Source organism: Flaviflexus ciconiae (assembly GCF_003971195.1).
GTDB lineage: Bacteria > Actinomycetota > Actinomycetes > Actinomycetales > Actinomycetaceae > Flaviflexus > Flaviflexus ciconiae.
The window spans coordinates 922,744-1,038,086 of the sequence record NZ_CP034593.1; the positions used below are offsets into that span (position 1 = coordinate 922,744).

100 protein-coding genes and 3 pseudogenes (1 of these 103 running past the window's edge) are annotated in these 115,343 nt (G+C 60.1%); 30 read left to right on the top strand and 73 right to left on the bottom strand.

Annotation, left to right across the window (positions count from 1 at the left end; all coding sequences use genetic code 11):
- A protein-coding gene (gene ilvD / locus EJ997_RS04130; RefSeq protein WP_126703457.1) for a dihydroxy-acid dehydratase crosses the window boundary here: on the top strand, window positions 1–1,253 show its 3' portion. Its footprint begins 460 nt before the window's first position; 1,253 of the gene's 1,713 nt are visible here — the last part of the coding sequence; its start codon lies off the left edge, out of view; its stop codon occupies window positions 1,251–1,253.
- Between the two features lie 159 nt (window positions 1,254–1,412).
- On the opposite strand, the gene EJ997_RS04135 is transcribed toward ilvD, so the two are convergent.
- Entirely contained in the window at window positions 1,413–1,796 is a 384-nt protein-coding gene (locus EJ997_RS04135) for a hypothetical protein (protein WP_126703458.1), read from the bottom strand.
- Between the two features lie 260 nt (window positions 1,797–2,056).
- On the opposite strand from EJ997_RS04135, the gene EJ997_RS04140 reads away from it, so the two are divergent.
- The 3 genes from EJ997_RS04140 (at window position 2,057) to EJ997_RS04150 (ending at window position 5,694) form a co-directional block, all read left to right on the top strand.
- A complete protein-coding gene (locus EJ997_RS04140; protein ID WP_126703459.1) occupies window positions 2,057–2,734 on the top strand; it encodes a hypothetical protein in 678 nt (225 codons plus the stop codon).
- A 1,438-nt stretch (window positions 2,735–4,172) separates the two neighbouring features.
- The gene (locus EJ997_RS04145; protein WP_126703460.1) at window positions 4,173–4,745 is read left to right on the top strand and encodes a hypothetical protein; all 573 of its coding nucleotides are present in this window, start codon (window positions 4,173–4,175) and stop codon (window positions 4,743–4,745) included.
- Window positions 4,746–5,193: 448 nt separating this feature from the next.
- Window positions 5,194–5,694, top strand: a complete 501-nt coding sequence (locus tag EJ997_RS04150; protein ID WP_126703461.1) for a hypothetical protein — start codon at window positions 5,194–5,196, stop codon at window positions 5,692–5,694.
- 460 nt (window positions 5,695–6,154) lie between these two features.
- Here EJ997_RS04150 and EJ997_RS04155 read toward each other — a convergent pair whose 3' ends face one another.
- The 7 genes from EJ997_RS04155 to EJ997_RS04185 form a co-directional block, all read right to left on the bottom strand.
- Window positions 6,155–7,396: an argininosuccinate synthase gene (locus tag EJ997_RS04155; RefSeq protein WP_126703462.1), complete on the bottom strand. Its 1,242-nt coding sequence runs from the start codon at window positions 7,394–7,396 to the stop codon at window positions 6,155–6,157.
- On the bottom strand, window positions 7,393–7,905 hold the full coding sequence (locus EJ997_RS04160) for an arginine repressor (protein WP_228201573.1): 513 nt from the start codon (window positions 7,903–7,905) through the stop codon (window positions 7,393–7,395). Before EJ997_RS04160 ends, EJ997_RS04155 begins: the two co-directional genes overlap by 4 nt.
- A gap of 2 nt (window positions 7,906–7,907) precedes the next feature.
- Complete coding sequence (locus EJ997_RS04165; protein WP_126703464.1) at window positions 7,908–9,038, bottom strand: acetylornithine transaminase; 1,131 nt, start codon at window positions 9,036–9,038, stop codon at window positions 7,908–7,910.
- Entirely contained in the window at window positions 9,035–9,934 is a 900-nt protein-coding gene (gene argB, locus EJ997_RS04170; protein ID WP_126703465.1) for an acetylglutamate kinase, read from the bottom strand. The genes EJ997_RS04165 and argB overlap by 4 nt, the downstream gene beginning before the upstream one ends.
- Window positions 9,931–11,088, bottom strand: coding sequence for a bifunctional glutamate N-acetyltransferase/amino-acid acetyltransferase ArgJ (argJ, locus tag EJ997_RS04175; protein ID WP_126703466.1), 1,158 nt, complete (start codon window positions 11,086–11,088; stop codon window positions 9,931–9,933). Before argJ ends, argB begins: the two co-directional genes overlap by 4 nt.
- Entirely contained in the window at window positions 11,085–12,125 is a 1,041-nt protein-coding gene (argC, locus tag EJ997_RS04180) for an N-acetyl-gamma-glutamyl-phosphate reductase (RefSeq protein WP_206501811.1), read from the bottom strand. The genes argJ and argC overlap by 4 nt, the downstream gene beginning before the upstream one ends.
- 321 nt (window positions 12,126–12,446) lie before the next feature.
- A complete protein-coding gene (locus EJ997_RS04185; RefSeq protein ID WP_126703467.1) occupies window positions 12,447–12,902 on the bottom strand; it encodes a carboxymuconolactone decarboxylase family protein in 456 nt (151 codons plus the stop codon).
- Window positions 12,903–12,958: 56 nt separating this feature from the next.
- Between EJ997_RS04185 and EJ997_RS04190 the strand changes: the two genes are divergently transcribed.
- The 3 genes from EJ997_RS04190 to EJ997_RS04200 all read left to right on the top strand — a co-directional run bounded on the left by EJ997_RS04190 (window position 12,959) and on the right by EJ997_RS04200 (window position 16,417).
- A complete protein-coding gene (locus tag EJ997_RS04190; RefSeq protein ID WP_126703468.1) occupies window positions 12,959–13,912 on the top strand; it encodes a quinone oxidoreductase family protein in 954 nt (317 codons plus the stop codon).
- Between the two features lie 475 nt (window positions 13,913–14,387).
- Window positions 14,388–15,884 (top strand): hemolysin family protein, encoded by a 1,497-nt coding sequence (locus tag EJ997_RS04195; RefSeq protein WP_126703469.1) that lies wholly within the window; start codon window positions 14,388–14,390, stop codon window positions 15,882–15,884.
- A complete protein-coding gene (locus EJ997_RS04200) occupies window positions 15,881–16,417 on the top strand; it encodes a YbaK/EbsC family protein (RefSeq protein WP_126703470.1) in 537 nt (178 codons plus the stop codon). The genes EJ997_RS04195 and EJ997_RS04200 overlap by 4 nt, the downstream gene beginning before the upstream one ends.
- Before the next feature lie 207 nt (window positions 16,418–16,624).
- Here EJ997_RS04200 and EJ997_RS04205 read toward each other — a convergent pair whose 3' ends face one another.
- From EJ997_RS04205 to pheS, 5 genes are read right to left on the bottom strand one after another with little or no spacing between them, the layout of a single operon-like run.
- Complete coding sequence (locus EJ997_RS04205) at window positions 16,625–17,386, bottom strand: SDR family NAD(P)-dependent oxidoreductase (protein WP_126703471.1); 762 nt, start codon at window positions 17,384–17,386, stop codon at window positions 16,625–16,627.
- Window positions 17,383–18,537, bottom strand: coding sequence for a glutamate--cysteine ligase (locus EJ997_RS04210; protein WP_126703472.1), 1,155 nt, complete (start codon window positions 18,535–18,537; stop codon window positions 17,383–17,385). Before EJ997_RS04210 ends, EJ997_RS04205 begins: the two co-directional genes overlap by 4 nt.
- Window positions 18,538–18,539: 2 nt before the next feature.
- Window positions 18,540–19,259 (bottom strand): glutamine amidotransferase-related protein, encoded by a 720-nt coding sequence (locus tag EJ997_RS04215; protein WP_126703473.1) that lies wholly within the window; start codon window positions 19,257–19,259, stop codon window positions 18,540–18,542.
- Entirely contained in the window at window positions 19,256–21,820 is a 2,565-nt protein-coding gene (gene pheT, locus EJ997_RS04220; protein ID WP_126703474.1) for a phenylalanine--tRNA ligase subunit beta, read from the bottom strand. Before pheT ends, EJ997_RS04215 begins: the two co-directional genes overlap by 4 nt.
- A 1-nt stretch (window position 21,821) precedes the next feature.
- Entirely contained in the window at window positions 21,822–22,904 is a 1,083-nt protein-coding gene (pheS, locus tag EJ997_RS04225) for a phenylalanine--tRNA ligase subunit alpha (RefSeq protein ID WP_126703475.1), read from the bottom strand.
- Between the two features lie 424 nt (window positions 22,905–23,328).
- Between pheS and EJ997_RS04230 the strand changes: the two genes are divergently transcribed.
- Complete coding sequence (locus EJ997_RS04230; RefSeq protein ID WP_126703476.1) at window positions 23,329–23,538, top strand: CsbD family protein; 210 nt, start codon at window positions 23,329–23,331, stop codon at window positions 23,536–23,538.
- Window positions 23,539–24,351: 813 nt separating this feature from the next.
- Here the strand turns inward: EJ997_RS04230 and EJ997_RS04235 are convergent.
- Window positions 24,352–26,130: an ABC-F family ATP-binding cassette domain-containing protein gene (locus EJ997_RS04235; protein WP_206501813.1), complete on the bottom strand. Its 1,779-nt coding sequence runs from the start codon at window positions 26,128–26,130 to the stop codon at window positions 24,352–24,354.
- 457 nt (window positions 26,131–26,587) lie between these two features.
- Between EJ997_RS04235 and EJ997_RS04240 the strand changes: the two genes are divergently transcribed.
- Window positions 26,588–26,824 carry a hypothetical protein gene (locus tag EJ997_RS04240; protein WP_126703477.1) on the top strand — a complete coding sequence of 79 codons (237 nt, stop codon included), beginning with the start codon at window positions 26,588–26,590 and terminating at the stop codon, window positions 26,822–26,824.
- 434 nt (window positions 26,825–27,258) lie between these two features.
- On the opposite strand, the gene EJ997_RS04245 is transcribed toward EJ997_RS04240, so the two are convergent.
- The 8 genes and pseudogenes from EJ997_RS04245 to EJ997_RS04275 all read right to left on the bottom strand — a co-directional run bounded on the left by EJ997_RS04245 (window position 27,259) and on the right by EJ997_RS04275 (window position 37,625).
- The gene (locus EJ997_RS04245) at window positions 27,259–28,257 is read right to left on the bottom strand and encodes a sugar phosphate isomerase/epimerase family protein (RefSeq protein WP_126703478.1); all 999 of its coding nucleotides are present in this window, start codon (window positions 28,255–28,257) and stop codon (window positions 27,259–27,261) included.
- Between the two features lie 14 nt (window positions 28,258–28,271).
- The gene (locus tag EJ997_RS13935; protein ID WP_323052632.1) at window positions 28,272–28,706 is read right to left on the bottom strand and encodes a hypothetical protein; all 435 of its coding nucleotides are present in this window, start codon (window positions 28,704–28,706) and stop codon (window positions 28,272–28,274) included.
- Between the two features lie 167 nt (window positions 28,707–28,873).
- A pseudogene (locus EJ997_RS13940) lies at window positions 28,874–29,461 on the bottom strand (Gfo/Idh/MocA family protein); the annotation flags it as partial.
- A 191-nt stretch (window positions 29,462–29,652) separates the two neighbouring features.
- A complete protein-coding gene (locus tag EJ997_RS04255) occupies window positions 29,653–30,627 on the bottom strand; it encodes a LacI family DNA-binding transcriptional regulator (RefSeq protein WP_126703479.1) in 975 nt (324 codons plus the stop codon).
- A 388-nt stretch (window positions 30,628–31,015) separates the two neighbouring features.
- Entirely contained in the window at window positions 31,016–32,656 is a 1,641-nt protein-coding gene (locus EJ997_RS04260) for an MFS transporter (protein WP_126703480.1), read from the bottom strand.
- Between the two features lie 12 nt (window positions 32,657–32,668).
- Entirely contained in the window at window positions 32,669–33,871 is a 1,203-nt protein-coding gene (locus EJ997_RS04265) for a Gfo/Idh/MocA family protein (protein WP_126703481.1), read from the bottom strand.
- 418 nt (window positions 33,872–34,289) lie between these two features.
- Window positions 34,290–35,927, bottom strand: a complete 1,638-nt coding sequence (locus tag EJ997_RS04270) for an MFS transporter (protein ID WP_126703482.1) — start codon at window positions 35,925–35,927, stop codon at window positions 34,290–34,292.
- A gap of 687 nt (window positions 35,928–36,614) precedes the next feature.
- Window positions 36,615–37,625, bottom strand: a complete 1,011-nt coding sequence (locus tag EJ997_RS04275) for a LacI family DNA-binding transcriptional regulator (RefSeq protein ID WP_206501816.1) — start codon at window positions 37,623–37,625, stop codon at window positions 36,615–36,617.
- Between the two features lie 361 nt (window positions 37,626–37,986).
- Between EJ997_RS04275 and EJ997_RS13095 the strand changes: the two genes are divergently transcribed.
- From EJ997_RS13095 to EJ997_RS04290, 4 genes are all read left to right on the top strand, one after another.
- Complete coding sequence (locus EJ997_RS13095) at window positions 37,987–38,487, top strand: Gfo/Idh/MocA family oxidoreductase (RefSeq protein ID WP_206501817.1); 501 nt, start codon at window positions 37,987–37,989, stop codon at window positions 38,485–38,487.
- Window positions 38,484–38,975, top strand: coding sequence for a Gfo/Idh/MocA family protein (locus tag EJ997_RS13100; protein ID WP_206501818.1), 492 nt, complete (start codon window positions 38,484–38,486; stop codon window positions 38,973–38,975). The genes EJ997_RS13095 and EJ997_RS13100 overlap by 4 nt, the downstream gene beginning before the upstream one ends.
- A gap of 86 nt (window positions 38,976–39,061) precedes the next feature.
- On the top strand, window positions 39,062–39,925 hold the full coding sequence (locus tag EJ997_RS04285) for a sugar phosphate isomerase/epimerase family protein (protein ID WP_126703483.1): 864 nt from the start codon (window positions 39,062–39,064) through the stop codon (window positions 39,923–39,925).
- A 276-nt stretch (window positions 39,926–40,201) separates the two neighbouring features.
- Window positions 40,202–41,200 carry a LacI family DNA-binding transcriptional regulator gene (locus EJ997_RS04290; RefSeq protein ID WP_164719782.1) on the top strand — a complete coding sequence of 333 codons (999 nt, stop codon included), beginning with the start codon at window positions 40,202–40,204 and terminating at the stop codon, window positions 41,198–41,200.
- A gap of 264 nt (window positions 41,201–41,464) precedes the next feature.
- Here EJ997_RS04290 and EJ997_RS04295 read toward each other — a convergent pair whose 3' ends face one another.
- The 4 genes from EJ997_RS04295 to EJ997_RS13385 all read right to left on the bottom strand — a co-directional run bounded on the left by EJ997_RS04295 (window position 41,465) and on the right by EJ997_RS13385 (window position 44,631).
- The gene (locus tag EJ997_RS04295; protein WP_126703485.1) at window positions 41,465–42,334 is read right to left on the bottom strand and encodes a sugar phosphate isomerase/epimerase family protein; all 870 of its coding nucleotides are present in this window, start codon (window positions 42,332–42,334) and stop codon (window positions 41,465–41,467) included.
- Between the two features lie 41 nt (window positions 42,335–42,375).
- Window positions 42,376–43,389 (bottom strand): Gfo/Idh/MocA family protein, encoded by a 1,014-nt coding sequence (locus EJ997_RS04300; RefSeq protein ID WP_126703486.1) that lies wholly within the window; start codon window positions 43,387–43,389, stop codon window positions 42,376–42,378.
- 301 nt (window positions 43,390–43,690) lie between these two features.
- Entirely contained in the window at window positions 43,691–44,161 is a 471-nt protein-coding gene (locus EJ997_RS13380; RefSeq protein ID WP_228201574.1) for a sugar phosphate isomerase/epimerase family protein, read from the bottom strand.
- Window positions 44,137–44,631, bottom strand: a complete 495-nt coding sequence (locus EJ997_RS13385) for a sugar phosphate isomerase/epimerase family protein (protein WP_228201575.1) — start codon at window positions 44,629–44,631, stop codon at window positions 44,137–44,139. Before EJ997_RS13385 ends, EJ997_RS13380 begins: the two co-directional genes overlap by 25 nt.
- A gap of 454 nt (window positions 44,632–45,085) precedes the next feature.
- Here EJ997_RS13385 and EJ997_RS04310 point away from each other — a divergent pair, with 454 nt between their 5' ends.
- Together EJ997_RS04310 and EJ997_RS04315 are read left to right on the top strand one after the other, a co-directional pair.
- Complete coding sequence (locus EJ997_RS04310) at window positions 45,086–45,319, top strand: hypothetical protein (RefSeq protein ID WP_126703487.1); 234 nt, start codon at window positions 45,086–45,088, stop codon at window positions 45,317–45,319.
- Between the two features lie 152 nt (window positions 45,320–45,471).
- Window positions 45,472–45,702, top strand: coding sequence for a hypothetical protein (locus tag EJ997_RS04315; RefSeq protein ID WP_126703488.1), 231 nt, complete (start codon window positions 45,472–45,474; stop codon window positions 45,700–45,702).
- A gap of 207 nt (window positions 45,703–45,909) precedes the next feature.
- On the opposite strand, the gene EJ997_RS04320 is transcribed toward EJ997_RS04315, so the two are convergent.
- Window positions 45,910–47,043 (bottom strand): zinc-binding dehydrogenase, encoded by a 1,134-nt coding sequence (locus EJ997_RS04320; protein WP_228201576.1) that lies wholly within the window; start codon window positions 47,041–47,043, stop codon window positions 45,910–45,912.
- Between the two features lie 136 nt (window positions 47,044–47,179).
- Here EJ997_RS04320 and EJ997_RS04325 point away from each other — a divergent pair, with 136 nt between their 5' ends.
- Window positions 47,180–47,932, top strand: coding sequence for a sulfite exporter TauE/SafE family protein (locus EJ997_RS04325; RefSeq protein ID WP_228201577.1), 753 nt, complete (start codon window positions 47,180–47,182; stop codon window positions 47,930–47,932).
- A 40-nt stretch (window positions 47,933–47,972) separates the two neighbouring features.
- Here the strand turns inward: EJ997_RS04325 and EJ997_RS04330 are convergent, their stop codons facing one another.
- The 8 genes from EJ997_RS04330 to iolC all read right to left on the bottom strand — a co-directional run bounded on the left by EJ997_RS04330 (window position 47,973) and on the right by iolC (window position 57,194).
- On the bottom strand, window positions 47,973–48,440 hold the full coding sequence (locus EJ997_RS04330; protein ID WP_228201614.1) for a phosphotransferase: 468 nt from the start codon (window positions 48,438–48,440) through the stop codon (window positions 47,973–47,975).
- Between the two features lie 66 nt (window positions 48,441–48,506).
- Window positions 48,507–48,692 (bottom strand): hypothetical protein, encoded by a 186-nt coding sequence (locus EJ997_RS04335; protein ID WP_126703490.1) that lies wholly within the window; start codon window positions 48,690–48,692, stop codon window positions 48,507–48,509.
- A gap of 239 nt (window positions 48,693–48,931) precedes the next feature.
- The gene (locus tag EJ997_RS04340) at window positions 48,932–49,894 is read right to left on the bottom strand and encodes a carbohydrate kinase family protein (RefSeq protein WP_126703491.1); all 963 of its coding nucleotides are present in this window, start codon (window positions 49,892–49,894) and stop codon (window positions 48,932–48,934) included.
- Between the two features lie 251 nt (window positions 49,895–50,145).
- Complete coding sequence (locus tag EJ997_RS04345) at window positions 50,146–51,642, bottom strand: CoA-acylating methylmalonate-semialdehyde dehydrogenase (RefSeq protein WP_126703492.1); 1,497 nt, start codon at window positions 51,640–51,642, stop codon at window positions 50,146–50,148.
- Window positions 51,643–52,564: 922 nt separating this feature from the next.
- Window positions 52,565–54,460, bottom strand: a complete 1,896-nt coding sequence (gene iolD, locus EJ997_RS04350) for a 3D-(3,5/4)-trihydroxycyclohexane-1,2-dione acylhydrolase (decyclizing) (RefSeq protein ID WP_126703493.1) — start codon at window positions 54,458–54,460, stop codon at window positions 52,565–52,567.
- Entirely contained in the window at window positions 54,461–55,354 is an 894-nt protein-coding gene (gene iolB, locus EJ997_RS04355) for a 5-deoxy-glucuronate isomerase (RefSeq protein ID WP_126703494.1), read from the bottom strand.
- Entirely contained in the window at window positions 55,351–56,217 is an 867-nt protein-coding gene (locus EJ997_RS04360; protein WP_126703495.1) for a Cgl0159 family (beta/alpha)8-fold protein, read from the bottom strand. The genes iolB and EJ997_RS04360 overlap by 4 nt, the downstream gene beginning before the upstream one ends.
- The gene (iolC, locus tag EJ997_RS04365; protein ID WP_126703496.1) at window positions 56,217–57,194 is read right to left on the bottom strand and encodes a 5-dehydro-2-deoxygluconokinase; all 978 of its coding nucleotides are present in this window, start codon (window positions 57,192–57,194) and stop codon (window positions 56,217–56,219) included. The genes EJ997_RS04360 and iolC overlap by 1 nt, the downstream gene beginning before the upstream one ends.
- A 186-nt stretch (window positions 57,195–57,380) precedes the next feature.
- On the opposite strand from iolC, the gene EJ997_RS04370 reads away from it, so the two are divergent.
- The 5 genes from EJ997_RS04370 (at window position 57,381) to EJ997_RS04390 (ending at window position 63,316) form a co-directional block, all read left to right on the top strand.
- Window positions 57,381–58,139, top strand: a complete 759-nt coding sequence (locus EJ997_RS04370) for a GntR family transcriptional regulator (protein WP_126703497.1) — start codon at window positions 57,381–57,383, stop codon at window positions 58,137–58,139.
- A 690-nt stretch (window positions 58,140–58,829) separates the two neighbouring features.
- Complete coding sequence (locus EJ997_RS04375; RefSeq protein WP_126703498.1) at window positions 58,830–59,909, top strand: transaldolase family protein; 1,080 nt, start codon at window positions 58,830–58,832, stop codon at window positions 59,907–59,909.
- 69 nt (window positions 59,910–59,978) lie between these two features.
- Window positions 59,979–60,965 carry an inositol 2-dehydrogenase gene (iolG, locus tag EJ997_RS04380; RefSeq protein ID WP_126703499.1) on the top strand — a complete coding sequence of 329 codons (987 nt, stop codon included), beginning with the start codon at window positions 59,979–59,981 and terminating at the stop codon, window positions 60,963–60,965.
- Between the two features lie 143 nt (window positions 60,966–61,108).
- Window positions 61,109–61,972, top strand: coding sequence for a sugar phosphate isomerase/epimerase family protein (locus EJ997_RS04385; RefSeq protein WP_126703500.1), 864 nt, complete (start codon window positions 61,109–61,111; stop codon window positions 61,970–61,972).
- A gap of 489 nt (window positions 61,973–62,461) precedes the next feature.
- The gene (locus EJ997_RS04390) at window positions 62,462–63,316 is read left to right on the top strand and encodes a class II fructose-bisphosphate aldolase (RefSeq protein WP_126703501.1); all 855 of its coding nucleotides are present in this window, start codon (window positions 62,462–62,464) and stop codon (window positions 63,314–63,316) included.
- 175 nt (window positions 63,317–63,491) lie between these two features.
- On the opposite strand, the gene EJ997_RS04395 is transcribed toward EJ997_RS04390, so the two are convergent.
- From EJ997_RS04395 to EJ997_RS04455, 13 genes and pseudogenes are all read right to left on the bottom strand, one after another.
- Window positions 63,492–64,580, bottom strand: coding sequence for an NADH:flavin oxidoreductase/NADH oxidase (locus tag EJ997_RS04395; RefSeq protein ID WP_126703502.1), 1,089 nt, complete (start codon window positions 64,578–64,580; stop codon window positions 63,492–63,494).
- Window positions 64,581–64,690: 110 nt separating this feature from the next.
- Window positions 64,691–65,497: an SGNH/GDSL hydrolase family protein gene (locus EJ997_RS04400; RefSeq protein ID WP_126703503.1), complete on the bottom strand. Its 807-nt coding sequence runs from the start codon at window positions 65,495–65,497 to the stop codon at window positions 64,691–64,693.
- 278 nt (window positions 65,498–65,775) lie between these two features.
- Window positions 65,776–66,567: a TrmH family RNA methyltransferase gene (locus EJ997_RS04405; protein WP_164719784.1), complete on the bottom strand. Its 792-nt coding sequence runs from the start codon at window positions 66,565–66,567 to the stop codon at window positions 65,776–65,778.
- 65 nt (window positions 66,568–66,632) lie between these two features.
- Window positions 66,633–67,022 carry a 50S ribosomal protein L20 gene (rplT, locus tag EJ997_RS04410; protein WP_126703505.1) on the bottom strand — a complete coding sequence of 130 codons (390 nt, stop codon included), beginning with the start codon at window positions 67,020–67,022 and terminating at the stop codon, window positions 66,633–66,635.
- Window positions 67,023–67,044: 22 nt separating this feature from the next.
- Window positions 67,045–67,239 carry a 50S ribosomal protein L35 gene (gene rpmI, locus EJ997_RS04415; protein WP_126703506.1) on the bottom strand — a complete coding sequence of 65 codons (195 nt, stop codon included), beginning with the start codon at window positions 67,237–67,239 and terminating at the stop codon, window positions 67,045–67,047.
- A 55-nt stretch (window positions 67,240–67,294) separates the two neighbouring features.
- Window positions 67,295–67,930 (bottom strand): translation initiation factor IF-3, encoded by a 636-nt coding sequence (gene infC, locus EJ997_RS04420; protein ID WP_228201578.1) that lies wholly within the window; start codon window positions 67,928–67,930, stop codon window positions 67,295–67,297.
- A gap of 388 nt (window positions 67,931–68,318) precedes the next feature.
- Window positions 68,319–69,047, bottom strand: a complete 729-nt coding sequence (locus EJ997_RS04425; protein ID WP_126703508.1) for an SseB family protein — start codon at window positions 69,045–69,047, stop codon at window positions 68,319–68,321.
- On the bottom strand, window positions 69,044–69,775 hold the full coding sequence (gene priA, locus EJ997_RS04430; RefSeq protein WP_126703509.1) for a bifunctional 1-(5-phosphoribosyl)-5-((5-phosphoribosylamino)methylideneamino)imidazole-4-carboxamide isomerase/phosphoribosylanthranilate isomerase PriA: 732 nt from the start codon (window positions 69,773–69,775) through the stop codon (window positions 69,044–69,046). Before priA ends, EJ997_RS04425 begins: the two co-directional genes overlap by 4 nt.
- Before the next feature lie 2 nt (window positions 69,776–69,777).
- On the bottom strand, window positions 69,778–70,410 hold the full coding sequence (gene hisH, locus EJ997_RS04435; protein WP_126703510.1) for an imidazole glycerol phosphate synthase subunit HisH: 633 nt from the start codon (window positions 70,408–70,410) through the stop codon (window positions 69,778–69,780).
- Window positions 70,407–71,174, bottom strand: coding sequence for a hypothetical protein (locus EJ997_RS04440; RefSeq protein ID WP_126703511.1), 768 nt, complete (start codon window positions 71,172–71,174; stop codon window positions 70,407–70,409). Before EJ997_RS04440 ends, hisH begins: the two co-directional genes overlap by 4 nt.
- The gene (gene hisB / locus EJ997_RS04445) at window positions 71,171–71,767 is read right to left on the bottom strand and encodes an imidazoleglycerol-phosphate dehydratase HisB (RefSeq protein ID WP_126703512.1); all 597 of its coding nucleotides are present in this window, start codon (window positions 71,765–71,767) and stop codon (window positions 71,171–71,173) included. Before hisB ends, EJ997_RS04440 begins: the two co-directional genes overlap by 4 nt.
- A pseudogene (locus EJ997_RS04450) lies at window positions 71,764–72,872 on the bottom strand (histidinol-phosphate transaminase). Before EJ997_RS04450 ends, hisB begins: the two are co-directional and overlap by 4 nt.
- A 263-nt stretch (window positions 72,873–73,135) precedes the next feature.
- Entirely contained in the window at window positions 73,136–73,990 is an 855-nt protein-coding gene (locus tag EJ997_RS04455; protein ID WP_164719786.1) for a universal stress protein, read from the bottom strand.
- 74 nt (window positions 73,991–74,064) lie between these two features.
- Here EJ997_RS04455 and EJ997_RS04460 point away from each other — a divergent pair, with 74 nt between their 5' ends.
- A complete protein-coding gene (locus EJ997_RS04460; RefSeq protein ID WP_126703514.1) occupies window positions 74,065–75,078 on the top strand; it encodes a hypothetical protein in 1,014 nt (337 codons plus the stop codon).
- On the opposite strand, the gene EJ997_RS04465 is transcribed toward EJ997_RS04460, so the two are convergent.
- From EJ997_RS04465 to hrcA, 15 genes and pseudogenes are all read right to left on the bottom strand, one after another.
- Window positions 75,041–75,607, bottom strand: coding sequence for a hypothetical protein (locus EJ997_RS04465; RefSeq protein ID WP_126703515.1), 567 nt, complete (start codon window positions 75,605–75,607; stop codon window positions 75,041–75,043). The two genes, EJ997_RS04460 and EJ997_RS04465, sit on opposite strands and share 38 nt — an antisense overlap.
- A gap of 116 nt (window positions 75,608–75,723) precedes the next feature.
- The gene (gene hisD, locus EJ997_RS04470) at window positions 75,724–77,025 is read right to left on the bottom strand and encodes a histidinol dehydrogenase (protein WP_126703516.1); all 1,302 of its coding nucleotides are present in this window, start codon (window positions 77,023–77,025) and stop codon (window positions 75,724–75,726) included.
- Between the two features lie 9 nt (window positions 77,026–77,034).
- Window positions 77,035–77,883, bottom strand: a complete 849-nt coding sequence (locus EJ997_RS04475) for an isoprenyl transferase (RefSeq protein ID WP_126703517.1) — start codon at window positions 77,881–77,883, stop codon at window positions 77,035–77,037.
- Window positions 77,884–77,890: 7 nt separating this feature from the next.
- Window positions 77,891–78,613: a DNA repair protein RecO gene (gene recO, locus EJ997_RS04480; RefSeq protein ID WP_206501821.1), complete on the bottom strand. Its 723-nt coding sequence runs from the start codon at window positions 78,611–78,613 to the stop codon at window positions 77,891–77,893.
- 89 nt (window positions 78,614–78,702) lie between these two features.
- A complete protein-coding gene (leuA, locus tag EJ997_RS04485; RefSeq protein ID WP_126704939.1) occupies window positions 78,703–80,403 on the bottom strand; it encodes a 2-isopropylmalate synthase in 1,701 nt (566 codons plus the stop codon).
- 235 nt (window positions 80,404–80,638) lie between these two features.
- The gene (locus EJ997_RS04490) at window positions 80,639–81,343 is read right to left on the bottom strand and encodes a hypothetical protein (RefSeq protein WP_126703519.1); all 705 of its coding nucleotides are present in this window, start codon (window positions 81,341–81,343) and stop codon (window positions 80,639–80,641) included.
- A 3-nt stretch (window positions 81,344–81,346) separates the two neighbouring features.
- On the bottom strand, window positions 81,347–82,156 hold the full coding sequence (locus EJ997_RS04495; protein ID WP_126703520.1) for a PP2C family protein-serine/threonine phosphatase: 810 nt from the start codon (window positions 82,154–82,156) through the stop codon (window positions 81,347–81,349).
- A 28-nt stretch (window positions 82,157–82,184) separates the two neighbouring features.
- The gene (locus EJ997_RS04500) at window positions 82,185–83,696 is read right to left on the bottom strand and encodes an alpha/beta hydrolase family protein (RefSeq protein WP_126703521.1); all 1,512 of its coding nucleotides are present in this window, start codon (window positions 83,694–83,696) and stop codon (window positions 82,185–82,187) included.
- Window positions 83,696–84,589, bottom strand: a pseudogene (gene era, locus EJ997_RS04505) (GTPase Era); the annotation flags it as partial. The pseudogene era and the gene EJ997_RS04500, both read right to left, overlap by 1 nt.
- Before the next feature lie 2 nt (window positions 84,590–84,591).
- Window positions 84,592–85,827 (bottom strand): hemolysin family protein, encoded by a 1,236-nt coding sequence (locus EJ997_RS04510; RefSeq protein ID WP_126703523.1) that lies wholly within the window; start codon window positions 85,825–85,827, stop codon window positions 84,592–84,594.
- Entirely contained in the window at window positions 85,824–86,282 is a 459-nt protein-coding gene (ybeY, locus tag EJ997_RS04515) for an rRNA maturation RNase YbeY (protein WP_126703524.1), read from the bottom strand. Before ybeY ends, EJ997_RS04510 begins: the two co-directional genes overlap by 4 nt.
- Window positions 86,279–87,262: a PhoH family protein gene (locus EJ997_RS04520; protein WP_126703525.1), complete on the bottom strand. Its 984-nt coding sequence runs from the start codon at window positions 87,260–87,262 to the stop codon at window positions 86,279–86,281. The genes ybeY and EJ997_RS04520 overlap by 4 nt, the downstream gene beginning before the upstream one ends.
- A gap of 27 nt (window positions 87,263–87,289) precedes the next feature.
- Window positions 87,290–88,042, bottom strand: a complete 753-nt coding sequence (locus EJ997_RS04525) for a 16S rRNA (uracil(1498)-N(3))-methyltransferase (protein ID WP_126703526.1) — start codon at window positions 88,040–88,042, stop codon at window positions 87,290–87,292.
- Complete coding sequence (gene dnaJ / locus EJ997_RS04530) at window positions 88,039–89,154, bottom strand: molecular chaperone DnaJ (protein WP_126703527.1); 1,116 nt, start codon at window positions 89,152–89,154, stop codon at window positions 88,039–88,041. The genes EJ997_RS04525 and dnaJ overlap by 4 nt, the downstream gene beginning before the upstream one ends.
- A gap of 109 nt (window positions 89,155–89,263) precedes the next feature.
- Window positions 89,264–90,262 (bottom strand): heat-inducible transcriptional repressor HrcA, encoded by a 999-nt coding sequence (hrcA, locus tag EJ997_RS04535; RefSeq protein ID WP_126703528.1) that lies wholly within the window; start codon window positions 90,260–90,262, stop codon window positions 89,264–89,266.
- 77 nt (window positions 90,263–90,339) lie between these two features.
- Here hrcA and EJ997_RS04540 point away from each other — a divergent pair, with 77 nt between their 5' ends.
- Both EJ997_RS04540 and EJ997_RS04545 read left to right on the top strand, forming a co-directional pair.
- Window positions 90,340–91,206: a DUF3097 family protein gene (locus EJ997_RS04540; protein WP_228201579.1), complete on the top strand. Its 867-nt coding sequence runs from the start codon at window positions 90,340–90,342 to the stop codon at window positions 91,204–91,206.
- A gap of 686 nt (window positions 91,207–91,892) precedes the next feature.
- Complete coding sequence (locus tag EJ997_RS04545; RefSeq protein ID WP_126703530.1) at window positions 91,893–93,566, top strand: FAD-dependent oxidoreductase; 1,674 nt, start codon at window positions 91,893–91,895, stop codon at window positions 93,564–93,566.
- Window positions 93,567–93,812: 246 nt separating this feature from the next.
- Here EJ997_RS04545 and hemW read toward each other — a convergent pair whose 3' ends face one another.
- The 4 genes from hemW to lepA all read right to left on the bottom strand — a co-directional run bounded on the left by hemW (window position 93,813) and on the right by lepA (window position 98,620).
- Complete coding sequence (hemW, locus tag EJ997_RS04550; RefSeq protein WP_126703531.1) at window positions 93,813–95,045, bottom strand: radical SAM family heme chaperone HemW; 1,233 nt, start codon at window positions 95,043–95,045, stop codon at window positions 93,813–93,815.
- Window positions 95,038–95,787 (bottom strand): tRNA (guanosine(46)-N7)-methyltransferase TrmB, encoded by a 750-nt coding sequence (trmB, locus tag EJ997_RS04555; protein WP_228201580.1) that lies wholly within the window; start codon window positions 95,785–95,787, stop codon window positions 95,038–95,040. The genes hemW and trmB overlap by 8 nt, the downstream gene beginning before the upstream one ends.
- The gene (locus EJ997_RS04560; RefSeq protein ID WP_126703532.1) at window positions 95,784–96,419 is read right to left on the bottom strand and encodes an MOSC domain-containing protein; all 636 of its coding nucleotides are present in this window, start codon (window positions 96,417–96,419) and stop codon (window positions 95,784–95,786) included. The genes trmB and EJ997_RS04560 overlap by 4 nt, the downstream gene beginning before the upstream one ends.
- A 353-nt stretch (window positions 96,420–96,772) precedes the next feature.
- Window positions 96,773–98,620: a translation elongation factor 4 gene (gene lepA, locus EJ997_RS04565; RefSeq protein ID WP_126703533.1), complete on the bottom strand. Its 1,848-nt coding sequence runs from the start codon at window positions 98,618–98,620 to the stop codon at window positions 96,773–96,775.
- Window positions 98,621–98,928: 308 nt separating this feature from the next.
- On the opposite strand from lepA, the gene EJ997_RS04570 reads away from it, so the two are divergent.
- The 4 genes from EJ997_RS04570 (at window position 98,929) to rpsT (ending at window position 101,490) form a co-directional block, all read left to right on the top strand.
- A complete protein-coding gene (locus EJ997_RS04570; RefSeq protein WP_164719788.1) occupies window positions 98,929–99,489 on the top strand; it encodes a hypothetical protein in 561 nt (186 codons plus the stop codon).
- A 114-nt stretch (window positions 99,490–99,603) separates the two neighbouring features.
- Entirely contained in the window at window positions 99,604–100,113 is a 510-nt protein-coding gene (locus tag EJ997_RS04575) for a PH domain-containing protein (RefSeq protein ID WP_126703535.1), read from the top strand.
- A gap of 334 nt (window positions 100,114–100,447) precedes the next feature.
- Window positions 100,448–101,065 carry a type II toxin-antitoxin system PemK/MazF family toxin gene (locus EJ997_RS04580; protein ID WP_228201581.1) on the top strand — a complete coding sequence of 206 codons (618 nt, stop codon included), beginning with the start codon at window positions 100,448–100,450 and terminating at the stop codon, window positions 101,063–101,065.
- A 158-nt stretch (window positions 101,066–101,223) separates the two neighbouring features.
- Window positions 101,224–101,490, top strand: a complete 267-nt coding sequence (gene rpsT, locus EJ997_RS04585; protein WP_126703536.1) for a 30S ribosomal protein S20 — start codon at window positions 101,224–101,226, stop codon at window positions 101,488–101,490.
- Window positions 101,491–101,763: 273 nt separating this feature from the next.
- Here rpsT and holA read toward each other — a convergent pair whose 3' ends face one another.
- From holA to EJ997_RS13105, 3 genes are all read right to left on the bottom strand, one after another.
- Complete coding sequence (gene holA, locus EJ997_RS04590; RefSeq protein WP_228201582.1) at window positions 101,764–102,759, bottom strand: DNA polymerase III subunit delta; 996 nt, start codon at window positions 102,757–102,759, stop codon at window positions 101,764–101,766.
- A 122-nt stretch (window positions 102,760–102,881) separates the two neighbouring features.
- Window positions 102,882–105,086, bottom strand: a complete 2,205-nt coding sequence (locus EJ997_RS04595; RefSeq protein ID WP_126703538.1) for a ComEC/Rec2 family competence protein — start codon at window positions 105,084–105,086, stop codon at window positions 102,882–102,884.
- Window positions 105,083–105,964, bottom strand: a complete 882-nt coding sequence (locus EJ997_RS13105; RefSeq protein ID WP_206501823.1) for a ComEA family DNA-binding protein — start codon at window positions 105,962–105,964, stop codon at window positions 105,083–105,085. The genes EJ997_RS04595 and EJ997_RS13105 overlap by 4 nt, the downstream gene beginning before the upstream one ends.
- 93 nt (window positions 105,965–106,057) lie before the next feature.
- On the opposite strand from EJ997_RS13105, the gene EJ997_RS04605 reads away from it, so the two are divergent.
- Window positions 106,058–107,983 carry a helicase HerA-like domain-containing protein gene (locus tag EJ997_RS04605; RefSeq protein WP_206501825.1) on the top strand — a complete coding sequence of 642 codons (1,926 nt, stop codon included), beginning with the start codon at window positions 106,058–106,060 and terminating at the stop codon, window positions 107,981–107,983.
- A 293-nt stretch (window positions 107,984–108,276) separates the two neighbouring features.
- On the opposite strand, the gene EJ997_RS04610 is transcribed toward EJ997_RS04605, so the two are convergent.
- The 3 genes from EJ997_RS04610 to leuS form a co-directional block, all read right to left on the bottom strand.
- Window positions 108,277–110,412: an RCC1 domain-containing protein gene (locus tag EJ997_RS04610; RefSeq protein ID WP_126703539.1), complete on the bottom strand. Its 2,136-nt coding sequence runs from the start codon at window positions 110,410–110,412 to the stop codon at window positions 108,277–108,279.
- A gap of 314 nt (window positions 110,413–110,726) precedes the next feature.
- Window positions 110,727–111,686 (bottom strand): aldose 1-epimerase, encoded by a 960-nt coding sequence (locus tag EJ997_RS04615; RefSeq protein ID WP_126703540.1) that lies wholly within the window; start codon window positions 111,684–111,686, stop codon window positions 110,727–110,729.
- A gap of 9 nt (window positions 111,687–111,695) precedes the next feature.
- Complete coding sequence (gene leuS / locus EJ997_RS04620) at window positions 111,696–114,566, bottom strand: leucine--tRNA ligase (RefSeq protein WP_126703541.1); 2,871 nt, start codon at window positions 114,564–114,566, stop codon at window positions 111,696–111,698.
- Window positions 114,567–114,660: 94 nt separating this feature from the next.
- Between leuS and EJ997_RS04625 the strand changes: the two genes are divergently transcribed.
- Window positions 114,661–115,101, top strand: coding sequence for an HIT family protein (locus EJ997_RS04625; protein WP_126703542.1), 441 nt, complete (start codon window positions 114,661–114,663; stop codon window positions 115,099–115,101).
- Window positions 115,102–115,343 lie beyond the last annotated feature (242 nt).

Below are 115,343 nucleotides of genomic sequence, written 5' to 3' on the forward strand. Positions count from 1 at the left end.
ACAACGGTTCGATCATGCCGGGCACGGCAAAGTTCGAGGATGGTACCGAGAAGGAAGTCACCCTGATTGATGCCTTCGAAGCGGTCGGTGCGTGCCGTGCAGGCAAGATGTCAGAGAAGGACGTTGATGCTATCGAACGCGCCGTGTGTCCGGGCGAGGGAGCCTGCGGCGGCATGTATACCGCAAACACCATGGCATCCGCCGCCGAGGCCATGGGCATGTCCCTTCCCGGCTCGGCCGCTCCGCCCGCTATTCACCGGAACCGTTCGCTGTTTGCACGCGAGTCCGGCAACGCCGTTGTTGGCCTGCTACGCCGCGGTATCACCGCACGCGACATCATCACCCGCGAATCCCTCCTCAACGCCATCGCTGTTGTCATGGCTTTCGGTGGCTCCACGAACGCGGTTCTTCACCTCATGGCTATCGCCCACGAGGCAGAAGTTGAGCTGACTCTCGATGACTTCAATATGATGGCGGACAGGGTGCCCCACCTCGGTAACCTGAAGCCATTTGGCGAATACGTCATGAATGACGTGTTCAAGGTTGGTGGCGTCCCGGTCGTTATGAAGGCGCTTCTCGACAACGGCATGCTCAACGGTGACTGCATGACGGTCACCGGTAAGACCGTCGCCGAGAACCTGTCCAACGTGAACCCGCCGGATCCGGATGGCAAGATCCTGCGCGAGATGAAGAACCCGATCCACGCAACCGGTGGCCTCGCAATCCTCAAGGGCTCCCTGGCTCCCGAGGGCGCTGTCGTGAAGACCGCTGGCTTCGACGCCGAAGTCTTCGACGGCACCGCACGCGTCTTCAACCAGGAGCAGCCGGCGATGGACGCTGTTCTCGCGGGTGAACTAAAGCCTGGCGACGTGGTCATCATCCGCTACGAGGGTCCCAAGGGCGGCCCGGGCATGAGGGAAATGCTTGCCATCACCGGTGCTATCAAGGGCGCTGGTATTGGCAAGGATGTCCTCCTCATTACCGACGGGCGCTTCTCCGGCGGATCCACCGGCCTCTGCATCGGACACGTTGCCCCGGAGGCTGTTGACGGCGGGCCAATCTCACTCGTAAAGGACGGCGACCGTATCACGGTTAACATCCCGAAACGCACCATTGACCTCCATGTCGATGACGCAGAGCTCGAAGATCGCCGCAAGCATCTCTCCCATCCCGAGAATCACCGCCTGCACGGCGTGCTCGGCAAGTATGCGAAGCTCGTCCAGTCCGCTTCCATTGGAGCGGTCTGCTACTAGCTGTACCTCGCGAGGGGCTCAACTATTTCCACGAGCCCGCGCTAGTTATGTGGGGTGACTGCTCGTCAGCAGCCACCCCACACGTCTATCTCGGCTCGGTTCATAGGTCTCCGCCAGGCAGGTCCATCACCAGCCGGTGGACAAGTCCACGCCCGTCCACTAGCCCGGCCAGACCCAGTCCGGACCATCACGGTGCGCAACAGGGCGGTGTAGCATGCCGGACACGTAGCTGATGACCAGTTCGTCGCTTTCCGAGGCACCATCAACCAGTCGCGGGCTCGACAGTTGAACCTCGCCATCGTAGATCAAGGTCCATCCCTGCTCCACGCGAGGCTGCCAGATCATGACAACGTTAGGATTCTCCTTCACGGCACGGACAATAGAACCGTAGACACCGGTGATTCGGGCGGTGCCGGCACTATCGAAGACAGGATCGACCGTTAGGATTCGGATCCCGGTGTCGGCGGTGTGGGTAAGAAGGGTTCCACTGGAATAGGCCTGCGTGACCCGTGCAAACCGGGAAGCCTCAACGGGGATGGACATACGCGCTCCTTTTGGAATCAACTTTACCCGCCGGGATCGACATTACCGACAGGAACGGCGCCATATTCTGATCCGGTCCCGGACTCAGTTCGGTAACGTCATTATTATTCATCGCACGGGATGCTAGCGTGAGCCCAAGAGCATCGCCGGAACGGGTGACCATGTCACCCCCGCGAGAGCGGGTTGTCGGATCTTATCCTTTTGAACATGATCAGGTAGCCGGTCGGCGGTGTATCCACCGACCCTTGAGGAGGTCTGTCATGATCATCCGCCCGATTATCCACACCGCCCACCCGAACGCGTGGAAAGACTTCATGCTCGCCTGCGGTGCTGTGCCAATTGTCGAAGGTGATTCATGGTCGGTTTACGGGCTTGGTCGGGGACGCCTCGGGGTCGAACTTGCAGATCACGAACCTCCCGGTTCAGTCTCGCTGAGCTCGGAGTCCGAACGGCTCGACAAGGTGGGCAGTCCTTACGTCAGGGTGGCTCAGCCCGGCGACCACCCGGATCTCACCGTCTTGGGCTACGACCTCCCCGAACTCCTTATCCACAACCTCGAATATGAACCGGTGCGGGGCGGAAAGCTCTCGGCCACTCCCCTGCTCCTGACGACAAAGGTCAAGGACAACATCCCCGTCTTTGAATCACTCGGCATGGAAGTTCGAATGATCGGCGACTCGGAGAACTACGCGGAAGTAGAAGGAGACGGAACCATAGCTTTGCACGTTCGTGACGAGAACGAGGCTCCGCGAATCGATCTGTCTTTCGGACATCCCGACCTTGACGAGCTGGCCGAGCACGTGAGGGTAGCAGGTTTCAACCCCTACATTGTTACAGAGGACTACGGCAGATCGCTCCGCGTGCCGGTGGGCGATGAACAGGCCTGGGTCAACGAGACTCCCGCTGACCACGAGGACCACGTAGCAATAACCATGTAGGCACCATCATTCCAGGCATAGCTGTTGCTCGCGTCAGCGATAAAATCTGCCCGAGCACCGATTTACAGCCTCAGGTTGGAGGCCGTGTCAAGACCGTCACCTATCCAGCAGGCCAATACGGCGCATATTCAGATGAGATCGCCACCGGTGCAGAGTCCCTTGTTCGCGCTCAATAAGTGACTGTCCATGCCGCGGCAGTGACACGACTAATCTGGCAGGCTTTCTTCATGGATATCCCGACAGTGGACCGGGCCGCAACGTCTGACAACGCGTAGACCGCGCGCATTCCCAAGACCGGCAATATTCTGATTCCCATACCGGGTCACGATCAGAAATCGTGATCTGACTTCCTTCCAGTCGGTTATACTCCCCGAGGCGATCCCAGGTATTCACAGGATTTCGTACTCCACCTGATTCTGTCTACCACCAGACTTTACTGTTCTCTCTCGCGGTGGCGTGGACACAAGGAAAGCAACTTTTCGGGGGACCCGGTAGTCTTTGCGCAACTCGGTGGCTGAGATGCGCAACTACGTCGGTTTAGCACTTCGAGGCTCAAATCGAGGGACAGTCCGCTGACCCGAAGGGCACGTTTACAACAATCCCTCTGCCCAACTACTGCCCCTTAGCCTTCTCTCTACGGACACGGATGTAACGCGTATTCACCGATCAATTACCCTCCGCGCAACCTCAGTCAGACATTCAGCGTGCAAAAAATGATGATTCTTTCACTTCTGTGCCGATTCATACATCTCTCCACGAAGTTCCAGGAATTAACGCCATGGATGACACATTTCCGCTTTAGTAAGGCCTAGGATTAGAGATACGTCCAGAACTAATCGAATTGAAGAAATATTCTCAGAATCTTACATTTCCACTTTGACACATAGAAGCACCTATTATTACAACTTTGCATCATTCATTGACCATCAACTTTAAAACAGTTATCGTCGTGTGAAATGTAGGTCACATTAAACGTAGGACAAAGGAGTGTGAGTTGGTTGCAATACCTATTAAGTGGACATCGAGCCCGCACTAGGGTCCTACTGATATTTATAGTTGCGACGGCATTTTTTGTTTTCGGCGGAGTAAGTTCGGCTCAAACTTCACACTACTTTTATGCCTACAACACCCCGACGGACGAGTTGCAGTCTCGATCGTCGGGGATCCGTCCTGAAATTTCGGGTGGAAGGGTCGAAGTAGAGCCATTCTCCGCAGACGGGTTTGGTACTGCGGTCTATATTGAAACCTATATCTCCTACCCCGGGTACCAGTTTGTAGGATCGGGCGAGGGTGGACAGTGGGCAAACATGTCCCACAAGAGGGCCACAAGTGCTACCCAGTATTGCTTTTGGAACTTACCCTGGGCACGCGGAAATAACGGAAGCCTCAAGCTGACCTGCAATACAACCCATTAACTCACAACATCGAAGGGAACACCATGTTTAATCTACGGATCGCGGCCTCAATGGCAGCCTGTTCGGCGCTTGTGTTCGCGGGTGTTGCAGGATCAGTTTCCGCGTCTAACGACTCAACCATGACACCCGAGAATTTGCTCCCCATGTTTCAGAGTGCCGCCAGTACGAATGATGCCTTCCCAGCAGAGGTCAAGCCTGAGGAGCTAGGGATTGCGGCGCAGGCTGAATCAAGAAGTCTCGGGAGTGATTCTGTCGCACGTTACTGGGTGACGCTCTCTGAAAGGTCTCAAGTTTGCCTTGTTATGTACATTCCTGGCGGCTACGAAGTCGCAGGATCAACGTGTGGAACTCTTACTGACTTCAATCAAAAGGGATTAAAGCTGAAGCTCAGAAGTAATATTGACGGCAATATTGTTTCACGCGTCGCTTATCTCTTTCCCTCGGATGTTGAGTTGACCTCACTGACAGCCGATAGCCGAGGAACCGAGTCCGAGAATTTCGTAGCGCTCACTCCTGAGCAAAATGCAGATTTGACTCCACGCGACTTGGCAAGGTCCGGTCATTCTGACTTTGTTTTCTACCCGATTGGGGAATAAGCATTGTTGGCAAAGTCAGGTCGTCCGATCAGAATTCTTCATCGTAGCCTTTGGCTTCCAGTATTTGTCGTGACGGTGCTTGTCGCTGCTGTGTTCGCATCCGTTGCGTACGCTCAGAGCAACACATACACGTACGCAAATAATCTCAGCACACAGATTGGACAGGAGCGTTTTTCGGGAGAACTAGCAACGCTATCTGGCGGGTCGGTCAACGTGATTTTAGCAATGGGGCATCAGACAATCACAAGCTATTTTTCACATCCCGGATACACAGAAATAGCTTCCCAAACTGCTGATACTTCCTTGGTGAATACCTTGTACCACGCGAGAACTCCAACCGCTCACAGCAAGTGCCGTTTTAACGTCCCCAATGTGTCAGGAGGAACCGCCCCCTTGACGTGCAAAGCCTTCTTGTAAGAACCAACCATCCACATTTGAAAGAACCATTATGGCATTGAGACTTGCCCTTAGAATTCTTGCAGGCCTCGCTGTTGCGTTTGTTGGAAGCTCTCTCATCGGCCTCCTTGAACTTCAGCGTATCGCCACAGAGAGTGGTGCTGTTTTCGACCTCAATAACATGCTGACCGCGATCACTGAACCAGAAACTCCCGTGATTCAGATGATGGGCCTAGCCGCGTGCGGTGCAATAATTTTGCTCTTCATCACCTGGGATATCCGCGGTTCACTACGAGAAGGATCTGGCGCCGGCACTATTGCACTCATCGTGGTCCTCGTCGGTATCATCGCCTACTTCGGAATCACAGCGGATTACATCGAAGAAATGAGTCGTCCACCTTTCCCCGGTCTAGAGGGTTGGCTCTATAAGGCCGCCTACCATCCTCTCGTCCACACTGCCATCATCTACGGAATACTTGCACCCCTGGTGGTTCGACAGCGCGGGAACAAGTTTCCAGAACCCGTTAACCCCACGACACCCGAGCAGTCCTGACCTCGACGTCCCAAAGATGTAACGGTATGAGAATGCCAGCAGGAGGAGCCGCAAAACGTGATCCGACTATTCCATTCATATACGGCATCAAACCTTCATGACACGATGAAGGCAATGATAACTGCAGGTGCAATCGGCCAGAATCCATTCTGAGCATCGCAATTATTAGGGCGAATCTCTTGCACCATGGCTTTTCGTTACGTGAAAAGTACGGGCCGGACAACAGCCAGATCGCACCCGGGAGCACCTCTCCCCACGATTCTCAGGCTATGTGGATAGGAGTAGCACCCTTCATTGGGTGAGTCCTGGACAGTATGATCTGTCCAGGACTCACCCGTGTGTATCTGACTCATTCACGCCGGTCAGTGCTCGCTCAGAGCACGATGCATCCAAAGCGCGATTCCATCGTCTCGGCCCATCGGGAATCAGACCTCGGGGCCTGCTCTCAGGTCGACGCTCATTAGCTGAGGACTGACTCTCCCAGGTCCTCGCCGTTACCGAAGGAAACATCGCGAGCGGCTGCCAGCTTGCTCGGCAGGCCGGTGATCTCGATGAAGCCACGGGCCGATGCCTGGTCGAACGTGTCGCCAGCATCGTAGGTTGCGAGGTTGAAGTCGTATAGGGATGTGTCGGAGCGACGACCGGTCACGGTGGCGCGACCACCGTGCAGGGTCATGCGGATGTCGCCGGAGACGTATTCCTGCGTGGACTCGATGAAGGCGTCAAGCGACTTCTTGAGCGGAGAGAACCACTGGCCCTCGTAAACGATGTTGGTCCACTGGTCAGCAACGGTCCGCTTAAAGCGCGCCTGCTCACGGTCCAGCGTGACGTTCTCAAGCTCGCGGTGTGCCTCAATGAGAGTCATCGCGCCGGGAGCTTCATAAATCTCACGCGACTTAATGCCAACCATGCGGTCCTCAACGATGTCGATACGACCGATGCCCTGGGCGCCAGCACGCCGGTTGAGTATCTGGATCGCTTCAAGCGGAGTGACTTTCTGTCCGTCGATGGCGACGGGGATGCCCTTGTCGAACGAGATGATGACCTCGTCGGGAAGCGGCGGATATGTCGGGTCGTCCGTGTACTGGTAGACGTCCTTCGTGGGCGCGTTCCAGATGTCCTCAAGGAAACCGGTCTCAATGGCGCGGCCCCAGACGTTCTGGTCGATCGAGAACGGGTTGTTTTTCGTCGTCTCGATCGGCAGATCGTGCTTGTTTGCGTACTCGATAGCGAATTCACGGGTGAGGGCAAGGTCGCGGACCGGCGACAGGCACTTAAGGTCCGGGCCGAGCGAGGTAATGCCGACCTCGAAACGGACCTGGTCGTTGCCCTTGCCGGTGCAGCCGTGGGCAACGGTGGAGGCACCGAAGCGGCGGGCCGCGGTCACAAGGTGCTTAACGATGGTGGGACGCGAGATCGCTGAAACCAGCGGGTAGGCATCCATGTAGAGGCCGTTGGCGGCAAGTGCCGGCATGCAGTATTCGTTGGCGAATTCGTCGCGTGCGTCTGCAATGTAGGCCTCGACGGCGCCGCAGTCGATTGCTCGCTGGCGGATAACTTCAAGATCTTCTCCGCCCTGGCCGACGTCAACCGAGACGGTAACAACCTCAGCTCCTGTCTGCTCTGCAATCCATCCGATTGCGACGGAGGTGTCAAGCCCGCCCGAATAGGCTAGGACGACGCGATCCTTCTGTTCGCTCATGCGTTTTTCTCTTTCTCTGATGGTCTTTGTTCAGCAATGTTTAGTAGATAGGTGGCAAGCGACTGTGCGCGCTCACCGGAATTGGTGATAAGCAGGACGGTGTCGTCGCCGGCAATGCAGCCGAGGACACCGTCAATGACAGCCCGGTCGACCGACGCAGCAAGGATCTGCGCCGCACCGGGCGGGGTTCGCAAGACCACTTGGTTAAAGGCAACCTGGGCGGTGAGCAACAGGTCCCGGCACCAGCGTTCGAGGTAGTCGCGGGCCGCGATTGTCGCGTCGGGAACATCATCTGGATTGGGCAGGACGTAGCCTTGGCGACCACCCGGGAAACGCACCTTCGTTGCCCGCAGATCATCCAGGTCGCGGGAGAGCGTTGCCTGAGTGACAACGATGCCGCGTTCGAGCAGTTCCAGCCGGAGTGCTTCCTGGCTGGCGATCTGGTTGCTGGAAATAATCTCGGTGATCACCGAGTGGCGTGCGGCGCGCGTCGTCGGGGTAGTCTTCATGCTCATCCTCTCAACTGGACAAGGTCGTTAATGAAGGGAACCAGGTCGTCGCGGGTGATGATCAGCGGGGGTGCGAGACGGAGCGTGTTCTCGTTCGTCGCGTTAACGATGTAGCCCTTCTCCCTCATCTCTCCAACCAGGCCGGGAGCATCCTCGACCTCGATGCCAAGTAGCAGGCCAGCACCCCGCACGGCGAAACCCTTGGACTGAAGCTCAGCGGTCAGCCACTCCCCCGTTTCCGACACGTGGTCAAGGAGCGTCTCAATCTTGTTAAGCACCGCGAACGAGGCTGCAGCCACAACGGGGTTGCCACCAAAGGTGGAGCCGTGGCTGCCGGGGGTGAAGAGATTCTCGGCCGGACCGGTTGCGATGATCGCGCCGATCGGCATGCCACCACCGAGGCCCTTGGCTAGTGTCACGACATCGGCCTGGACGGTTCCGGTGTGGGCGAACCACCTGCCGGTGCGTCCCATGCCGGTCTGGATCTCGTCGAGAACGAGCAGCGCACCGATCTCGTCGGCCTTGGCCCGCGCGGCCTTGAGGAATTCCGAGTCGAGGGGAACAACGCCGCGCTCACCTTGGATGGGTTCGAGGAAGATGGCCGCAACGTCGTCGCCCAGCTCATCCAGTGCCGTAACGCTCGGCTCAATAAAGTCGCACCCCGGTGTCTGGCTGAAGGGCTCGCGGATCGCGGGCTTGTGGGTGATCGAGAGCGCGCCGAGGGTTCTGCCATGGAAGGCGCCTTCAAGGGCAATGATCTTGCCGCCGGGCTTGTGAAGCATCGCGAGCTTCATCGCGCCCTCGTTGGCTTCCGTACCGGAGTTGCAGAGGAATACGCGTCCGCGCCTTCCGCCCTCGGATTCGAGCAGGTCAACGAGCTTTTGAGCAAGGTTAATCTGTGCGGGGGTCGTGAAGAAGTTCGAGACATGCGCGAGCTTGTTCGTCTGCTCAACGATTGCCTTCGTCATCGTGTCGTCGGCGTAGCCGAGTGCGTTGACGGCAATGCCGGCAAGGAGATCGAGGTATTTCTTCCCGTTCGCATCCCACACGTGCACGCCTTCGCCGCGCTCGAGGACGAGCGAGGGCGAGCCGAACGCGTTGACGTAGACGGATTCATATGCGGAGACTGTCATTTTTCATCCTTCGTGACGCGAGTTCCAACTCCCGCATCGGTGAATATCTCGAGAAGCATCGAGTGGGCCATGCGGCCGTCAATAATGTGGGCAGCTTGGACGCCGGCGTCGATGGCGTGGAGCGCCGCCTCCATCTTTGGTTTCATGCCGGCATCAAGTTTCGGCAGGAGCTCGGCCAGCTCGGATGCATTGATCTCGGAGACCAGCGAGTCCTTATTCGGCCAGTCAAGGTAGAGGCCCTCAACGTCGGTCAACATCAGGAGCTTGTTCGCGCCAAGTGCGGAGGCGATGGCGGCGGCGGCAGTATCGGCGTTGACGTTGAGGATCCCGTCGCCCTCAATATCCATGGCAATCGTGGAGACAACGGGTATGCGTCCGTTGTCGATGAGGTCGTGCAGGCTGGCGGGGTTCACTTCGTGAACGTCGCCCACCTGGCCGAGGTCAACCTTCTGACCATCAATGTCGATGTACCGTTTACGGCCCTTCAAAAGCCCCGCGTCCTCACCCGACATGCCGACCGCGTACGGCGCATCCTGGTTGATGAGCGAAACAAGTTCGCGCTGCACCTGACCAGCGAGGACCATGCGGACAACTTCCATGGCTTCCGGCGTGGTCACACGCAGTCCGCCTCGGAACTCCGACTCGATCCCGAGCCGTTTCAGCATGGAGTTGATCTGGGGGCCGCCGCCGTGAACGACGACGGGCTTGAGGCCAACATGGTGGAAGAACATGATGTCGTGAACAAAGGCCTGCTTGAGCTCGTCGTTCACCATGGCGTTGCCGCCGTACTTGACGACGATGGTCTGGCCAGCGAACTCACGGATCCACGGGAGGGCCTGGACGAGAACCTCGGCCTTATCCTGGGCTGCGAGCAGCCTCTGCAGTAATGAGCTCATGTCGTGTACGCCGAATTCTCCGTGACGTAGTCGTACGTCAGGTCGTTAGTAAGAACAGTTGCCGACTCGGTTCCAGAACCAAGCCGAAGCTCAATATCGACAAGGCGATCGGACTGCATGTCGACCTCGTCGCGCCTGCCAGTATCAACACCGTTTTCACAGACAGCGATGCCGTTAATAAGAACGGCGAGATCTGCGGGCTCAAAGGGAGCAACCGACTCAGGAACGGTTCCCGCTGCCGAGATGATCCGGCCCCAGTTCGGGTCGTTTCCAAAGATTGCGCACTTGAATAGGTTCGACTGCGCGATAGCCCGAGCAACCGCAAGAGCTCCCACTTCGGAGGCTGCGTTGGTCACCCGCACGGCAATATCGTGGCTCGCTCCCTCGGCGTCACCAATCATTTGCCGGGCAAGATCCTGGCAGACCCTACGGACCCCGTCAGCAAAGTCTTGAGCATCGGGAGTGACCCCCGAAGCGCCGCTGGCAAGCAGCAGGACCGTGTCGTTGGTCGACATGCAGCCATCAACGTCGATCCGGTTAAACGTCTTATCGCTCGACGAGGCAAGTGCCTCCTGAGCAGTCTCGGCATCGATCACGGCATCGGTTGTGATCACGCACAGCATGGTTGCCATGCCGGGGGCGATCATGCCGGCGCCCTTTGCCATGCCACCGATCCGGTAACCACCGGCCTCAAAGGTTGCTTCCTTGGGGCGCGTATCGGTTGTCATGATTGCGCGAGCAGCATCGTGCCCACCGGAAGTCGACAGTGCACCGGCTGCTACGTCGACACCCGCCACAAGCGGTTCCGCGGAAAGCTTCGTGCCAATGACACCGGTCGAGCAGACACCAACCTCAGACGCAACGATCGAAAGAACCTTGGCAACCTGCTCGGCGGTGGCTTCCGTGACCGCCATACCGCCCGGGGTTGCGACGTTGGCGTTGCCCGAGTTGAGAACAACGGCCCTCATCTTCCCGTCTGAGACAACGTCCCTGGTCCACACGACCGGCCAGGCAACAATCCGGTTGGTCGTGAAGACACCGGCGGCAACATCGAGCGGCCCGTCGTTGACCACAAGAGCAAGGTCTGCCTTACCGGACTCCTTGAGCCCGGCGGTAATACCGGAGGCCCTAAAGCCCTTTGGATAGGTGATCATGGTGCGACTCCAATCGTGGTCAGGCCGGTCTCCTCGGGAATGCCGAGGGAAAGGTTGAGGGACTGGATGGCGGCGCCCGCGGTTCCCTTGACCAGGTTGTCGAGTGCGCAGATGGCGGTGAGTCGCTCCTCGTCTCGATCGAGAACAGCGTGGACAAGCGCCGTGTTGGCGCCCGTTGTCATCGCCGTTGATGGGACGGAGTCCATGAACTGAACGAAGGGCTCACCATCGTAGGCCGAACGGTATGCGTCCTGAACGTCAGACTGTGTCGTTCCCGAAGCAACGGGAATCGAAACGGTGGCGAGAATGCCGCGCGAGACGGGAGCGAGAACGGGCGTGAACGACAGTTTGTCGAGCGTTCCGCCGGCGTGCCGGAGGTTCTGCATGATCTCGGGGATGTGGCGGTGGGTGCCACCCACGCCATAGGGCGCAAGGCTACCGAGTGCCTCGGAGGCAATGAGGTGGGGCTTCGGTGCCTTACCGGCACCCGAGTAGCCAACAGCCAGCACGGCAACAATGCCTTCGCCGCCGGCAATGCCTGCGCTCACGGCGGGCTGGGCAGCAAAGGTTACCGACGAGGCGTTACAGCCGGGCGAGGCAATAAGCTTTGCATCAGCAAGGAGTTCCCGCTGGGTCGTCCCTTTGCGAATCAGTTCGGGCATGGCGTAAGCCCACGGCTCTGCCATCTCTCCCCCGTAGTAAGCCGCCCAGTCGGCCTCGTTTTCGAGACGGTGGTCAGCACCGAGATCAATGATCCGAATATCGGGGTTGATCGCGAGAATCTCGGCAGAGATCGCAGCCGACGCGCCGTGCGGAAGCCCAAGAATCACAACATCTGAATCGGCCAGGGACTGCGCCTCGATAGCAACGAGCTGCCGGTCAGCAATGGATCGCAGGTGCGGATGAACCCCACCGATAGGCCCCCGGGAAGAATGGGCGGCGAGCGTCCCAATCTCCAGCTCGGGGTGCGACACGAGGAGGCGGAGCGCCTCTCCCCCTGCATAGCCGGATGCGCCGGCGATGGATACCCTAGTCATGTGCATAAGTATACGCACTCTTGTATCTCGATCAACTCGAGAAGTCGTGAGCCAGGCAACGTTGCCGTAACGCAGATTGCACTGGAAATCTCGTATCTTTAGCGGAATCTTCATGTTCCGCATCATTGTCGGCTACCTGTAACCTTACCCAATTACGCAGAGCATTCGACAGGGGAAATTCACTTGTTTTCTGTATATCGGCACTCAACGAGCCCGCTCATCGCGGTGTCGTGCCTGGTCACGATCTCGGGGGCGCTCTCCTAGCCCACGCGGAATGGCTGTCATCGCGCTGGTCGCTATCGGCCTGCGGCCGACCTTGTTCTACCTGACGGGGTGGCCGGAGAGGATCGAGATCCGGTTGAAGGCGTTGATGGCGACGGCGATCCAGGCGGCTGCGGACACCTGGTCTGGCGTGAGGACGGAGGCGATCTCGTCGTAGCGAGCATCGGCATCCCGGGCCTGCGGGAGTTCGGTGGCCAGCTCCGCCATCTCCAACACGGCACGCTCCTCGGCGCTGAAGAGGGCAACATCCCGCCATGCCGGAATAACGGCGATCTTGGTGGCATCGATGCCTGCGCGGACGAGCTGAGGTACGTGTGCTTTCAGGCAACTCGGGCACCTGTTGATCTGGGAGCAGCGAACGTTAATGAGCTCAACGAGGTCGCGTCCCAGCCCCGCCTCGTCGGCTATTTTCTTCACCGTGTCGACGAATTCGAGGGCCGATCGATAGGCCAGTGGATGCTGTCTGTCGATGTAGAGCCTCCCGGGCTTTTCCATTCTTACCTCCCGTTATGTGTGATTTGGCTCTAGTCTAGGACGAAAAGGAGGACGTCATGTTTGCTATCAAGACCAGCCGGGCCGGCGGGCCGGAGGTTCTGGAGTGGGTTGAGACCCCCGATCCCGTGCCCGGGTCGGACGAACTCCTCGTCGAGGTTGACTATGCTGGATCGAATTTTATTGACACCTATCAGCGCTCTGGCACCTACCCCATGGACCTTCCGTTCATCCCAGGTCAGGAAGGATCCGGGCGGGTCATTGGTCGCGGCGACGACGTTGAGGGCTGGTGGGACGGCACCCGGGTTGCCTGGACCAATGTGCTTGGCTCCTACGCCGAGAAGATCGTCATTCCGGCGTCCGCGGCGCTCTACGTCCCAGACCATGTCCGCATGGACGTGGCAGCTGCTCTGCCTTTGCAGGGCATGACGGCCCACTACCTCATCCGCTCTGTCTTCCCGGTATCCACCGGAACAAAGGTGCTGCTGACGGGGGCCGCCGGCGGGGTCGGCAGGATCGCCGCTCAGTTGGCGGCCGGCGAGGGAGCCGTCACCGTGGGAACCGTCAGTTCGGAGGATAAGCTCGCTTTCTCCGAAGCTACCCACACGCTTGTTGTGGACGATTGGGCAACAATCAAGGAGCGAGTGGAGCAGCTTGTCGGTGGCGTTGATGTGGTCTATGACGGCATTGGCAAGGACTCGTTTGATCACACGATCACGTGCCTGCGGGAGCGCGGACTCATGTGCCTCTTCGGTGGGGCGTCCGGACAGGTACCGCCCTTTGACCTGCAGCGACTTAACGCCCTCGGAAGCCTGTTTGTCACGCGACCGACCTTGCGTGACTATCTGGGCCACGAGAAGGACTGGAGGTGGAGCGAACTGACGGAACGTGCCGCCGCCGGTCATCTCGACATCCTGATCGGGAAGGTCTTCGATCTTGAGAATGCCGGTGACGCCCACAGGCACATCGAGTCCGGTGAATCAATCGGGAAGACACTTCTCAAGGTCAGCTAGCCGCTCGGATAACTGCGCAGAGTCGAATAACAACTGACGACGGAGGGTCCTGGAACCGCCCAGCGCCCGACTCGCCAAGCTTTCGCTTGCCTCAGATACCCCGGGCCTGGGCGTGACTCCCAGGTCCGGTTACTGCTCTGAGTGAACACACGGAACTCGCCTGGGGAGTCGGACGGCGTTGCAGGCGGTCTTTGGCACTGCCCGATTCTCTTTGGCTTGGTGGATTCAGCGCGGATTGTATGGGCTTTAAGTCGCCAAAAAGTCGCCGGTCTTCGACGAAACCCGTGGTCACGGGGCTAGCGTGCATGGTCCTTCTTTGCCTGTGGCGTGGGTTATGAAGTGAGGCACCCTGATTCTCAAGGACACGCATATCCCTCTAGTATGGTCGTGTGGATAAATCCGCTCTTAAGGAGCCCCCTAGTACCTTGACCGCCTTACCCCGCTTCAGTGCGCTCAATGGTGAGGTGGTCGGATCATGAACGGTCTTGCCGTGAACATCATCATGGTGTTCGTTTTTGTCATCATCGGCGGCATTTTTGCCGCGTCGGAGATGGCACTGGTTTCGTTACGCGAGAGCCAGCTCCGCCGCATGGAGAAGGAATCGAAGTCCGGCGAGAAGGTAGCAGCGCTCGCCCGCGACTCGGGCACTTTCCTTTCCGCCGTTCAGATCGGCGTGACCTTTGCAGGGTTCTTCTCCTCCGCGTTTGGCGCCTCCACCATTGCCCCACAGATCGAGCCCTGGCTCGAGGACATTGGTATTTCCGAGTCGCTGTCGGGTCCGGTTGCCCTGGTCCTCATGACCCTGATCGTGTCCTACCTGTCTCTCGTTCTTGGTGAGCTCGTTCCCAAGCGCATCGCGCTCGCACGGAACGAGGGCGCCTCGAAGATCCTGGGGCCTCCCCTGTCGAAGTTCGCCGTTATTTTGAAGCCGGTGATCTGGATTGTTGACGTATCGTCCAGCGCTATCCTGCGTCTCATCGGGATCAACCCCGACGATAACGGCTCATCCATGTCGGATGAGGAGGTTCGCGACATTGTTGTCTCCCACGAGGGGTTCGACATGGCGGAGAGGGACATGGTGGAGGATGTCTTCCAAGCCTCCAACACCCTGATCCGCGAGGTCATGAAGCACCGCCGCGACATCGTTGCTATCCGCAACGACTCCACGCTCGGTGAAGCTATCGCCGTGGTTGCCGAGCATCCGTACTCTCGTTACCTCGTGTACCGCGAAGAGATTGATGACGTTATTGGCTTTTTCCACATTCGCGACCTCTACGAGGCACGCTACGAACTATCAGCAGAAGCTCCGCTTGATTCGATTATCCGCGATGTCCTCATGGTGCCCGGCACGTCGACGATCATGCCGGTCATGAACCACATGCGTTCCTCTTCCCATCACATTGCCGTCGTCATTGACGAATACGGTGGCACCGACGGGCTCGTTACTCTTGAGGACCTCATTGAGGAACTCGTTGGCGAGATCTGGGACGAGTACGACCAGGAGCAGTACCGGGAAGAATTGAAGCTGCACGAGTCGAAGATGTACGACGGACAGACTTCTCTCGAGGACTTCGCGGACCGCTCCGGCATTGTCCTACCCGAAGGTCCCTACGAAACGATTGCCGGATGGATGCTGTCCCACATGGGGCGCCTGGCAAAACCCGGCGACATCGTCCCGATCGATCACGACATGACGGAGGACACGGAGGATGACTCCACCTCCATCCGTTACGAACTGGAAGTCGCCACGATCGAACACAACCGCATCACCGCCATCCAGCTCCGCAAGACCACGGTGCCCGCACCCGGTGAGGCAGAAGAAACCGAACATGTCATTGGCGACAGCTCCGGGGCCGACACCACAACACGCGGTGACGAAGTCACCGCGAGCAATGGCAATGCCGCTTCGAGCAAGGGCAATGCTACTGTGACCGTTGAGAACACCGAGAATACTGAAGGTAACGAGAAGTGACAGCGTGGAAGCCGGTCCTCGATAACCTGAATCTCGTCGCAAAGCCCGTTGCCGAGGCACTGCGTGCCTTCACCGCGCAGCATCCCGAAGAGGCGAAGCAGATTCTCGTTGCCGAGATCGACCCCGAGCATGCTGACACCGAGGCCATGACCTCGCTTTGGGGCACGGACCTGTTCGACTCGGTCAATTGCGTGGTTGTCTCGGGCAAGCGCAGCGGCGTCGAGAAGGTTGCCGCCTGCTGCATCCGGGCCACCACTCGCGCTGACGTCAACCACGCCGTCAAGAAGAAGCTGGATGTGCGAAAATGCTCGTTCATGCCGATGGACGAGGCAGTGGAACGTACCGACATGGCACACGGCGGAATCACCCCAATCGGACTTGGCCAGTGGCCGATCTGGCTCGATACCCGAGTCCTTGGTGCGACCGCAATCATCGGCTCCGGCCTGCGGTCTTCCAAGATCAGCCTGCCCGGCTCGGTCCTTGCCCTGTTCCCGAACACCGAGGTCGTCGAGGGCCTCGCCGTTAAGGCATAACAGCACCGAGTCACCATTCGGGCAACAACCTTGAAGCCCAGAATCCGGTAGGAAATCGGACTGACATCGGAAACACAACTGGCATACGTCAGGTAAGCAGAAGCCCGGTTCGCTCGAAATCACGAGTTGGACCGGGCTTCCGCTTTGCTCCTGTCGCTTCACGCTGGCACAAGAGCTCTCAAAGAGCACCACCGATGGACTGGTCTTTCAGCCTTCCCATTCGGTCAGGCGGAGTTTGCGTTCGGTGGGGCGGATGCCCCTGGCGGAGCGTGCTCGCAGATCATCGAGGGAATCCCGTCCGGCACGAATGTGGGTGCCCGCAAGGCCGTCGAGCTCGCCCTGGGAGATAGCGGCGATGATCCGGGAGATCTCGGCAGGATCCGTCCAATCCGTGCGACCATCGTGCATGTTCATCGAGTGCGTCATGTCGGTTTCGACAACGCCGGGGGCAACCTCGTAGACCTTGAGCCCGCGGGAGTGCCCCGCCTCGTGGAAGGAACCACCGAGACGCATGAGAGCCGTCTTGGACACCCAGTAGTCGGCCGAATCGGCCCGGTCAGTGACGGCGGCGCCAGAAGACAGGTCGACGATGTAGCCGCCCCGATCCAGCATGCTACGAGCGGCTGCGGAGGACAGGACGAACGGGGCGTACACGTTCGTGCGAATCGTTGTGGCAAACTCTTCGGCCGTGATTTCCCAGGGCAGCAGTTCGGTTCCGGAGACACCCGCGTTGTTGACCAGCATGTCCAGCTCGCCGACTGCTTCAGCAAGGTCTTCGGCGCCCTCGATGGTGGACAGGTCGGCCGCGTGGAGGACGACGTCCGCTCCCCTGTCCTGGCATGCTCGTGCGGTATCGGTCAGCGACTCGATCGCGCGTGCATGCAAATGAAGGGTGCGTCCCTCGTCTGCGAGTGCGGTTGCGATGTGGCGGCCGATGCCGCGGGATGATCCGGTGATAAGGATCCTCAACGGGGTCCCTGCCTCTCTGGTGATGTGAAGGCCGACGGGAGCGGCTTGTCCGCTTTCATTTCCGACCTCATGTGTTCCACGACGGCGTCAAGCGAGCCATCATTACGTTTAGCTACTTCAATGAACCGCTGGTAGGCGGCACCGATTTCCAGAATGTCGTTGATTCCCGACAGCTCTTCCAGGCAACCAAGCTTCTCTGCAGTCGGTTCGAGGCGCCGCACCATCCGCTTGACGGTGTCCAAGACGTGCTCCTCATTGCCATCCCGGTCCACAACAAGAATCGCATCCATGCCGTACCTGCTGGCACGCCACTTGTTTTCGGCAACGTACCAGTCGGGAATCCAGGGCAGTTCCCGCCCCTCGTCCCACTCCGTCGAGAAGTGGTCAACCATGCAGTGAATAAGAGCGGCAATGGCTTGGAGCTCATAGATGTTGGTGTTGGCATCGCACACGCGGGTCTCGATTGTCCCCCACCCCGGGCTCGGGCGAATGTCCCAACGGACCTCGTTGAAGTGCTCGATCACGCCAGTTTTCTTCAGGTCGCTCGTGTACTGCTCCAGCTCATGCCACTGTTCAAACTGGCGGGGCGTTCCAGATGTTGGTAGCTGCTGGAAAACCATGGCCCGGTTTGAGGCGTACTGGGTGTGCTCACCAGCCCAGTACGGGGACGAGGAGGACAGCGCCTGAATGTGGAAACCGCGGGTCAGCATCGCGCGGATGATCGGGAGGACCTTCTCACGGCGGTCGATGCCGACGTGGACGTGCGTTCCGAACAGGAGCATTTGCCGGCCCCAGTACTGGGTGCGGTTCACGAGTTCCGCATATCTGTCGGAGTCCGTCACCCGCTGGTAGGCGGGGTTCGCAAACGGATGGGAACCGGCACTGGCAATATCGATGCGAAGCGGGTCTGTCACTTCGCGGACCGCTTCGGCACCAACACGTATGTCCTCAATGCAGCCGGCGATGGTGTGGTGCACTCCAGAGGTCACTTCGACGGTGTTGAGGAGCATCTCGGCCTGAATGAACTTCTGGTCTTTCAGCTGCTCCATGACGTAGGCGGCGGCCTGCCGCAGATCGTTCGAATCTTGATCGATGAGCTGGAGCTCCCACTCGATACCGACGGTGGACTGCTCAGACTTCGCGAAATCCATGATTAGCTCCGATACGTGTCGACGAACCTGGAAACAATAGTGTGGTCAGTGTATGCGGACAGGCACTCCTCGAGGACCTGTTTGTGCTGGTTAGGGGGAAAATAGGCCCCGCGATAGAACTCGATGCGGATCTGGATGCTTTCCAGACCAACCTCTGGATGAAACTGGGTGCCGTACATGTTTTTGCCGAACCGGATCATCTGGATCGGAGCAAGATCGGCGTAGGCAAGCACCGTCGCATTTGCTGGCGCAACACCGACTGCCTCGTTATGTCCCGTATAGGCCCGGAATGGGTCGCTAATTCCGCGCAGGAGCGGATCGGCTTTCCCCTCGTCCGTCAGGGAAATATAGGGGGCGGAAATGATCTCCGGAAAGTCCCTGGTGAGCGTGCCACCGGCGCGTTGCGACAGCATCTGCATGCCAAAGCAGAGGCCGAGGGTCGGGAAGTCCCGCTCGAGGATCTCGTCGCAAATATAGGTGAGGGCCTCTTCCGTCATGACCTGCGTTGGCGGCTTTGCCTCGGGCGCCGTCATGATGTTGTACGGCGATCCGGAGATCATGACTCCGCTGTAGTCGTCAAGGACAGGCCGGGGCCCCGGCTTGTCGAGATGAACGACGTCTAGGTCGCGCTCTCGAAGCCGCCCGAAGGCACGAATATCCGACAGTTCACGATCGGCTACCGTGCCACCCGGGCGACATACGAGGAACAGGAAGGGTTTCACGCGCGGAGGGTTGCCCCGAGGGCCTTGCCGGCCTGCTTGACGATCCGATTGCGTGCCGCCGCCGTCTCTTCCGCCGTCAGCGTGTGATCGCTACGGAAGACAAGGGCATAGGCGAGGGACTTCGTCCCTTCCTCCAGCTGACTTCCCGTGTAGATGTCGAACAGGGTGACGTCCTCGAGGATGTCACCGCCGGCCTCACGAATGATTGCCTCAACGGCAGCCGATGTAACATCATCGGCCACGACAAGGGCGATATCTTCCTTCGCAGCCGGGTGCGTCTCAACGGCCTTGACGGCGATCGGCTCATGGCCGCGCACCTCATCCATCACGTCCGCATCGACCTCGAAGGCGATGGAGCGTGCCGGAAGATCGAAGCGTTCGCATACCTTCGGGGCAAGTTCGCCCGCATAGCCAATGACGGTGCCGTTCGCTTCGATCCGGGCGCAGCGTCCCGGATGGAACGGTGCACGGGACTCTGCGTGAACCGTGGTCTTCAGCCCGAGGATACGAGCGAGAGACTGCACGGCCTCGATGGCATCGCGCCAATCCCAGGTGACGGCGTTCAGACCAGCGCGTCCGGTGTGCACCTGGGGAACGGCAACGCCTGCAATGCGGTACGGCTGGTTCGGGATCGCGGCATTCAGCCCGGCAAGCTCCTCATCCGAGGGACGGGCGCCACCGGGAAGCGGTGCCTGGGATGCGATGCCCTTCGGGTTCGTCACGACGCCCGCCTCGACGACTGCGGTGCCGGCATTCTGACGGGCAACGTTGAGGGCCGCCGTGTTCAGTAGCGTGTCGAGAATCGAGGTGCGCATAAGGGGAACATCGTCCTGGAGCGGGTTGCGCAGGCGGAGAGCAACGCGCCTCTCGTCGCCCGCGGGGATCTCTTGGAGATCGTGGGTCTTGGACGACACAAACGGATAGGAGAGCACTTCCGTCCACCCCATCTCGACCAGGGTCCTCATCATGTCGCGGCGACGGCGCTGCCTGTCGGTCAGGCCGCGTCCTGCCGGGGAGGCGGGAACGAGCGACTCGATCTCGTCGTAACCAATGAGCCGTGCGATCTCTTCCACGAGGTGGGCGGGACCAACGAGGTCGGGACGCCACGTGGGCGGCTGCACCTCGAGGGGGAATTCACCGGTCACCTCGCAGCCGATCTGCTGGAGGATGCGAGTCACCTCTGCGCTGTCCGGGGTGAGGCCCGTAAGCCTGGTGACTTCGGCCGGGTCGAAGGTGATGGCCGGGTAGGGAACGGTATTGTCGAGGTCGGTGACCTCTTCCCCAGCCGTGCCGCCACCATATTCTACGAGCAGGTCGACGACCTTCTGGGCCGCAACGGGAGCGATCTGCGTGTCAACCCCGCGCTCGAAACGCTTGGAAGCTTCCGACGGGAGGCGATGACGGCGTGAGGTGCGGGCAATGGAGATGGAGTCGAAGTGCGCGGCCTCGATGAGGACGTTCACGGTCGAGTCGCTGATCTCGGTGGATTCGCCACCCATAACGCCGGCAAGACCGAGGATCCGCTCCCCCTCCGTGTCGGTGATAAGGAGATCCTCCGAATGGAGGGTCCTCTCAACATCGTCGAGGGTGGTCAGCTTCTCGCCGTCCTTGGCACGGCGAACAACGATCGGCAGAGCCATCTTGTCCATGTCGTAGGCGTGGAGCGGCTGACCGAGGTCCAGCATGACGTAGTTCGTGACGTCAACGGCAAGCGAGATGGGCCGCATCCCGGCTTCCGTCAGGCGGTCCGTCATCCACTTCGGGCTCTTCGCGGTCGGGTCGATGCCGCGGACGACGCGGGTGACGAAGCGGTCGCATCCGACGTTGCCGTTGATCGGAGCAACGTCGTCAACGCGGACATTCTCATCGCCGCGGGGCTCAGGGAGCGGATTCTCAAGATTCTCGGGCAGACCGAAGTCGGTGAAGTTCGCTCCGGTGGAGTGCGAGAACTCGCGGGCAACGCCACGCATGGAGAAGCAGTAGCCGCGGTCCGGGGTCACGTTGATCTCGAGGGTTTCGCGGTCCAGGCCGAGGTAGCCCATGGCGTCCTCGCCAGGCGCGGGGATGCTGGCGATCGCAGCATCATCGTTTGCCTTGGCGAGAACGATGATGCCGTCGTGATCGTCACCGAGGCCGAGTTCCTTCGACGAGCAAATCATGCCGTCGGAAATGTGGCCGTAGGTCTTGCGTGCGGAGATAGCGAAGCCGCCGGGTAGTTCCGCACCCGGGAGGCTCACGACGACGTAGTCGCCTACGTCGAAGTTGTGGGCGCCGCAAATAATGCCGCGGGAAGCCATCTCGGCGGGTTCCTTGCCTTCGCCGGGAGCGTCGTTGTGCTCACCGACGTCAACGCGGCAGTAGTTGATGAGTTTGCCGTTCTTCTGCTCTTCTTTGGCGAGCGTGAGGACCTTGCCGACAACAATCGGCCCGGTCACCTCACCGCGGTGAATCTCTTCTTCTTCGAGGCCAACCTTGACGAGGTCGGCGGCAAGCTGTTCGGCGGTCAGGTTTTCGGGGGTCTCAACGTGGGCGGAGAGCCAGTCGATCGGGATGAGTGGCATGTCAGATGCTCCTTCCATTAGTTGAGAACTGTGCGGAGAAACGCACGTCTCCTTCGACGATGTCACGCATGTCGGCGATGCCGTGGCGGAGCATGAGTGCACGCTCCACTCCCATGCCGAATGCGAAGCCGGAATATTCGTTCGGGTCAATACCTGCCGAGGCGAGCACATTGGGGTTGACCATGCCGCAGCCACCCCATTCGATCCAGCCGGCGCCGCCCTTCTTTTGGGGGAACCAAATGTCGAGCTCGGCGGACGGCTCGGTGAACGGGAAGAAGGAGGGGCGCAGACGTGCCTTCGCGTCGGGACCAAACAGGTGCTTGGCAAGACGGTCCAGGGTGCCCTTCAGGTGTGCCATGGTCAGCCCCTTATCGACCGCGAGGCCCTCGACCTGGTGGAAAACCGGGGTGTGGGTCGCGTCAAGAGCATCGGTGCGAAAGGTTTTACCGGGAACGCAAACATAGATCGGAGCTCCCCGCTCTAGCATCTCGTGGGCCTGAACGGGAGAGGTGTGAGTGCGTAGGACGAGGCCGTCCTGGCGATCAACCTCGCCACCTTCGTCTACACCGTCGACGTAGAACGTGTCCTGCATCTGCCTCGCCGGGTGGTCCGGACCGAAGTTCAACGCATCGAAGTTGAACCATTCGTGCTCGACTTCGGGCCCCTCGGCGATGTCCCAGCCCATGGCAACAAAGAAATCGGAGATGTCTTCAAGCAGAACCGACAGCGGGTGACGGGCGCCAAGCGGTGCACGCCTCGTCGGGACCGTCACGTCAACGGTCTCCTCCACAAGAATCCGTTCCGCGGCCTCAGCTTCAAGCCGTTCAGTCGCTTCCGCGAGCGCGGCCTGGATGTTCTTGCGCGCCATTCCCATGATCTTGCCGGCGACGGGCTTGTCGGCCTTATCGAGGCCCTTGATCTGCTGGTTGGCGAGGGTAATGGGGGCGTTGTCGCCGCTGTGGGCGAGCCGAGCGGTCTTCAGTTCGTCAAAAGTGGTGGAGGCACTAAATGCTGCCTGTGCCGCTTCTACTGCGGCGCCCACTCCTGCTTCGTCGCGCGGGTCCAATCCCGGTGCTTGAGACATATCGGCCTTTCTCTTGGAAACCTTCCCCTATCCTAACGAACGCGGACGCCCGTCCTGTTATCAGAACACGATGTGGAAACGAGCACGCTGGGGATAGCCACGAAGCCGCGTGAACCATTCCCACCGTGAGACTGTTTGGTGGCCGAGGTTCCGAAGTCGTCTGCGAACATCATTTCCGTCCGCCTGGGCGAACCACGCCATTGATCATCGCGACAGGAACCAGTGAGGATAGGAACCAGTAAGGATAGGAACTAGTGAGGATAGCTCCGTGATCTTTCAGCCCGAACCCTGATGAAGCACTTTCCCAGGGTTTGCGCAGATCAGAGGCCTTTTTCCCTTGGCGTAATATGATGCGAGGGCTTGAGATGTGGACCACAATAAGTTTGTCAGAGACAGTACGTCATAACTATCGAAAGGATCTGTCATGGGTATTGATGACAAGGCCAATAACGAGTTTGAGAACGCCAGCGGCAAGATGAAGGAGGGCTTCGGTAAGGCTACCGACAACGAAGACCTTGAGGCCGAGGGTAAGGGCGAGCAGCTCAGCGCCAAGGCTAAGAATGTTGGCGAATCCGTGAAGGACTTCGCTCAGGAAGCTGGCGAGAAGATCAAGGGCACCTTCAAGAAGGACTAGCCGATAAGCGCCGATTCCAAGGCCAAACGGAAACCGACTTAACGGTTTATGGTTATGCCCGCCTTCCCGGCGGGCATAACCATTCTCGGAGCCAAGGCTGTCGGATGGAAGCGTTTACCAAGCAAATAGGTTTGTGCAGTAAGGAAGGCGGAACCCTTTACGGAACCCTTTATTGCACAGGGCGGACACGTACCCGTCGTTCTGTAACTTCCACTTACTGGTCACGTAGCGAGAGTCAGCCAGACCCGAGGAAGGTAGCTGCCGCAGAGTCTCGCCCAACAATCCCGAGGGTGGTCGTCTTCAAATTTTTCGGATCACCCGGGTTCGTGTCTGAGAGATCGCTGGCGAAGCCCAAATCTTCACTGCCGACGCCGAGTGCTGGCAACAGCTGCGGCGGCTTGGCGTTCGATACCGCTCGTCTTCTCCCCCGATTATCTGCTGACGTTGCCGCACGAGCATTGTTCCACCTCGCCTTACACCACGGCCGACCGGAACTCGATTGTTCTGACTGTTACTGACAGAGAAGGCTACGCACGGTCGTGGAGAACGGACGACCAAGTGGCCGTGGGACACACGCCGCGCATGACCCTGCCCCTACCACCGAATGGTGACTCCGCCAACATCACCGATGACTCCGTCGCTTCAAGGGATTGGTGCGCCTACGGCGTGGCAATTGAATTGAGCGATGCGATCCGATGCGGCGATCCCGGTCTGGGTTCGATTCAACACCCGGTAGCGATCAATGGGAAGGGTCCACCCACCGAATGACACGAAGGCACCTTGCCACGTATGGCGCTTTCGCGGACCGATCATTTATGCGGTGCCCGGGCCACACTGGGTGAGGTTGAGCCTGCGCCCCTCCCACCGCTCTCGTAACCAACGATCATGGCTTGCCACGATGACGGCACCCGGATAGTCAGGGATCGAGTCCTCGAGTTCGGTGGCAAGCTTGAGCGAGAAGTGGTTCGTTGGTTCATCGAGCAGGAGGATGTCCGGCGGATTTGCAAGAAGAACAGACAGCTCCAGTCTGCGGACCTGCCCGGTCGAGAGGGTACCGACGCGCCTTTGGACATCTCGCCCCGCAATCAAGCCAAAGGTGCCGAGCGATACGTGCTCAGCACGTTCTTCCCCAACTGCACGCACGTAGAGGCGCTCCACAGTCTCTTCCCGCCATGAGCCACGTCGCTCGGCTCCGGTATGACGCTCGAAGATCACACCCACTTCCTGCGCCAGAGATGCGATCGTGAGTCGGCTTGGGTGATGTAAGGTCCCATCAAACTCGGTAACAGCCCCCGCCAGAATCTTCAGCACTGTTGACTTACCGCTACCGTTTTCTCCCGTAATGAGGAGCCGGTCATGTTCTCTAATATCGAGAGAAACGGGTGCGAGCCTTCCCGGAATGGCGAGTCTGTTTGCGGAAAGAATCGTCCGCTGTCCCCCGTCACCACCGGTGTCAGCCCGCTCGGCCCCTTTGTCCTCAACGCCGGCGGAGAGCCCCGCGAAGCTCAGCCTCTTCGGCGGTTTGCGAACTTGGTCTTCTTCAAGCCGTTCGAGTGCACGCTCAGCATCCTTGACCCGCCGGGATACCACTTTGGCGTTCCGGTCCGAGTAGAACTTCTTCGCAATCTTGGCCTCGGTGCGCGGAGCACGGGATGAATGACCAACACTGTGGGACGACCCTACCCGTGCACGAGCTTCCTTGAGCGCCGCCTGTTCCTCATTAAATCGTTCCTCCCAACGCCTTCTTTCCGCTTCCCGCACGTCGAGATAGTCCGTGTAGGTACCGGTGTAGGACGTGATACCGAGGCCGGATCCCGGTGAATCATCTTGCGGAGCATCCCGAAACGGGCTCGGAGCAGGATCAAGATCAAGAATGACTGTGGCAACTTCATCGAGGAACGCTCGATCGTGACTCGCAATCACAACCGGCCCGGGCCAGGACGCAAGCATCGAGACCAGCAGGGCCGATCCCCGATCATCCAGGTGGTTCGTCGGCTCATCAAGCAGAAGTGTCTCCGGCCGCTTGAGAATCAGCCACGCGAGGGACAGTCTTGCCACCTGACCGCCCGACATGTGCAGAGCCTTTCGGGACAGGTCAATTCCGCTCAGCCCAAAGGCATCCAGAACGCGCTCGGCAATGGAGTCAATATCCCACGCATTCAATCGCTCAGCCTCGGCCAGCGCAGCTTCGTAGACGTCGGCGGCACGAGATAGGTCCTCTCGATTCGCATCCGGTCGCGCCATATCCGTCGCCGATCGTTCAATCGTCTCCAGCACGGCACGCTGCCTGCTTGTGGCATCCTCTATAACTTCCCGAGCGGTCCACGACAGCGGAAAGGGCGGCTCCTGGTGATAGTGCCCGACAGTTCCCGGCACGCGCGCTGAACCAACAAAGTCCTGATCGAGCCCGGCCAGGATCCTTAAGAGTGTTGTTTTACCGCTACCGTTCTCGCCCACCAGGCAGGCACGGCTCCCGGAGGGGACAGTGAAGCTAACATCTGTCAGCACGCGCCTATCGGGGAAAGACTTCGACACGCCCTCAACGCGGATATGGTTACCGCGGGAAACAGCTGAGTGAGCAAAACCGGGCACGGCAGAATGATGGTGATAATTCACAAGGGTCCTTGAAAGTGCAAAAAGTATCCGCCGGGCCTCGCCTCGGTCGCGGATCTGATCACTGCACTACTTCAACATGCTGAAGAATATATTCGAGCCAACACAGACGCGCAAGCCCCGCGGCGCTTTGGTGACGGGAGGCGAGCCAGAAATCGCTAGTTCTCCAACAACGAGTGCAACTGAATGCAACATATTTGCACACTCAAGCGGTTGCGACACGTACACATTATTAGCTCTATGACGCCATTTAACTGCTTAATTCAATGGCGAGTTGCTCAGCAAGTTGCCACAATAATGCAAGCACGCTTGTAAGCATTACAGGATTTGATACGATTGAGGTGTTCCAACCGGAACGGGTCCTCCGGGATCAAGTACACGGCAGTGCAGGGCACGGACCGCGTACCTGCACCCCACGACCACAAGGAGTTCGACTTTGTCGCGCATCATTGAAGCTCACGCTTACGCCCAACAGTTTGAGGCCTCGCACGAGACCGTTGACGGATCCAAGGATATTAACGCCTCGGCAATCCTTTCGTTCCTCGCTCTCATGTTCATCGTTGCAGTTGCAGGTCTGTTCCTGAACCTGCCCATAGTTACTCTTATCGCTAGCGCCGTCGCACTCGGCACGATCATCACTGCCGCAGTCAAGAACGCCCAGTACAACGCCTAGAACAGTGCCGTGCCGGGCACCCTCCAAACAGCGGAGGTATTCATCATCCGGCCTAAAGACGGATATCGGGACGTAGCCCTGCGGGGCACCCCGTGGATCTACTCGCGATTGACGCGAATGAGAAGACTTCAGCGGAGGCTCCCCCAGGGGCCTCCGCTTTCTTTACCAACAAGTGGCCGACACGACGACTAAACAGATAGCTACTTTTTGAGAATACATCCGTGGAGGCGCCGATATTTTGAATGGCTTTCTACTACGAGCGCGACTATCTACCCCAGGGCGGGGCTGCCTCCCGTTTTTCGTTAGAGACGATTGTGGGCGGGAACCAGGTTCAATGGTTTCCGCCCACATGCGTTCAGCGCCCACACATTACGCTGTTCGCACTGGCCCGACGAGAGGGCCACCATGCGTTGCCGAGACGCACGGCTGTCTTGTTACATCGCGGCTTCGGCTGCGATAAGGGTGTCGGCACCGAGCTTGAGGCCGGTGACGTTGTCGAACTTGCCGTCCTCATGCTCGATGTTGACGTTCATGTTCGGGTTGATCTCGTAGACGGCGCGGAGGAACTCGGTCCACCAGGCCTGGTCGTGACCGGAGCCAACGTGGACGAACCGCCATGCAGGATCCTCGGGCCATACCTGGCACCAGTGGTTCATACCGGACGGGTAGCGCTTCGACTCATCGGCCGGCGGGCGGCCGTGCGAGGTGTCGAGGACGCCACGGATACCGACGCCGGGCTCAATCTTCGTGTCCTTGGCGTGGACGTGGAAGACCTTGTCACCGAGGTAACGGGTGGCCTCAATCGAGTCCATCTGCTGCCACATGAGGTGCGAGGGGTCCATGTTGACGCCAACGTTCTTCGCGTCAATACGGTCGGCGAAGTCCATAAAGCCCACGGGGGTGAAGATCGTGTTGTGGGGATGGAGTTCGATTGCAAGCTTGACATTGTTGTCCTGTGCACGCTGATCCATCTCGCGCCAGTACGGGTCGAGCACCGAGTGCTGGTAGTCAAGAATCTCGCCATAGACACCATCCCAGGGGTTAACAACCCAGGAGGGGTACTTCGCATCCGGATCGGAGCCGGGTGCACCGGACATGCAGACGAGCTCTTCCACGCCGAGCTTGCCAGCAAGTTCAATGCCGCGCTTCAGGTCGTAGTGGTGACGGGGGCCGATGTCCGGGAGCGGGTTCAGGGAGTTACCGGAAGCGGTAAGGCCAGCGAGCTTGATGCCCTTCTCGTCGAAGAGGCCGAGGTACTCGTCGCGGGCAGCCTGCGATGCGAGGAGAGCATCGACGGGTGCATGAGGGGAGGGAATGAAGCCGCCGACGTTGATCTCAGCACCGGTCAGGCCGGCTTCCTTGAGAACATCGAGAGCATCAGCGAGGGGACGATCGTGGAGGCAGGCGGTGTATGCGCCAAGGGTCAGTGCCATGGAAATGGATCCTTTCAGTTAATTTCGACTGCGGCGCCGTTGTTGGCAGCCGATTCAGCGACAGCGTTCTGGATGCGGATGGCGCGGTAGCCATGCGCGAAGGAGGGAACCGGGGGAAGCCCCTCGTCGATACCGGCAACCTGGCCGAGGAAGGCCCGTGCCTGGAAGTTGAACTGGTCGATCTGGGTGGTACCCACACCGGCGAAGTCCATGGAGGAACCGCCCTTGAAGTACGGGAAGTTCTGACCCGTCAGGATCTGGCGGGGTCCGCGCATACCCGGCTCGGCCGTTTCGTCATTGAGGAGGATCTCGCCGCCGCGGGCCAGGTCGAAGGAAGCCTTCGCCTTCGTGCCCATGACGTCAAACATGAGAGCGTTCGGGTCACCAAAGGCAACGCGCGATACGGAGATTGAGCCGACAGCGCCGTTCTCAAACTCGGCGTTAAACATGGCAACGTCATCGTTTTCAACAACCTCGGTTGCTTCTGCCTCAACCGCCACGCCGCGACCGCCAGCAACGCCCTCCACAGCCGGGGACGCTTCTTGATCACGGTGGACAGGGTGGCACCGGAAATGCGCTTAATCGGACCGCAGATGAACTCGGCAACGTCGGTCATGTGCGAGCCAACATCGCCAAGCGCACCGGAGCCCATCGGACCCTTGTACCGCCATGCGATCGGCGTGTTCGGGTCAACGCCGTAGTCGCACCAGTAGCGACCATCGAAGTGGAACACCTCGCCGAGGTCACCATTCTGAGCAAGTTCAGCGATCTTCGCGATTGAGGCATGGCGACGGTAACCGAAGCCAATGCCGGTCACAACCTCGGGGTGAGCCTCAGCCACCTCGGTCATGGCCTTCGCGTCCTCAAGGGTGTCCGTCAGGGGCTTCTCGCACAGGACATGCTTGCCAGCAAGGATAAGAGCCTCAGCGATCTCGCGGTGGAGGCGGTTCGCAACAACGATCGACACGACATCAATGTCGTCCGCGGCCGCGATCTCCTTCCAGTCCGTCGTGTAGCGCTCGTAACCGTAGGACTCGGCCGAGGCCTTCGCGAACGGCTCGAATGCATCGCAGATAGCTGCGAGACGTACCGGGGGAAGAACTCCCGGCTCGTAGAGCGTAGATGCCTGGCGCCACGCATTGGCGTGGGTGCGGCCAGCCATGCCTGCACCGATGACTGCTACCGAAATGGGCTTCGTGGACATGGGACTCCTTCGTCAATATATCCTTTAATACGAGCGAGTTAACGCGCGTTAACAATGTCTTTAGAATAGCCCCGGCTCAAGAACAATGTCAATACAATTCGAGAAGGTTTTCCGATTTGACAACTGAGAGGTGCGTCACAGCTGGGTGGTCGAGTCGCCGAACGTCGTTCGCGCCCGCGAATAGACAGCGACTAGGAGGAAGTCCGGACAACGAGTTGAGGCGACACCACTATGTCGCCGCCGGACGGGCCGCTGTCGGCGGCAAGTGCCTCGATTGCATCGAGTGCGAGTTTCGCCTGAACGTCGGGTTGCTGGTCAATAGATGTCAGATCAAACCCAGCGTGACGGGCAAGGAACGTGTTGTCGTAGGAGATAATGCCAACATCGGAGCCGGGAACGATACCGGCTTGGCGGAGCTGGGAGACGACATCGATGGCGAGGTAGTCATTGTGGGCGAAGATGCAGACGGTGCCGGGCTCCCGCTTCGCCTGCGTGCCAAACTTCTCCGCACTCGCAACGGGGGTCATAACATCAACCTCAAGCCCGGCGGCTTCCGCCGCCGCAACAATGGCCGCCCTGCGGTAACCGGCAGCCTCAGAGTCGACGTCTTCTGCGAGGTAAACAACGCGGCAGTAGCCGCGGTCCACGGCGTGGGCGACGGCTATGCGCGCTGCCTCGAACTCATCGATATGGACAACGTGTGCCGGCCCGCCATCGTACGGCGACCCAGCAATAACGAGAGGGAGCCGGGAAGCGATAGAAACGTAGTGGCTTGCGGGGCGTGATGGGGTGGCAAGGATCAGGCCGCCGACCCGCATGGTCTGGAAGTGTTCGAGCATTGCTCTCTCCCGCGCCTCATCACCTGACGCGGTTGCAGCAAGAACCGTGTATCCGCGCGCTTCGCTTTCGGCTTGGAAGGCCGCAACGAGCGACTCAAAGTAGGGATTGCGCAGGTTTGGAAGAACGACACCGATAAGCATGCTCCGCGACGAGGCGAGGGCCGCCGCACCGAAGTTCCTGGAGTATCCGAGCCGGGCCGCGACCTCGCGAATACGCTCTTTCGTCTCGGTCGCAACTCGCGGGGAGTCAGCCAGCGCTAACGAAACGAGCCCGCGCGAGACGCCGGCCTCTCGGGCGACGTCGCTCTGGGTAATAGCAGCCTGCATAATTCTCCTCCGATAAAACTTTACGCCAGTGATGCCACTCCCCCATGATCGCCACGGCAAACGCTCCCATTATCGTCACCGCCGCCGTTGCTCACGATCGGTTACGTCGGTAGCCAGTCAGCACAAATAGTGCCCAGAGCCGACTCGGAATCGGACGAGAAAACCAGGAACGAGACAGGAAGAGAAAGGATTACCCGAGAAGAAACGGCCGAGAAACAGGCGACCTCGGAACGGCAGTCGACGAAGGGAAGCTCGGCAAAGGAAGCTCGGCAAACGAAGCTCAGAAAGGGGGCAATCCGGGACGGCAAGGGCGGCCCCGCAGGACCGCCCTTGCCGTTGGAATAGGAAGAAGCCCGTCAGTGTGACTGAAGGTCTTCTCCGTTCGGTTTTAGGAGTACTTCTTCTCCATCTCGACCTCAATCTGCTCCATGGAGAGTCCAGCCGTTTCTGGCATCCACTTCCACAGGGCGGCGAAGACGATGAGGTTGATGACGCCGTAGGTTCCGTAGGTCGCCATACCACCGAGGTTGTCGATCATGACCGGGAAGGTCACGGTGACAAGTGCGTTCGTGATCCAGAGGAAGAAGATGCAGGCGCCGTTGGCGATGCCGCGAACGTGGGCCGGGAAGATCTCACCGAGCATGGTCCACACGACCGTGCCGTTCGATGACTGAACGATCAGCATGAACACGCCCATGACTGCCAGGATGGCGAAGGCTGCGGCCGGGGCCGGGTTACCTCCCGTGTCCAGGTGCGGCTCGATGAGGGTTCCGAACAGGGCTGCGATGATGAACATGCAGACTGCCACGCCTGCGACGTCAACAAGGAGGATCGTACGGCGGCGGAACTTGAAGATCAGGTACAGGCCGAGAGAGGAACCGATGACCGACATGACGCCGTTAGCGACCTGTGCGGTAATGGCGGCCGACGTGGTCATGCCAGCGATCTCGAGGACCTTTGGCGCGTAGTACATGACCGAGTTGACGCCGGTCAGCTGGTTACATGCCGCCAGGAGCAGGCCAACCAAGAAGAGCTTTCGTAGCCATGGCGTCTGCCAGATGTCTCCAAAAGTTCCCTTCCGGGTACGGTTCTGCTCGATCTGAAGAGCGACGACCTCTGCCATCTCCTGCTCGATCGGCTCATCGCGATGATCGCGAACGCGCTTCAGGGCACCAATCGCATCAACGTAGCGGCGGTTGTGTGCGAACCAGCGCGGTGATTCCGGCATGACTCGCATACCGAACCAGAGTGCGATTGCAGGGATCGAGCAGAGCAGAAGCATGTATCGCCATGCCGAGCCGTTGCCAGTGTCAATAACCAGCTGATCAACAAACATCTGGAACGCTTCCTGGTTTTCAAACGTGCTCTCAAGCGAGGTGACGTTTGACCAGAGCTGTTCGCCGGATTGCAGAGTGCCCGTGGGGTCCTCGATAATCGTCAACTTCGGGCCGCCCGCCATCGTGTTGATGACCGCGTTGAACGAGAAGGCAGCAAGCTGACCAACGACGATCATAAGCTGGTCGATAGCGACGATGGTGCCGCGAATGCGCTTCGGAGCAGTTTCGGCCAGGTAGACCGGGACGGTTGCGGATGCTCCACCGACGGCGAGGCCGAGAACGAAGCGGGAAACGTACATGAAGGGCAGGTTCGGTGCGAAGGCCACCATGAGGGAGCCAACGAAGAACAAGATTGCCAGCAGCATGATGTTGTGGCGGCGCCCGAACCGGTCGGAAAGACGCCCACCGAAGAGTGCACCGAAGGCACAGCCGATGAGGAGGATGCCGCCGATAAGACCCTCTTCGAGAGAGTTCAGGTGCATGCCGCCAGCATCCCAGGGCATGTACATGTAGGGCAGGGCGCCCGAGATCACTCCGGTGTCGTAACCAAACAGGAAAGAACCGAGGCAGGCGATGCCGGCAACCCAGCCAATCGTACGATGCTTACCGGAGGGCTGTGTCTCCTGCACCATCCGGCTGAGTTTCTCGCCCGTGGGGTACCCCTCCAGGGGAGCATCATTGATTTTTGACATGGTCCCGCCTCCTTATTTCCTGCCGAGATCGAAGGTGGTCGTGCCGTTGACGGCAGCAACCTTCTCCCACTGTCCCGACTCGACGGAGCGGACAACCGCTTCGTCAACCTCGGCCGCTGACCATCCATCCGCTGCGGACGGAGCAAGCTGCTCGCCGGTGAGGACGGACTGGACAAACTTGGCCGCTTCGACAGCCTTGAGGTCGTCGAAGCCCATCGAGGTGCCAGCGCCGGGCTGGAACCGAGCGAAGTTCGGGAAGCTAGCAGGTCCTGCCATGACCCGGGTGTAGCCCTGGAACTCGTTGTTACGACCGATGCAGATCTCGAGATCGTTGAGATCTTCGAAGTTCCACCGTGCCGAACCGTTCGTGCCGTACACCTCAACCATGTACTCGGCGCGCGGGCCAACAGCGACGCGCGAAGCTTCAAGGGTACCGACAACGCCGTTGTCGAGGCGGGCCAGGATGGCAACGTAGTCTTCGTTTTCGACCGGGCCGAGCTCGTCGGAAACTTCCCAGCCGGAGTGGCCAACGCCGGCCTTGGTCGGGATGGGGCGTTCGGGGATGAAGGTGTCCGTGAGCGCGGTGACGGTATCAATGCGTCCGACCAGGTACTGGATCAGGTCCGCACCGTGGCTCATGAGGTCACCCACAACGCCGGCACCCGCGAGTTCGCGGTTGTAGCGCCAGGTCAGCGGGCCATCGGGCTGCGACGCATAGTCGGCAAGCAGCCAGGCACGCACATTGGTGATACGGCCGAGACGACCCTCGTTGATAAGCTCACGAAGCTTCTCAATAGCGGGGGTGTGACGGTAGTTGAATCCCACACCGGTGATGAGACCGGCCTTCTCTGCGGCTTCCGCGATTTCGCGGGACTCGGCGGCCGAGACACCCATGGGCTTCTCGATCCAGAAGGGCTTCCCGGCCTCGATCGCGGCAAGCGCGATTTCCCGGTGCAGGAAGTTCGGGGAACAGATCGACACGACATCGATCTCGGGATCCGCGAGCAGTTCGCGGTAATCGGAAACAGCTCGGTCGAAGCCGAGCTCATCGACGGCGACGCGGCGCGTCTCCTCAATCGGATCGCAGGCGACGGCGAGGTTGATCTTGACATCAACCTCGGGGAACCGTTCCTGCAGCTGCTTGTAGCTACGGGTGTGAAGTCGGCCCATCCAGCCAAGGCTGATGACACCGACATTCAGAGTCTTCGCTGACATACTTTCTCCTCTTACCAAAGCGGGAGCTACGTTGCCCCAACTTCTAGGAAAGAGTCTCGCATATGTCAGCACAAATGCCAAGATTTCAACTAAAGATAATTACAAACCGATGGAGGAACGCTGATCAATCTCGGCGTTGCTGTGCGCGAACTCACAGCCCGCAACCCGAACATTTTGTTTGTCAACTCATCGTACTCCTCGACCCAACAGATCTTCGCTTGCGACCATCCACCCGCCACTCCTTTGCCTACCCCCTCTCGCCATGTCGCGCTGATACCGCGGTGTCAGCTCTGCGGTATCAGCGCGTCATTTCAGCTGTGAACCTGTTGGTTCTAGCTTCGTGGAGCCACTCCCCAATCGGGAGCGAGTGGCGCCCCGGGGAAGTGCACCACACAGCACTCCCCGCAGCACCGGGCTTTTACGAGAACCGCTTCTCGTTCTCTGCTTCGATCTCCTCCATGGACAGACCCGCGGTTTCGGGCATCCACTTCCAGAGCATGATGAAGGCGATGACGTTGATGACTCCGAAGATTCCGTAGGTCATCATGCCGCCGAGGTTATCGATCATCGTGGGGAAGACGAAGGTCACGATTGCGTTGGCGATCCAGAGGCAGAACACTGCTGCGCCGTTCATGATGCCGCGGACGTGGCTCGGGAACATTTCACCCAGGACCGTCCAGGTCACCGGTGCGTTCGTCGACTGCATGATGAGCATGAACAGACCCATGAAGCCGAGGACGAGGAAGGCAGCGGCCGGGGCCGGGTTCGTGCCATCGTCGAGGTGCGGCTGGATCAGCGTGCCGAACAGTCCTGCGATGATGAACAGACAGGTGAAGATGCCGGCAACACCGACGAGCTGGACCTGTCGCCTGCGGAACCTGAAGATGAGGTACAGGCCGATTGACGAGCCCAGAACCGACATGACGCCGTTCGCGACCTGGGCAGTAATGGCAGCCTGGGTGGTCATGCCCGCAGCCTCGAGGACGCGGGGCGCGTAGTACATGACGGTGTTGACGCCCGTTGTCTGATTGGCAACGGCGATCAAGATACCGACCAGCAACAGCTTGCGTAGCCACGGCGTGTTCCAGACTTCGGAGAAGGTGCCCTTCTTCGTGCGGGCCTGTGCAATCTGACCATCGATGACCTCCGCCATCTCTTCTTCGACCGGGGCATCGCGGTGGTCACGAACGCGCTTGAGAGCACCGATGGCATCGAAGTAACGGTGGTTTGCCGCGTACCAGCGGGGCGACTCCGGCATCATGCGCATGCCGAGCCACAGCGCAATGGCGGGGATCGAGCAGATGAGCATCATGAGACGCCATGCGTCACCGTTACCGGTGTCGACGGAGAGCTGGCCAACGAAGGACTGGAAAGCCTCGTCGGATGCGAAGAGCGTAGCGAGATCGGTGATCTCAGACCAGGTGTACTCACCGGCAGTGAGGGTTCCACCATCGGGAAGCGAAGCAGCCTGGTCGATCTCCAGACGGGGGCCGCGCACAACCTGGTTAATGATGGCATTGGCAACAAAGGCAGCAAGCTGACCGGTCACGATCATGAGCTGGTCAATGGCCACGATGGTGCCGCGAATACGCTTCGGGGCGGTCTCAGCCAGGTAAACCGGGACGGTTGCGGAAGCGCCACCGACGGCGAGGCCGAGAACAAAGCGAGCCAGGTACATGAACCAGAGGCTCGGAGCGAACGCAACCATGAGGGCGCCGACAAAGAATAGGATGGCGAGCACCATGATGTTGTGGCGACGGCCTAAGCGGTCGGAGAGGCGACCACCGAAGAGGGCGCCGAAAGCACAGCCGATGAGAAGGATGCCACCGATGAGGCCCTCTTCAACAGAGTTCAGGTACAGGCCCCCAGCATCCCAGGGCATGTGCATAAACGGCAGCGCACCGGAGATCACACCGGTGTCGTAGCCGAACAGGAACGAGCCGAGACAGGCAATACCTGCCACCCACCCGATTGACCGGTGCTTACCGGACATCGGGGTCTCATCCACCATTTTCTTAAGTTTTTCCCCAGTGGGGTATTCAACATTCTGGGACATGTCGTTACCTTCCCTGCCTAGTCCAGACGAAAGTGCTCGGAGCGAGCATCGGGCCAGGCGCAAACGCAACGGGCCCCATCACGCGGAACGATCGAGCAACTCGACCATCCGACATGACCCTGTTTTCGAGAGTCATCATTGACATTCGTTCTCCTCTTTTGCGGTGCGATGCTTCACTGCACTCGCCCTACTGGTCGATCCTTACATATGTTCGGACATTTCCCAAGGGTCGCGTAACAATTCCAGACCATTCCAGATTGCACATCTATTGCGTTGAATCGACGGTGTTAACTCGCGTTAACACTTTTCCTCGAATCCGCTTTGGCGCGCGCCAAAATGAACCTCGCCCCGCACTTTTGGAGCGCGCTAACTGTGTAGATCTTGCAGAATTTTGCAGCCCCATTCAGAGCTTACAGTGATGAAAGTCACAGCTGATTTCGGGTGATATTTCCGCTTCTAACGGCCTACGAGTGCCTTGCTGTCAGGCGATTGCTCAGCGTGGCCACGAGCATTGGACGACCGATACGGACGGGGGGCTAACGCGCGGCCTCCCCCAGTTTGCTCGTTACCTTATGAACAGGTCCTCATGAGCAGGTGTTGATTGGGGCCGTCGGTCAGCATGGTAGATGAGCATCCTCGTGCCGGTGCGGATGGTTTTGTACGGGCAATTGTGCGGATGGGCGTCGCCTACCGCACCGCGGGAACCGTTGTTCGGCGTTCAACAAGCTGAAATGGGAGCGTAATGTCCTTGCGTTCGGAACGACCCTCGATGCGTTCGATGATGAGGTCAACGGCAAGCTTCGCCAGCTCTCCCGTCTTCTGATCGACGCTTGTGAGCGAGACACCGGGGAAGCTTGCCAACGTCGTGTTGTCGTAGCCTGCAATACCGTAATCGATGCCGGGCACAAGACCCATGTCGTTGAGAATGCCAACCGTTTGGAACGCAATGAGGTCGTTGTGGCAGGAGATACCGAAGCCGCGCCCGTAGGTTCCGACAATTTCGCGGCACAGCTCCCCGAGCGGGGTCTCCCCCGCATCGAACATCGCCGGCTCACGACCCATGGCTGCCATCGCTTCCAGGTAGCCCGCGATACGAGTACTCGACGAGTCACCTTCGACAGCACGCTCGTAGCCGAGATAAATCAGCGGGTCGTAGCCGGCGGCAGCAATGTGTTGGACAACGGTCTGAGCGCCGAGGCGATCATCGGAATGAACCAGATCCACCTCGGCCGGGCCAACATTGCGGGTGACAAGGACGGTGGGGAGCCGACTGCCAAACTCGGAGATCGTCTCGTCCGGGAACACCGGGGAGACAAGGATTAAACCATCGACGTTTACTTCGGTAAAGCGCTGGGCCGCAGCATACTGTTCTTCCATCGAGTCGCTGACGACGGAGACGAATGGAATAAGGCCGCGCTCTTCTCCCCTGCGGCGCAACCCTTCGGCAAGCTCGGCATGAAAAGTATTTTCCAGGCCCGAGAGGACGATGCCGAGGAAGCCGGTTCGACGACCCGCCAAGGCCTGTGCCGAAAGGTTTGGGCGATAACCCAGTTCTTTCATGGCCTTCTCAACGGCCGCACGGGAAATATCGGAGACGCGGGGATCTCGTTGAACGACAAGTGAAACCGTTTGACGGGACACTCCCGCCATCTTGGCAACATCGACCTGGGTCGGGCGCGACGGCTTGTTCACTCTCATCCCCTTAAATCCTTCGGCCACCCGTCTCAATCAGTGACGAAACAGCCAAAAGCGCATGCGTACCGTTTCAGGATAGCGGGGAGACCGCATTACCCCGCCCTTATCCGCCCGTGCCGCGAGTTGGCATCTGCCCGTACCGTGCGTTGACATCGAACTCTGTGGGCAAAACCGGACCAGTTGGGCGGGGAATAGATACCGGGTTATCTCGCACCGAGAAGATCCCCGGACGCCCCACCCGAAGGCTTGACAGAACAAATGGCGGGTGGGAAGATATCATGTATTAACACGTGTCAATGATGCACGTCACTCACGCTTTCCGTAGCGCACTATCGCGTCACGGCCACGATTCCTAGGAGAACCCATGCAGAACATTGCCCTGCTCGGAGCAGGCTTTATCGGTCAGGTCCACGCCAGTAGCCTGGCAACCAATCCCCGCGTCCGGTTCACATCCGTTTATGACGTGGATACCGCCAGGGCAGAGGAACTGGCGAAGAAGCACGGAGCTGCTTCCCGGAGCCTCGAGGATATTCTTGGGGATCCCCATGTCGATGCTGTTCTGATCGCCACCTCAACGAACACTCATGCCGATCTTCTTGAGCAGGCGGCGCAGGCGGGCAAGGCAGTGTTCTGCGAGAAGCCGATCGACCTGTCCTACGAGGTTGCAGAGCGCGCCGCAAAGGTCGCAGGCGAGGCCGGCGTTCCAGTCATGATCGACTTCTGCCGACGCTTCGACCCTGCCTACGCAGCAATCAAGGAAGCGGTTGCTGCTGGCGAGCTGGGCGAGGTTGAGATGGTCCAGATGTCAACCCGCGGCCCGTCCCTTCCCCGATCTCCTACCTGGAGGTCTCGGGTGGTCAGATGAGGGACCAGGTCATTCACTTCTTTGACTTGCTTTGCTGGATAACGGGCCTCGAGCCCGTCTCGGTCTTTGCGCACGGGTCGGCAATGGCCGACCCGGAGGTTGCCGAGGTCGGAGATGTCGACACCTCAATCGCAATTCTCAAGCTCTCGAACGGTGCGCTGTGCCAAATCGATGCTCAGCGCCGCACACCCTATGGCTACGACGAGCGCATCGAAGTCTCGGGCACGGCGGAGATGATGGAGGCAAAGAGACAGCAGACGGGTTGGACCCGCCGCTACGGCATGGGCCAGATCCGCGAAGACGGCATGGATGCGGGCTGGTTCGAGAGAATCGAACACACCTTCCCGCTCGCTCTCGACGAGTTCGTTTCTGCCCTCGAGGAGGGCCGCGAGCCCTCCGCTGGTCTCGCCGATGGTCTGCGCGCCCAGCGCATAGCGGACGCCGCGACCGAATCTCTCAAGAGCGGCATGCCCGTCGAAATCGCCTAACCCCCCATTCCTTACGCATGACCGTTAACCGCGTATTACTTCTGAATCTAACTACGTCTTACTTCTGAATCCACTGAGGAGTTTTTATGAAACTGTCGATGAACGTCACGTCTACTTTCCACGGCAACGTGGTCAACGATATTGAGATGGCAAAGGCCGCTGGTTTTACCGGCATCGAGCTTCAGAACCCGAAGCTTGATCGCTACCTGGCTACCGGCCTGCCTGCCGAGTCCGTTGTTCCCATGCTCGATGGCATCGAGGTTTCCGCCATCGGCGCCCTTCAAGAATCCGATCTGGAAACTTTCCGCGCAGAAGCCGAGAGGATCGGAAAGCTCGGTGCGCTCTACGGCGCCCCGACAATGCAGATGTGCACCGGTCCTGTCGATGTGCAGACCGTCAAGGATTTCAAGGCCGGGAAGATCGCAGCTGACGATCCCCGCTTCACCGGTGTCCTTGGCCTGCCGGAGAAGGATCAGGTCGAGAAGACTGCCGAACGCGTGGCCCTCGCTGCCGACATCGCAAATGACCACGGCCTCGGCCTTTTCCTCGAACCATTGGGATGGGCGCCGATCAACCGCCTGGCTCAGGCCCAGCAGATCATGGACATCATTAAGCGCGACAACGTAGGCATTGTTGTCGACTTCTGGCACTTCTGGGTTGCCGGTGACACCCCGGAGGACGTTGCGAAGCTCGACCCCGAGATCATTCACGCAGTGCACGTCTGCGACGGAGTTCCGGTTCCGGTCGGTGAGATCCCGGATCAGTCGGTTTCCCGCAACGTGTGGACCGGCGGCGGCTCCATCCCGCTCCAGGAATGGGTCGATGCCGTGAAGTCCACGGGCTATGACGGATGGTGGTGCTCGGAGATCTTCCATGATAAGTCCGCCGAGTTCGGTTTCCTCCAGGTCGCCAAGACACTGAGGAGCAACATGGAGATCCTCATCGCCTAGAATCTTTTCGGTAAAGACTTATAGGTGCGTCTCCCGGTGGCTCACTGCCCCGGGAGACGTTGCCGCTTAGCGAGAGGATCTTGACCGGCGAAGCACGTTTCACGAGAACATCGACGAGAAGTTCTTTTCACAGGAAGAACGTCTGAAGGTCGCTTCACGAGCAGACTGTCTGACATCGCTTCCCAGAAAGATTTTCTCTAAGAGATTCGCATCAACAAACTGTTGCTCATCGGCGGTAGATGACCGCCTGCCATGGTCAGGTCGTTAGGAGGACAGGTGGAGCCCGGCAACGTTACGCAGCATGACATTGCGCGACATGCAGGTGTTTCGCGCGCCCTCGTCTCGCTGGCCCTGTCCGACTCCCCCAAGGTCGCCCGGGATACGAAGAAGCGGATCCTGACCGCGGCGAGCGAACTCGGATACGTTCGCAACATCTCGGCGGCCTCCCTGGTCAGCCAGGTTGCACCGATCATCGGCCTTATTCTTCCCGATCTCGCTAACCCCTACTTTGAGGGTCTGATCTCGGCGATTCAAAAGGACGCGGATGAGCCCAGCCTTCTCCCCCTTATCGCTACAGCATCGAATGAGCTAAATCGCGAAGAGAAGATCATGCAGAGCTTCCTCGAGCTACGTGTAACCGGGATCATCTCCGTTTCCCCCGCAACAGGCACGGAAAGCCTGTCTCGTTTCGGAGGGCGGATCCCTCTTGTCGTCATTGGGCAACCCGATGTTGGCTCCCACATCGACACCGTCAGCCTTAATGAAGCTCAAGCCGCACAGCTCCTTGCTCACCATTTCGCGGAGCAGGGATGGCAAAGAGCCGTCTACATTTATGACGATCAGGCGCAGGCAGACCGCGGGCTGATCTTGCGTCGGCATGCACTTCATGCCGCCTGCGGCGAGGCGGGCCTTTCCTTCTCGGCAATATCTGCCGGGCAGAGCATGCAATCCGCAGTCTCGGTAGCAATGGAATCATCGCCGCATAGCACGGTCCTCATCGGCCATAACGACCTCATTGCCACGCAGATCCTGTCGGAGCTACGGGGAGCAGGTTACGACGTTGGGCAGCAGGTTGGGGTGGCCGGCTACGACAACACCGCGCTCTCCCACGAAGGCAACGGCGGCTTCACTTCTATCTCGCAGCCGCTCGATGAGATTTCCACTCGCGCCATCAGTCTCGTAACTACCCGCGCTAAGCGTCTCTACGGGCCGGCCCAGGACGTCGTGGTTGAACCCCGACTCATTGTCAGGTCCTCGACAGCCAAGCCTCTGTAGCGCACATGGCGGGCGAATGGGCTTACCCGACGGTGAATTTCATTCAACCGGTTTACAAGGCCTTGGCCTCCCCCGCGGCGCCGTGATGGAGCCAGCATTATCTTCCGGGGGCTTCCAAAAGCGAGCCACGCCAAGACGGTAGCCAACGTTCTTTAAAACTACCAACTGTATTCTGGCGACGTAAAAGGCGAGGGTTCGGAATTGCTTCCGTCCCCTCGCCTTTCGTAGCCCTGTCTGCGGGGCTAAGAGCTTACTCTTTGCGGACTAGTCCTGACCGAATTCCTTCTTGAGGCGTGCCAGGGTGGTCTTGTTCGTTTCGTCGATCGTTTCCGGCCAACCAAACGTACATACCGACAGCACACCGTCGAAGTCGATGTCGCGGAGCGAGTCGAACACCTTGTCCCACGGCACTTCGCCCATGCCAACCGGATTGTGCTGGTGCACGCGAGCATCGACTCCCGGAGGGTTGACGATGTAGCGGTTACCGCCACCGGCATGGTGGTTGAAGACGTCGGCAATGTGAACCTCGAATATCTTCGGAGCGGAGCTCTTGATCATGTGCTCCACATCGCCCTTGCCCTCATCGAGGTGGAACGTGTGCGGGCAGCAGAACTCGTATCCGAGCCAGTCCTTGTTGACGCCCCGGACGATCGAGTACGCGTCGTCGTGGGTTTCCACGAAGTCGTACGGGTGCGCTTCCATCGCGATTCTCAGGTCGTACTTTTCGATGTCGCCCGAGAGTTCCTCGATCGACTTGTACCACTGATGCTCGCACTGGAGCGGGGTGTTCGGGTTACCGGAGAACTCGGTGACGATGTCGCGAACCTCAAGCTGGTCGGCAATTTCGAGGAGCCTGCGCCAGTTACGGACCTGCGCCTGGCGTTCCTGCTCGTCAACAGCCGACCAGTTGAAGACGGGGTTGAGGGTCCGGATCTTGACTCCGGTTTCCTTCTCCGCCTTCTTCAGCTCGGCAACAAAGTCGTCATCGGCCTTGGGGTACCGGTGCCAGAAGTGGAACTCGGTGTTCGGTGACAGTTCGACATAGTCGTAGCCGAGCTCGCGTGCCTTGCGCAGCGTATCGGCCGTTGACATCTCGGCGTAGTAAATATTGGGGTCGAGTGCGATATCGACCATGGCAGAACCTTCTTTCCAGGGTGATCCCAGAGCGCAGGGCTCTAGGCGTAGAAGTCGGGCTTTTCGATGAGCTCGACTTCAACTTCCGTACCGCCCTGCTCTTGTGAGGCAAGTGCGGCGTCGACGACAGCGGTGGCGGCGTAGCCGTCCCACGACGACGACCCTGTGTGGGTGTCCTCAGCGACCGCGTTGATCCAGGACTGAACCTCGGCGTTGAATGCTCCGTGGAAACGGTCGTTGTGGTCTTGGCACATCCTATTACGATCGCCATGCACATCGCGAACGTAGATGCCTTCCTGGTCACCGAGACGCGCTGCGGCGTTCTCCATGACGACCTCGCACTCGATCGAGTAGCCGTATTCCAGGTTGACGTTAACCTCGTCGTCGATGCGGATACCAGACTCGGTGTAGAACACGAGAACGATGGGCTCTTCAAGCTTCGCGTGTGCACGCGTGGACTTGCGGACGGAGTCGGTGCGGACCTTGACGATCTCCTCCCCCGTCATCCACCTCATCGTGTCGATCTCGTGGATCGCCGTGTCGTCGATGAGCATGCGGGAGGTGTAGCTCTCGGGGACCGAGGGGTTGCGGTGACGGTTGTGGACCATGAGGACCGGGCCGTACTCTCCGCCGTCAACGAGTGCCTTGATTTCGTTGTAAGCCTTGTCGAAGCGGCGCATGAAGCCAACGGTGACGAGCTTCTTGCCGCCCCTCACCTCGGCCTCCATGATCGCCTGGCAGTCCTCTGCCGTGGTGGCCAGCGGCTTCTCAACGAGAACGTACTTGCCGGCCTCGATGGCACCAATAACGTCGGGGGTATGGACAGAACCGAAGGTGGCAATCAGAACGGCATCCACGTTCGGGTCGGCAATGAGCTCGGCTCCCGTGCCGTAGGCCTTGGCATCACCTCCAACGGAGTCGGCAACAGCCTGGGCTGCTTCAAGGTTCACGTCGGCTGCTGCAACAATTTCTGCACCGCTCAGTTCGTTAACGATGCGGTCGATGTGGGCGCGGCCCATGCCGCCACATCCAATAAGACCAATCTTGACGGTCATGACAAATACCTACCTAAGAGTGTGGAAGAAAGTGAGATGTAAAAAGAAGAAAGACCCAGGCGATAGTGCAGGCTACTAAGTTGTTCGCCGAGCAAGGCTTTGCACACCACGTGCACAATCGCCTCGAGGTGCCTGCGACCAGTCCCCCGGGTCCGGGATCCAACGGAGACTTTTGGTAGCCGCGGTGGGTGCGCGCTAAGAGAGCGTCAGCCCTAGCGGTGTGGTGCCGCGCACCGCGGCAGGGAAGGGCGGGGCCGGAACAGTACCGGCCCCACCTGCATTCTAGAGGAGCCCGTGCATCCTAGAGGAGTCCCAGACCGCACTCGGCCAGGTACTCGCGCATCTTGATTGCGTTGGGCTTGGGGAACTCGGGCGGGCAGGGGTAGCAGTCCTGCTCACAGATCACGTAGAGCTCCTTGTCGAGGGCTGCGAGCGAGTCAATGAACGACTTCATCTCAGGCAGGCCGGCCGGTGGACGGACGGATGCACCCTTGGCAACTGCCTCGCCGAACGGCCAATCGTTCTCGTGCGCCTCGCGGGTAATGTCCTCATCGAATGCCTTGATGTGGACGTAAGTGATCCGCTCGGGGTACTTCTCTACGAGTTCGACCGGGTCGCCACCGCCATAAACAATATGACCGGAGTCGAGGCAGAGGTTGACGTACTTGGGATCGGTTGCCTCGAAGATCTTTGCGATCTCTTCGGGCGTCTCAATGTGGGAGTCACCGTGGGGGTGGAGAACCATCTTCAGGCCGTACTCGTCGAGCAGCATGGCGCCGAGCCTGTTGGCATTTTCGACATAGAGGTTCCAGGCCTTGTCGGAAAGGACGCGATCATCGGTCCACTCCCATGTCTTGTCGTCGCGGTAAAGCGGGGCAGGTGCACGATGTATTCGGCCCCAACGGCAGCGTGCGTTTCGGCAATCTCGCGGAACGTCTTCTCGGTCTCGGCCCAGGCCTCTTCCTTGTGGAGGATGCCCCAGCCGGTGCCGGCAACGATCTTCATACCAAAGTCATCGGCCCAGGACTGCAGTTCCTTTGGATCCTTCGGGAAGTATCCGTACGGACCGGTCTCGAGGACCTCGAATCCCGCCTCTGCCATTTCCTGCATGGCCTGGCGGGGATCCATCTGCTTCTCGTCTTCAGGGAACCAAACACCCCACTGATCGGGGCATACGCCAATCGTCAGCTTGGAGTACTTCGGATCCTTCGTGTTCTTCGCCTTCGAAGTCATGTCAAACACCCATTTCTCGTCGTGGCTCGCCGTCTTTGGCGCGCTCCAAATAGTGTAAAACAACCTCCCGAGAGAAATCAAGAGAATTGACCTAACAAATTCACCCAATTTCCGCTTTACGTTCAGGACATTTGCAAAACCGTGACCTAAGTCCGCCCCACCAAATCCATGGAACGCATGACGGCCAGCAAACTTTCAAGACTTTGCCCATCTTGCGAAAACGTATCGCCAATTCATTTTGTCCTAACAACTAAGAACATCCTACTTCGGCTAATTCTCGCGCCTTTAAGAGATTCCCATTTGCAAACTTGATGTAAGCCACTGCAATTTTGCTTGCAGTACTAACAAATGTGTCTTATGCTTGAAGTGTTCCAACAAGGGACCGGTCCAAACGGGCCGAGCACACGGATGTGCAGAGCAGCCATCCGCAGCTCTGCACCGACAATGAAAAGGATCGAAAATTATGTCGAGCATTATCGAAGCTCACGCTTACGCCCAGTCTTTCGAAGCATCTGACACTACCGTCACTAACTCTGCCGCTCAGTTCTCGGCTCTGTTGATCTTCCTGGTTGTTATGACTCTTGCCGCAGTTGTCGGCGTTGCCTTCTCCGCACCGATCGTCACGATCGCTGCTGGCCTTATCACCGCTGTCGCAGTTCCCGTCATTGTCCTCTCGACCATGGACACCGACAACTAACAGCGGCTGGCGACAACCGTGGGCAATCACTGCAATGCATTTACGCTCGCACGGATCTCACGCAGTTAAGAACCGAATCTGTCGCAACCTTTCACGGCTTTACAGCCCGGCCCGTCGAGCCTATCGGCAACTGATTAAGAAGAGGAGTACGCATGTCGACCATGACCCTGAACGGATACGCGCCGACCGAGACCGCGTACCAGAAGTCCGTAGACCACCGCGCAGCAGCCCTTCCGGCTCTCATTGCCACAATGTTCTTGCTGATGATGGTTGCTTTCACGGGTGTTGTCCTTTCCAACCCGCTATTGACTATCCTTGCCGGTCTCTGCACCGTGCTGACGGCACTCACTGCCGTCTTCTCGCTCCCCTGTAGGAGCGCATAATCCTGTAAGGCCATCGGCCACCATAAACTTCAGCGTGGGCCCCGTTCAGTGTGAACGGGGCCCACGCTTTTCTATTGCAGCGGTGTTACCCGGCTGCTTTTATCCGCCCACCCACACGAGAAGGATGGGATTCTTTTGCGGCACCTGTTCGAGTCGGCGTTCTTCCCTTGGGAACTGGCTCGACAAACATGTACCAACAGACCTTGGCTACAGGCTCATGTCGACGACTGCGCGGCCGAGGATCTTGCCCTGGGCGAGCAGGTCGTATCCTTCTGCAACATTCTCAAGCGAGTAATGCTGGGAGACGATGTCCTTGTAGTTGATGATGCCGTGGGCGGCGAGATCGATCGTTGCGGGCAGATCGTGGCGGGTGCGAGCTCCGTAGGAGCCGATGATCGACTGCGAACGGCGGACCGTGCGGTTGATCTCCACGTCGGCGGTCTGTACGCCGGCACCGAGGCCGATCGGCACCATGCGGCCACCGTCCTTCAGTGCAGCAAGAGCAGACTGCCATGTTTCCGGGCGTCCGAGGGCCTCGAAGGCCACGTCCACTCCCCTGCCACCGGTGTACTCAAAGACCTTCTCGCGCACGTCTTCCTTCGTGGAGTTGATCGTGTGCGTGGCGCCGAGGGCGCGTGCCGCTTCGAGCTTGTCGTCGGCAACATCGATTGCAATGACGTGCTTCGCACCAAAGGCACGGGAGATCTGAATGATATTGGAGCCAACGCCACCCGTGGCGACAACGGCAACGGACTCGCCGTGGCGAACGTCAGCACCGCGGCGCACGGCGCCGTAGGCGGTGAGAACTGCACAGCCAATGATGGCTGCCGCAACGGGGTCGACATTGTCCGGGATCGGTGCAACCGAGGTCGAGGGGATGACGCAGTACTCGGCAAGAGCCCCCATGGAGTACTGGGCGATCTCTTCACCGTCGAGACCGAAGAGGCGGGTCTGACCGTCGTAGAGCTGACCCTTGAGACGGTTCATGTCAAAGAACGGACCGCACAGATCGTCGCGGCCCTCGGAACAGGCGGAGCACTGACCACAGGGCATGAGGAATGCACCGGAAACGTTCTGCCCAACCTCGAGGCCGGTGTGCTCGTTGCCGGGGCCGACCTCGACAATTTCACCGGATACTTCATGACCGAGAACCGCGGGGAGCGGGAAGGCAATGTCACCGTGAATGACGTGGAGGTCGGAGTGGCACATGCCGCAGGCCCGTACCTTAACGAGGACCTCTCCTGTTCGTGGGCGGGGAGTGCGAATCTCCTCGACCTGAAGGCCCTTCTTCACATCGCGAAGGACCGACGCTTTCATAGTTTCGGGAATCTGGACCGACATATTTCCTCCATTGGAAATCTCTTGGGGCTAGCGACCTGCTCGTGCCTTACCAACAGTGTAGACTCATTTGTAAGGCCAAATCTAGGCCTTTGTGCTTACAAATTTCGGACATCTAGAAGAAAGCTTGGGTGATCGAGTGATTATTCCGGATCTGGCTCCTCTTGCATGGGCTGGCCTCGTATTCGCCACGCTCTTCGTCGGTATCGGCAAGACCGCACTTCCGGGAATCGTCACCCTCTCTGTCGCGATCTTTGCGGCGATACTGCCAGCCCGCGAATCAACGGCGGCGCTCCTGATCCTGCTTCTCGTCGGAGACCTGATAGCGGTCTGGATCTACGCGAAGGATGCTGACTGGGCAATACTGAAGAAGCTCATCCCCTCCGTCGTTGTCGGCGTGGCGCTGGGAACGGCCTTCCTTTATTTCGTGAGCGATGGAGTCATGCGCCGCTCGATCGGCATCATCCTTCTCATCCTCACTGCGCTCACTCTTCTACTCATGAGGCGAGGAACGGCGGAAACCATCAAGGAGTTCTTTGCTCGCAGGTCGATCCGCTCCCTCTACGGGGCGCTTGGCGGGTTTACGACGATGGCGGCGAACTCGGGCGGCCCCGTCATGAATCTCTACTTCATTGCCTCCGGTTTCGACATGAGGCGGTTCCTCGGAACCCAGGCCTGGTTCTTCTTCACCGTCAATGTCATCAAGCTGCCGTTCTCCGCTGGTATCGGCCTCATGACATCCGAGGTCCTCTCCATCGCCGCCCTCATGATCCCCATTGTCATCGTCGGTGCCATCATCGGGCGGCTTATCGTCAAGCGCATCAACCAAAAACTCTTCAACGCGATCATCATCGGCCTGACCATCGTCTCTGCCGTCTACCTGGTGTTCTAAACACCTATCTAGCTTTTAAACCCCGTACCTGCATGGCGTCTTAAGCCCGAATTGAGTTGCCCTCAAGGCTCTTCCGCGTCGATACCAGGAGGTCTTCGACTCGTTGTTTCAGCTCAGTTGTGAGGATTCTCCGCGACCCTTTAGCCCACGCCGGGAACGTTGACCGGGCGCAGGCTTCGTGCAGAGTAACGAGCGGAGCAGCAACGCGATCAACGAGCTTCTCCGCTTCCGAGGTCGCCCCGTATGAATTCCTGAAGGCAGCGGCTGCTTCTAGCTCAAGTGACGAGCAAAAATTTCGAACATCCACATACGCATAGCCCTGGCCCAGCAGGTCGTAGTCGACCATCATGGCTGCAGTTCGATCCCTCGTAACCACGAGGTTTGCCCAGTAGAAGTCATTGTGCGTGAGGGTTCGTGGAAGCCCAGCAATGAGGGCAACTAGCTCTTCAAAATTGTCCTCGACCATCTGCCAGACCAACAGGTCCTCCGTTGCCGTGGCCCGGGCCATCCCTCGCACGCTCTCCCTCGTGATCACACGAGCTTCGTCGTATAGCTCGACATTGTGGCCAGCGAGCTATTCGCGTCCCGCCTCATGAAGGGATGGGTACCAGGTAGCAAGACTCGTAGCGACATCCGTGTCGGCGAGATCGGCCTCGACTCCCAGCCGCCATTCCTCACTCGCCGCAACGTCCTCAAGGAGAAGATCCCGCTCCGTCGTAGCAAGTACATTGATCGTCGGGACGCCGAGTTGCCCCAGCATCCGGTAGTTCGCGATTACCCTCCGGCCGTCCTCGCCCCTGAATCACCTTGCGAATACTCGTGCCTGTTTGTGCACTGATTTGGGTAACGACGATGCCGTCTTTCTGTCTGATAAGAGAGAGCTCTGCGTGTTCCACCCCCATCGCACCCAGGCGGAATCACGCTAATTCCAACCGGCTTTCCGGCGGGGAGACTTCTTCTTCATCGCGCATGCGATCCCGCTTCGAGTACGGGACTCCCCTAGCGAAGCTTCGGCTCCGCTATGAGGACGTTCTCGATCTCATCACGCGTCGGGGCATAGGCTCCGTTCTGGCTGACGGTTAGGCCGGAGGCCACGACAGCACGGTGGAGTGCTGGCTGCACATCGTGCCAGCGGGCGTTCCGGAGTGCCGACTTGGCTGCGGCGCTTCCCAAGAGTTCCGCGTCAAGCAGTCCGGAGATTAGGCCGCCCATGAACGAGTCGCCTGCACCGACGGTGTCGCCGATCTCCACGTCGAGAGCATCGACAACAAGCATGTCCCGATCCCCCGCGAGTTTTGCGTAGGCACCCCACGGCCCCCTCGTCACGACGATGAGTCCGGGACCGTGTGCCGCCCAGTCCCGCATGACCTGCTCGGCTGGCGTGTTCGGGTAGAGCCATTTCAGATCTTCATCGGAGGCCTTCACGACATCGGCACGGGAGACGATCTCCTCAACCCTTGCCTTGACGTTGCTGGATCGCTTCATGATTGCGGGGCGAAGGTTCGGGTCGTACGACACCGTTCCCTGGATTGCCATGCGCTTCACGGCGGCAAGCACATCGGCTGCGCCCGGCTCCAGGGTTGCCCCGATGGAGCCGACATGGAGATGGTCGACTTCCCTCGGACCGGGAAGCTCTGGAACTTCCCACAGCAGGTCGAACTCGTAGGTTGCGTGGCCCTCTTCGTCAACGGTGGCATTGGCGATCGAGGTCCGCTCGGCACCATCGCTGCCCGGAACAATCGTGAGACCGGCCTTCGCAGCTTCCTGCTCGATGGCGTGCCCGCGTTCGTCCTTGCCCCACCAGGATGCCAGAGAGGTGGGGTGCTCGAGGCTTGCGAGAACGGTTGCCACGTTCATCGGGCTACCACCGACGTGTTCGGACTTTTTCTTTCCTCGATTGACGACGTCAATCAGGGCCTCGCCAACGCATAGAACAGTCCTGGTGTCACGGTTCTCGATCATTGCTTGCTCCTCATCCGCCGCCCCACGCGGCCACGCTATTTCGGCCCCGACGCTCCAAACAGTTTTCGGATCTGGCTACGGCACCACCTGTGTTCAGCCTAGTGGACGACTGAAGCCTTTGCCCGGGAATCTTGACCCATGCCGAACCAGTGAGCTGGAAGCTAGGTAGGTAGTTCCCGGGAATGTGAAAGCGCGCCCCCGGCATGGGGAGCGCGCTTCCTTCCTTCACCGCGTGGACGGGAAGATTAAGATCACTCTTCGCGTGCGAAGGACATCGTTGCTTCGTAGGCACCGGACTCGGAGGGCCAGCGAGTGGTGATGGCCTTCGCGCGGGTGTAGAAGTTGACGCCCTCGGGGCCGTGGATGTGGTGATCGCCAAGGAGCGATTCCTTCCAGCCACCGAACGAGTAGTAGGCGACCGGGGTCGGGATCGGGACGTTGATTCCGACCATCCCTGCCTCAACCTCCATCTTGAACTTGCGTGCCATACCGCCATCGTTCGTGAAGATCGCCGCGCCGTTGCCGAACTCGGAGGAGTTCACCAGGTTGATGGCCTCCTCGTAGGTGTCGGCTTCAACGATCGTGAGGACCGGACCGAAGACCTCGTCCTTGTACAGATCGGAGTCGGTCGGAACGTTGGTGACGATCGTGGGGCCAATGAAGTGACCGTTTTCATTGCCTTCGATGACAAGGTCGCGGCCGTCGAGGACGACGTTTGCACCCTGCTTCTCAGCATCGTCAACGAGACCAACGATGCGCTTCTTGGCTGCTGCGGAGATCACGGGACCCATCTGGACGCCCTCGTTGAGGCCGGGGCCAACCTTGATCTTCTCGCCGTTTTCCTTCACGAGACCAGCGAGCTTATCGCCGATGCCGCCAACTGCGACAACCACGGGGAGAGCCATGCATCGCTCGCCAGCAGCGCCGAAGGCGGCTGCGGAGATGTGCTTCGCTGCGAACTCGAGGTCGGCGTCGGGAAGAACAATGGCGTGGTTGTTGGCGCCACCGAGAGCCTGGACGCGCTTGCCGTGCTTGGTGCCGGTGTCCTGGATGATGTGAGCAACCGGGGTCGAACCGACGAACGAGATCGCGTCGATACCGGGGTGCTCGAGGATACGGGTCACGGAGTGACGGTCACCGGAGAGAACGTTAAAGACGCCATCGGGAAGGCCAGCTTCCTTGTAGAGGCGTGCAACGATCAGAGAGGCGGTCGGGGTGGGGCTGGCCGGCTTCAGGATGAAAGCGTTGCCCGTTGCGAGGGCGATGGGGTGCATCCACATCGGAACCATGACCGGGAAGTTGAAGGGTGCAATGCCGGCGACAACACCGACGGGCTGACGGAGCGAGTGGACGTCGACACCGGTCGATACGTCGTAGGAGTACTCGCCCTTGAGTGCAGCGTTGATGCCACATGCGAAGTCGAGGGTCTCGCGGCCACGCTGGATCTCGCCCAGCGCGTCCGAGTAGTCCTTGCCGTGCTCGGCAACGATCGCCTTCGCAAGCTCGTCCTGGTTAGCAAGAACAAGCTCACGCATCTTGAACAGGATTGCGGTGCGCTTAGCGAGCGAGAACTTTGCCCACTCCTTCTGCGCCTCAACGGCAACCTGAACCGTGTGGTCGAGATCGGCGGCGGAGGCCTTGAGCAGCTCTCCCTCGATCTCACCGGTGGCGGGGTTCTCCACCGGAATCGTTCCATCGGGGGTGCCCTGGTAGAACTCGCCGTTTACCCAATGCTGAATGGTATTCACTATTGAACTCCTCGTTGCGTTCAAGCCGCCAGCTTGCGGCTGTCGATGACTCCACTATACAGGACTTTGGTCATTTGTCCTAACAAATAGCACAAATCACTCAAAGTAATTTCAGACAATGCGGGACCTACTCCGCTGCCGTATACTGCTGAGCGCCAGAAATGCCCGACATACCGCACAAAAGTGCCAAGCCCAAATCCGCCTAGCCGCGCCGCAAATAACCTTGACTTCTCGCCAAATTTCCGCGGCAAAAAACTGCAACCGGTCTTGACGGATGGTTTCACCGGCGCCCTCAATGCAACCAGCGGGAAGGAATGATCAGCTCCCTGTCCGAGTCGAACCCGCCTGGTAGCTCGTCGCGATCATGCGAACATATGGACTGGCAATCGAGGCTGGCAAGAGGGGCATGCGAGCATACGAGGTGCATCTCTGCACGCATCAAGAACGGCGACGACTCGGAACCTTACGCGTCCCGGGCGAGAGTGCACGTGTGGCTATCGCGATTTTCTGTCGTCACTCCGTTCTCCTCTGCCCGGAGCGAGAGGCTTGGCGCGCAGGTGCTCTCCTCTCGACGACACCCTCTCCCCTACGCACCCTCTCCCCTATGCACTGAGCCATAAGCACTGAGCCGCAGCACTGAGCCGTAGCAATGCCACGCAAGGTGGTCGCGGCGCCTGGGATGAGGCAGACGTGGCGGTTCTTCAGCGGCTACTCAGGTTTCCTTGTAGCAAACTGTTGACCGAGCGTCTGTGGCGAAAGAGTTTGCCAAGTTTCGTCGCCGGAGTCAGGTGACCGTTTCTCTTTGGTGGGGACAACTGTGCCCCGCCGGGGCGGGGCACAGTCATGGCCAGACGATCGGAGAGTGATCGTTTCTCGCTAGCTGCCGATCGGGGATTACGCGGTGACCGATCGGAGCTGGCGACTACTTGAGGTAGTGGCGCTGATCCTTCTTGCGTTCGACGTGCTCGACGTACGCCTTCTGGGTCGACTCAATGCGGGAGACCTCGGAGACGGGAACGTCCCACCAGGAGATGCTGGGCGGGTTCGGGCCCATAAGGTCGGTCTCGATGTAGATCATCGTGGCCCGGTCAGCCTTCTCCGCTTCACGGAAGGCCTCTCGGAATTCCTCGATGGTCTTCACCCGCAGGACGTTGAGACCCCAGGACTCGGCGTTGGCGGCAAGGTCGACGGGAATGAACTCGCCTTCCTGGTTGTGCGGCTGGCCGCCACCCATGCGGTAGCGGGTGCCGAAACGCTGGGATCCGCGGGACTCGGAGAGTCCGCCAATCGACGCGAAGCCGTGGTTCTGGAGGAGAACAAAGATAACCTTGAGACCCTCCTGAACGATCGTGGCGATTTCCATGGGCAACATCTGGTAGGTGCCGTCACCGACAATGGCAACAACCTCGGACTCGGGAAGAGCCATCTTGACGCCCATGGCGGCCGGGATTTCGTAGCCCATGGTCGAGAACGCGTACTCGACGTGGTACTGGACGGGGGTCTTGGCCTGCCAGAGCGCCTGGAGATCACCGGGCATGGAGCCAGCGGCGTTGATGACAACGTCGTCATCCCCCATCATCTCGTTGAGCGCACCGAAGACCTCGAGCTGCGACGGGAGAGGGCCGTGGCCCGAGTGGTAGCAGTCGTGGGTGACCTTGTCCCAGGCGGCCTTTTCCTTGGCGATACGCTCGGCGTATTCGTCGGAGACCTGGAAGCCCTCAAGCGCTTCCGTCAGGTCCACGAGTGCTTCGCGTGCGTCAGCAACCAGCATTTCACCGCCGTTCTTAACGGCGTCGAAAGCCTTGACGTTGATGTTGACGAACTTAACGTCGGGGTTCTTGAACTGGGTGTGCGACGCCGTCGTGAAGTCGGAGTAGCGGGTGCCGATGCCGATAATGAGGTCGGCTTCGTCGGCGAGGTAGTTCGCCGAGTCAGCACCGGTGGAGCCGACACCTCCAACTGCCTGCGGGTGGTCGTGGTTGATGGCACCCTTGCCGGCCTGCGTGTCGGAGACGGGGATACCGGTGGCTGCCGCGAAGGCGCGGAGCTCCTCGGAGGCCTCGGAGTAGATAACGCCGCCGCCTGCGATGGCAAGGGGCTTCTTCGATGCCTTGATGAGCTCAACGGCGCGCTTGAGGGCGGCCTTTTCGAGCGGGTCGCGACGGACGTGCCAGACGCGCTTGTTGAACATCTCGACCGGGAAGTCGAAGGCCTCGGCCTGAACATCCTGGGGCATGGCAAGCGTGACGGCACCGGTGTCTGCCGGGTCGATCAGGGCGCGCATCGCCTGCATGAGGGAAGGCAGGAGCTGCTCGGGGCGGTTGATCCGGTCGAAGAACACGGACACGGGACGGAACGCGTCGTTGACGGTCGTGTCAAGCGTCTGTGCGTTTTCAACCTGCTGGAGGACGGGGTCGGGGTTGCGGGTCGCGAACTGGTCGGAGGGCAGGAGCAGAACCGGGACGCGGTTCGTGGTGGCCACGGCTGCACCGGTCACCATGTTGAGCGCACCGGGGCCAATGGAGCTGGTGCAAACCATGGTTTGGAGGCGGTTCTTAGCGGTCGCAAATGCTGCGGCCGCGTTCACCTGGCCCTGTTCGTTGCGGGGCATGTAGTACGGCATGGCGCCGCCGTCCGGCTCCGGATCGAGTTCGTTTTGCAGGAGGGCCTGGCCGAGGCCGGCTACGTTGCCGTGCCCAAAGATGCCAAACGTGCCCGCGAAGAACCGCTGCTCGACACCATCGCGTTCCACGTACTGGTTGACCAGGAAGCGGATGGTTGCCTGCGCGACTGTCAGGCGCACGGTCTCGAATGTCATTTAGTTCTCCTCGTTCATGGGGGTGAAGGGGACGCGGGGATCGATGTCGTCCCCTTCCCAGGCCTGCCTCTGCCAGGTGTGGCAGGGGTCGTCCGTCATGAGCCAGATGGAGTCCTCGGCGGGACCGCCCATGACGTTGAGGTAGTACATGTCGTGGCCGGGGGCAGCAACCGACGGGCCGTGGTATCCCCACGGAACAACGACGGTGTCGCCCGAGCGGACCTCGGCGCATACATCGATTTCCTTACCGGGCGAGTCGTAGACGCGCTGCAGACCGAAGCCTTCGGTTGCGTTGTCCGGGCCGCCGTCGCGGATCTCGAAGTAGTAGATCTCCTCAAGCACCCGCTCGTCCTCGGAGTGGACGTCGTGCTTGTGGGGAGGATAGGAGGACCAGTTGCCTCCGGGGGTGAGCACTTCGCACACGAGCAGGTGGGAGGTCTCAACATCGTTGCCAAGCGCGTAGTTGTTCACCTGTCGGGTCATGATGCCGGAACCGCGGATGCCGGTCTTGACCTCGCTGCGCGGGCAGTACCTGACAGACAGGTCCTTCGACGCCTTCGTGGCGGGCAGGGAGAAGCGCCCATCCGTCGTTGCAGTGACCGTGAAGGTCTTGCCGCGCGGGATAAAAATGTAGTCGGTAATGTCGGTGAAAACCGACTCGCGCCCGGCCAGGTCGTAGGTGGTGCCGTCAACCGCGACGATTGCGGCTCCCGACAGCGGAAGCACCAGCAGCTCGGTCTCCCCCGTCTCTACCTCAACGGATTCTCCAGCCTTGAGAGCGGCGACCTTCAGGGAGCAGAACTCCCATCCCGCCATCTCCGTTGTGACAACGGTGTCGTAGACACCGTCTGCCTTCGATCCAGCCTTGATTAAGTACTTTTCATTCTCGTTCATAGCAGCTCCACAGCGTTGTCAACGGCCCGTTCGACGTCGCCGTCGCCCGGGTACAGTAAGGATCGGCCGATCACGAGGCCGAGGACGTTCGGGAGGGCAAGAGCACCCGCCCAGCCGGCGAATGCGGCATCGGGATCGTTAGGAACCTCTCCTCCCAGGATAAGGGCAGGGAGCGTAGTTGAGGCCATCACTCGTTCCATCTCGTCGACACACGGGAGCTTCAGCCACGTGTGTGCCGAGGTCCTGCCAAGACCGGATGCGATAGAAATCGACTTGATAACGGCGTCGGGCGACAGGTCGTTCACGACCTTGCCATCCACCCAGTTCGACATGAACGGCTCGACCATGATCATCTTGCCCACCTCGGCAAGGCCGTCGATCGCCTTCGCGGTCGCCGTCAGCGTATCCGCGGTTGCCGGATCGTTGAGGTTGATGCGGGTCAGGGTCTTACCGCCATCGAGACCGGAGGCAACAATCTGCTGCGCGTCGTAGCAGTTGAACTGGTCGTCCATCTCAAACGAGGATCCCTGCAGACCGGCCCGGTTCATCGAACCGTACACGTCCTTGCCTTCGAGTGCGCCAAGAAGAGCGAGATCCTCGATCATGTCGGCGGTGCCAAGGAAGCCGGTCACGCCGGGACGAGACAGTGCCGCGACGCAGCGCGCCAGCAGGTCGTTCCTGTCCGCCATCGCCATGCCGTCAGCCCCGGCACCGAGGGCGCCGCGCGCCGGGTGGTCGCAGGCAATGATCATGGCCTTGGAACCCGGCTTGGGGCCTTCGCCCGGCTGACGATCCGCAAGTGCCTGCGCAATGCGTTCGGGCTCGTAGGCCCGAATCTCAGTGAGATCAGAAATGGAAGTCATCACAGGGCCTTCACGATCGGATTGGCCTGGGGTGTCTTCTCGATGAGGTCGAAGACCTCCTCTTCGCGTGGCATAGCAGTCGAGCACTCGAGGCGGGATACGACGATTGCACCGGCGGTTGAAGCAAACTGAATGGCCTTCGGGATATCCCAACCCATGATGAGAGCATGGGAAAGCGAGCCAGCAAAGGAGTCACCTGCGCCCAGACCGTTCACCGTTTCAACGGCCGTCACGGGAACCTCGATGCGCTCCTCCTTGGTCTTCGCTAGCGTGCCCTTGGGACCCTGCTTGACGATGGCGATCTCAACGCCGCGCTCGAGAAGAGCGTCCGCTGCGCGGTCCGGCTCCTTCTCGCCAACGGCAATCCAGCATTCCTCGCGGTTGCCCACGGCAACGTTGACAGATTCGAGAGAAGCTCCAATCTCGCGGGAAGCGGTTTCTTCGTCTTCCCAGAACATCGGGCGGTAGTCCAGGTCAGCAATGGTCCAGCCCTGCTTGTTGCGCACGTTCAGAGCGTGGTGGTGGGCTGAACGAGACGGCTCTACCGACAGCCCGGTTCCCGAGAACAGGAACACCTTGGCGTTGCGGACAACATCCTCCGGAATATCGGAAGGACGGAGTTGAAGATCCGGAGCCGAGGGCTCGCGGTAGAAGTACAGCGGGAAATCGTCCGGCGGGAAGATCTCGCAGAAAGTGACGGGAGTGTTGAAGTTGCTGTTCACAACAACGAATTCGTCAGCGACGCCAAGCCGAACCATCTCGGAACGCACGAAGCGACCGAAGGGATCATCGCCGACCCCGGTGATCGACGCTGCTGTGTGTCCCATGCGGGCAGCTGCCACCGCAACGTTCGTCGGAGAACCTCCGAGGAACTTACCGAATGTACTAACCTCCTCGAGACCGACACCGGTCTGCAGGGGGTAAATGTCCACACCCGACCTACCGATAGTGACGACGTCGACCTGTGCCGCAATCATTGCGACTCCTTTCCGCTTCTTTGAGGAGGATACACTCTCATCTTCCGACACTTGTAACCTTAAGTCAATATTTTGTCCTAACATTCCTGAAGAATAGTTTTCAACACAATTTTTTCAATCGGCTTTACATTTGGCTGAAATGTGCGTTAATTGTTTACAAATATCTACGCAAGGACTTTACCCACCATGACCAGCAACCCGCTCGACACGCCCTATATCGCGGAGATTGACCTCGACCGCGACTCCACGGTGCCGCTTTACCAGCAGATTTCGGAGCCCCTGACAAAGCTCATCATGTCTGGCGCCATCGAGGCCGGTCGGCTCATTGAGGACGAAGTTTCGCTCGCTCAGCGACTCGAAGTTTCCCGCCCCACAACGCGCCGCGCCCTTCAGGAACTCGTCAATGGCGGCCTGCTTGTGCGCCGCCGCGGCGTCGGCACCCGCGTCACCCCGACGCACGTCCACCGCCAAATCGGCCTCACGTCTCTCAACGAGGACCTGACAGCCCAAGGCTACGAGACCCGCACCGAGGTTCTGTCCTACCAGGTGCAGCTTGCCAACGAAGCGCAGGCCGCACAGCTGTCCTGCGAAGTCGGAGACGAGGTCGTCTCCATTGAGCGCCTGCGCTGGATCAACGACAACCCCCTCGGCATCATGCACAACACGATCCCCTCGGCCATCGCACCGTCCCTGACCGAACTTTCCCAGAAGGGCCTCTACAAGTGCCTGGCTGAGCGTGACGTGAAGATGGCAACGGCCGTCCAGGTCCTCGGAGCCCGCCTCGCCACCGACCGCGAAGCCGATCTCCTCGGACTCGAGCACGGATCAGCCCTCATGACCATGGAACGCACCGTCTACGGACTCGGCGGCGAAGTAGTCGAGTACGGTCGGCACGTCTACGACGCAGCCCAGTACACCGTCACCATCCCGCTCGTCGCAGACTAGGAACAGCAATCCCGCAGCGGTGAACCAGCGCGGACTTCCACCCCGCCCCCACGTGCGAATTGTCAAAAGCAGCAAATGAGCACACCGAACAGAGCAACGCCCCGGGCGCCGACGCCGGCAGGGGCGTTGTTCTGTATGCGGCAACCACGACGCTCAACCCCACCCTTCAGTCAACACAGCGTGACGTGACCCTTGGCAGGAACCGCCGCCCGGCTCACAACCCGGCACGGCCGCTCCCCCGGCGACCACCGCCCCCACCCACGATCTGTTGCCACCGCGTAACCCGCCGGCGAACAACTCAAACAATTACGTCAGGCACTCCCCGCCCCGGTCGGCATTAAGCTCCTTCAAACAGCGACCCAGCGCCTGACACCGAGACAGCTACCGGGCACCGGGCACCCGGCTAGCTACCGAGCGCTCGACATCGAGAAGACCTTCCCATTTTCGACATAGCAAAGCACCGAACAATTGTATTTTCAACCGGTAAATGCCTCCCAGGTTCGGGATGTACTGGGACACACTCGGCCACCTACAACGTTGCCATTTCAGCCTTTCAGGCCAAGCTTTCGATTTGTCTGCACAAAGTCTTGACAATTTTCGGTATATGTCAGTAACCTGGTAAGTGCTTAGACCACCCGCCCCCAACGAAGGCGGCACCGGAGGGTGGAAACAGTTCAGGAGCTAGACACAATGAGCGAAATTCAGTTCACCGAGGGCCCTCTGCTTGAGGCCACCAAGAAATTCCCCACCGTGCTGTGGAACGACTCGTCGGATCTCGATGAGCTCACCCAGTCGATCTCGTTTGGTGGAGTTGGCGCAACCTGCAACCCGCAGATCGCCTACACGACCCTGTCGAAGCACCCCGAGATCTGGAACGACCGGATCCGCAGGATCGCTGACGACAACCCAACCTGGAGCGAGTCGGAGATCGGTTGGCAGGCCGTTAAGGACATGTCGGTCGAGGCAGCCAAGCTTCTCGAGCCCGCTTTCAAAGCTACGAATGGTCGCAACGGCCGCCTTTCCGTGCAGACGGACCCCCGCCTGCACCGCAGCGCAAAGGCTCTTGCCGATCAGGCTGAGGAGTTCCACAACCTTGCCGACAACATTGTCGTGAAGATCCCGGCCACCAAGACCGGCATCGAGGCAATCGAGGATGCAGCCGAGCGCGGCGTTTCCATCAACGTCACCGTGTCGTTCTCCGTCCCCCAGGCCGTTGAGGCCGCTGCCGCTATCGAGCGCGGCTTGGAGAAGCGCAAGGCCGCTGGCCACGACGTCTCCCAGATGGGGCCGGTTGTCACGATCATGGTTGGTCGTCTCGACGACTGGATGAAGCACGTTGTTGCTCGCGACAACATTTTCCTTGACTACTCGGCACTCGAGTGGGCCGGCATCGCAGCCGTCAAGAAGGCTTACGGAATCTTCCAGGAGCGCGGCTACACGGCTCGCATGCTGGTTGCTGCTTTCCGCAACCCCTACCAGTGGGCCGAGTTCCAGGGCGGCGACCTGGTCGTCTCCCCTCCGTTCAAGTGGCAGCAGATCGTCAACAACTCCGACTACGTTGCCGAGGAGCGCATGAGCAAGCCGGTCGACGAGCACTACATCGAGCAGCTTCGCCGCATCCCCGACTTCAACCGGGCCTACGACGTTGACGGCATGACCGTGGACGAGTTCTCGTCCTTCGGCCCTGCAGCCAAGACCCTCCGCCAGTTCCTCGACGCGGACAACGCGCTCGACAACCTGGTTCGGGACATCATTCTGCCCGCCCCGTAAGTGGACAGATTTCTACTCACCCGTGAGTCGATACCCAAGAATATTCAATATCGAGAGAAACGAACACACGTGATCAAGATTGGCATTATTGGAGCCGGTCGGATCGCGCAGGTGCACGCGCGGTCTGTCTCTGCCCATTCGAACGCAACGCTCAGCGTTGTATCGGATCCGGTAGAACAGGCCGCGTCTGCATTGGCGCGTGCCAACGGCGCCCGATGGACACTATCCGCAGATGACCTCATTGCCGACCCGGAGGTCGATGCTGTCATCATCTGCTCCCCCACTCCCTTCCACGCCGAGCAGGTGCTCGCGTGCGCGAAGGCAGGTAAGCCTGTTCTGTGCGAGAAACCTATCGCCATGGACATGGACACCGTCGACCAGCTCGAGAAGGATCTCGAAGGCCTCAATCCCACCGTCATGATGGGATTCAACAGGCGCTTCGACCCGTCTTTCGCAAAGATCCACAGCCTCGCCAACGAGGGCGCGGCCGGCAAGATCGAGCAGGTCACCATCATTTCCCGCGACCCGGCAGCGCCGCCCGTCGAATACATTGCGACCTCGGGTGGAATCTTCAAGGACATGACGATCCACGACTTCGATACCGCCAGGTTCTTCCTTGGCGACATCAAAACGGTCGTGGCAATCGGCCAGAACCTCGATCCCGCACTGAAGGACACGGGTGACTTCGACGGAGCTGTCATCACCCTGACCAACGCCGAGGGTGCCACGGCAACGATCACGAACTCGCGGCACTGCGCCTCCGGTTACGATCAGCGTCTCGAAGTGTTCGGTGACAGGGCAACGCTCAACGCCGACAATATTCGCCCCACGACGGTGCGGATCTCGAACGGCACTGTCACCGACGGTCAGGATCCCTACCTCGACTTCTTCCTTGCTCGCTACGAGGCCGCCTACAGCGTCGAGCTCGACGAGTTCCTCAGCGCAATCGACGAGGGCCGCAAGCCGTCACCCTCGATTGAGGATGGTCGCAAGGCGCTGGAGCTTGCCGAGGCAGCCGAGAAGTCGGCCCGTACGGGTTCGATCGTCACTCTCTAAGGGAATCACTGCGCGCGGCTGCACCAACCGTGGGCGGCCACCCCACGCGTGTCTAAAAATCCACGAAGACACAGCAGAACAACCCATTTAATGTCAGCAAAAACAACCCAACTGCGGCAATGTTGCCGAGAGGAGACCACACCATGAAGATCGCCGGAGCCCCCATTTCCTGGGGCGTCTGTGAAGTACCGGGCTGGGGATACCAGATGTCGCCGGAACGCGTTCTGACCGAAATGAAGGAGATTGGCCTGACCGCCACGGAGTTCGGCCCCCCGGGCTGGCTGCCGATCGAAGCTGAGGAACGCGCGAAGGCAGTATCCGAATACGACCTTGAGCCCGTCGGAGCCTTCTTCCTTGCCGTCATGCACGATCCCGACTTTGATCCGATCCCGCAGGTCAACAAGGAGCTGGACGCCTTCGAGGTGGCGGGCGGCTCCTACCTGGTCCTCGCAGCCGATTCCGGCCGCGACGGCTACGATGATCGCCCTGTCCTGGACGAAAAGGGTTGGGACACCCTGTTCACGAACCTCACTCGGATCGCGGAGGCCTGCGCGGCCCGCGGCGTCACCGCCTGCATCCACCCCCACTGGGGCACCATGGTTCAGAACGTTGACGAGGTTGAGCGCGTCCTCGACAACTCGACCGTTGGCCTTTGCCTCGACACCGGCCACCTCACCTGCGGCGGCGCCGACGTTGTTGCCCTGACGAAGAAGTACGCGGACCGCGTCTCCATTGTCCACGCCAAGGACATCAACAAGGACATGACCGACAAGCTCCTGCCCGGCGACCTCGTCTGGGGCGACGGCATCAAGGGCGGCATGTTCGTCCCGATCGGCGAGGGCGATATCGACTTCGCCGCCATTGTCTCCGCGCTGAACGATGCTGGCTTTGACGGCTACTACGTTCTCGAGCAGGACATCATGCTCGATGAGGAGCCCGCCGCCGGCGCAGGCCCCATCGACAATGCTCGCAAGTCCTACAACGCCCTCAAGGCGCTGGCTGGCTAGCGTAGATCGGTCGCGCTCTCCCGCGTCGTGTAGCGACCGGTCACCCCGGGGCCGGGCGGACAGTTCCACGGAGCTTCCGCCCGGCCCTTTCTTGTCGCCACTCGTCCTTGTCCACACCCTTCCCGCACACATTGTTTCTCCAGGCCCGCTCCAAGGCCTTGCCTAGTAGCACAGCCATACCGACGGGTGCTTCGCTCCCTGCTTATCCGCCGCTTCCCTCCGCGCCTTCCACCGACGTCTCACGGTGGATCCGCTCCAGCTGAGTTCAACGGTTCTTGCACAGTTTCCCCGGTCAAGCTCTCGGTGCAAAGAGATCATCCCACCCAGACTTCCGGTCCGTTTATAACCGGAATGGAGCGGTAGAGTCAGCTTGAGGCATGCATCGCATCGGGAGTGGGTCGCCGTTGTCCCGCACACCGCCACATCCTCATGGGATTCGTGCACGCGCTGCTTCGCAGCGAAAGGTCACACCAAACAGCAGGAGTTATTGTGCTTATTAGTTTGAAGGAAGCTCTCGATTACGCAGAGCAAAACAAGGTCGGCATCGCCGCGATCAACACCCCCACCTACGAGATGCTCCTCGCGGCCGTACGCACCGCCGAACAACACAACATCCCCCTCATCCTCCAGCACGCCGAAGTCCACGAACCCATCAACACCATCGAAGACATCGGCCCCGTCATGGTCGAACTCGCCAAACGCTCCACCGCTCCCCTGGTCGTCCACGTCGACCACGGCGAATCCTACGACTACGTCAAACGCGGCTTCGACGTCGGCTTTAACTCCGCCATGATCGACGCCTCCCGCCTCCCCTACGACGACAACCTCGCCCTCACCCAAAAAGTCGTGGCCCTCGCCAACGAATACGGCTACGGCGTCGAAGCAGAACTCGGCGTCATGCCCGGCCGCGAAGACGGCTCCCAAGCAAGCACAGGCACCAGCAATGAAACCCTCTACACCGACCCCGACCTGGCACAATCCTTCGTACGTGACTCCGGCGTCACCGCCCTAGCCTGTTCCTTCGGCACCGTCCACGGACTCTACAAGGCAGAACCCAACCTCAACTACAACCTAATCTCCACCCTGCGGGAAAAAACCGGTGTCCCCATCGTCATGCACGGTGGCTCGGGCCTGACCGACAGCGAATACCGCGAATGCATCAAACGCGGAGTCGCCAAAATCAACTACTACACCTACGCCGACAAAGCCTCCTTCGAAGCCGTCCAAAACTACCTCGCCGAAAAACCCGAAACCTTCATCTTCTCCGACCTAACCACCATCGCCACCAAAGCCGTCCAACAAAACCTCAACAACCTCGTTGGCATCCTGTACGGAAAGAGCTAGGCCGCGGAGCGAACACGTTGGGGATCAGTTGCGGCTCACTTGGCCGCCGTAGATCAACCGGCTAAATCGCCAGCAAGGTAAGTGGTGGGGAGCATGCCTATTGGCGTGCTCCCCACTTCTTCGTCCCGCCCTATTGCATCGTGCAGCAACTGGTAGGGACTAGACTTGGATTCCGCTAGCTCCTCATGAGCTGGCGATGGTACGGCTGAGCAAACTCTGGCTTCTCTCGTAGGCGCGTCCGCCATGCCTGCAGCACATAGGGATCCGAGAGTAGAACGCGGGCCAGCATGACGACATCGGCGCTCTCCCGCACAACCTGCTCCGCTTGTACTGCCTCGGTGATCAGCCCGACGGCACTCCTCGGAACACCCGTGTCTGCGAGCTCCCTGGCAAAGCCAACCTGATAGCCCGGGCCAGCGGGGATCTTCACGTCGGGAATGTTGCCGCCGGAGGAAATATCGGCAAAGTCGAGGCCGATTTCCTTGGCCCGGTTAATGAACGTGCGAGTCTCCTCAACCGTCCATCCCGTCCGTGGATCGTCCGTGAACTCGCACCAGTCGGTTGCCGAGAGCCGGATTGCCACAACACCCGGGAATTCGCGGCGTACTGCCTTAATTGCTTCGAGGCCGAACAGCATGCGGTCCTGCCCCCACCTGTCGGTCCTCTGGTTGGAGATCGGTGACAGGAACTGGTGGATCAGGTAGCCGTGGGCTCCGTGTAGCTCGGCGATCTGGAACCCCGCCTCTGTGGCACGACGTGCCGCCTGACCAAAGGAGTCAATGAGGCCAAGGATCTCATCTTCGGTGAGTTCATGCGGTTCCTCGTATACCTCGGAGAAAGCGATCGGTGAGGGTGCCACGGGCTTCCAGCCGATCTCCGAGCCCGATGGGTAGAGCAGCGTCTGTTCCTCCCAGGGGCGCGGGCCGGATGCCTTGCGACCAGCATGACCAAGCTGAATACCGGGGACAGCACCCGTTCCGGAGATCAGCTGTGCGAGCTTCGTGAACGACGCGATCTGGTCATCGTTGTGAATCGACAGGTCGTATGGCGATAGCCTGCCTTCAGCACTGACGGCCGTCGATTCGACGATGATGGCGCCAACCCCTCCCCATCCCCTTGTCGGATAGTGCACGTAGTGCCAGTCATTGGGTCTGCCCAGTTCTTCTCCTAAGGGAGCTGAGGAGTACTGGCACATTGGTGACATCCATGCCCGGTTTCGGGCGGTGACGTTTCCGATGGTGATCGGAGTGAAGAGTTGGGACACGATTCTCCTTCCACGGCCGCACTGGGCCGCTCGACATTTGGGCGCGGCCGGGCCGCAGTGGTGGCCAAGGACCAAAGCCGTACGCGACCAAGGCCAACTGATCGTTGGGCTCAGGCCCAGGGTTGATAGGGGGCGACGTCTGCGACGTCAACGGTGGGGGCTCCAATCACGGGGCCAATCTTATCCACCCACAGCTGTGCCCAGTGCTGGTAGGCATGAGTGTTCGGGTGGAACAGGTCGGTGGAGTGGTACCGGAACAGGTAGGCAGCGAGCGGCAAGGACGACGTGAAGTTCTCCAGGTCGATCATGTGGTGGCTGTCCCGGTCCGCATAGCTCCGAATAATCGTGGAGATCTCGCGTGCCCTTCTGCCGTGGGGTCCCGGACCGAAGCTCGGTACGTCGGCAATGAAAGTACCTGCTGGCAGTGCTGCGGTGAGTGCCTGTACGTATTCGGCCATGAGTTCCGGCTGCAGCCGATATCCCACATCGTTACCGCCAATATCGCAAGACACGATGTCGGGCACGATATCGGCATCCGCTTGGATGCCTCGCAGGGACATCACCTGGTGGGTGAGGACGGAGGGGATCACGGCACCCGAGACAGACAGGTTGATCAGGGCAACATCGCGGCCCGTCATGTCTTTCAGGGAGGCAGCCAAGCGTGGGACGTAACCATCCATGAGGTCTGTCGCTCCCAGGCCCTGCGCGGCCGAGTCTCCCAGGGCTACATAAATCAGCGGATCCGGTAGGCCGGCTTGCCGGTTTCTGACGATCTTCGCGATCACGTCAAGGTTGGACCGTTCCCAATACCTGGCGAACGGCCTTCTCTGATTGGAGACCTTCTTTGCTCTCTGAGCCATGACCTGGCCACCGGCCAGTACCGCACCTGCGCCGACAGCAACCGTTCTGAGTTTCACATGCACTCCCCTCGCCTCATCCAGGATAGTTCAGTTCCCTGGATACCGCGGGCACTGGCGTAGCTTCTTCCACTTCATACTGTCAGGGGGCGTACAGATCAAATGCGGGAATCCCATCGTTTGCGAGAACGCGTGCCAAGCAGACCCCTTCAGCGTAAACCCCACGCGAACTCGCCCTGAGACGAACAGGACGTTCGTGAACAAGTGCCGTTCAGGCAGGAGAGATGCGAACACCCCGCTGATATCGCACCGGGGTGTCGCAAGAACAAATCAGTGCGCTACGCCTGGCGGGCAAGGACGCTTGCGTAGAGGCAAACCGCGGCGGCGGTTGCGACGTTGAGGGACTCGGCCTTACCGGGGATCGGAATCGACACGGTGACATCGGCGCGATCGAGGATCTCGCCCTGCAGCCCGCGCGCTTCATTACCGAGGATCCACAGCGTGGGGACCGTCAGATCGACCTCGTTGGATCCGAGAGTGACGTCTCCATCGCCGTCGGTAGCGAGCACCTGGAAGCCGTGCTTCTTGGCGGTGGCGATAACGGAGCGGGGGTCGAGGTTGCCGAGGATCGGCAGGTGGTACGTGGATCCAGCGGCTGAACGGATGACCTTGGCAGAGCCGTGGTCAACGGAGCCAGTTCCGAAGAGAACGGCGCCAGCACCGGCAGCATCGGCCGTGCGGATTACTGTTCCGGCGTTGCCCGGGTCCTGCATCTCAACCCCCAGCAACACCAGGTCGGTGTTATCGAACAGGGAATCGATGTCGGGCTTGGGTGCCGTGTTGAGGACCGCGAGGATCCCCTGAGCGTCTCCCGATACCTGACCCAGGACGTTTTCGGGAACGACGTGGGTCCAGTAGCCGTCGGTCATTTCTTCAAACTCGGGGTAGCGCTGAAGGACGTCTTCGGTCACGTAGATGTCGCGGACTCGTTCCCCCGCCCACGACAGGGCTTCCCGGACAGCCTGGGGTCCTTCGGCGACCTCCTGGGAATAGGTGGCCCGGTTCTTTGCCATGTAGAGCCCCTGGACTTTGAGGAGCTGGCCGGTCATCGAGTCGTGGTACTTACGCATCGTCATCTTTCGGATAAGAAGATAAGAAAACGGGGCCGGCATGTGCCGGCCCCGCATTCACTCACTTAGGCTGCCTCGCCCTTGGGGGCGTTGACGTCCTCCGGGAGGGCGTTCTTGGCGGTCTCAACGAGAGCCTTGAAGGCGGCCGGCTCGTTCACTGCAAGCTCGGCGAGCATGCGGCGATCGACGTCGACCTCGGCAAGCTTGAGGCCCTGCATGAAACGGTTGTAGGTCATGCCTTCGGCACGAGCTGCAGCGTTGATGCGCTGGATCCAGAGCTTGCGGAACTCGTTCTTACGGACCTTGCGGTCGCGGTAGTTGTAGGTAAAGGAATGGGTGACCTGTTCCTTGGCCTTACGGTAGAGGCGCGAGCGCTGGCCGCGGTAGCCGCTGGCCTGCTCGAGAACGGTACGACGCTTCTTGTGTGCGTTTACTGCGCGCTTGACACGTGCCATGTTTCAAATCCTCCTTGGTCGGCTAGATGCCGAGCATCTTCTTGACGTTCTTGGCATCTGCCGGGCTGAGCACCTGGTCCGAGGACAGGCGACGAGTACGGCGCGACGACTTGTGCTCGAGGAGGTGGCGCTTGCCGGCCCTCTCACGCATAACCTTGCCGGATCCGGTGACCCGGAAACGCTTCTTGGCACCGGAGTGCGGCTTCATCTTAGGCATAGTTGTTTCCTCTTTCGTTGGCCGCAAGATCCTTGCGGGCGGGGAGTTATGGGGGCTACTGGGCCTTCTGTGCCCGACGTGCTTCACGCTCGGCTTCGCGGCGACGGCGCTGGTCGGACTTGGCTTCTGACTTCTTACGGATCGGCGCAATGACCATGACCATGTTGCGGCCGTCCTGACGCGGATGCGATTCGACGGTGCCGACCTCTTGGAGGTCCTCCGCCATCCGCTGCAGTAGCTTGACTCCCATTTCAGGGCGGGACTGTTCACGTCCACGGAACTGGATCATCACCTTGACCTTGTCGCCACCATTCAGGAACCGCTCAGCGTGGCCCTTCTTGGTTTCGTAGTCATGGGTGTCGATCTTGAGGCGAAGCCTGATCTCCTTGAGCTGGGTATTCACCTGGTTACGGCGAGCATCACGGGCCTTCATAGCGGCCTCGTACTTGTACTTGCCGTAGTCCATCAGCTTGGCTACCGGAGGTTCAGAGTTCGGCGCAACCTCGACCAGGTCTAGATTGGCTTCCTGTGCTAGGCGTAGTGCATCCTCAACGCGGACGACACCGACCTGCTCGCCGGCGGGGCCGACAAGTCGTACCTTGGGCACCCGGATCCGCTCATTGACTCTTGGTTCGTTGATAATTGCTCCTCTGTATTCTCGACGTGTACGCGCACGGAGCAGAGGTGTCACGGCAGACAACTGTCCGCCATGGTGACTCTCATAACCCGGTACCATAGGCACCCAGGTGGGATCTCTCCGCTTGCGTCCCGGTCCTGTTGACCGGTCGGTCGGCTTCTATCGTACCAGAACATGAAACATCCGCCCCTGTGTTTTCTGTTACGGGGGCGGATGTTCCTGTGGCATTCGTTACCGAAGCACCTGTCCTCACCCAACTTCAGACCTAGGGCCTCATGCTCGAACTCCGGTGCAGGAGGTGGTCGGCTTGGGTCGAGACGGCGTCGAGCCAGGCCATTTAAAGGAAGCCAGGCCAGTCGAACGGATCGTGGCTACTCGAACGAAGCCAGGGCAATCGAGTCAAGCTAGACCTTTTGAGCAAAGCCACACCGTGCGAGGCCAGCTATGCGGTGCGGGCGGGGATCAGTTCGATCGAGTCGACCCTGTGCTGGAGCTCTTCGATCTGGCCGAGCCGCTGGCTTGCCTCGTTGAGTGCCGCGGAGATCAGCTCGCGCGGTGCCTCACCGTCGACGGCAATGACGATGGCCGTCTCGGCCTTGCGGCCCGGGGTGATCTGAATGCCCTTGAGGCCCTCGATGCCGGCAAGTGCGCGGGCAACGATTGTCGGCAACTCCTCGTCCCGCCAGGGTGCGGTCCACCGCTCCCCTGTTGCGAGAGCATTGACCGCGGGCCTGCCAAGAAGCATGGGCCGGTCGGATGCTGCGTCGAGAACCAGGAGGGAGTCCGCTTCGGCGACCGCGGCAATGGCGGCGTTCTGCGTGTGCACGGGAACGGGTCGTGCCTTCGGGTTCCAGTTCATGAGTGCCTCAACCGAGGAGAAGATCGGCATGGCCGCACGACCGTCCGGTGCCTCCACAGCCAGCATCGCGGCTGCCTTGCACGGGTCCTTATCCTGGGAGGCGTGATCGACAACCCCGCCGTCGGCCGTGCGGCCCGGGTGATCGTGGGCGAGCACGGGAACGAGAACGCGGCTGTCCGGGAGGACATTGACGATGGCCTCGAGGCGGGGAGCAAACTCCTCCAGGTCGAGCGCCTCGGCAAGTGCCGGAACTGTTTTGCCGTCGTCGTTCGCGAACGGGTTCGGCTTGAGCTTGTCCTGTGCGGTGCTCACTGCTCTCCCGCCACCTCGATAGCCTCGGGAAGGGTAAAGGCGCCCGCGTAGAGGGCCTTCCCGACGATGGCTCCCTCGACACCGATATCGGTGAGCGCACGTAGCGCCTCAATATCAGCAAGTGTGGCGACGCCACCCGAAGCAATGACGGGGGCATCGGTGCGGGCACAGACCTCGGAGAGCAGGACCGTGTTCGGTCCCTCCATGGTGCCGTCCTTCGCCACGTCGGTAACAACGTATCGGGAGCAGCCTGCCTCGTTGAGGCGGTCAAGAACCTCGAAGAGTTCACCGCCGTCCCTCGTCCAGCCGCGTGCGGACAGGGTGCGGCCGCGTACGTCGAGGCCAACGGCAACCTGGTCGCCGTATTCCTTGATGACACGTTCGGTCCACTCCGGGTCCTCCAAAGCAGCCGTGCCCAGGTTGACGCGGGTGGCACCGGCAGACAGCGCCGCCTTCAGTGACTCGTCGTCGCGGATTCCGCCGGAGAGCTCAACGCGGACGGTGCTTTCGGCAACGATCTGGCGGAGCAGTTCCCGGTTGTCACCGCGACCAAACGCCGCATCAAGATCCACGAGGTGGAGGAAGGTTGCGCCTCCCGCGATCCAGTCGCGGGCGACGTCGGCCGGTTCGCCGTATCCGGTTTCGGTTCCTGCTTCACCGCGGAGCAGGCGCACGGCCTTGCCCTCGACAACGTCGATCGCGGGGAGGAGCTGCAGTGGTTTCGTCATGGTTATCCTTTGAGCGTGGAGAGCCAGTTGCGGAGCAGGCGCAGTCCTGCCTCGCCGGACTTCTCCGGGTGGAATTGAACAGCTGAGAGCGGGCCCTGCTCGATTGCCGCAACGAAGCGGCCACCGTGGCTAGCCCAGGAAATAGCGGGAGGTGCGAAATGATCGTCAGCATCTTGGGCAGGATCGGTCTGCACACCGTAAGAGTGCACGAAGTAGAACCGTTCGTTCTTAATCCCGGCAAAAAGCTTCGAGCCCGGTGCGGTTTCCACGGTTGACCATCCCATGTGCGGAACGATCTCGGACGGCAACTTGGTGACGGTGCCCGGGAATTGGTTTAGGCCGGACTCACGGCTCCCGTGCTCCTCGGAGGCTTCGAAGAGCACCTGCAAACCAACGCAAATACCCAGCACCGGCAAGCCGCCTGCAAGACGGCGCTCAATGAACCGGTCGCCCCGCAAGGCCCGCAGGCGTTTCACAACGGTGTCGAAGGCACCCACGCCGGGAACGACCAGACCGGCCGCGGACATAGCCTCGCCAGGATCGGACGTGAGTGACACGTCGGCGCCCGCTTGCGCGAGCGCACGGACTGCGGAGTGGACGTTGCCAGATCCGTAGTCGAAGACGGTTACCTTCACGAACCGTCCTTGCCGAAGAAGCGGCGAGGCCTGCGAGGGGGCAGGGCCTCCCCAGCATCCGGCTTACCCTTGGCGAGCTTCTCGAGGAAGTTCGACTGGATCTCACCGGAACGGATCGCGCCCTTAACCTTGGAGGGCTCGGTGTCACCGAGCAACATCTCTTCGAGGACGGACTCCCCCGTGGCCACGATCAGTCCGGCCGGAGCGTCGTCGACCTTGCCCTTGTAGTCAAAGGCAAGCGCGGTAACGAGGCCGGACACGCCCTCTTCGTTGCCGACATCCTCACCGAGTTCGGCAGTGAGTGCGATAACGCCCTCGCGGGTCAGGCTCGCAAGCTTCCGCGCCACAGCATCGCGATCGTCAGCATCAAGAACGTCGGGATCCTTATCGCCGTCGCCAGCGTCGGAGCCATCGCCGGAACCAGCCTGGGAGGGCTCTGCTGGGGCGTCGCCAGCTTCCGCGGACTGCACAGCGTCCGCAGGAGCAGCCAAAGCTTCGGTCTTCGAGTCGGCTGAGCCTTCTGCCGATGGCTCATCGGTTGCGGCCACCTTGTCGGCGCCCTCGCCGTCACCGGGGGCTCCTCCGAGGAGCTCGGAGATGTCCCAGTCATCAAAGACCGGCACCGGCATGTCGTGCACCACCATGGCGCCGTTCTTGGAGGGAACGACCCAAACGTCGAGTCCGTGGAGTTTGCAGATGCCGGCGAGGACGTCGGCCTTCTTGAACGGGGTCAGGATGACATAGCGTTTCGTGTTTCCACTCATAGCTTTCCCTTCGTCGATGGGATTGTCGTGACGCGGGGATCGGGTTCAACAGCGGTACGGAGCGCCCGGGCGAATGCCTTGAACTGGGATTCAACAATATGGTGGGGGTCGCGTCCGCGGATCACGTCAATGTGCATGCAGATACCGGCGTGGAAGGCGATTGCTTCGAAGACGTGGCGGGTCATGGAGCCCGTGAAGTGACCGCCAATGAGGTGGTATTCCTGGCCGGCCGGTTCGCCGTCGTGGACAAGGTAGGGGCGACCGGAGATATCGACAACTGCCTTGGCGAGTGCCTCGTCGAGCGGGACGGTGGCGTCACCGAAGCGGCGGATCCCCCGCTTGTCACCGAGTGCTTCACGAAGTGCTTCGCCGAAGCAGATCGCGGTGTCTTCCACAGTGTGGTGCACGTCGACGTCGACGTCACCGCGGGCCTTGACCGTGAGGTTGATGAGGGAGTGGCGGGACAGCGCGGTCAGCATGTGGTCGTAGAACGGGACCCCGGTGTCGATATCCGAGGTGCCGTCACCGTCAAGATCGAGGGTGAGCGAAATGGTCGACTCGCTTGTCTCCCGGTTGATTGTTGCTGTTCTCATGCCAGTGCCTCTTCCAGTGCCGCGAAGAATGCGTCATTCTCCTCAGGTGTGCCAACGGATACTCGGAGCCAGCCGTCGGGGCCGACCTCTCGGATAAGGATTCCGCGATCAAGGAGATCAGCGAATATCCGGTGCCTGTCCGGGAAGGTCCCGAACATGACGAAGTTTGCGTCCGATGGTGCCACCTCTAAGCCTAGCGAACTTAACCGCTCCGCCATCTCATTCCTTGCTTCCCGAATGCCCTGAACTTGGGAGAGCTGCTCGGAAGAATGGGCAAGTGCCGCGCGTGCGGCGGCCTGCGTGAGGGCCGACAGGTGGTACGGCATACGAACAATGCGGAGCTGGTCAACGATTTCTCGCGACGTGCCAAGATAGCCAAGGCGTAGCCCGGCCGCCCCAAATGCCTTCGACATTGTCCGGCTCACCGCCAGGTTGTCGTAGGTGGAGAGAAGCTCGAGTGCCGAGGGAACTCCGTCCCTGCGGAACTCTCCGTACGCCTCGTCGACGACCACGAGGCAATCGGATCCGGGAGCATCCTCGGGCCGTTACCGATCGAGGCCTCCATAACAGCCGTGAGTTCGTCAGTGCTCAGTGCCGTCCCCGTCGGGTTATTCGGGCTGGCAAGGAGAACAACGGCGGGACGGTACCGGGCAAAGATGTCGGAGAGTTCCGCAAGGTCGATCGAGAAGTCGTCCTTGCGGGGCACTGTCACCATGGTCGAGTCCGTGTCCCTCGCGTACTCCGGGTACATCGAATACGACGGAATAAATGTCAGGACCGAACGGTCGGGCCCTGCGAAGGCCTGGAGAATGTGGAGCATGACTTCATTGGAGCCGTTGGCGGCCCAGATCTGCTCGGGAGCAAGCCGGACCTTCGACTCGACCGCAAGGTAGTCGGCAAGATCCTGGCGCAGGTCGAGGAACTCCCGGTCCGGGTAACGGTTCAGTGTCCCGGCGGCGCCGGCCACGGCACTTGCAATATCTGCGATCAGTGCGGGACTTGGCGCATAGGGGTTCTCGTTGACGTTGAGCGCGACGGGAACGTCGAGCTGCGGTGCGCCATAGGGTTCAAAGCCGGCAAGTGCCGGGCGATAAGGAATGCTCACGCCCCGATTCTACGGAATCTCAAGGCCGGACGATATTCCCGTCCATGTCCGTACCACCACATCTCCGCCAAGTCGCGTTGAAGCCGCCCAATAACAGCATGAGCCGGTAACGGCATACAGCGCCTGCGATAACCACCAATCCCGGCATTAGCGCGCAGGGACTAGCAAGAGTCATCCTGGCCCCCCGGCCCCGCACCTTACCCGGTCCTGTCAGGTCCGAACGATCGCAGCCCCGGAGCCGGGAAACCCGCGTCTACCGGAACCTATCGGGCGATGAGAACGGCGGGTGCGTGGTGGAGGACTGCAAGAGCAACCGATCCTAGGCTCTTATCGTCTCCCCCGTTACCGTTCGGGGCAACAACGATGAGGCGGCTGATTCCAGCGGCGTCGATCAGCGAGTCGGTGGCGTGCGCCTGGATGTGCACGAATTCGGATTCCACGTCCGGGAACTTCGCGGCGACTTCGTCGAAGCCTTTCTTGCTGAGTTCCACGGACTTGTCGATCTCCCCCTGTAACCAATCCTTGCGCGGACCGTCGGGAATATTGACAAGGCCGGCGGCGGAATGCTGGTGGGCACGAAGGCCCCGCACGCTCGTTCCGGCAGCTCGAGCATATCGGAAGGCGGCCTTGACGGCACGGAAGGAGTTTGCTTCGGGGCCGACGCCAACGGTGATGGGGCCATCCATGTCGTACTCGGCATCGCGAACAACAAACGTGGAGCAGTGAGCATTGGCCGCCACCTTCGTGGCGACAGACCCCACCAGCATGCGGTGGACGGCGCCCTGCCCACGGGCGCCAACGACGATGAGGTCTGCGTAAGCGCTTGCTTTAATGAGGCTCGGAGCGGACTCGCCCAGCACCCATTCAGTTTCAACGTCAAGGTCTGGGAACTTCTGGAGAACGGCATCCTTGGAGTCGACAAGGATCTTTTCGATCCGCTCTTTTTCCTCTTTCGGGGGTTCTGGGTCATAGGCCAGAATGGCGAACAGCGGCGAATAGGCTGACATGATCCGCAGGTGCTTGCCATAGCGGTCTGCGATACGAGCGGCTTCTAGGACGGCATAGCGCGCACGGATGGAGCCATCCGTGCCCACAATTATTGGTCGATCGTGAGGCACGCAAACCACTTTAACGCATCTGGCTCAATTGGCCGATGACGAGTTCTGCCAGGACCGTGTGCCACGATTTGGTCATGACCGCTTCCCGTGACCTACCTGGCCGCCTCGCCTCCCTGGTGGGCACCATTACTGCAGCGCCGGGTCCCGTTCACGTGGTCTGCTCCTCCCCCGTTCAACTGGACCTTATCGCCCGCGTGTGTCGGGAATCCGGAGCGCCCCTGTCAATTTACGGCGTTGCCGCCTACCGCAACTCAGCCGCCCGGGACGAGGTCTCCCGCGGAGCCACCAAGGGATTCCTGTACGCCGAGCCAAGCGGCCCCTCAAGCGCTCCCCTGGGCCCGACAAGTCACCAGCCATCGAACACTGGGACAGATCCCTTGAACGGGCGGGAAACAGCTACTCCGGATAGGTCAGGGGCCGCCGTTATTCGCGTTCGCGATATTCGCGATCAAAGCTCGGACCGGGTCCTGGTGGCACGAATCCGCACCATCGTCGAAGAGGAAACAGCCCGCGGCGTGGACTTACCCGCGCTTGGTGTGTGGCCGTCGGGAAGCCGGCTTTCCGCGCAGTCGCGGCTCCTGCCCGGCAAGGCTCTTGCGCACCTCGAGGCGCTCGGGCTCGGCGAAGATGTGGCAAAGGTTCTCAATGGGCCGGATGGGGATTTCCCGCCCGAGCTGCGTCCGGCCTGCCAGGATCTCCTGGGCTCATGGGGCCAGCTGTCTGGCAGGACCAGGATCGGTGCGGTCGTATCCGCACCGAGCACCGATCATCCGCGCCTCGTGAACCATCTTGCTTCGGGGATCGGCGTGATGCTGCGAGCTACGTATGCCGGGGAGCTTGCGGGTTTGCGGGATGCTCGAGGCCCGGAGAGTGCGGCGGAGCGGGTGCGGCGGATTGCGGGGCAGCTACGGCTCGACCCCAGTCTTGTTGATGTTCGGCTTATTGCCGGGCAACACGTTCTGCTGGTCGGTGACCGGTGGGTGGAGGGGTGGACAATAACGGTGGCCGGGCAACTCCTGCTGAGCGCCGGCGCCCTGTCCGTTCGCCCGTTTACTCTGAGTACCGGTATTCGATCGGCACGCCGTTGATGATGGTGCCGAACGTGGCGGGACCGTTCTCTGCGTGCTCTTCCGAGGCCGAATAGACAACCAGGCCGTCCCCGGTGCTATCCGGTTGGGCCTGGTAGTAGTCGGCGGAGCCGAAATGGCTCATGAAGCTGTAGGCAGCCGCGTTCACATCGGTGTCACCCGGGAGGACCTTCACGACAGCTTCGACACCGTACTCTTCGAGGAGGTCAACGACCCCTCCGGACTTCACGGGACTCGACACCCACACGGTGACGGCCTCGTCTTCGAAGCTATATCCGCGGTAGATCTCCTCAAACTTCTCGGAAGCGTCGAGTAGGGCGTAGTGCCTGTTGTCTTCGTTCAGGTACCAGGTGTACGCATTCGACCAGGGCATGTCGTACACCTCAATGTAGGTGGAGACTTCTTCTCGAACGTCGTCTTCGACAGCGAAACGCGGTTCGACTGAGCTTTCAAAGTTTACGTCATCCACATAGGAGGGTGACACAGAATCGATGCCGCCACCGATTGCTGTTAAGGCGGCTAGTGCCACACCCACTATCATGAACGCTCCACATCCAGCTCCTGAAATCTTATCGCAAGAGATCATATCAACGGGGTTACCAACGACGTCCAGTTCGTAACCTTATTGTTATGAACGCTCAATCGCTACACTTCGTCCCTGCGGACCAGGAGGGAGGTGCCGTGCGCGGGCAGGTCTTCCGCATTTGCAAAGGTCACAAGGGGTGTCGTGATGTCTGCGAGGGCCTCGCGAGAGTAGGTGACCTGCTGGACCGACTTTAAGAAAGCGTGCACACCAAGACCCGAGCTATAGCGCGCCGTCCCACCCGTGGGAAGCACATGATTCGACCCGGCAAGGTAGTCGCCGGCCGGAACGGGAGTGTAGTCGCCAAGGAAAATGGCTCCAGCATTATGCACCCGGGCAGCCACCTGTTCCACGTCGCGCGTGTGGATCTCCAGGTGCTCCGCGCCGTAGGCGTTCACCACTTCGAGGCCATCATCGATGTCGGCAACGAGCACGGTCCCCGACTGGGGTCCCGACAGAGCCGTACGCACGCGCTCCTCGTGCTTCGTGGCAGACACGAGTTCTTCAAGTTCGCGATCTACCGCGTCAGCCAGCTCAACCGAATCGGTGATGAGAACGGATGCTGCAGCCGGATCATGCTCGGCCTGAGACAGCAGATCGGCCGCTACGTAGCGCGGGTTCGCCGAATCATCGGCAAGAATAGCGATCTCGGTAGTTCCCGCCTCGGAGTCGATGCCAACGGTGCCATGAACGAGGCGCTTTGCGGCGGCCACGTAGATATTGCCCGGGCCCGTGATGACGTCAACGGGCTGGCAGCTACCTGCGCCGTAGGCGAACATGCCGATCGCGCCGGCGCCACCGGCCGCGTACACCTCGTCAATGCCGAGGAGCGCACACGCGGCAAGAATCGTCGGGTGCGGCAGGCCGCCGAAGGCGGTCTGGGCCGGGGAGGTCAATGCGATCGAGGGAACGCCAGCGACCTGTGCGGCAACGACATTCATGACGACCGACGATGGATAGACGGCAAGGCCGCCGGGCACGTAGAGGCCGACGCGGCGGATCGGGATCCAGCGCTGCGTGATGGTGCCGCCCGGGACGATGCTGACGGTCTTCTCCTCCGGCATCTGGCCTTCGTGGCCGGCACGCACGTGCTTGATTGACAGCTCGATGGCTTCGACAAGCTTCGGGTCCAGCTCGGCGAGAGCCTCGTCGATGGCCTGCTTGGGAACGGCAATGGTCTCGGGGCGGACACCGTCGAAACGCTCGGCCTGATCGAGGAGTGCCTGGTCGCCATGCTCGCGCACGTCGGCAACGAGCGGACGGACTGCCTCCAGGGCAGCATCGATGTCGATGGCGGCGCGGGGCAGCGAGTCGGTCAGGGAAGCGGAGTTAACACCGGTTCGGAAGTCGAGTCGAGACAGCATGCCCCCATTCTATTCCCCGACTGGCTCGTCCGCCTTCGCGTCCACTGTCTCGTTGGCCGCATCGCTCTCGTTCACCCCGGCGTCGGCCCTCTTGCTAGCGGTAGCGTCGATTGCCCCGCCCCATCGCCTATCCCTGCGAGCATAGGTTTCAATCGCATCCCACAGGTCGGTGCGGTCGATATCGGGCCAGGCCTTGTCGGAGATCACGATCTCGGCGTAGGCCGACTGCCACAGAAGGAAGTTTGAGAGCCTCTTCTCACCTCCCGATCTCCAAAACAAGTCGACGTCGCTCATGGGCTGATGAAGGTAAGAAGCAAAAGTTTCGGCGTTCACCTTCTTCGGGTTTAGCTTGCCGTCGGCGGCGTCCCGGGCAATAGCGGAAGCCGCGTCCACGATCTCGGAGCGTCCCCCGTAGTTCACGCACATGTTCACGATCAGGCCCGTATTGTTTTTGGTCATTTCTTCGGCGATCTCGAGCTCCTTAATCACGGAGCCCCAGAGCTTCGGCTTACGCCCGGACCAGCGCACGCGCACACCCCATTCGTTCAGGGTGTCGCGCTGACGGTGAATCACGTCCCGGTTGAAGCCCATGAGGAACCGGACCTCGGAGGGGCTTCGTGACCAGTTCTCGGTCGAGAAGGCATAGGCGGAGAGTTCTTTCACTCCCATTTCGATCGCACCCGCAATGACATCGAGGAGAACCGGTTCGCCGTTCTTGTGTCCCTCGGTGCGCGGCAGTCCCCGAGCGTTCGCCCACCGACCATTCCCATCCATGACGATTGCGACGTGGCTGGGAACAAGCTCTTTCGGGATCTGGGGCATGACTGCGCCCGGGAGCGGAGGCGGTTGGATCGGCATAGGGGTCCTAGATGTGGGAGAGGGATTTGATGCGGTGCTCGAGATGCCATTGGGCGTGCGCGGAGGCCAGGCTCTTCGTTTCGTGACGGGTGCCTTCCGTCTGTTCGTCGGCGCCGTCCCAGTCCCCCGCCAGTAGCGAATCCAGCAGGCCTATCGCGGCCCGCGAGGGTGCGGCAGATCCCGGGGGTCGGCACGCCATGCACACGGTGCCGCCCGCGGGAATCGAGAAAGCGTCGTGCGGGCCGTCGGCGCCGCAGGAGGCGCAGTCGCGGGTTGAGAGCTCGAAGCCGGCGATCGCCATGGCCCGGAGCAAATAGGCGGCAACAATAAGTTCGGGGCGGTGCTCGTTGTTGGCGAGCGAGTGGAGGGCGCCGTGGAGCAGGCGGTACTGGGCGGTGTCGGGAATACCCTCTTCGAGGACAAGCTTGTCAGCCGTTTCCAGGAGGACGGCACCGCAGGTGTACCGGTCGAAGTCCCAGGCTATTTCCGCACCGTAAGCGTGGATCGATTCGACCTGGGTTACAACATCGAGGGTTCGACCACGATAGAACAGAATGTCGGCGTGCGAGAACGGCTCCATTTTCGCGCCGAAGCGCGACTTGGTGCGGCGGACACCCTTGGCGACCGCCCGCACCTTGCCGTGGTTCTTCGTGAGCAGGGTGATGATCCTGTCGTGCTCTCCCAGCTTGTGGGTACGCACGACAATCCCTTCGTCACGGTAGGTCTTCACCAGATCATCTTATTCCAGGCCCCCCGCAGACGCACGAAGCGCCTGCCAGCGGCGGGTTCAACGACGTCTGAAAGACCGGCTTGGATTCGTTAGCGGCGGGTGCGGTTCAGGGCCGAGATGATCGACTTAAAGGACGCGGTCATGGTCGACGGGTCGATACCAACGCCCCAGAGAACCTGGTCATCGATTTCGGCCTCGACATAGGCCGCGGCCGTTGCGTCCCGGCCCTCCGACAGCGCGTGTTCCGCATAGTCGAGGACGTGGATGCGGTGGCCGAGCTGCTCAATTGCGGCAACGAATGCGTCGATCGGGCCGTTACCGGAGGTGGTGATCTCCCGGTCTTCACCGGACACGGAGATCGTGACGGTCAGGTGCGAGCGAGCGTCCTCATCGGTTGTCATGCTGGTGCCCCTAAGCGCGTACATGCCCCAGGGTTCCAGGCCGTCGACCTCGGAGGCCGGCAGGTATTCGTCGGCAAAAATGTGCCAGAGCTCGTCTGCCGTGACCTCGCCACCCGATGCATCGGTGTGGTTTTTGACGATCTGGGACAGTTCGATCTGTAGGCGACGGGGCAGGTCCAGGTTCTTCGTCGTCGACAGCAGGTAGGCGACGCCACCCTTGCCGGACTGGGAGTTGACGCGGACAACGGCCTCGTAGGTGCGACCGAGATCGGCGGGGTCGATCGGCAGGTAGGGCAGATCCCACGTGTCGTCGCCCGTCTCTTCAATCTTCTTGCGGCGCGCTTCGAAGCCCTTCTTGATGGCGTCCTGGTGGGAGCCGGAGAAGGAGGTGTAGACGAGGTCGCCGACGTAGGGCATGCGTGCGGGAGTTTCCATCCGAGTGCAGTGCTCGACGATCTTCTGGACCTCGTCGATGTTTGAAAAGTCGATTTGAGGGTCGATGCCCTGCGTGTACAGGTTGAGGCCCACGGTGACGAGGTCAACGTTGCCGGTGCGCTCGCCCTGCCCGAACAGGCAACCCTCGACACGGTCGGCTCCGGCCAGCATGGCCAGTTCCGAGGTGGCCACGCCGGTGCCGCGGTCGTTGTGGTTGTGGGCGGACAGGACCACGTGTTCGCGCCGCGACAGGTTCCTGCTCATCCACTCGATCTGGTCGGCGTATACGTTGGGGGTGGCACGCTCAACGGTGGAGGGCAGGTTGAGGATGATCTCGCGATCATCGGCCGGCTGCCAGATGTCCATGACCGCTTCGCAGACCTCGAGGGCAAAGTCGAGTTCGGTGTCGACAAAGATCTCGGGGGAATACTGGTAGCCGACGATGACGTCGTCATCCATGACCTTTTCCAGGTAGTCCATAACGTCGCGGGTGCCGTCAATGGCGAGCTGCTTCGTGGCTTCCTTGTCATTGCGGAACACGACGTTGCGGAAGACGGGTGCGGTCGCGTTGTACAGGTGGACCGTGGCCCGCGGGAAGCCTTCGAGAGTATCAATGGTCCGGTGAATAAGGTCGGTGCGGGCCTGGGTAAGAACGGAGACGGTGACGTCTTCGGGAACCGCGTCATTGTCGACGAGGGAACGGACGAAGTCCAGGTCGGTTTGGGAGGCGGCCGGGAAACCAATCTCGATTTCCTTGTATCCCATCTTCACGAGCAGATCGAACATGGCTCGTTTGCGGGCGGGATCCATGGGCTCAATGAGTGCCTGGTTGCCGTCCCTCAGGTCGGTCGAGAGCCAGCGGGGTGCCTTCGTGATGCGCTTGCCAGGCCACTGACGGTCCGGCAGGTCAACGGGGTTTGTGTCGAGGAAGGGCCGGTACTTGCCGAATGGCATGCCGGAGGTGCGTTGCTGATTATGTGGTCCGGAGGTTTTCACTGCTTTTCCTGCTCTGCTTGTCGAAGGACCGGCGCAAGCTAACTCCGCGGTGAGGGGCCGGTCTGATCAGGCCTCGCCGCGGCAACTAAGCAGGAGGTTACGCATAGCGTTAGTGTACGCCGATCCGCACGGAGTTAAGCAAGCAGGCGCGTCGCGTCCCGCTTGCCGTACTCTCATGCCGTTCAAGACAAACCTAGTTGGCGTCGTCGTATTCGGACGGGTTGTCCAGCTTGTGGAGATCGTCGGTTGTCACCAGTCGGGTGGCAACCGAGTGCTCGACGAGGCGGGCCCTGCGGTTCACGGCAAGCTTGCCGGGACCGCCGTGGAGTCCGCGGATGCCGTAGCGGGTGAGGCGTTCACAAATGTGGTCCAGCTTGCGGTTGAACCGCGTGATTGGCCATCCCAATCGGTCGGCGGCCTGCTGGGAGGACGGGATCGACGAGGTCGTGCCCCGGCCCGTGAGGACGGGCTCGGCAAGGGCAAGGATAAGAAGAATCTGGGACGGGGTGAGTTCGACGGGACCGATTGTCGTCTCCCCCGCGTCGTCCGTGTCGGCCACGTGGGAGGGCAGGTAGGCGGGCTCGTCGTTAAAGATCGTCATCTCGTACGTCGTCGGGCCCGCCGTGAACAGCAGAACGGTCTGGGGATAGACGAGAGGGAGCTTGGCGCCGGGTGCCAGGTAGGCCTGGGTTGCACCATCGTTATCGGCAAGAGTCGCGGACAGCCGGGAGCCAACGTTTTCGATCCAGTACATGCCGTCAACGAAGCTGATTGTCAGGAACCGGCGGTGCAGGTACTGGTTGTCATCGAGCTCGAGAGGTCCCTCGCGTCCGATGAGGAACGGCTCTTCCTTGTCGACTGTGTACCACTCGCCGACAAATTCGATTGATACGGTCATTGCCTAATCCTTCCCTCGTGTGGGGTCCATGCTAGCCGGAATGGCGCGTGCAACAACAACGGTCGCGTTATCGTGTCCTCCCATTTCTAGCGCAGCATCCACGAGAGCAGTCGCTATCTCGCTCGGGTCTTTATCGGCGTTTTCGCTGATAATCCAGGCAATATCCTCATCGTCGAGTTCGTCGGAGATCCCGTCGGAGCAGGCAATGAGGAGTTGTCCCCTTGCTTCGACGAGACGGAAGTCCGGCTGCGACGATACTGCGGTACCAATCGCGCGGGTCACGATGGACCGGCGGGGATCGATCCGCGCCTGGGCCTCGGTCAGCATTCCCGTTTCCATGAGCTCCTGGACAAGCGAATGATCGCAGGTGAGCTGTTGGAGAGAACCGTCCTCGAACGTGTACAGCCGCGAGTCTCCCACGTGGAAGATCAGCCAGCAGTCGCGGGCAGTTCCCCTGCCGAGAACGGCACCGACAACGGTGGTGCCGGATTCGCCGCCGTTCTTTTTCGCTCGCACCTTTGCGAGCTTCGTATCGGCCTTGGTGATGGCTACCTTGATTGCGGAGCGGGCTTCGGCGGTGGTGCCACCAAACGTGCAGTCTTCGAGGGCCGCAATCATAGTTTCAGCGGCGTAGTCACCTCGGTCGAGCCCTCCCATGCCGTCGGCAACGGCAATGACCGGGGCGGCGTCGAGGTAGCGGTCCTCCTGCTTGGTGCGCACGTGACCGACGGCGGTCGCATGCCCCGTCTCGATCGTCATGTTCTCCGCGTGCCACGCGGGACGCTTCTCTTTAACCTTGCTCATCATGTTCATAAGTTCTTCTGGCCTCAGCCCTGATTGATTATGTCAGAGCCGTCAAGAGGGACGGGTAGACGTTCCAGTAGGCAAGCGCCGCAAGCAGGGTGGCGAGACCGATGATGGCGGTGACGGTGACGGCATGGGCAATGCCCTTGAGCGGTCTGGCCCGCCACCAGGCATACAGTAGCCGGATCACCATCCCCGCCGCCAGTATCGCAACGCTCTGGCTCAGGAGCCAGCCCCCGCGAACTATGAACGCGTCTGTTTGGTACGACAGGGCGAGCTCCGCGACTTGCAGGATGTACCAAATAAACACCGCCCAGGCGGCAACCACCGTGAGCCCGGCCGTCACGAGCGGCCACCCGATTCCCTTGAGGGCGAGCAGCGGCTTCTTCTTGATTCTGATCTGGCCGATAAGACCGCCAAGGAAGCCAATAACGGTGAGTGCGAGACCGGCGATAAGGATGACGATCGCGGCGGTGCCGGATGCGTACCAGCGGGGCGAGCCCGGCTTTTCTGCCGTAAAGTTTTGCACCGGCTGATCCCCGGCAATCTGCGGGTAGGCGTTCGCCGTGGCCGGCAATCCGTTGATCCACCGGGACAGGTCCCGTCCAGCATCGGTCGACAGGACAAGGTCCCCCTCATCGTTTGTTATCCGCAGCCCGTGGTCGGCGTCCTCGTAGTAGCGGAGCGTATAGTTCGTGTTTCCGTTTTCCGCAAGGTCGGAAATGATGAGGTCTGCGCCCTGAATGACGGGCATGGAAAAGTCGCCGGTGCCGTACATGATGAGGACGGGCTGGTGGATCTGCTGCTGGTAGGGGCTCACGTCGAAGTCGATGTAGTCGAAGCCACCCGGTAGTTCCCCACCGATGAGGCGGGGAATGGCCTGGAGGATCTGCTCGGGAACGCCGAGCTTCCGCAGGTACGTGTCCGCGGCGAGCGCACCCTGCTGCCTAATGGGAAGCACGGGCCCCGACACGAGAATGACGAAACCAACGTTCGGTTCGTTCGCGGCAACGATGGGAGCGATGAATGCGCCCTCGGATTCGCCGTACACGCCCACCGAGAACGCGTCGATGCCGGGTTGCTCGATGAACCAGTCCCACTGGTTCTCGTACGCATCCGCCAAATCCATGTAGTTCCTGGCCGTCACCGAATAGGAGTCGAGCGGCTTATCGCCCACGAGGGTGGCGATCCCCGCAGAGGCCAGCGTCGTGGCGTGCTGGCGGAACGCCGTATGCATATGGGTGCCGGTGCCGTGCATGAAGATAACCCCGGGGACGGGGTGGTCGACACCGACGGGTGTGCGAAGCGTTGCCTGGATTGTTTGACCGTCGTCGAGTTCGATGTCGACGATTATTTCTTCGACCTCGTAGGTGCGAGGCGGGGTTGTGATTGCGTTGGAGCCGATTGTCGTGTCGGCCGTGACGGGAACGATTTGGTTCAAATATGGGTCCGGGTTCCAGCCGGGACCCGCAATCGTCCCCCACATGCCGAGGATGAGAACGAGAATGATGGTCCCCGTTGTCCTCGGATGCCGCACGTCCTTCTTCATCAGAACCCGAGTCTACGCAAGAGCTTCGGGTCCCTCTGCCACTCCTTGGCTACGCGTACGTGAATGTCGAGATACACCCGGCACGCCAACAGCTTCTCGATCTCCTCGCGGGCCGCCTTCCCAACCTCTTTGAGCCGGGCACCCTTCGCTCCGATCACGATTCCCTTTTGGGAGCTGCGCTCCACGTACAGGTCGGCATGGATATCGATCAGCGGCGGGCGCTTGTCCCCCGGCTTCTGGGGCCGCTCGTTCATTTCCTCAACGAGAACCGCAATGGAGTGCGGAAGCTCGTCCCGAACGCCTTCGAGAGCGGCTTCGCGAATAAGCTCGGCCACAACAATCCGCTCGGGCTCCTGAATCTCCTCACCCTCCGGGTAGAGGATCGGAGACTCCTCCATGAGTCCCACGAGCAGGTCCGCGAGGTATTCGACGTTATCGCCCGTCGTCGCGCTGACGGGAACGATTTCCTGGAAGTCGGCAAACTCGGCCACCTCGGCCAGGTGCAAAGCGAGCTGCTCTTTGGGCACCAGGTCGGCCTTCGTGACAACCGCTATAACGGGGGTGCGGGACTTCTTGATCTCTTCGAGCAGGTAAGCATCGCCCGGTCCCAGCTTGTCGTTCGCGGGCAGGCACAGGGCTACCAGATCGACATCACCCAGGGTTTCGCGCACGAGATCGTTGAGCCGCTCGCCGAGCAGCGTGCGCGGCCGGTGCATGCCGGGGGTGTCGACGAGGATGACCTGGCCGCCTTCCCGGTTCACGATTCCGCGGATGACGCGGCGGGTGGTTTGGGGCCGAGCCGAGGTGATCGCTACCTTTTCGCCGACAAGCGCGTTCGTCAGGGTGGACTTCCCTGCGTTGGGCCTACCAACGAGGCTTACGAAGCCTGCTCGTGTCATGATTCCTCCACCCTGGCAATCACGGTCGCCAGCCTCTTTCGTCGTCCTTCAAACCGTTCGGCTTGAAGGTGCAGGCCTAGAATATCTGTCTTCGACCCGGAGATTGGAATCAGGCCCAGTCCCTTGGCTAGCAGGCCGCCCGCCGTATCAACGTCGTCGTCCTCAATCTCGAGGCCAAACAGTTCGCCAAGCTCGTCGATCGGGAGGCGCGCCGGCACCCGGTAGACGCCCTCTTCCAGCATTTCCACTTCGGGTGCCGCATGGTCGTGCTCGTCAACCATTTCACCGACGAGCTCCTCGAGGAGGTCTTCGATGGTGACGAGGCCGGCGATACCGCCGTATTCGTCGACAACGAGTGCCATGTGGAACGCATCCGCCTGCATGTCGTGCAGCACGTCGTCGACCGGCTTCATTTCGGGAACGAACACGGCTTCCCTCATGACATCCCCGACGGTGAGTTCATCCGTGTCGAAACGGCGGTGCGTTCGTCGCATGATGTCTTTGACGTAGAGAACGCCAGCAACGTCGTCGACGGTGTCTTCGATAACGGGGATACGGGAGTATCCGGAGCGGACGAACAGGGACACGGCTTTCTCAAGCGTTGTATCTTTTTGAATGGTGATCATGTCGGTGCGGGGCACCATGACCTCGCGGACCATCGTGTCTCTCATGTCAATCACCGACTGGAGGAGAATGCGTTCGTCGTCTTCGAGTTCGTCCGACTCGCTCATTCTTTCCATCATGACCGACAGGTCATCATCACCATTCTCGTCCTCGTCCTTCTTCACGAAGGGCCGGAACGCCCACGTGGCCCACAGCAGCGGCGCCGAGAAGAAGCTGAGGGTGCGCACCGGGTGAGCATTGCCAAGCCTGCGGGGCGAGAACAGCCCCATGAGGGCAGCAACCAGCAGTGCCACAACGACAACGGCGAGAACAACCTGCCACCAGGCGCCCAGGAAGTCCGCCGCCAGCAGTGCGAGGACGGCACCCGCCACGATGTCTGAGATTGCCCGCAGGGAGTTCAAAGCCGCACGTGCGGCCGACCTCGAGTCGACGATTGCGGCAACCCGGGCTCCCCCGCGCTTGCCGGATGCCATGGCGTCGGCAGCTTCGGTGCGCGTGATTCGTGACAGCGCGGCGTCGGCCGCGGATGCACAGACCTCGATGAGGAAAAGTATGAGGACGGTGACGATAAGAGGTCCGACAGGGACCTCGTCGATCATGGGGGTCATTGACGTGTGGCGAGGAAGTTCAGTAGCAGCTTGCGTTGCAGGCCGAACATCTCCCTCTCCTCCTCGGGTGTTGCATGGTCGTATCCGAGTACGTGGAGGATCCCGTGCGTCACGAGAAGAAGCACCTCTTCAATGGTTGCGTGGCCGGCCACCTTCGCCTGCTCGGCAGCAACCGCGGGGCACACAACGACATCGCCGAGAAGCCCTTCGACGGGTTCGTGGCCCGCGGGGGCGGGACGGACCTCGTCCATGGGGAACGACAGCACGTCGGTCGGGCCTTCTTCGTCCATCCACTTCACGTGCAGATCGGACATGGTGGCCTCATCAACGAGCATGACGGTGAGGTCGGATGCTGGGTGGATCCTCATCTCGTCCAGCACGTACCGTGCCAGCCGGGAGATCTCCTCCCCATCGAGCACCGGCTCATAACCGGACTCGTCCGCGTATTCGATCAACGCCGCCTCCTGTTATTGTTCTGCTGGGGCGGGTTCTCCGCACCCCAGCGTTCGTAAGCATCAATGATTTCCCCAACGAGCCGGTGGCGAACAACGTCGGCACTCGACAGGCGCGCAAAAGCCAGCCCGTCAATGTCGGTGAGGATATTGCGGACCACCTTGAGGCCGGAAACGGTTCCTCCCGGCAGGTCCACCTGCGTCACGTCGCCCGTGACAACAGCCTTGGATCCAAAGCCGAGCCGCGTGAGGAACATCTTCATCTGCTCCGGCGTCGTATTCTGCGCCTCATCCAAAATAATGAACGCATCGTTGAGCGTGCGGCCACGCATGTAGGCAAGCGGGGCAACCTCGATAGTTCCCGCCGCCATGAGCTTCGGAATCGCTTCCGGGTCCAGCATGTCGTGCAACGCGTCGTAGAGGGGCCGCAGGTACGGGTCGATCTTGTCGTTGAGCGTGCCGGGCAAGAATCCCAGCGACTCCCCCGCCTCCACCGCGGGCCTCGTCAGCACGATCCGGGACACCTGCCGGGTCTGCAAAGCAACCACGGCCTTCGCCATCGCCAGATACGTCTTGCCGGTACCGGCCGGACCGATACCGAACACGACCGTGTTCTCGTCGATCGCGTCAACGTATTCTTTCTGCCCAACGGTCTTCGGGCGGATCGTCTTGCCGCGGTTGGACAGAATGTCGGTCGTCAGCACATCCGTTGGCGTGGACAAGCCGTCCTTCGTGATGGTGACCGCCCGGTCGACTGCGTCGACCGTCAGGGGCGTTCCGCCGCGGACAACCTCGATGAGTTCGGAGATGAGCGAGGACGCGAGTTCAACGGGCCCTTCATCGCCCGTAATGGTGATCTCGCGTTCGCGTACATGAATGAGTGCGGGAGCTAGCCCCCTTTCAAGGGCCCGAAGGACCTCGTCTCGGTGGCCAAGGAGATTGATCAGTGGAACATCGTCGGGTACGTTGAGAACTTTCGTCACGCTTTACCTTCCTGCCGTGCGATCATTCTAGCCCCATGCACCCGACCTCACCTGCAACACGGTCGCGGCAACTGCACCGGCCGTTCCCGACCGCAGAACCGACGGACCCAAGACAACCGGCTCACCACCGGCGGATACCAGCAGTTCAAGCTCCGCTTCGCTGATTCCGCCCTCGGGCCCCACGATGATCCACGCGGGACCGCCCGCAACATCTACTCCAGCAAGCCCCGTCTCGGCGCTCTCGTGGCAGATAAAGATCCGGGTGCCGCTACTCGTGGATTCCCGCACTCGCTCAGCCAACTGCTTCGTTGTCGCAACGGAACTGACCTTCGGCAGGAATGCTTGCCGGGACTGCTTCATGGCGGCACGGGCTACCTGCCGCCACTTGGCCACGCCCTTATCGGCCTTCTGCCCCGACCATCGCACGATCGAACGATCGGCCTGCCACGGCACGATGCCGAGCACGCCAATCTCAACCGCGGATTCAATGGCCGATTCGTCGCGCCCGCCCTTGGCGAGCGCCTGAACGAGAGTCAGCCGGGAGACCGGCTCGGCCTCGACAACCGACTCCACGACGGTTCCCGACAGCAGGGATGGGCTGGACTGCGTCACCCGGACGGTGACGCGGAGCCCCCCGCCGTCGACGACGTCGATGCGTTCGCCGATCTCGGTGCGCTTGACGTGGGCGTGCTTTGCTTCATCGCCCTCGAGAACAAGGGTGTCCCCAAGATGATGGGCCTTACCGCGCAGGCCCTCGTCAAGATAGACGGGAAGGGTCACTTGAAGCGTTCCCTGAAGCGGGAAAACATCGAGGAGTTTTCGGAAACCAGCTTCGCCTCGGGTGCGTTCTCACCGCGGATCTCGGCAAGCTCCTTGAGGAGCTCCTTCTCCCTGCCGGAGAGCTTCGTCGGGGTGATGACATGAACATTGATGACCAGGTCGCCACGGTCGGAGCGGTGGAGCCTGCCCACGCCCTTGCCGCGCACGCGGAGCGACACGCCACCGGACGTACCCGGCTCGATCGTGATCTCCTCGGGGCCGTCGAACGATTCGATGTTCATGGTCGTGCCAAGGGCAGCCGCGGTCATGGGGATCTCAAGTTCGCACACGAGGTCGTCGCCCTGGCGGGTGAACTCCGGGTGGTCGGCTACGTGCACCTCGATAAACAGGTCGCCCTGGGGGCCGCCGGCCGGGCCAACTTCGCCCTTGCCCGACATGCGAATCCGCATGCCATCATCAATACCCGCGGGGATGTTGACGTTCAGGGTCTGCTGGGCGCGCACCCGGCCCTCTCCGGCGCAGTCGAGGCAGGGATCGGTGATAACCGTGCCGTGGCCCTGGCACACACCGCACGAGGTGGTGGACATGACCTGGCCGAGGAACGAGTTGGTGACCTTGCGGACCGAACCGGAACCGCCACAGGCCGAACAGGTTGTGGGTGCACTGCCTTCGCGGGAGCACGTGCCATTGCACGTGCCGCAGCGAACAGCCGTCTCGATGGTGATGTCGGTTTCGACGCCAAACACGGCGTCCTTGAGCTCGATCTCGACGGGGACAAGTGCGTCTTGGCCCCGCCTGCCGCGCGGCACGGGGCCGCGTGCGGCAGTGGAACCGCCGAAGAACGTGTCGAAGATGTCCTGGAAGGCACCGCCGAAGCCGGCTGCTCCCGCTCCCCCGTTACGGAGGGCGCTTTCGCCTCCCATGTCGTACAGTCGCCGCTTCTCATCGTTGGAGAGGACCTCGTACGCGGCAGTCACCTCTTTGAACTCGTCAGCCTTGTCGGGCCCGGCAACGTCCGGGTGAAGGGTTCGAGCCTTCTTGCGGTAGGCCCGCTTGATCTCGTCCTGGGAGGCGCTCCTGGAAACGCCGAGAATGTCGTAGTAGTCAGCCACTAACGCCGGTTCTTTCTCATCGTGAATTACTTGGTCTTCGCAATCGCTTTAGTCAATCGTTCGCAATCGCTTCGGTCAAATCTGCTTCGTCAAATTCGTGGTTCGGCACTCATGTGCCGAGGATCCTTGTCAGGTAGCGGGCCACGGCCCGCACACTCACCATGGCTCCCGGGTAGTCCATGCGGGTGGGGCCCACGATCCCGAGACGCGCCACCCCCGGTTCACCGTACACGGATGTCACAACGGAGGCCTCTGACAGCCCCTCATCCCTGTTCTCCTCACCGATCGTGATAGCCAGCTCGTCACCGACCTCGGCGAACAGCCGTAGCAGGACAACCTGCTCTTCGAGTGCTTCAAGAACGGGGGTGATAGTGCGAGCAAAGTCGATGTTCGTGCGGGCCAGGTTCGCCGTCCCCGCCATCACCAACCGTTCCTCAGCCTCATCAGTCATGACGTCTTTCAGAACGTGGACAACGGCATGCGCGAGCTGCTGCTCGGTAGGAGTCAGGTTCGCCACATCGAGGCCGTCGGGCAGGATATCGAGACCCGCCTTGCCGGTGTAGGCGGCATTAATTCGATTCGATAGCTTCTGCGCCTGCTCGTCACTGAGCCCAATGTCGATATTGCGCTGCTGAACCGCGCCCGAATCATTGATCGCAATGATGAGCACGTGGTGCTCGGAAATCGGCACGACCTCAACATGCCGCAGGGTGGTGCGCTCGCGGTTGGGGTACTGCACGACGGCTACCTGGTTGGTGAGCTGAGCAAGTAGCTTCGTGGCCCGGATAATGACATCGTCCACGTCGGCCGCGCCTTCCAGCCACGTCTCAATCGCCTTCTTTTCTGCCGATGACATAGGTTTTACCTGGGAGATCGTGTCCACGAATGCTCGGTAGCCACGGTCCGTGGGTACTCGGCCGGCCGAGGTGTGCGGCTGGTGGATAAGCCCGCCATCCTCCAGCGCCGCCATGTCATTTCGGATCGTTGCCGAGGAGACGTCAAAGCCGTGACGTTCAGTAATTGCCTTCGACCCAACCGGCTCACGGGTGTGGACGTAGTCCTGCACGATCGCCTGCAATACTCTCAGCCTGCGTTCGTCGCTTCGCATGCCTCCTCCTTTCTTGCACTCGACATGCCCGAGTGCTAATTCTACGCATGAAAGGGTTTCATGCCTACCCTGGACACGTGAGAGCTTCGCGACCAGCTGACAGATATGGCAGGGATGTCCTGTCCCAGCCCAAACCTTCCCGCCTGCGCACCCAGAAGGACGTACCGGCCGACATAGGCCTCCTCCTGGAAGACGTTCAGACCGGTTTCGTTGGCGAAGTCATTGCCGTCGGCAAGGTCGCCGGCGAGCTCCTCATGACCCTGGAGGGCAGGAAAGGCGAGAAGAGAAAGTTCCCGCTCGGGCCCGGCTTCTGGATTGACGGGGAACCCGTCAACATCACTCCCCCAGTACTCAAACAGCAGACACAACCCAAGACCGAGCTCACCGCCTCCGGCTCGATCCGCGTCACGGGCAAGACAGCGAAGATGATGCCGAGCCGCATGTGGGTCGAGGGCAGGCACGACTGGCAGCTCATCGACAAGGTCTGGGGCGAAGACCTTCGCCTCGAAGGCATCGCCGTCGAGGAACTCGCGGGCGTCGACCGCCTCGAGGAGATGCTGGAGGTCTTCCAGCCCGGCCCGGGCCGTCGCGCCGGTGTTCTCGTTGACCACCTCCTACCCGGCACCAAGGAATCTCGTCTCGTCAACCAGGCACTAGCTCGCTACGGAACCGACAATATTCTCGTTCTCGGTCACCCGTACGTCGACGTTTGGCAGGCGATTAAACCGCACCGGGTTGGGCTCCAAGAATGGCCGCACATTCCCAAGGGCATCGACATCAAAAAGGGCAGCCTCGCTGCCCTTGGCCTACCCCACGACACGGTGGAAGACGTCGGCATCGGCTGGTCCAAGATCCTGTCCCGCGTCCGCGACTGGAAAGACCTCGAGCCGTCCCTCCTGGGACGGGTCGAAGAACTCATCGACTTCCTCACGGCACCCCAATAGCCAGAAGCCACACGCCCTGCTGTCGCACGCCTTCTCACTGCGCATCCGCTACCTCTTGCACTTCCGTAGCCAGATATCCGCAGTAACAGGTCCGTAGCCACATATCCGCGGCAACAGATCCGCAGAAGTAGGTCCGCAGTCGCGTGGCCGCGTTTGAGCATCCGTAAATCACTTTCCATCGGTCGTTCCACCTCCCAGCCTTGCACCTCCGCGCCCTTGCACCCGCACCTGCGGATTCGCAGGTCACGGTAGTGCACGTCGGCGACTCGCCAATTGGCGCTCGCTTTCAACAGGGAAAACGCACCTGTTCACGAGGGAAAATACATCCACAAAAAGCGAGTAACAGTGGCTTACCCTTTGCGCATTATTTTCCGTCGGTAGCAGAACACAAGTTTCGCCATCCTGGCCTGCGCGAACGCGATTCAAATTCCACTTTTGAAAGTTTCCAGTACCGTTAGTTTCAGCTCGCGTCAAAACCTAGTGTTTACATGGTGTTTCGCGGTGTGGACGTAGTACTCATGGCACGGGATTCAATGTTTGGTTACTGCACCGTCGATTTGAGCCTGTGAAGCATCGGGGAGCCGGGGCCTGGGGCCGCGGCGTTTGCTAGACGCCGTTCACTTGAGGGGATACCTTGAAAGAGAAAAGCGCTACACGTCACAACGCAAAGGAGCGTGCACCCAGAAATGGCTGAGCAATGGAATGAGAACTACGACGTCGTTATCGTCGGTAGTGGCACCGGGTTATTCTCGGGGATCTTGGCCGCAAACGCTGGCCTGAAAACTCTCGTCGTCGAAAAGGACCACAAGTTCGGCGGATCGACCGCCCTATCGGGCGGCGGCATGTGGATGCCGGGTAACCGGGTCAGCCGCGCCGCAGGACTGAAGGACAGCAGGGATCGTGCGGAGACCTACCTCCGTGAGGTCGTCGCCGGTGTCTCCCCCGAGGCCCGCTGGCAGACCCACCTCGACTATGCCGCGAAGGCTATCGACGCGATCGTCACCCACACGGACCTTGAGCTTGAGGTCATGCTCCATTACGCGGACTACTACTCGGATGTTCCCGGTGGCTCTGCCAGCGGACGTTCCGTTGAGCCGTCCCCGTTCGACATGAACTCGCTTGGTGAGGACAAGGATCTCATCCAGTCGGGCGATCTGTCCGCCCCGGTTCCCATGCCGATCACCGGTGGCGACTTCAAGTGGATGAACCTCATGGCAAGGAAGCCGCTCAAGGCCTTCCCAAGGGTCTTCAAGCGCGTCGCCCAGGGTGTGGGCGGCATGGCTTTCGGTAAGGACTACACGGCCTCGGGTAAGGCACTTGCCGCAGGTCTCTACTCGGGCGCCAAAAAGGCCGGAGTGGATCTCTGGAACGACACTCCCCTCGTTGACCTCGTCATCGAGAACGGCAAGGCCGTTGGCGTCGTTGTCGAACGCAACGGACAGGAAGTTCGTATTGCCGCTAACCGCGCCGTGATTCTCGCTGCCGGTGGCTTTGACCGCAATATTGAAAAGCGCAAGGATTTCCAGTCCGAGGCTATTGAAAGCGGATGGCAGTTCGGTGCACCCGGCAACACGGGCGACACCATTGACATTGCTGAGAAGCACGGACTGGACCTTGATCTGCTCGACAAGGCCTGGTGGTTCCCGGCAATTCCGGAGCTCAAGGAAGGCGCTGGCCCGATCGTTCTCCTCGCGGAACGCTCACTGCCCGGCTCCCTCATCGTTGACCGTACCGGCCACCGCTTCTTCAACGAGTCGATCGACTACATGCGTGCAGGCGAGACCATGCTCGGCATTGATGACGGCGAGGAACCGCACCTGCCGGCCTGGATGATCGTTGACGACAAGTTCGTGAAGTCCTACGTCATGGGAGGTGTGAAGATGCCGATGATGCCGATCCCGGACGAGTGGTACAAGGCCGGGGTTGCCGTTAAGGCGGACTCGATTGTTGAGCTTGGAAGCAAGATCGGCACGGAGGACCTGCCGGGTGGTGTCAGGCGCTTCAACGTCCTGGCTGCCCAGGGCACCGACGATGACTTCCAGCGTGGTAAGACGGCCTACGACCGCTACTACGGCGATCCGACCAACACGCCGAACCCGAACCTGCGTCCTCTCTCCGATTCGGGCCCGTACTACGCGATCAAGGTTGTCCCCGGCGACCTCGGCACATGTGGCGGCCTCCGAGCCGACGAGAAGGCACGCGTCTACACCACCGACGGCAGCACGGTCGACGGCCTCTACGCTATCGGTAACGCCGCAGCCAACGTCTTCGGCGGTGTCTACCCCGGACCCGGTGCCACCATCGGCCAGGGCATAACCCTCGGATACGCCGCTGTCGACGATATTGTCGCCAAAGGCTAGTCTCCGTACACCAAGCCAAGCACTAGCTATAGCCGGGAGGGGCCTTCGCAAATGCGAAGGCCCCTCCCACGTATAAAGAACCTGGTCCGCACCCAGTTACTGAACTTCCGGAACCAGATCCCGCCATTCCGGAACCAGATCCCGCGATTCCGGGACCCGACCCCGGAGTTCTGCGACCAGAATCAGGAGTACCGGACCCTGCCCAGTATTACTCGTGCTTGTTGCACTTCCCCGGAATGCTGTGGGCTAGTCCCAGAGCTCCCGAATCACGGTGTCGGCCAGTAATCTGCCCTTGAGCGTGAGGACCATTCGGCCGTTCGCTAGCCTACGTGGGTCCAGAAGCCCATCGTGTGCCAGTGTCATCGTCTTGTGACGTCGCTTGGCAAGCTCTGCACGACCAGGGGCTTCACCCGGTCCTGCGAGGCCGGCCGTGTCGGGGAGGCCCTCGGCAAGGCGAATTCCGAGCATGATGTCTTCTTCGGCGCGCTCCTGCAGGGAGAGAATCTCTCGTGCAGCCGCCGGGGACTGGTCGTTCTTGAGTCGTTCTGCCCAGGCCCTTGGGTGCTTCACGTTCCAGAAGCGGGTGCCGTTGATATGCGAGTGGGCGCCGGGGCCGAAGCCCCACCAGTTGTTGTTACGCCAATAGGCCATATTGTGCCGGGCCTCGTGGCCGGGCTTTGACCAGTTGGAGACCTCGTACCAGGAGTATCCGGCCTCGCTGAGCACTTCTTCCGCAATTTCGTACTTGGCCGCAAGATCATCCGGGTCGGTATCCGGCAGGATTCCCCGCTTTACCTGCTGCCCCATCTTTGTGCCCGGCTCGATGCCAAGGCCATAGGCAGAGATGTGATCGGGAGACATGGAAATAGCTTCGGAAAGCGAGTGGCGCCAGTCATCGAGGGATTCCCCAGGAGTTCCGTAGATCAGGTCGAGAGAAGTAGACAGGCCAGCATTTCTCGCCCAGTCAATAACCATCGGCACGCGTTCGGGTGTGTGGAGCCGGTCAAGGGTGGCAAGCACGTGGCTGGTTGCCGACTGCATGCCAACTGAGACGCGGGTGAAGCCCGCTTCCTTGAGGGTTTTCAGGTACTCCTCATCAACGGTCTCGGGGTTGGCTTCCGTGGAGATCTCAGCCCCGTCTTCGAAGCCAAAGACAAGTTCGAGCACGCCGAGGATGTGGGCGAGCTGGCCAGCACGAAGGTACGTTGGGGTGCCGCCACCAAAGAAGATAGTCTCGAGCGGCCGCCCGCCGTCAAGCACCTGGCCTGCTAGAGCGATTTCTCCAAGCAACTGGTTGTCGTACTCTCCCGGAGTCGCACCGGGGCCCAATTCATGTGAGGTGTAGGTGTTGAAGTCGCAGTATCCGCAACGCACCTGACAGAAGGGCACGTGGACGTAGGCCGAGAATGGCTTATTCATGGAAATGTCCGGAAGACTGCCATCAACGGGTGCTTCTACGCCGTCGGGTAGCTCAGGCACGGATGACCTCCAAGTCGTGAATGCGACGTTCTTCGTTCAAACCTCTGGTTTCAAATCGGGTCGTGATGCGGCCGTCCCAGCGGGGTGCAAAGCCACCCACAATCCCGTTGTCACCCGGATCGTCTTCATCAATGCGCTGTCCAACGTGTGGATTCACAAAGTCAGAGACGGCGGCAATCGAGTCCCTCATCTGCCACGCGTAGTCGTCCCAATCGGTAGCAAGCCGCCACGTTCCGCCCGAGGGCAAAATGTTGGCAACGGTCTGCGCAAACTCCGGGGTGACGAGGCGGCGTTTACGGTGCCTCGCCTTTTGCCACGGGTCCGGGAAGAAGGTCCACACTTCGTCGGGCTTCCTGTTGGGGCCGAACATGAGTGGGAGGGCAAGAACGGCGTCGGCACTGATCATGCGAACGTTCTCAACTTCTTCGCGAACAATCCGAGCCACCGACGATGCGACCCCGGGCCACCACACTTCGAAGGCAAGGTGGTTGATCTCGGGATTCTCTTTCGCGTGGGCGACGATCTGGTCGGCTGCTCCCGCTCCGATCTCTACGATCAGCGGAGCATCCCGCCCGAAGGCTTTCGTGAGATCCGGGGATTCCCGGAGAACATAGCCCTCGTCCACCTGAGCATCAATGACGTACTTGTGGCCGTGCTCGTCAAGGGCACGCTGGTGCCTATCTGGTAGGCGGCCGCCGCGGGGCATAAAGCTCGTGATCCGGCGGTGGTGGCGTTCTGTCACAGTGTTTCCTTCAGATGGTTAGGGAAGTGTTTCGTCAGATAAGAGGCGAGTTCTATTTCACCAGCGCGATGGGATTTCCCGAGTGTTTCAAAGTAGTCGGTTTTATTGCGGAACCACGCACCGACACTTACGCCATGACTTGGGACAAAGAGTTCTTCAAGCGAGTCACCGGCACTGGCTTCACCGGGGTCTTTCACCCGGAAGTAGGTACCGGACTTGCCGTGGGCAAGGAAGCGTTTGATCCAGCCCGGATCGTCTCGATAGTACTCGAAGGTCCGGCAAGGGTTGCGACAGCCCGTGACCTCGAGGATCGCCGTACCGAAGCGGTACCGCGAGCCAATGATGAAGTCATCAACATTGGCCTCGACACGAAGGTTCTCACCCCAGGTACCGGGTGGGAGTTCTATGCCGAGTTCGTTCTCCCACCATGCCATCTCCGAAGAGGATATGGCGTAGACGGCTTTCTCCGCTCCCCCGTGGTTCGCGCGGTCAGCTTGAACATCGCCCCACATCCCGAGCCGGGTCACCTTGACCTGTCCATCGACGGGAGCCTTCTTGATCGCCGTGACACCGACCCGGCCAATGGACACGGGGGTCAGTTCTGAGACGACGCAGATATGGGTGACTCTCATGTTCTCCACTCTAGCGCGGCACCAATGCGCCGCCCCGGCTATCGATCACTCTCCGCAGGGCCACAGTCAAGGAAAGGGCACAACCGGCTCATGGCACACGCAGAAAAAGGAAACGTTCTCTGGCTCTGGCACGGCCTCGAGAATTGGCACCGACAGGAAAAGTGTCACTGGCTCGATAACTCGACGTTGTCACAGCGCACCTGACCGCACAAGAAAGTCTTCGCCAATATGTTCGGCAAGAGCTTCTTGTTTGTTGGGGCGGACCGAACGGGACGACTAGTCTTCCGAGGGCGGGTTGGCCCTTGCCCAAATAGCCACAATGACAACAATGACGACGACCAGGATGAGCCACTTCATTTCGAGGGCGCCTGATCTGATGTCAGGGCTGCGACGAACGCCTCTTGGGGAACGTCTACGCGTCCAATGGACTTCATGCGTTTCTTGCCTTCCTTCTGCTTCTCGAGCAGCTTCCTCTTACGGGAAATATCGCCGCCATAGCACTTCGCGAGCATGTCCTTACGCAGAGCCTTGATGGTTTCACGCGCAATAACACGCGAACCAATTGCGGCCTGGATCGGAATCTCGAACTGCTGGCGGGGAATAAGCCCCCTGAGCTTCCCGGTCATGTCCGTGCCGTAGGCGTACGCCTTGTCGCGGTGGACAATCGCCGAGAAGGCATCAACCTTCTCGTGGTTGAGAAGAATATCGACCTTGACGAGATCAGCTGTCTGATCCCCATCCATGTCGTAATCCAGGGATGCATAGCCGCGGGTCTTGGACTTGAGCTGGTCAAAGAAGTCGAACACGATCTCGGCCAGCGGCAGACGGTAGTGCATCTCCACCCTGTCTTCCGACAGGTAGTCCATGCCACCCAGGGTGCCGCGGCGCTGCTGACACAACTCCATAACGGCACCAATGTAGTCGGCGGGCGTCAGGATCGTTGCCTGCACCATGGGTTCAGAAATTGAAGCGACCTTGCCGTCGGGGAACTCCGATGGGTTCGTCACCTCGATGAGCTCACCGTCTTCCGACATGACCTCGTAAACGACCGAGGGTGCCGTCGCAATAAGGTCAATGTTGAACTCGCGCTCGAGGCGCTCGCGGATGATCTCCAGGTGAAGCAGGCCAAGGAAGCCACAGCGGAAACCGAAGCCGAGGGCAGCGGACGATTCCGGTTCGAAGGTGAGTGCAGCGTCGTTCAGCTGGAGCTTATCGAGTGCCTCGCGCAGTGCCGGGAAGTCAGATCCGTCGATCGGATAGATACCGGAGAAGACCATGGGCTTCGGCTCAACGTAGCCGGGAAGCGGCTGCGAGGCGGGGCTGGATGTCATGGTCACGGTATCGCCCACGCGGGTCTGGCGAACATCCTTCGCACCCGTAATGAGGTAACCGACCTCGCCCACACCCAGTCCCTTGCTGGCCTTCGGCTCAGGAGAGATGACACCGATCTCCTGGAGTTCGTGGGTGGTTCCCGTCGACATGGTGGTGAGCTTCGTGCGGGGCGTGAACAGTCCGTCCTTCACCCGCACGTAGGTCACAACACCGCGGTAGCTGTCGTACACGGAGTCAAAGATCATGGCGCGTGCCGGAGCGTCCGCGTCACCGGTCGGTGCGGGAATCTCACCAACGATACGGTCCAGCAGATCGGAGACGCCCTCACCGGTCTTACCCGATACTCGCAGGCAGTCCTCCGGTTCGCCGCCGATGAGGGAGGCAAGCTCTTCGGCAAACTTCTCGGGCTGAGCCGCCGGAAGGTCGATCTTGTTAAGAACGGGGACAACGGTCAGGTCGTTCTCGAGAGCCATGTACAGGTTCGCAAGGGTCTGGGCCTCGATGCCCTGAGCAGCATCAACAAGGAGGATCGCACCCTCGCAGGCCGCGAGCGAACGGTTCACTTCGTAGGAGAAGTCGACGTGGCCGGGAGTGTCGATCATGTTGAGCGCATACTCGTTGCCGTCCACCGTCCACGGCATGCGAACGGCCTGAGACTTAATGGTGATACCGCGTTCACGCTCAATATCCATCCGGTCGAGGTATTGGGCTCGCATGAGCCGCTCCTCGACGATGCCGGTGAGCTGTAGCATCCGGTCGGCCAAAGTCGACTTGCCATGGTCGATGTGGGCGATGATGCAGAAGTTCCGCAACCGGTCAGCGGGCGTGTTGGCCGGCTGGAGTGACTGGGAGGGATTCGACTTAGACACTGGTCTCCTTCTATATTCCGGACCAGTCTACCCATCAACAGCCCCCGGCCCACCCTCAGGGCCGGGTGAACTGTCTCAACGTCACTAAACCGGGTGCCAATACCGCCAATCAGGACCGTGTTCGCAGGTACACCCAGTGGTCGAGCCCCGTGGAAAGACGGTCCTATCCGCTCCCCCGCAATACGGATCCTCAATCATCACGAGCTAAGCCAACTCAGCCAAACACTTCAATGAAGCATTCTCCGGCGTGTTCGCCCTCCGACAATTCCCAGTTCTCTTTCACGCTTTCGCTCTGTCAGCCTGGAATAATGGGCTACATGAGCGCACTGCCGGGATCCCTGTCGTTATTTCTCCCGCTCCTCGTCAAGCTTTTGCGGGGACCGGGCAAGGCCATCGTGCTCGTCAATGGATTACTGACGGCCCTCCTCCTGTGGCTCACGATCGACTCGGTCCGCGACGGCAATGCCGGCGTGTGGGTTCCGCTCGTCATGGCAGCGGTTCTTCTCCTTGGCATCATCGTCTTCGCCATCCGCGGTAGCCGCCTCGCCAAGCACGTTGACGACCTTGAAAAGCTCCAGGCCCAGACTCAGCCCAGCCAGGAGATCATCACCCAGGACGGTAGGTCCGTCCAGGAAGAGGAAATGAAGCAACGTTTCCACGATGCTTCCTACGAGGCTAACCAGCTGAATGCTCGGTTCATGCCGCGGGTTAACGCCGCACAGCGTGCCGCCATCGCCGCCGCAGGTGGCACCGTCCAGGCTCCCTACCTCAAGGCCGACCTACGAATCACCCTCGTCGCCGGGATGCTCACCGTGGCAGCGGGCCCGCTCTCGATCATTCTCATGATCTTCACCGCCGCCATGTCCTGATCAGCGTGCGCTGATCATTAAACTCCTCATTCTCATTCCCGTCCCATCTCGCAAGGGATAACTCCCCAATATTTGGGGCAGACCTACCGCCGTCGTTGTGGGACGATAAATGCTATGGGACTACCAACGAAATATCTCGGCAAAGATGAAGTCATCATCCGGCACATGCACAGCCATGTGAAGGAGCTCTTCCTCGCGATCATCCTCGGCATCCTGCTGATCATTGCCGTTATCGCGGCCTTTGTATTCTTGCCCGAGTCCGTCGATCCCTGGGGCCCCTGGGTTGTTGTTGGCCTCGCCGTCATCCTCGCCATCTGGAAGGTCTTCATTCCCTGGCTGAAGTGGATCACGGACACCTACACGATCACGTCTCGCCGCATCATCACCCGCACCGGCATCATCGCCAAGAACGGCCACGACATTCCTCTTGCCAGGATCTCGAACGTTGCCTACGAGCACGATCTCATCGACCGCATCTTCGGTTGCGGCACCCTGATCCTCGAGACCTCAGCCGACAACCCGCTGCGCCTTCATGACATCCCCAAGGTCGAACAGGTCCACGTTGAATTGACCGAACTGCTGTTCAACAACGACCAGCATTACGACCGGGAAATTGACTACTGAGGACCGCGGCGTACAACCACCCAGGTCTTATCCAAGCGGCGTCGGGCTCACTTCCGGCGCCGCTTCCTGTTCGTCGACATCACCCGGTTCCTCATTATTGGGTATGGCCAGCCAACCCCAACGATGACGATTCTGGGCCGCGGCCCGAGCATTCTCAGCCAAATACCAGAACGCCAACGGCCGAAAAGCACTGGCTTAGCCAAGATGATCCGGAAGGATCGTCATTCGGTTATCCCGTTAGCATCACGGATCTGCGAGGCGTTGGCGGGTCGTTTGAACGGCTTATGCAGCGATTCCAGCACAGCAGGGACAAAGATTCCATTATCGTGGTGGCGTGAGTTTCTTAAATAAAGCTATTCGCGTAGCCAAGTCCGTTGCGCGATCCCCGCAAGCCCGCCGCATGATGCGTCAGGCCGTGAACCAGATTCAGAATAAGACAAAGTCACCGGGATCCCAGAGGCAGGATTCTCCGAAGCCGTCACCGCGGCACGCTGGCGGATCTGGCACTGCACCTGGCCCGAACGATCACGCGATCGAGTACTCCTTCGCGCAGTTCGGCATGCCAAGGTTTTCGTATGCTCCGGCCAATGATGGTGATGCTGATCCGGGTGAGGTCGTATGGACGTGGGTTCCTTACGAAGACGATCCCAACCAGGGTAAGGACCGCCCGGTTCTTGTTCTTGCCAGGCAGGGTGATTCAGTGATCTTCGCTCAGATGACATCGAAGGATCACGTAGACGGCAACAATGGGTTTACCCGTGATGATCACCTGGGCCGCCGGTGGATCGATATGGGCACGGGCGACTGGGACAGTCAGGGTAGAGAATCAGAGGCACGAATTGACCGTCTTCTTATCGCCCACAAGAATTCGATTAGGCGTGAGGGCGGACGTCTCGATAAGACGCGTTTCACACGGATTACCGACGCGGTCACTACGATTCACGGAAACTAACTGATAGTCTTGTTCATCGGACTTGAGTATCCGGTCGATACTCTCGTCACGCCACAGACCAAACCACGGGGTGCCCCACGCCCCAGTCCCGGTCATGGCAGAGCCCTCACTGACCGTGTAAATGTTCGCATCCGCGAGTAGACGAAAGAATTGAGAACGTGGCAAACATTAAGTCGCAGAAGAAGCGCAACCTGACCAACGAGAAGGCTCGGGTTCGCAACCAGGCTGTTAAGGCCGAGCTGAAGACCTACGTCCGTAACGTCCGTAAGGCCGTCGACGCAGGCAACAAGGACGAGGCAAACGCCGCTCTCGGCGCCGCCGGCCGCAAGCTGGACAAGGCAGTCTCCAAGGGCGTCATCCACAAGAACCAGGCCGCCAACCGCAAGTCGAAGCTTGCCAAGGTAGTCAACAAGATCGAGGCCTAAGCTTAGATTTACGAATTGGGCTATTCAGTAGCCTTTCATGAGAGGTCGGGAGTGCTTGAAGCGCTCCCGACCTCTCTGCTTGTTGCGGCAAAGCTCGACGGATTAATTCGTTTCCGTGTTGAGGTCAGCGCAATCGAGAGCCCATCGGAGCATGGACGGAGCGACATACATTGTCGACACGTGGCTCCTTTGCGTCTAGCTAGGTCTTTGATCGATCCTAACCGAGGGCCAACGCTTTCAATTCCCTGACGCGCAGGCCTGTGGGCCCGGCACTCACAACCTGCGCGCCGCCGTCACCTCACGGATGCACTTCTCGAGGGCATAGGCGGGATCGCGTGCTTCACCGCGGAAGCCCTTCACATCACCATCGGCCTTGGCAATGGATCGGATGGCGGCGCTCAGCCCTTCATCCGACCAGTTCCGCAGGTCGCGCCTCGCCCTGTCTATCTGCCACGGCTCCATGGATAGCTTGACGGAGGCACCGTCCCGTCCCATCGTTGCCGAGACGCGTGCCAGCTGCCTGACTTTCATGGCCAGTGCCGACACGATGAGGACCTCGGCCGTTCCAGTAGCCAATGCATGGCGCAGGAGCTCGAGCGCACGTGCCACATTGCCGGCCACTGCAGCATCGGCAACGGCGAAGTTCTTCGCTTCGATCCGGCCGCCGTAGTACGTGTCGACGGCCTTAGCCGTGATCGTTCCTTCAACATCGTCGAAGAGCTGGCGCAGTGCCGAGGTCAGTTCCCTCAGGTCGCTTCCAAGACCGTCAACAAGAGCCTGGTAGGCATCTTCTGCAACAGTCCTCTTAGCCCTGCGAGCATCCGCCTTCAGCAGGGCAATCTTGTGGCCGGAATTCTTGACCTCCTCAATGACAACAACGGGAAAGCCTGCTTGGCCGACTGCGGTATCGAGCTTGATACCGCGTCCGACTTTACCGTTACGGATAGCAATGAGGAACAGGTCGGGGCTGGGATCTTGGAGGAGCTGCATACAGTCACCAAGGAAGTCATCGTTCATGGTTTCCAGGCCGGTGACGATGGCGATCTTTGCGCCACCAAAGAGTGAGGGGCTGGCAAGGACTGCGAGCTCTCCCCCGGTGTACGAAGCAGCGTCAATCTGAGTGACCTCAATGTCGGGGTCTTGGGAACGAGCCTGGGCAACGAGTCGATCACGAGCCCTTTCGGTGAGGGCCTCTTCTTTCGACTTGATCAAGACGATCGGTGCGAGATCGACTGTGTCCCACGTGGGCCCGCTACTCTTTCCTGCCATGCCGACCATTATTCCACGCCTGCCGGGCACCACGAGCCAGGGCGCTATGCCGGTAGCACCAATTTCCGTTGCGTACTAGCCGCCTAGACCCATCGCCAGGCGCATTGAGTCGTGCGTCTCTATCACTCGAACTTGATAAAGATGTCTCCGTCCTCCGTTGCCAAGATATTCCCGTACTGCGAATAGAGATCAATGGTGGAGGGAGCGGGATGTCCGTAGGTGTTTTCCCCGTACGAGAGCAGTGCCGTTTCCGCTCCTACCGCGAGCGCAAACCCGTCGTCTTGCTTTGATGATCCGTGGTGCGGGATGAGGACGATGTCGGCGGCTATGTCCCGGCCAGATAGAGTCCGCTGGGCGTCGGTCTCGAGGTCTCCGGGGATGAGGAGGGTTTGTCCGAGGCTTACTCGGAGTACGAGGGATTGGTTGTTGATGCAGGCGTCGTCGTAGCAATTCCGTTGGCTATCTGGCCAGAGGATCTCTATTCCCTCGGCGTTGTCTCCGGCGCGTAGTTCTCGAATGGGAATGTTCGTCCCGCTATCCGCTATCTGCCATTCGACTTCGGGTGTGATGCCGGGGCCGACCCAGATCTCTTGGGCGCCTCGGCTCAATGCTGTGTCAAGGTTTCCGGCGTGGTCGGCGTGCATGTGGGTTAGGACAACGATGTCGATGTGTGTTCCTGCGGCGTCCAGGCATTGGCCTAGTCGTTCTTCTTCGGTACCCGTGTCGACGAGATAGACGGTGCCCTCGTGCTTGAAGAGTGTTGCGGCCCCCTGCCCAACATCGCATTGGACAATGTCCCAGTCGGGTACCTGTGTGGGCAGGAGTCGCCACACGCCGTAGAGGACGGCAATGCCAAGGGCTCCAATGCCAAGCGTTCGCTTCTTTACGCCAAGGTGGACGATAGGCCAGGCGAGCAGAAGGATGCCGGCGTAGACGACAATGACGAGTCTTCCATCGATGCCGGAGCCCCACCATCCCGACATTTCTTCCGCGACCGTGTCGATCCAGGAGACGCACCGCGCCGCCATCCACCCCAACGCTTGACCAACATAGGGAACCGGTGCAGCGATGATCGCTCCGAGGGCAAGGATTGTTCCGATGGGTACGACGGGTGCAACCACGGCATTGGCGAGAGCTGACCACAGGGAGGCCGTGTCGGTCAACAACAGGATGATGGGTGAGCAAGCGAGGTGGGCAACGGCTGGAACAGCGAGGAGGTTGGCACCTGGCACGGTGATGATAGGAGCAAGGAGCGCCGAGGCGGGAGCCGAGAAGATAATGATTGCCGCCGTGGAGACCACCGACAGAATAAAGCCGTAGGCGAGAGCAAGGGTTGGCTCGAAGGCCAGGAGGAGAATGATAGAGGCGCCGAGGGCAGGGAGGGCGCTCGCGGGTCTTCTCATCCACACCCCGGCGAGCACAACTACTCCCATGACGGCCGCTCTCATGACGGAGGGCTGTGCTCCCGTGGCAAGCACAAGAACGCCAAGAACTCCGGCAGCGGCCGTTACGGCAAGTACTTTTCTTTTGCGGCCGACAAGGCCTAAGACAATGGCGGTGATCATCGAGACGTGGGAACCGGAGACTGCGGTCAGGTGGGTGAGGTTCACGGCCGCGAGCGCATCCCCGTCTTCTTCTGGGATACCGGAGTCGTCACCAATGGCAACGCCCGGGACAAGTCCTCGTACCGCCGGTGGTTCATCCTCCAGGTATTCGTCCAGGACCGCCGCCCTATTTGCTATCCAGCGGGATACGGGATCGGCTTCTTCAATGAGCGTGGGTCCGCGAAGGACTGTCGCCCATGCGACTTCCCTCGATCCGGGATCGGTGGGCTCGAGCCTGACGAGCACGTCGACCGTTTCGTGGAGATTAAAGTCAGCGAGGTTGTCGCCACCAAGCAGGGTGACACTCGAGTAGGAGCCGGATACCTGGCCACGGCCTTCGACATGTTCAATGCTCAGGGTTCGAAGTATTTGGTCTCCAGCGGGGTTCGGGTAGGAGGCAATCTCCCCCTGTACGGTGACAACTGCTTTGGCTGAGATGAGGTCGGAGAGAATTCCTCTATTTCCCAGGTGGTTGTGTGCGGCGACCACCCCGCTGGCAAGGATGGCGGAAAGAACGACCACAACAAGAGTCGGCCACCAGTAGGTGATGGCATCGCCCTTTCCTTGACCGACGTGTTTACGGATAAAGGAGATGACGAAGACGAGGCCACCGACGAGGACGCTGACCGTAATGGTGAAGCCTGCGCTTTCGAGTAAGACGCCGATGGTGGCGACCCACCAAGCTCCCGCTGCCAGGAGGATCCGCACGTCGCCGTGCGTCATATGGTCACGAGAGCCTCAATGTTGGCAAAGGTCGCGGGGCCAATTCCCGAGACCTCCATGAGCTCATCAATCGACGTAAATTTTCCGTTGAGTTCGCGCCAGTCCAGGACCCGTTGCCCGATAGCGGGACCGATGCCCGGCAGTGAGATGAGCTCAGCAAGATCCGCCGTGTTGATATTGACGAGGCTCCCGGACGACGCCGATGAACTATTACCATTACCTTCCGTACCTTCAGTTGGCGTCTCCGCACCGGCTTCAGCAGCGGGCTCCTCGGGGACCTCATCACCCGGTGCGGGCACAACGATGTGCTCACCGTCGACGAGCTTGCGCGCCAGGTTAAGGGCATTCGGGTCGGCCTCCTCGGTCATACCTCCGACCAGTTCAATAGCTGCGGCGACTCGCGACTCCACCGGTAGTTCCACCAGACCGGGATCCGCAACATGGCCTGACACGTAGACCGTCACCGTCGTCTCCTCGACGACCACCTCACCGGAGGCATCTTCGTGAGGACCAGCATCCGAGCCAGCATTCATCTCTTCCGCGGATTCTCCGAATGCCGAGGTTCCATCAGCCGCGGGAGCGCCGCTTTCGCTCTCGCCACCATCGGTGGCGGACTCTCCCTCGCTACCTAAACCTAGTGCGCTCTCCCCTACGGCTTCTGTCTCGGTCTTGGAGGGAAGGGCATGGACCTGGACAGGGCGTGACATCGTCCAGGCGATCATGAGTCCACACAGGAGCGACAGGACAAGGACAACGATCATGGCTGTCTTCGGATCGAAGGCAACCCGGGTTTCCCGTTCCTTGTCTTCTGGTGGTGCCATGACATCCTCACCGGTACCGACACGGTAGGCGACTCTCACGAGATCTTTCGCTTTCATACCCCGACTATGGACTCATACCCGGAACGCCTCCTTAACCGGATTTCATAGGGTGCATGGTCGAACACCGAGCATCCTGGGGACGCTCACCCTATGCTTGACCGTATGGATCAAGCAGAGATTGCCCGACTCAAAGCCGAGGCCGCGGCAGCTAAGGCAGAGGCCGCCCGCGCCGAGGCGGAAGCCGCTCAGGCCGCACTCGAGGCTGCACTAGCCACGGCCGGAGCCTCATCAGGCGAAACGCCAACACCCAACGAAGACTCGGCTGATTCTGATGGTGAGAACAAGACAGAAGATCCAGCTGTAGACAGTGACAATTCTGAGCCTGCGAAGCGGGCGGAGCCTACCGAGGCCACGGCTCCGAGCGAGAGAACGGTTCCCGCTGATTCTGCGGTCACGATCGAATCAGCAGATTCATCTGACTCCGCAAATACCACCGAACTGTCGGGTTACGCGTTGGAAGTGGCTGAAGCTTATTCGGGTGATGGTGGAATGCAGATCGGTGTATTCCTTGAAGGTGAGGATCCCGTACCTGCCGCACCAGTGACCCTTCCGCTTGCCATGCTCAATCGCCACGGACTTGTTGCTGGCGCTACGGGTACCGGTAAGACCCGTACCCTTCAACTTCTTGCCGAGGGACTATCCGCTAACGGTGTTCCCGTCTTTCTCACCGACATCAAAGGCGACCTCACCGGACTAGCCGAACCTGGTGAACCCAACGACGGTTTGCTTGCTCGATGCGAGGAACAGGGCCAGGTTTGGGAACCCAGTGGGTTCCCCACCGAGTTCTACGCGCTCGGTGGCAAGGGACAGGGAATCCCTATCCGTACGAGCGTCACCGAGTTCGGTCCACTTCTGCTTGCCAGGGTACTTGATCTTAATGAAACCCAAGAATCCGCCCTCGCCCTTATGTTCCACTGGGCCGACGAACAGGGACTAGCCCTTATCGATCTCGAGGACCTCCGTGCAGTCGTCTCGTTCCTCACCGAGGAAGGCAAGGACGAACTCAAAGAAATCGGCGGCATAGCCTCATCCACCGCAGGAGTCATACTCCGCGAGATCGCTGTTCTCCAGTCCCAGGGCGGCGATGAGTTCTTCGGAGAGCCTGCCTTCGATCCCATGAACTTCTTCCGAGTCGATGGCGAACGAGGAATCATTTCCACGCTCGAACTGCCAGAGCTTTCACAGAGCCCCCGGCTCTTCTCCACCTTCATCATGTGGCTCCTCGCCGAATTGTTCGAGATTCTCCCCGAAGTCGGCGATGTCGAGAAGCCGAAGCTGGTGTTCTTCTTCGACGAAGCCCACCTGCTGTTCAACAACGCCTCGGATGCTTTCCTGGACGCCATTGTTCAAACCGTTCGCCTCATCCGATCCAAGGGGGTCGGCATCGTCTTCGTCACACAGACGCCGAAGGACGTTCCCGACGATGTCCTCGCCCAGCTGGGAGCCAAGGTCCAGCACGCCCTGCGTGCCCATACCCCGAACGACCAGAAGGCCCTGCGAGCAACGGTCAAGACATTCCCGAACTCTCCCCTCGACCTTGAAGAGATCCTTCCCAACCTGGGAACGGGCGAAGCCCTCGTCACCGTCCTCGACAAGAAGGGCCGCCCATCTGCCGTAGCCCCGACAAGGCTATGGGCGCCGGCAGCCAACATGGGACCGGCTGCCCAAGCTACCGTCACCAGCATCATCCAGGCATCTCCCCTAACTGCAAAATACGCAGTGAAGATCGACCCAGAATCCGCCTCAGAACTGCTCGTTGAACGCATTGCCGCAGAACAGGAAGCAGCTGAACTAGCTGAGATTCAGAAAGCTGAACAAGAGGCCGCCGAAGCCCGAGCCAAGCAGCTCGAGAAGGAAGCGGAGAAGTTACGGAAGGAGGCCGAGCGCGAAGCAAAGAAACAACGCGAACGCTCCGAAAAGAGACGCTCAAGCGTTCTCGACAACTTCCTCCGCTCCGGTGCCCGCACCCTCGGCAGGGAGATCTCCCGCAACATCTTCGGCACGCGTAGGCGGTAGACCTTATAGGTAGACGTAATGATTGAAGGCTGGGTAGGTCCCAGCCTTCAATCGGTGAAAATAGTGTCACCGCCGCCTCAAGTAAACTACCTGAGCATCGCACCTGCCTGCCAGATCAAGCCGCGGTTACGGAGGTTCTGATAACCGGCAGGAATTGGAGCTCGTCTTTACCAACGACAATAGTTTCCTACGCACAAAGCGCACTGGCATTGACCGGAGAAGTGTGGGCCCCTGAATTTTGAAGCTTCCAGGGGCACACACAGGCTATTGCCAATCCGAATTGTTTAAGAAATTCATCGGACCGTTCGGTTGATTGCGAGGGTGTCGATATTGTCGCCATCCCAGTCACCAACATATGGCTTGTCGGTAGCTAGTCCGTATACGAGCACAGACTGTGAGTTACCGCCAATGAGTGCATTGTTGATGTAGTAGACGTTGCCACGACGGACAGTGAACGTATCATAGCCATCCCCATCAAAATCGCCGACCAGGACCTCATCACCTTCGCGCCCGTACCGGAACGCAGCATCAGCATTACCGCCACGCAGAGAGTTATTGGCGTAGAAAGTGATGCCACGACGCACAGCGAACGTGTCGAAGCCGTCGCCGTCCCAGTCACCCACGAGCACTTCGTCACCGAAGCGTCCATACATGAACTCCGCATCAGCATTACCACCGCGCAGTTCATTGTTGACGTAGAAAGTGATGCCACGACGCACAGCGAACGTGTCGAAGCCGTCACCGTCCCAGTCACCAACCAGGACCTCGTCGCCCATACGTCCGTACTTGAACTCCGCATCAGCATTACCACCGCGCAGTTCATTGTTGACGTAGAAGGTGATACCGCGGCGCACGGCTAGGGTGTCGTAGCCGTCACCGTCCCAGTCACCCACAAAGACTTCGTCTCCGACACGACCGTAGGCAAAGGCCAGGTCATGTGTTGCGGATTCCCAGTCATTGAGCAGGTAGAACACGTTGCCCTTCGGTGAGGGCGGTGGAGGTGTTCCGAATGTAAATCCATCGACATAGACAACTGGATCCTGAACAACTCCGTTGAGGGTCCACGAAACAGAGACATCAACGATTCCATCCGGAAGTGCCGGGGTTAGAACAGATATCGTGCCGTCGTTGTTGTCTGTCAGGTTTGTGCCCTTCACTCCATCGAAAGACACGTCAGTTACTTCAATATCCCATTCAATTCTCTGCGGACGGACGGTTCCCTCTCGGAGTCCAAGCTGACCATATTCATTGTCACCCCACGCGTAGGTATTGCCATCATCACCTACAGCGACACTATGGAATCCTCCGGCACTGATTTGAAGAAAGCCGACATCCCCGGTTTGGTCAACTAATTCAGGAGTCGAAACGAAGGGGACCGTGGATCCACCACCGACCTGACCGAATTCGTTGTTTCCCCACCCATAACTGCTTCCATCATCGGAGTGAGCCAGGACGTGGTTCGCACCGGCACTAATTTCAGAAAGTGACACTCCCCTAGGCATGTCGACCATCTTCGGCGTGGCTGACGAAACACTCGACATGGAATCATCGGACCCTCTATAGAAAATTATTCCCCAGGTGTAGGCATTCCCATCGTCTCCCAAAGCCACACTGTATTCGTAGCCTGAGCCGATCTGAGTAAATTTCACTCCAGCGGGCTGTTTAACAAGCAAAGGACTGTACGAGTCTTCGCTCGTTCCGTCGCCCAGCTGCGAGCTTTGGTTCGCGCCCCACGCGTACGCATTCCCATCATCACCAAGAGCAACACTGTGGTCGTAGCCAGCACTGACCTGAGTGAGGGTCACGCCCTTAGGTTGGTCGATGAGGACAGGAGTGCCTTGGTCATCCCATGAACCTGTTCCGAGTTTCCCAAAAAAGTTGGATCCCCACGCATAGGCTTTTCCATTGTCACCAAGAGCAAGACTGTAATCGTAGCCGGCACTGACATATGTAAAGGTCACTCCCTTGGGCTGTTTAATAACAGTAGGGACGCGGCTGGCAGTGTCGGTTCCATTGCCAAGTTGACCGAAAGTATTATCTCCCCAGGCATAAACCTTTCCGTCACTACCGAGAGCAAGTACATGGTTAAGCCCCGCACTGACATCGGTAAATTTCACACCCGCCGGCTGATCGACAAGCCTGGGATCGGCTGAGTCGGTCAAGGTGCCGTCACCAAGTTGCCCGTACGAGTTCGCTCCCCAGGAATAGGCCGTGCCATCTTGACTGAGGGCAACAGTGTAATCATACCCGGCAGAGATTTGCTTAATATTGCCCAGCCCGGGTTTGTTGAGCGTTACTTCGGTAGCTGTATTTGCTGGACCGTGGTCTGGAGCGGGCACCGCACTTGAGGGGGATATTCCCGTGAAGAATAAGAGCAATGACCCCAAGAATGCAGCCAAGACCGGCCCGGATTTACCAACACTGATCATAACTGTAGGTTACATTGACTGCTATTTAATTAGTTTGCTTTTGATATTTTCGGAGTAACGAACTTTGATGAATTTCTCCCTCAACGACTCTTGTGACTGCGAGCCGAACACTATGCGCTCCTGAATGATTCTCACGTCCTCGATAACTTCCTCCGCTCCGGTGCCCGCACCCTCGGCAGGGAGATCTCCCGGAACATCTTCGGCACGCGTAGGCGGTAGACCTTATAGGTGGACGTCATGGTTGAAGGCTGGGTAGGTCCCAGCCTTCAACGCTCCTTAGGCTTGTTCTCCAGCAAAGTCGATCACTACTAAACCTAAGCGAACGTGATCGTCGCCGTCATCGTCCTTGTCTTGCCGGGAGCAAGGGCAATGGACCCGGAGGAGTCTGCCCTGTTCACGGCGTCGGGGATGTGAGAGTAGGGCTCCAGTGCAATGGCTTCCCGATATCCGCGGGTAAGGCCCTCACCGGTCCAGACAACAACGAAGGGTGATTCTCCGGGTTCTTGGATGAGGGAGATCTCGCGGTTGGAGCGGGGCTCCGTGATCCGCGTACGTACGACCCCTTCGTCATTCGGCACCAGGCCCGTGTACACCGCATCCATTTCCAGATCGCCAATTCGGTCCACGACCACTGGTGCGTGGATGCCGGAGTAGGCGGCCTCGCCCGGGAGCGGGATCAGGCTCGGAGATGTTGCGAGCAGTGTGCGTGCTGGGACCTGGAGGGATAGGTTGGTGATCTTCGGGGATCCCGGGAAGGTGAAGAGCGGATGCCATCCGAGTCCCGCGGGTGCGGTTTCGGATGCGAGGTTGGTGAGCGAGATGTCGACCGACAGGGTTCGCTTACCGCCCTCACCTTCACCAAGGGCATAGATGACATCAATGGAGAACGTCCACGGCCACTCGTCGTTCCCAACGTGTTCGGCTCGGAGCTGCAGGGTGGATCCCATCGAGATCGGTTCAAACTCGAGCCCGGAGACGAACCCGTGGCGAGCATGTCCATCGCTTGCCTTCGGCAGGTCGATGGCCCGCCCGTTCCACGTGAACGTTCCGTTCTTGATTCGGCCCGGGTAGGGGGCAAGGATCCGGGACCTCGAGCCCTCACCCTCAGCCAGTTCCTCGGGAGTTTCATATCCGGCGACGACAGATTCGCCAATGCCGGGATCCCAGCTGAGGAGGGTGGCACCCAGGGCGGCGATGGTTGCGCTCGCCCCGGCGTGCTCCAATCGCCACGCGGTACCGCCAAAGTCCGTTGTGCTCACGGTCGCGTGTTCCATGCAGTCTCCTTAGGGAACGATGTTGATGAGGTTAGGCGCACGGACAATAACCTTGCGCGGCTCCCCTTCAAGGTACTGCTGAACCTTCGGCAGTGAGAGAGCCTGGGCCGTTAGGTCATCATCTGAGATGTCAGCGGCAACCTCGATACGATCACGCACCTTGCCCTTGACCTGAACAACACAGGTAACGGTGTCCTCAACAAGGAGGGCCTCGTCGTACTCGGGGAACGGAGCATAGACAACGGAGGTGTCGTGGCCCAGCTTCTGCCACAGTTCTTCAGCAATGTGCGGCGCAACGGGGCCAGTCATGGCAACCAGCTGCTCGACAACAGACCGCGGCACCGCATCGAGAGAAGTGAGGTGGTTGTTCAGCACAATGAGCTTGGCAATTGCAGTGTTAGGGCGCATGGCTTCGTATTCGATACGAACGTCGTGTGCCGTGCGAGCAGCCAGGCGTGCCGTCTCCTCGGAGGGCTCCACGTCTTCGGCGATGACAGCACCGGTTTCTTCGCAGACCACGTTGCGCCACAGCCGCTGCAGGAAGCGTTGCGCGCCGACAACGGCACGGGATTCCCATACGCGGGACTGTTCGAGCGGTCCCATCGACATCTCGTACACGCGGAACGTATCGGCACCGTACTGCTCGTTGATCTCATCCGGGGTCACGGTGTTCTTCAGTGACTTGCCCATCTTGCCGAACTCGCGGTTGACTCGTTCGCCGTTGTAGTAGAAAGCCATTTCGCCGTTCTCTTCAACGGTCTCGATCTCGTCGGCCGGTACGTACTGCCCGCGGGAGTCGGTGTAGGCGTAGGCCTCGATCATGCCCTGGTTGAACAGCTTGTGGAACGGCTCCGAGGAGGAGATGTGGCCAAGGTCAAACAGGATCTTGTGCCAGAACCGTGCGTACAGCAGGTGCAAAACAGCGTGCTCAACACCGCCCACGTACAGGTCGGCACCGCCGGAATGGTTACCTGCCTCGGGGCGCGGCCCCATCCAATATTCCTCGTTCTTGGTTCCCACAAACTTTTCATCGTTGTTGGGATCCAGGTATCGCAGTTCGTACCAGCAGGAACCTGCCCAGTTCGGCATCGTGTTCGTGTCGCGGTAATACGTCTTCACACCATCACCCAGGTCAAGTTCGACCTTGACCCAGTCCTCCAGGCGACCGAGCGGCGGCTCCGGCTCGGAGTCAGCATCGTCGGGATCGTAGGAGCGCGGCGAGTAGTCCGGGGTCTCGGGGAGCTCCACGGGCAGCATCGACTCGGGCAGGTCGTAAGCAGTGCCGTTTTCGTCGTACACGATCGGGAATGGCTCGCCCCAGTAGCGCTGCCGGGAGAACAGCCAGTCACGCAGACGGTACGTGGTGGCAGCGTGGCCGGTGCCCTGCTCTTCCAGCCAGGCCGTGATCTTCTCGATCGCGGCTTCCTTGTTCAGTCCGTTAATGGACACGGAGTCATTAGCGGAGTTAATGACCTCGCCGTCGCCAACGTAAGCTTCTCCACCTTCGAAGTCAGCCGGGGGCTGGATCGTCAGGATGATCGGCAGATCAAAAGCTGTCGCAAAGTCGTAGTCGCGTTCATCGTGTGCCGGCACCGCCATAATCGCCCCCGTGCCATACCCCATGAGCACGTAGTCCGCAGTAAAGACCGGGATCTGGTTCCCGTTCACCGGGTTGGTGGCGTAGATACCGGTGAAGACACCGGTCTTCACCCGATCATCAGCAGTGCGGTCCGTGTCGCCAATCTTCGATGCGGCGAGCTGGTAGGCCTTGACGGCTTCCTGCGGGCTACCGGCTCCGCCGGTCCACTGAGCCTTGGTGCCTTCGGGCCACCTGGCGGGTACCGAGGCACCTTCGAGCATGGGATGTTCGGGGGAAACAACCATGAAGGTGGCACCGAACAGAGTATCGGGACGAGTGGTAAACACTTCGAGGGGATGATCCTGGTCTTCTCCGTGCGCGGAGAAGGTCACCGAAGCACCCTGGCTCTTACCGATCCAGTTGCGCTGCATGGTGACAACCTTGTCGGGCCAGTCCACCGTGTCCAGGTCAGAGGCCAGGCGATCGGCATAAGAAGTAATTCTCATCATCCACTGGCGCAGGTTACGACGGAACACCGGGTAGTTACCACGTTCGGAGCGACCCTCGTTCGTGACCTCTTCGTTGGCCAGCACGGTACCGAGACCGGGGCACCAGTTCACGGGAGCATGGGAGATAAAGGCCAGGCGCTGAGAATCGATGATCTCGCTACGCTCGAACTCACTCAGCTCAGACCAGGCAACACCGGTTGGTGTCTCACGGGTACCGGACTCGTATTCGGCAACGAGTTCGGAGATCGGGCGGGCACGCCCGATTGTGCCCGGGGCACGGCCCTCGGCCGTCTCGTCGTAGAACGAATTGTAGATTTGCAGGAAGATCCACTGCGTCCACCGGACGTAGTCGACATCGGTGGTCGAGAAGGACCTGCGCTGGTCGTGGCCGAGGCCAATCTGACGCAGCTGGCGCTTCATGTTGTCGACGTTCTGCTCGGTCGTGATCCGCGGGTGCTGACCAGTCTGGACGGCATACTGTTCCGCGGGAAGACCAAAGGCATCAAAGCCCATGGTGTGCAGAACCGACTTGCCCAGCATGCGCTGGAAGCGACCGACAACGTCGGTTGCGATATATCCGAAGGGGTGGCCTACGTGAAGGCCCTTGCCTGACGGGTAGGGGAACATGTCGAGGAGGTAGAACTTCTCCGACGAAACGTCACCAGCAAGGTCGCCTTCGGGATTGGCCACATTGTAGGTGCCCTCTTCTTCCCAACGGTCCTGCCAGCGCTTCTCTATTTCACCGGCGAGCTCGGCCGTGTACCGATATGGATGCTCGGTCTTCTCAGACATAGTTCTCCCTTCGTTTGGCCTCAACTCTAGCGCAGGAGCCCACTATTCCTCCCTTTCGTCCGCGTGACAACCGTGACGCTTCTACAATGGGTTCATGAGTGTTTACACGATGATCATCAACGGGGAGATCCCGGGCCGCTTCGTCTGGGCCGACGACGTGTGCGTTGCCATTTCTACAATCGAGCCGCACGCCGACGGTCACGTCCTTGTGGTCCCACGAGAAGAGATCGACAAGTTCACCGACCTCGACGACCAAACAGCAAACCATCTCTTCAAAGTCGCAAGAACAATCGGAAAGGTCCAAGAAACAACTTTCGACGTTCCACGAGCCGGCCTTGTCATCGCCGGCTACGGCGTCCCCCACTGCCACCTGCACGTGATCCCCATGAAGTCCGAGAAGGACCTCTCCTTCGACTCCGCCCGCAAGGACGTACCAGCCGAAGAACTCGACGCCACCATGACCAAACTCCGCACCGCCCTCATCGAAGCCGGCCATGGGGACAACGTGCCGGAGAAGATGGATTCGCTCGGGTAAGAAGCCCCGGGTAAGAAGCCCCGGCAAGAAGGCAGGCTCGTTCAGGTAAGACGGTGAATCTACTTAACCGAGAAGGCCACGCTCTAGGAAGAATCCTTCTTAAGTAACTGGCTCCTTCTCCTTAAGTAACGGGGCCTTTAAACAACTTGGTAGCAATAAGAGATCAACAATCAGGGAACCTCTAAAGCACCCGATAACCGGAGTTCTTTCAAGGACCGCCCAAGCCCAGTACTAACTTTCCC

Coding starts and splice junctions, on each gene's coding strand:
- EJ997_RS04135 (WP_126703458.1), bottom strand. CDS start 1,796: ATGTCCATCCCCGTTGAGGCTTCCCGGTTTGCACGGGTCACGCAGGCC.
- EJ997_RS04140 (WP_126703459.1), top strand. CDS start 2,057: ATGATCATCCGCCCGATTATCCACACCGCCCACCCGAACGCGTGGAAA.
- EJ997_RS04145 (WP_126703460.1), top strand. CDS start 4,173: ATGTTTAATCTACGGATCGCGGCCTCAATGGCAGCCTGTTCGGCGCTT.
- EJ997_RS04150 (WP_126703461.1), top strand. CDS start 5,194: ATGGCATTGAGACTTGCCCTTAGAATTCTTGCAGGCCTCGCTGTTGCG.
- EJ997_RS04155 (WP_126703462.1), bottom strand. CDS start 7,396: ATGAGCGAACAGAAGGATCGCGTCGTCCTAGCCTATTCGGGCGGGCTT.
- EJ997_RS04160 (WP_228201573.1), bottom strand. CDS start 7,905: ATGAAGACTACCCCGACGACGCGCGCCGCACGCCACTCGGTGATCACC.
- EJ997_RS04165 (WP_126703464.1), bottom strand. CDS start 9,038: ATGACAGTCTCCGCATATGAATCCGTCTACGTCAACGCGTTCGGCTCG.
- argB (WP_126703465.1), bottom strand. CDS start 9,934: ATGAGCTCATTACTGCAGAGGCTGCTCGCAGCCCAGGATAAGGCCGAG.
- argJ (WP_126703466.1), bottom strand. CDS start 11,088: ATGATCACCTATCCAAAGGGCTTTAGGGCCTCCGGTATTACCGCCGGG.
- argC (WP_206501811.1), bottom strand. CDS start 12,125: ATGACTAGGGTATCCATCGCCGGCGCATCCGGCTATGCAGGGGGAGAG.
- EJ997_RS04185 (WP_126703467.1), bottom strand. CDS start 12,902: ATGGAAAAGCCCGGGAGGCTCTACATCGACAGACAGCATCCACTGGCC.
- EJ997_RS04190 (WP_126703468.1), top strand. CDS start 12,959: ATGTTTGCTATCAAGACCAGCCGGGCCGGCGGGCCGGAGGTTCTGGAG.
- EJ997_RS04195 (WP_126703469.1), top strand. CDS start 14,388: ATGAACGGTCTTGCCGTGAACATCATCATGGTGTTCGTTTTTGTCATC.
- EJ997_RS04210 (WP_126703472.1), bottom strand. CDS start 18,537: ATGGATTTCGCGAAGTCTGAGCAGTCCACCGTCGGTATCGAGTGGGAG.
- pheT (WP_126703474.1), bottom strand. CDS start 21,820: ATGCCACTCATCCCGATCGACTGGCTCTCCGCCCACGTTGAGACCCCC.
- pheS (WP_126703475.1), bottom strand. CDS start 22,904: ATGTCTCAAGCACCGGGATTGGACCCGCGCGACGAAGCAGGAGTGGGC.
- EJ997_RS04230 (WP_126703476.1), top strand. CDS start 23,329: ATGGGTATTGATGACAAGGCCAATAACGAGTTTGAGAACGCCAGCGGC.
- EJ997_RS04245 (WP_126703478.1), bottom strand. CDS start 28,257: ATGGCACTGACCCTTGGCGCATACACCGCCTGCCTCCACGATCGTCCC.
- EJ997_RS13935 (WP_323052632.1), bottom strand. CDS start 28,706: ATGTTTAACGCCGAGTTTGAGAACGGCGCTGTCGGCTCAATCTCCGTA.
- EJ997_RS04255 (WP_126703479.1), bottom strand. CDS start 30,627: ATGCAGGCTGCTATTACCCAGAGCGACGTCGCCCGAGAGGCCGGCGTC.
- EJ997_RS04260 (WP_126703480.1), bottom strand. CDS start 32,656: ATGTCAAAAATCAATGATGCTCCCCTGGAGGGGTACCCCACGGGCGAG.
- EJ997_RS04265 (WP_126703481.1), bottom strand. CDS start 33,871: ATGTCAGCGAAGACTCTGAATGTCGGTGTCATCAGCCTTGGCTGGATG.
- EJ997_RS04270 (WP_126703482.1), bottom strand. CDS start 35,927: ATGTCCCAGAATGTTGAATACCCCACTGGGGAAAAACTTAAGAAAATG.
- EJ997_RS04275 (WP_206501816.1), bottom strand. CDS start 37,625: ATGAGAGTGAACAAGCCGTCGCGCCCGACCCAGGTCGATGTTGCCAAG.
- EJ997_RS13095 (WP_206501817.1), top strand. CDS start 37,987: ATGCAGAACATTGCCCTGCTCGGAGCAGGCTTTATCGGTCAGGTCCAC.
- EJ997_RS13100 (WP_206501818.1), top strand. CDS start 38,484: ATGAGGGACCAGGTCATTCACTTCTTTGACTTGCTTTGCTGGATAACG.
- EJ997_RS04285 (WP_126703483.1), top strand. CDS start 39,062: ATGAAACTGTCGATGAACGTCACGTCTACTTTCCACGGCAACGTGGTC.
- EJ997_RS04295 (WP_126703485.1), bottom strand. CDS start 42,334: ATGGTCGATATCGCACTCGACCCCAATATTTACTACGCCGAGATGTCA.
- EJ997_RS04300 (WP_126703486.1), bottom strand. CDS start 43,389: ATGACCGTCAAGATTGGTCTTATTGGATGTGGCGGCATGGGCCGCGCC.
- EJ997_RS13380 (WP_228201574.1), bottom strand. CDS start 44,161: ATGCTGCTCGACGAGTACGGCCTGAAGATGGTTCTCCACCCCCACGGT.
- EJ997_RS04310 (WP_126703487.1), top strand. CDS start 45,086: ATGTCGAGCATTATCGAAGCTCACGCTTACGCCCAGTCTTTCGAAGCA.
- EJ997_RS04315 (WP_126703488.1), top strand. CDS start 45,472: ATGTCGACCATGACCCTGAACGGATACGCGCCGACCGAGACCGCGTAC.
- EJ997_RS04320 (WP_228201576.1), bottom strand. CDS start 47,043: ATGTCGGTCCAGATTCCCGAAACTATGAAAGCGTCGGTCCTTCGCGAT.
- EJ997_RS04330 (WP_228201614.1), bottom strand. CDS start 48,440: ATGGCCCGGGCCACGGCAACGGAGGACCTGTTGGTCTGGCAGATGGTC.
- EJ997_RS04335 (WP_126703490.1), bottom strand. CDS start 48,692: ATGCTGGGGCAACTCGGCGTCCCGACGATCAATGTACTTGCTACGACG.
- EJ997_RS04340 (WP_126703491.1), bottom strand. CDS start 49,894: ATGATCGAGAACCGTGACACCAGGACTGTTCTATGCGTTGGCGAGGCC.
- iolD (WP_126703493.1), bottom strand. CDS start 54,460: ATGACATTCGAGACCGTGCGCCTGACAGTCGCGCAGGCAACCATCCGC.
- iolB (WP_126703494.1), bottom strand. CDS start 55,354: ATGAACGAGAATGAAAAGTACTTAATCAAGGCTGGATCGAAGGCAGAC.
- EJ997_RS04360 (WP_126703495.1), bottom strand. CDS start 56,217: ATGACTTCCATTTCTGATCTCACTGAGATTCGGGCCTACGAGCCCGAA.
- iolC (WP_126703496.1), bottom strand. CDS start 57,194: ATGATTGCGGCACAGGTCGACGTCGTCACTATCGGTAGGTCGGGTGTG.
- EJ997_RS04370 (WP_126703497.1), top strand. CDS start 57,381: ATGACCAGCAACCCGCTCGACACGCCCTATATCGCGGAGATTGACCTC.
- EJ997_RS04375 (WP_126703498.1), top strand. CDS start 58,830: ATGAGCGAAATTCAGTTCACCGAGGGCCCTCTGCTTGAGGCCACCAAG.
- EJ997_RS04385 (WP_126703500.1), top strand. CDS start 61,109: ATGAAGATCGCCGGAGCCCCCATTTCCTGGGGCGTCTGTGAAGTACCG.
- EJ997_RS04405 (WP_164719784.1), bottom strand. CDS start 66,567: ATGCGTAAGTACCACGACTCGATGACCGGCCAGCTCCTCAAAGTCCAG.
- rplT (WP_126703505.1), bottom strand. CDS start 67,022: ATGGCACGTGTCAAGCGCGCAGTAAACGCACACAAGAAGCGTCGTACC.
- rpmI (WP_126703506.1), bottom strand. CDS start 67,239: ATGCCTAAGATGAAGCCGCACTCCGGTGCCAAGAAGCGTTTCCGGGTC.
- priA (WP_126703509.1), bottom strand. CDS start 69,775: ATGACGAAACCACTGCAGCTCCTCCCCGCGATCGACGTTGTCGAGGGC.
- EJ997_RS04440 (WP_126703511.1), bottom strand. CDS start 71,174: ATGAGTGGAAACACGAAACGCTATGTCATCCTGACCCCGTTCAAGAAG.
- hisB (WP_126703512.1), bottom strand. CDS start 71,767: ATGAGAACAGCAACAATCAACCGGGAGACAAGCGAGTCGACCATTTCG.
- EJ997_RS04460 (WP_126703514.1), top strand. CDS start 74,065: ATGACCGCTTCCCGTGACCTACCTGGCCGCCTCGCCTCCCTGGTGGGC.
- hisD (WP_126703516.1), bottom strand. CDS start 77,025: ATGCTGTCTCGACTCGACTTCCGAACCGGTGTTAACTCCGCTTCCCTG.
- EJ997_RS04475 (WP_126703517.1), bottom strand. CDS start 77,883: ATGCCGATCCAACCGCCTCCGCTCCCGGGCGCAGTCATGCCCCAGATC.
- leuA (WP_126704939.1), bottom strand. CDS start 80,403: ATGCCATTCGGCAAGTACCGGCCCTTCCTCGACACAAACCCCGTTGAC.
- EJ997_RS04490 (WP_126703519.1), bottom strand. CDS start 81,343: ATGACCGTATCAATCGAATTTGTCGGCGAGTGGTACACAGTCGACAAG.
- EJ997_RS04495 (WP_126703520.1), bottom strand. CDS start 82,156: ATGAACATGATGAGCAAGGTTAAAGAGAAGCGTCCCGCGTGGCACGCG.
- EJ997_RS04500 (WP_126703521.1), bottom strand. CDS start 83,696: ATGAAGAAGGACGTGCGGCATCCGAGGACAACGGGGACCATCATTCTC.
- EJ997_RS04510 (WP_126703523.1), bottom strand. CDS start 85,827: ATGACCCCCATGATCGACGAGGTCCCTGTCGGACCTCTTATCGTCACC.
- hrcA (WP_126703528.1), bottom strand. CDS start 90,262: ATGCGAAGCGACGAACGCAGGCTGAGAGTATTGCAGGCGATCGTGCAG.
- EJ997_RS04545 (WP_126703530.1), top strand. CDS start 91,893: ATGGCTGAGCAATGGAATGAGAACTACGACGTCGTTATCGTCGGTAGT.
- EJ997_RS04560 (WP_126703532.1), bottom strand. CDS start 96,419: ATGAGAGTCACCCATATCTGCGTCGTCTCAGAACTGACCCCCGTGTCC.
- EJ997_RS04570 (WP_164719788.1), top strand. CDS start 98,929: ATGGGCTACATGAGCGCACTGCCGGGATCCCTGTCGTTATTTCTCCCG.
- EJ997_RS04575 (WP_126703535.1), top strand. CDS start 99,604: ATGGGACTACCAACGAAATATCTCGGCAAAGATGAAGTCATCATCCGG.
- holA (WP_228201582.1), bottom strand. CDS start 102,759: ATGGCAGGAAAGAGTAGCGGGCCCACGTGGGACACAGTCGATCTCGCA.
- EJ997_RS04595 (WP_126703538.1), bottom strand. CDS start 105,086: ATGACGCACGGCGACGTGCGGATCCTCCTGGCAGCGGGAGCTTGGTGG.
- EJ997_RS13105 (WP_206501823.1), bottom strand. CDS start 105,964: ATGAAAGCGAAAGATCTCGTGAGAGTCGCCTACCGTGTCGGTACCGGT.
- EJ997_RS04605 (WP_206501825.1), top strand. CDS start 106,058: ATGCTTGACCGTATGGATCAAGCAGAGATTGCCCGACTCAAAGCCGAG.
- EJ997_RS04610 (WP_126703539.1), bottom strand. CDS start 110,412: ATGATCAGTGTTGGTAAATCCGGGCCGGTCTTGGCTGCATTCTTGGGG.
- EJ997_RS04615 (WP_126703540.1), bottom strand. CDS start 111,686: ATGGAACACGCGACCGTGAGCACAACGGACTTTGGCGGTACCGCGTGG.
- leuS (WP_126703541.1), bottom strand. CDS start 114,566: ATGTCTGAGAAGACCGAGCATCCATATCGGTACACGGCCGAGCTCGCC.
- EJ997_RS04625 (WP_126703542.1), top strand. CDS start 114,661: ATGAGTGTTTACACGATGATCATCAACGGGGAGATCCCGGGCCGCTTC.